This window comes from Spirulina major PCC 6313 (genome assembly GCF_001890765.1).
Classification (GTDB): domain Bacteria; phylum Cyanobacteriota; class Cyanobacteriia; order Cyanobacteriales; family Spirulinaceae; genus Spirulina; species Spirulina major.
Map to the genome: position 1 here is coordinate 808,429 of NZ_KV878783.1, position 100,733 is coordinate 909,161.

A 100,733-nucleotide genomic window follows, 5' to 3' on the forward strand; every position below is an offset into this window, starting at 1 on the left:
GCTGTCCGGCTCCGATGGCGATCGCCGCCACCGTTCCCACGGACGACACACAACCCACCCCAATAATGAGCAATGACATCACCGAGGTAGACCCCAACGCTCCGGCGGCGAGGGACTGTTCCCCCAGCCACCCCATCATCATCGTATCCACGAAGTTCGTAGCCGCTTCAGAGAGTTGAGCGATCGCCAAAGGGAAGGATAATTGTACGCAGGCCCGGAGTTCTTGCTGTAGCCGCCAGGGCATTGGTGATGAAGACATAGGGCTGAGAGTTTTCAACTGAACAACTGAATCGGTGATCCAGCGGTGAGCCTCTGACCGCTGTGGCCAAGACCGATCCGCCGGAGAATCGCTCGTAATACAAGATACTACAAAAAGCGGTCATCCTGAGACCCCTGGGGCGGATTCCCGGATAATCCGTGCTTTTAGCTACAATTCCAAACCCAATCTATGTATAGATTCTGGCGAATTGAATCGTGACTTTCAACGGGTCAATTTTCCGCTACACTACTGAACAGTTCAAATCAATCTAACCCGCGTGACTTCTCGTTCTTTGCAGACATCCACTCCCGTGCTACTCAGTATGATGACCCTGCCCTTTTTAGGGACGGTGCTTCTGGTTGATGCGATCGCGCAGCACCTCCAAACCTTGGGTGAAACCAGTGAAGAACTGCTGCGGGGCGATCGCCTCCCCACCCTCCCCTTCCCGGAACCGCACCCCTCTCAACCCTAGCCACCCAGAGCGTCAATCCCCGGAGTTGACAAATCGTAACTCTGTGTTGCTAAACGTGTCGATTCCCCAAAATCTCAATCGAGATCCTCTAGACTACCCTAGTATCTGCAACCATCAGACATCATGAGTTCGCTGCTTCAAACCTCAGAGCAAACCCTGCAACTGCCGTCTAATTCAATGCTCCTGTTGCACCATCGTCTTAGGATGGTTGAAGATTTATGGGAATCAGTCTTGGTGGCCGAATGTGGTCAACCGCTAGTGGATCTCCTGCGTCAACTCCGCTCCATGTGCTCCCCTGAAGGGCAGACCAAGATCCTCGACAAAGCGGCGGTTCTTCACCTGATTGAACAGCTTGACCTCAACGAAGCGATTCGCGCCGCCCGCGCCTTCGCCCTCTACTTCCAACTGATCAACATTGTTGAACAGCATTACGAACAGCGCGAGCAGCGCCTCTCTCGCCGCGCCACCTATAAAGAGAAGTCCCCCGCCTTTCTCACCACCCCCACCCCCCCAACCCCGACGAGCCGCCCCCCGATGACGCAGCCAACAATCACCGAGAGGATGCCGCCGCGCCCCTCGGTGCCAAGCAACTCGAACGCAATCTTAAAGACAGTGAACTCGCCAAGCCCAAAGCCGGGACGTTCCATTGGCTCTTTCCCTACCTGCGGCAGCAAAATATGCCGCCCCAAAAAATTCAACGCCTGCTCGATAATCTCGATATTCGCCTGGTCTTTACCGCCCACCCGACGGAGATCGTGCGCCATACGATCCGACGTAAACAACGCCGCATTTCCAACACCCTGCGCCATCTCGATCAAGCCGAGGAAGCCTATCGCGGCCTAGGGCTGACCAACTCCTGGGAAGCCGAAACCGCCACCCGCCAACTCCATGATGAAATTCGGCTCTGGTGGCGCACCGATGAACTGCACCAATTCAAGCCGACGGTGTTGGATGAGTTGGACTATACCTTGCACTATTTCCAAGAGGTGCTGTTTGATGCGCTGCCGGAATTGGCGGTGCGCCTCAAGCAGGCATTACAAGATACCTTTCCGACGTTGCGATCGCCCAAAAACCGGTTTTGTTACTTCGGCTCCTGGGTGGGTTCCGATCGCGATGGCAACCCCTCCGTTACCCCCGAAGTCACCTGGCGCACCGCCTGCTATCAACGCAACATCGTTCTCGAAAAATACCTCCTGTCGATCCAAGAACTGATCAATCAACTCAGTCTGTCCCTGCATTGGAGCAATGTCCTGCCGGATCTCTTGGATTCCCTAGAGCGCGATCGCACCTACCTCGGTGAAGTCTACGAAAAACTCGCCATCCGCTACCGCCAAGAACCCTATCGCCTCAAACTCGCCTACATTCAAAAACGCCTCGAAAACACCCGCGAACGGAACCACCTCCTCACCAGCAGCGACCCCCATCAGCAACGCCTCCTAGACGAAATCCACCCCAAAACCATCTATCAATCCGGCGATGAATTTCTCGCAGAATTGTGTCTCCTGCAGCGCAACCTCAGCGAAACCGGCATCGCCTGCCAAGACCTCGACAAACTGATCGCCCAAGTGGAAATCTACAGTTTCCACCTGACGGAACTAGACATTCGCCAAGAATCCCTCCGCCATTCCGAAGCGATCACCGAAATCGCTGCCTATATCCAAGCCTTGCCCAGGCCCTACGATGAACTCGAAGAGGCCGATCGCCGGAATTGGTTAATCACCGAATTGCCCACCCGCCGCCCGTTGATCCCCTCAGAAGCGCCCTTTTCCGATCGCACCCGTGAAACCATTGAAACCTTCCAGATAGTGCGTCGCCTCCAAAAAGAGTTTGGCCCGAACATTTGCCAAACCTACGTGATCAGCATGAGCAACGATGTAAGCGATGTGCTCGAAGTGCTGATTTTGGCCCAGGAAGCGGGGCTGTATGATCCGGTGACGGGGAAAAGTAGCATTCAGATTGTGCCCCTGTTCGAGACCGTGGACGATCTCAAACGTGCGCCGGCGGTGATGACGGCATTGTTTAATTTGCCCTTGTACCGTGCCACCTTGGCCGGCGGTTACGAGGCCTTGAATACCCAATTAGCCGCGGCCAATTTACCCCATTCGCAACTTCCCCACACGGAACCCCTACAAGAAGTCATGCTGGGGTATTCCGATAGCAATAAAGATTCGGGGTTTTTGAGTAGTAATTGGGAAATTCACAAGGCGCAGAAGGCGTTGCAGACGATCGCCAGCCAGTTCGGGATCGCCTTGCGGATTTTCCATGGGCGCGGCGGTTCCGTGGGACGCGGCGGTGGGCCAGCCTACGAGGCGATTTTGGCGCAACCGAATTCCACCATTAACGGCCGGATCAAAATTACCGAACAAGGGGAGGTGCTCGCGTCGAAATATTCCCTCCCGGAATTGGCGCTGTATCATCTTGAAACCGCATCAACGGCGGTGTTGCAGTCGAGTTTGCTCGGTAGCGGCTTTGATGATATTGAGCCGTGGAATGAAATTATGGAGGAGTTGGCGACGCGATCGCGCACCTGCTACCGGAATTTAATTTACGAGCAACCGGACTTCATTGATTTCTTTATGTCCGTCACGCCGATCCAAGAAATCAGCCAATTGCAAATTAGCTCCCGCCCCGCTCGGCGCAAAAGTGGCAAAAAAGACCTTAGTTCATTACGGGCGATTCCCTGGGTGTTTAGCTGGACTCAAAGCCGCTTTCTCCTTCCGGCTTGGTATGGGGTGGGGACGGCCCTAAAAAGTTTCCTCGATGAAGAGCCAGAAGAAAACTTAAAACTGATCCGCTATTTCTATTTCAAATGGCCCTTTTTCCGCATGGCCATTTCTAAAGTAGAGATGACCCTCGCCAAGGTGGATTTACAAATGGCGAACCACTATGTGCAAGAATTATCGGCTCCGGACGATCGCGATCGCTTCATGAAAGTGTTCGACCAAATCGCCGAGGAATTTAAACTCACCTGCGAGATCATCTTGGCCGTGAAAGGGGCCACCAATCTGTTAGATGATGACCCCGAATTACAGCGTTCCGTGTATCTCCGCAACGGCACGATTGTCCCCCTCGGCTTCTTGCAAGTCTCGCTCCTGAAGCGGTTACGGCAATACAGCAGCCAAGCCTCTGGGGTGATTCACTACCGTTACAGCAAAGAAGAACTGTTACGGGGCGCATTGTTGACCATCAACGGCATTGCCGCCGGGATGCGCAACACGGGTTGATCACAAACGATGCGATCGAGAGGTGAGGACTATTCCCTATCCAGAGAAGGCTGCTGCTGGTGGCAATTTGATGCCGCGTTTCATGGGTTTGTGGGGCGCGATCGGCGAACAAACTTTGATCACTGGGGGAAATTTGCACGATGCGATCGACTCGTTCGGCACTGATGTGAGGTTTAAACAGAGGTGTGGCGAAACGCTCAGCGGTGTTGAGTTCGAGACGTTCATCCCTCAGGAGTTTTCCGGCCCAGTTTTCCGCGTGTTGCTGAAGTTGGGGAACGGTTTGACGTAGAACGTCTTGAGCATCTTGGATTAATCCATATTTGAGTAATAATTGTGCTTCGGTGGCGGTTACCACTGCCCCACCTCAGCAGAATACTATTGGTTGGGGCAATGGGAGGGTGGGCTGTTGTGGCATCTGGATAATTTGCGCCTATTCTAGAACAATGCCGTTTTCGACTGTGCCATGTTTACGATTGTGATCACGACTTATAATCGGTTGCCGTTGTTGAAGCGAGCGATTCGGACATCTTTAGAGCAAACGATCGCCTGTGAAGTGATTGTGGTGGATGATGGGTCAACCGATGGGACAGAAGCCTATTGTGAGCGGTTGGCTCAGACCGAGGTGCGGTTTTGTTATTTGCGGAATGAGCAAAATCGGGGCCACTCCTATAGTGTGAATCGGGGGGTGGAATTGGCTCAGGGGGATTGGGTGAAGTTCTTGGATGATGATGATTATTTAGCCCTCGACTGTGTGGCGGTGCTGGAGGACGCGATCGCCCTTTGTCCTGATGCGGTGATTTGTTCCTGTCAAGCCGCCCAGGTGAACGAGCAGGAGGATCAACTGTCATTAACTGTGACGGCGGGGCCGGGGGAGATCTGCCGGATTCCCCAAGCGGATATTCACTACGGAATGTTGATCGAGGCGATTCCCTTTGGGACTCCGGTACAGGTGGCGGTGCGGCGACAGGCATTTTTACAAACGGGGGGTTGGGATTCGGAGTTGGATACGAATTTTGATGATATTGATTCGTGGCTCAAGGTGGCAGAACATGGGGATGCGCTGTTGATTAATCGGTGTTTGAGTTATCGCACGGTGTGGCCGGGGGCCTATAACTATCGGTTGAGTCTGCGCGATCGCCTCCACACGCACATTGAAATCAAACACCGCATCTATGAGCGGATCGCGCCGGTGCATCGCGCCCACTGTCCGCCGTTTCGTCAGGTGGCGGCGTATCTACGCTTACACTGGGGCTTGGTGGCGTTTAGGCAGCGGCAATGGCGGCCGGGTTTGGCTGTGATGGGCTGGGCGATCACTTCGGTGGGGGCATGGCGACTGTTGTGGCGGAGTCGATACCACCGGGCCCATCTCACGGCATCCACCCGCTATGTAACCAAGGAAGTCCTCCGCCCCGCCTAGATCAATCCGACCTCAACCGCACTCCCGGACGATTCCCGGTGTACTCTAAATGTAGTTTTATGAATTGCTGAACTGCGCCCCTTGACTGCCATGATGACTGAGCCGAGAGAGATGCCTGCTGTACCGGAAACCGTTGCGGTGTTGGGATTGCCCCTACATCTTTGTCCGGATTACGGGGAATGGGTGCGATCGCGCCGTACCCAAGGGACGCATATTGTCACCCTCAACGCCGAAATGGCGATGCTGGCCGAGCGCACGCCCCCACTCGCCACCATCCTCCATCGGGCGGATCTGATTGTTCCCGATGGCGCAGGGGTGATTTTTTATCTCTGGTTACGGCGAAAAAAACAGCGACGCTGTCCGGGGATTGAACTGGCTGCCCAACTGATTGAACAGTTGGGGCAGGAGGGCAACACGCAGCCTATTATCTTGTTTGGGGCGGCCCCTGGGGTGGCGGAACGGGCGGCGCAGACCTGGCGATCGCGCTTTCCTCACTTAACCATCCAGACCCAACACGGCTACCTCACCGACGCAGAAAAAACCGCCTTTGCCGACCAATTAACCGACCTCAACCCTGCCCTGGTGTTGGTGGGGTTGGGTGTGCCCCGCCAAGAATATTGGATTGCAGACCACCGCGATCGCTGTCCCCACGCCACCTGGATCGGCGTTGGCGGCAGTTTCGACATCTGGGCGGGCACAAAACAACGCGCTCCCCGGTGGTTGCGGGATAATCACCTCGAATGGCTCTATCGTCTGTACAAAGAACCCTGGCGCTGGCGGCGGATGCTGGTATTGCCGCATTTCGCCCTGCGATCGCTCTTGCCCTGAATAGTCCCATGCCCTCGTCCCCTTGGTTTAGCCACTGGTTTCAACGCCACCCCACAACCACCACCGTGCCGGCCATGGTTCAGTTGCGCAATGTCGTCAAACAATACCCCAACGGCATTCGCTGTTTAAAACGGATTAACCTCACCCTCAAACAAGGGGATTTCCTCTTCATCATCGGCACCTCCGGCACGGGTAAATCCACCCTCCTGAAATTGCTCTACGGCGAAGAACAGGCCAGCAGCGGCCAAGTGCAGGTCAACGGCGTGGATGTGGGCAGTCTCCACGGCGATCGCCTCGCTAAATTTCGGCGGCGGATTGGGGTCGTGTTTCAAGACTACAAACTGATCCCCAATCGCACCGTGGCGGATAATGTCGCCTTTGTTCTCCAAGCCCAGGGCAAACGTCAACAGGAAATTAACCGCCGTCTCCTGCCCACGTTGAAAATGGTGGGCCTCGCGGCCAAGGCCGATAGTTTTCCCGATCAACTTTCGGGGGGTGAGCAGCAACGGGTCAGTATTGCGCGGGCGATCGTCAGTACACCGCCGCTGTTATTAGCCGACGAACCGACGGGTAATCTCGATCCCTACAACGCCACCCAAATCCTCCGCACCTTGCAAAACCTCAACGCCTACGGAGCCACCGTGATCGTCACCACTCACGATCGCCAAATGGCGATCCAGTCTCAGCAACCGGTGCTAGAACTCCATCAAGGCGTGCTCTATCCCGTGCATAGCGATGCGATCGCTGCCCCGTTATCGCATTAGACAGCGGCAAAACTGTAACATAGCGCAACATTCACCCCCGTGAATAGGCTATCCTTAAGGGGATAAATAAACTCAATTTAACATTTCCTTACAACAGGCTCAGCCATGATTAGCGTTAAATTTGCTCTGAATTCAAACTAAATCATAATCCTGAGCGTCTGCATTCGTAGAGTGGGTAGTGCATTAGATTATTGTGGGGAAGGAGAGGATATCCTGCCAACTCCAGCGATGGTCAGTCAATCCTGCTCGTTGTGCCGCCGTGCTCTTGTAGCGACTGTGCTGCCAGATCCAGTTGAAATAACTCACCACTAAACGCACCGTCACCTTTGTCTGCTGCCACAGTTTGCCAAACTTGTTCTGTCGTCGATGCCACCTACCCGTCTGCTGCCTGATAATTCCATTGGTACGCTCCAACCGTTGCGTTTGGTCTTTGCCAATGTAGTGCTCAATTTCCAGCGGCAGTACCCGCTCATATCCTCCCCAGTTGTCACTATTCCATTGCTGGCAATGGGTCTTTCCCTCCGTGCTCACCACCAGTTCTTCAATCAGTTCATCGGTGTGTTTCCCCACTCGTGCTGTCAAGATTAACCCGCTCGAATCTGCCAAACTCATCGCAATCCAGCAATCGCCTACTTCAACTTCTTCGGGCAAGCATTGTTTGTTTTTTTTTCACGAATGACCACATCTCATCAGCACTCACGTCCTCCGTTTCCACGCCCTGCACTTGGTCGTTATGAACCAGCAAAGCTTTAGCACTGGCGGCACGAATAATACTGACCACGGTGTTATAGGCTAATCCGCTGATGCGGCTGACTCCTCGCAAGCTAGTGCCTTCACTGTGGGCTTGAAGTACTTGCTCAATCTGCTCCGGAGTAACATGGCGATAGTAGTAGAGGGTGTCAAAACTCTCGGCAAAGGTTTGCTGGCAGTGAGGGCAGAAGTAGCGTTGATGACCATTGGGCATTTTGCCGTGTTTGTGGGTTTTGGGATGACCGCAGAGCCGACATTCCATAGTTTTAGTGCAGTGGTAACGATTCCTCTACTTTACCAAACCCACATCATTTTGACGCACTACCGTAGAGTGTCAACGGAACTCCTGACCTTTCATCTGTAGATCACGTTATCACTCCTTTTAGTTGCATTCCGGTGAATATTATGCTGACCGACACTCGCACAATTCGTTACTACCAACGTCTCACCGATGGCCTAGTTGACCTCTGGCGACGGGGCAATCGTTACAGTGAGATGCAATTGTATCTGGATGGATACATCGCCAGTTTGCGCCATAGTAATGCCCTTGAACCCTACTTGATTCATCGCCTCGAAGCAGAAGTGGCCCGCTTCCTGCGCGACCCGTCTAATTTTGAACTGGCTTTGCCGCAAACAGAAACCGAACTTGACTATTATTAAATTCTGGTTTTAACCTCTGGGGCAAATTCCACCGGATTTCAATACCATTGATGCTAAAAAAGAGGGAGCGATCGCTCCCTCTTTTTTAGTCATGGAAAACCATCAAATTTTAGCCTTAAGACGCAAGGGCAACTTCTAGCATTTGTTGCAATTCGCCGTTTTGGTAGAGTTCGATCATAATGTCAGAGCCACCCACAAACTCGCCATTGACATAGACCTGGGGAATAGTGGGCCAGTTGGAATATTCTTTAATCCCTTGGCGAATGTCGGGATCACTCAACACATCAACGGTGGTGAACGGAACCCCGCAGGTATTGATAATTTGCACCACATTGTTGGAGAAACCACATTGCGGCATTAATTTCGAGCCTTTCATGAAGACGACGACTTTATCTTGCTTAACGATGCCATCAATACGTTCTTTGAGTTCAGGTGTCATAGTTTTTTTCGGTGTGGTTAATGTGTTCTATTGTGGATCACGGCCCCATCATGGTGTTGGCGCTCACAGCGATCGCACATTTTAGGATTTTAGCGAGTTGTTGGGTTAACCGTTCACTGTTGCCCAAGTGGCGGGGGTGTAGGTTTTGAGGGCGAGGGCGTGAATCGCTTCAGAAGCGAGGGCTTCTTGGAGTGCCCCGTACACCATTTGATGCTGCTTGACGCGGGATTGTCCTTCAAAGGCCGTGGAAATCACAGTGGCTTGGAGATGGTCACCACCGCCGGTCAGGTCTTCCACGGTTACTTCTGCATCGGGCAACGTTGCCTGAATCATCGATTTGACTTGATCTAAGCTCACCATAGGTCGATTCTAAGGGTGTTTTCTAATAACGGTTGTGGGATAGATTTTAACGTTCTTTGTTGGAGGGTGGGCCTACTGAACAAAGCCTAGTTCCACAAGCTGTTGATAGGCTCTTTCTCCTAAATCGGTGGTGGGATTCTGCGATCGCACAATTTGGATCAACAGCGGTACAGCCAATTCCGGCTGACCCTGGGCCCGATGGATCAAAGCAAGCTGATAGGTGGAGCGATCGCGCAGTTGAGCCGTGCGCAGCGCCTTTTCCCGTTGATCTTGAGCCACAGCCCCATCAATCCCAGAAAACGTACTCGCTAACTGCTGGTGAAAATTCGACAACTGGTTAAACACCTGACGGCTTTGCTTGAGCTTATCTTCTGCGAGGGGATAATTCCCGCTACTCACCGCGAGTTCCGCCTCTCCCATCAATGCCTCACCACCATCCAAACTCAACAGCACCGGAGACGCTTCCGGCACTAACTCCGCAAAATCCCCACTGGGAGCAACGAAGCCAAACCGCACCAGATCCCGATGGGCTTGGCGGCCTAGGGCCGTGGTGGGATTCTGCGATCGAATAATCTGAATCAGCAGGGGAACGGCTAAATCCGTCCGACCTTGGGACTGGTGGGCCATTGCCAATTCATAGGTGGCTTGGTCGCGTAGCTGGGCCGTTTCGAGGGCTTGCCGGCGTTGCTGCTCCGCCCGGCGACTGTTAATCCCAGCAAAGGAGGAGGACAGTTGCTGATAAAAGTTAGAGAGTTGATTGAACACCTGACGCGCATCTTGAAACTGTTGCGTCGCGCGATCGTAGTTGCCTTGGGATGCCGCAGCTTGCCCCTCGGACAGCAAACGCCGTCCTCCCGCCAGGCTCAAAATACTATTGTCCTGTTCTAAGACTCGTTGTGTGTCTGGCCCGAAGGGATCTAACTCAAAGTCTTCTGTCGGTGTTTGGGCTTGCACACCCAGGGGAAGCAAGACGGCCATTGTTGTCAAACTAGCCATTGCGAAGCGACGAATGATGTGCCTAATTACCATGAAGCCCTCAAACCCGTAACTAAATATTACTTGATATGAACTCGCTAACTACCATAACTTGTTTAGGGCAATAATCTAAAAAAAAAGCGAAGGAGCAAGCAATCCAGACCGCAAAACATCCGCCCCGGCTCAATCGTTAGCATCAGCCAATCGCCTCAACTGGCTGGAACCTGTAGCATAAATTGTCCCCATGGGGCGGGGTCGTTTCAATTTTGGTAGCGAGTCCGTGGCGAGGGTGAATCTCTCCTATAACGGAAGAGTAAGGAAGGCGGTGCTGTTGTGGCTGCGACCTTGCTCTACTTTTACACCTTAAAGATCGGTGAAACCTATGAAACGATTGATGTTAAAACGAATTGCCCCTCTCATGTTGTCCTGTGCAGTGTTGAGTTTGGCTGTGCCGCTCCCCAGTTTTGCCGACGAGATCCGATCGCGCCTGCTGACGGTGACGGGCACAGGGATTGAGCGAGTTCCCACCACGATTACGCGGGTACGGTTGGCGGTGGAGGTGCAGGGGAGTGATGCGGCAGCGGTGCAGCGGAATGTAGCCCAGCGCACGGCCCAGGTGATTGAGTTGTTGCGATCGCAAGGCGTAGACCGCCTCCAAACCACAGGGGTTAGCCTCCAGCCCCGCTACGAACGCCGCGAGGGTCTCAATGAAAACCGTCTCGTGGGCTATGTGGGGTCGAATAGTGTCGCCTTCCAGATCGCCACGGAGGAAGCCGGTACGGTGATTGACCGCGCGGTGTCCAGTGGGGTGAGCCGCATTGATGGGGTGGAATTTATGGCCACAGATACCGTTTTGGACGCGGCCAAAGCCGATGCCCTACGCCAAGCCACCGCCAATGCTCGCTCAGAGGCTCGGATTGTCCTGGCCTCCCTCGGCTTGCAGGAGGAGGAAATTGTCGGCATCGAGATCCACAGTTCGGGCTACGTTAGCCCGATGCGAAGTAATGCGATCCAGTTTGAGGCGGCGGATACCTTGGTGGGTGGCGATCAGACCGTATCGGCTACGGTGACGCTGGAAATTCGCTATTAAGTCCCGTTAGCCGAAGGGGCCCGCGAGGATGATTTTAGCGATCGCATCGGTGACATCGCTGGGAATTTCCTGCTTCAGTTGTTGATACCAGGCTGCGGTTTGGTCGGGATCTTTCGCGTAAATCACGTTGGTGCGCTTGCGGGCTTTGAGGACGAGGTCACGGGTGCGATCCTTGCGAGCCTCTCCATACCGTTGCAGGGCATCGGGCACGCTGATCGTTGTGGTGAGGAGGTAGCGGGTGAGAATTTCCACATCTTCGAGGGCTTGACAGCCCCCTTGTCCCAGGGTGGGGGTGGTGGCGTGGCCGGAATCGCCCACGAGGGCGACGCGACCCCGTACTAAGCGATCGAGGGGTTCTAGGTCGCCAATTTCTAAGCGATTGGTTTGGAGGGGGTCGAGGTGTTTGATCAGGTTTTGGACGGGTTGGGCCCAGCCTTGGAACAGTTGGGCTAGTTCCTCGCGGCGATCGCTCGGTTCAACCGTCGTCCCGGCCGACATCGGAGCCCCAAAGAAAAAGTAGAAGCGATCGCCCCCGATGGGCATCATCGAGGCCCGTTTCCCCTCGCCCACATAGATCACCCAACTATTGCCAGGGGGGAGATCGTCACTCATCGGCACAATCCCGTTCCAGTTCACATAGTCGGCATACCGTGGCCCGACGGTTTTGCCGATCACATAGTCCCGCACCGTAGACCGCACCCCATCGGCCCCAATGATCACATCCGCACTGACCCGCCGCCCATCGTTGAGAATGGCGATCGCTTCTGTTTCCGTCTCTTCCACCCCCACACATTGCACCCCCAACTCCACCTGTTCCGGGCCCAAGGCATCGAGGAGCATTTGCTGCAAATCGGTGCGCGAGACGGGGTAGGGGCGTTGTCCTACCTGTTGAATCATCGGGCGCAGATCAATTTCATTGAGCAATTCATCGGTATGGCTGCGATATTCCATCCAGTCCATTTGTCCCCCGATGGCGGCTAATTTGTCCCCCAACCCCAAACGATTGAGCACTTTGACCCCATTGGACCACAGGGAAATCCCCGCCCCGGCCGGGCGCAATTCGCGGGTGCGCTCAAACACGTTCACGGTGTAGCCTGCTTGCTGAAAGGCGATGCCTGTGGTGAGTCCGCCGATACCCGCGCCGATGATGACAACGTTGAGATGATACATAGAATTTCCAAGCGATGATGAATGGAGGAGAGGAAGCCGCCACACTGGTGGGCGATCGCTCTTCACTATAGCGACACCCAGGCCCTCCGAACAGCGTGCCGTGATACAACCCCACCCACAAAAACCGAACCGGCGGGAACTCCATAACATTCCTAAACTTCTTCAGACTAGCCCCCGGAAAATGTAGGACAATCTGATTGCCATTGCCACAGCGGCAAGTTACAGGAGAATTGGTATGACGTTAATACGACCGCTTAAATTTGCAGCCTTCACAACGGCTGCCCTCACACTCACATTAGGAGTACATTCTGCTCGCGCTGCGCTCTTTGGCCAACAGGAAGTGACCGACCCCAATGCCTTTGCTGCGATCGCCACTCCCTTCGGAGGCAATCAATACAGCTTGATTGTCATGGAACAAATCCCCAACCGCACCCAATGCTGGGGCGAAACAGGAACAAACCCCACGATCATTAACCCCCTCTGGACAACCTTCGACTTTAGCGGCAGTTGTAAACGCTCCTCCGACAGTAACGGCTACTCGATCCGCATTAACGGCGAAGACTTTGCCCTTGAATATCTCTTGCGCATTATCGAGCGCAATGGTGAACTGATGTTGCTCGGCACACCCCGCATCGGTAGCCGCGCCGGTTTGCAAGAAATTCTCATCGCTCGGACGGGCGGCGTGAGTGCGGGTCAAAATCATAAACTGTACCTGCAACCCGGTTGGCGTTTCACCCGTCGCACCTATGAAGGTAAAGTCTTAGGGCATCTTTACTTCACCAACGACGGAACCGTCACCACCCCCCCAACCCCAACGCCCACCCCAACGCCCACCCCAACACCCACGCCCACCCCAACACCCACGCCCACTCCAACACCTACTCCTACACCCACCTTTCGCGATATCAGTGGCGATATTTATCGCAGCGAAATCGAAGCCGCCGTGCGGGTCGGCTTCATTTCTGGGTTCTTAGAAGACAACACCTTCCGACCCCAAAGCGCCTTAACCCGTGAGCAAGTGGTGTCAATGGTGCTCGATGCCATGGGTGCATTGCCGGATGTGAACCCCAATGCTCCCACTCAAGTGAATGCGGCTCCGTTCCCGGATGTGGCGACGAATCGTTGGAGTGCGGCGAAGATTCAATGGGCGAAAGCCAGCGGGATTGTGACGGGGTATCCAGATGGGAATTTCCGACCGTCCCAAGCAGTGACCCGCGCTGAATTGATGGTGATCATGAAGAAAGCGGCGGAATATGCGAAGACCCAAAGGGGAACGGCGGCGACGTTGGGACAAACCCAAAACCCGTTTGCTTTCTCGGATACGAGTACCCACTGGGCGCGATCGCTGATCTCGGAAATGTCCGGCTATTGCGGTGTGGCGAGTCCCGTCAATGAACAGGGCACACAATTCCAGCCCAACTCTCCCGCCCTCCGTAACTATGCCGCCGCTGCGACCTTGCGCATGTATAACTGCGTCCGCAACGGCCAATAATCGCGCATCGCTCTCACCTCCTTGAGGGTTCATTCATTAAAAAAGGCTCTGAATGATCACGCTCAGAGCCTTTTTCGTAGGGAGTTTAAATGCTTCGCTTATTGGGTGGGCGCATCAGGATCGGGACGCTCACGGTTAGGGCGTTCGGGACGTTGGCGATCGCCATCAGGATCAGGACGGTCAGGATCAGGACGTTGGGGGCGTTCCCGGTCAGGATCAGGACAGTCAGGATCAGGACGCTGGGGGCGTTCTCCATCAGGACGCTCACGGTCGGGACGTTGGCGATCGCCGTCAGGATCGGGACGGTCAGGATCAGGACGTTGGGGGCGTTCTTGATTAGTCCGTTGGGCCAGTGGGAAATCGGTTTGAGGGACGGCGAAGACGGTGGTGGGGATGACGACGGTGGCAAGGGTGATGAGGGCGAAGAACGTGCGTTTCATGGTGTTTTCTTGACTCCGGAGCGATATTGTTTAGCTACCGTTTCAGTATCGGAAACTGTGGGCGCGATCGCCTGAGTCTGACGGTTCATTTAAAAACGTGACCATTGGCCTAGCTGTCTTGTCCGGAAAATACTCCCATTCTCTTGAGGCGACAGGAGCACTAGAACAGCCCATCATGCAAGTCCTGGTTTATGAAGAAATATAAAGTAAAGTCTTCTTGCAATTCTGAGAATCCTGGAAATCTTGGGTTTCAATAAAAGTGAAGTTGCCATTAGTTGCCATTATTTGTCACCAAGTCATGGGAAAGCTCAGGAGTCAGAAGCCGTCACAACTCACCCAACTCATTTGGGATTTTTATCGGGAAAATCAACAGGAACTCGATCAACTTCGCTGTTTATCACACTGTCAGATCGTGCGGCGTTGGGGGGTCTTGCATATCCGCTGCCCGGATCAAACCATTGTTAATGCAGTGCTGGCGAATCGGGCGTTGCTGGAAGTTCCGTTAGCAAAATTGCGGGTTGTGCAACGGATTAAAATTTTTATCCTGCGCAATCAAATTACTTCATTTACGATTGGCTCTGATAAGCAATTGGCTTAACAATCAGTTCCATGACTGGCGTTTTGATAGCCCATTGAACAGCAAAAGAGTAACAAAAAAAGGGGATTCAGTCCCCCTTTTTTTTGATTTCTTTGCATTATGCTGTGGACGATGCAAGGTTGATCTACGTCTGAGTACAGAACAAACGTTGAAATGTACGGCGGAATCTTGATTTTGATGGGGTGGGAGCATCCTGCTCCCTATTTTGTCTAATTCCAGCGGGCAAGATGCCCGCACTACAGACTATGGATTTTTAGGGAGCGTGTTGGATTTTGCTATTGTTCTCCCCAACCTACGAAATCATCAGGGTTTCAGCCCAAGCCTGATTTTTTGTCCTGTACTCAGGATCTAGGTAATCAAGAAGGCTAACAACACCATGGCAAAGCAACAGAGATAAAACACGCCGACGATTTGGGTTTCACTCCAGCCGCTGAGTTCGAGATGGTGATGAATGGGGGCCATTTTTAAGAGGCGTTTGCCTTTGCCGTCGGGGCCTTTGGTGGCTTTGTAGTAGCTGACTTGGGCGATGACTGATAGGGATTCGACAAAAAATAGACCACTGAGGAGAAAAAGCCCCCAAAGACTGTGGCTGAGCAGACCGACGGCAGCTAAGGTGCCACCGAGGGCGAGGGAGCCGGTGTCGCCCATGAAGACGCGGGCGGGGTTGTGGTTATGAACCACAAAGCCGAGACAGCCGCCACTGAAGCAGGCACAGAAGAGGGCGAGGGCGGGGTAGGTGGGGGCGATGAGGATGGCGAGGCCCATGAGAGCGATCGCAGCCGTGCCACTGGCTAAGCCATCCACCCCATCGGTGATGTTGGTGGCGTTGCTTTCGGCGGTGAACACAAATACGGCGATGGGCCAAAACACGATGCCGAGGGGTAAAACCCAGCCGGCGCTGAGGGAAATCGTGGTGATGTCAGCGGGTTGGGTTTGACTCATCCACAGGCAAAAGGCGATCGCACCGCTGATCTGCCAGATCAATTTCATGCGCGGCGTGAGACCTTTATTGGATTTGCGGCGGAGAATTTCCCAATCATCCACCCAGCCCAGTAATGCGTAAAACAGGGTAATCACACCCACGGCGATCGCATTACCGTCGAACCCCGACCAGAGCCACGCCACCGCCACCACCAACGGCACAAACGATAGACCGCCCATGGTGGGGGTTCCCACTTTCTTCAGATGGGTTTGGGGGCCGTCTTCTTGGATAATTTGGCTGGCTTTGAGGCGGCGCAAAATGGGGATTAAGCCATGCCCTAGGAGAGCACTGCCCACTGCACAAACCAACATCGGCAACGCTAAGGATTGCTGCCATTGCCCGAATTGCCCGGCGATCGCGTCGTAGCTCAGACCCATACCGCCCACAAGCACGGCCAGCAACAGGAGCAACACTTTTCCCGATGGGTTTCTCAGACTGGTTCTTGACTCTAATTTTGCGTCCACAACTTCAACACACCACAATCAATGAATCACAATCAATTAATATCATCGGGGTCATCCGGCGTTCCTGATAACCCACAGTTATTGCGATTAATCGTCTAAATCATCATCATCGTCATCATCTTCTGCGTCCATCAATTCTGCAATTTCTTCTTCGGAATCTTCGAGGGTATCATCCTCCAGGATGCCTTCACGGGGCAGCAGACGGCCGTTGGACTCTAGCCAATAGAGGAGCGATTCACCTTGCTTGAGGGGAATAACGGAAGCGGGTTCGTAGCGGGGTTCTTGGCGGAGAGCAGGGTTTTGCATCGCTATACTGAGATAATAGAAACGGTAACGAATCTGAATACTTAGGCTAAATACTCACCAGTGTACGGGAAAACGCCAGCGATTAAAAGCAATGATGGCAGGATCTGGCACGATTGAGAGGGTGAGTTTGGTTCGTTGTTTTGTACAGTTGCTGAATCATTGGAGAGGGTGGCAATTTTATGGATCATAAGGCAAGTTTGCTCAGTGCGATCGCAGGTAAAAATCGCGGCTTACTGACGCAGGAACTCGATCGGGTGGCAATTCTAGAAGCGATCGCCAAACTCGAAGACGAAAACCCCACCTCCCGGCCCACCGAAGCGGCGCAACTCCTTGATGGCAACTGGCGATTACTCTACACCACCAGTCGAGAACTGCTCGGTATTGATCGCTTTCCCCTCTTTCAACTGGGGCAAATTTATCAATGTCTTCGCACCGAAACCCAACGGGTCTACAACATTGCGGAACTCATCGGCGTGCCCTGGCTCGAAGGTCTTGTCTGTGTCCTGGCGCACTTTGAACCCGTTTCAGAACGTCGGGTCACGGTTCAGTTTGAACGCTCGATCATCGGACTCCAGCGCCTACTCCGTTACGAATCCCCCAACGAAATCATCCAACAACTGGAAAGCGGTCAAAAATTCCCCCCCCTTGACTTCGACATCAGTAATCGCGATCGCCAAGGCTGGATCGACATCACCTACCTAGATGAAACATTGCGGATCAACCGGGGTAATGAAGGCAGCGTTTTCGTCTTAACCAAAGACACTACCCTCAGCCGTAGCGGATGATCCACCGCAAGACAGATCATGAAAAACTCCCCCACCAGGAGGGAGTTTTTTTTTGGAAATGCAGCGATGAGCTACAGGTAGCCCGTAGTCTTGATTATTTAACGATAATCTTGGCGACCATACCTGCGGCTCTATGGGGCTGGCAATAATATTCATATTCACCAGCCGGAGCACCGCTAAAGTCGGAGGTGTAGGATTCACCAGGGGAAAACAGTAACTGATCTTTGGACAGTTTCGACAGGGCAGCACCATCAGGGCCTTTTCCGAACACTGCGTTGTGGGGGCCAAGTTTGTTCATGACAAACTTAACGGTATCGCCTGACTCGATGGTGAGAGTTTCAGGGTCAAATTTCAAGAGGCCGCTGTCTGCACCCATTTTCACCGTGTATTCTGCTGCTGCCGCTGGTTGAGCGGTGAGGGCGAAGCTTGCAACGACGAGTAAAACAGTGGAAAGAATTAAACCGAGTTTCTTGAGCATGAATTTCTACAGGGTGTCAAAGTTAAGTCTGTTTTGATTCTATAACCTCGACGGCCTGTAAAACCAGTCTTACGCTCAGAAAAACTTGAGTGTTCGCGAAAAATCCCTGCAATCTTAATTGAGGCCCTAAATCTCAGCATCAGCCTAGCTCAATCCTTAAGTACCGGACAAACGTTGAAATGTACGACAAAATCTGAAGTTTGCAGGGAGTGGGAGCATCCTGCTCCCTGTTTGGTCTAAATCCCAGCGGGCAAGTTTTTCTAAATCCCAGCGGGCAAGATGCCCGCACGACAGAGGATGAATTTTGCAGGGAGTGGGAGCATCCTGCTCCCTGTTTGGTCTAAATCCCAGCGGGCAAGTTTTTCTAAATCCCAGCGGGCAAGTTTTTCTAAATCCCAGCGGGCAAGTTTTTCTAAATCCCAGCGGGCAAGATGCCCGCACTACAGAGGATGGAGCACTCAGATCTCAAGCTGTCGATTAACCGAAAATGTCGAGTTGTTCGGGGGTGGGGTTGGCTTTGGGGGCGGGGGTGGATTTACGTTTGGGGTTGCCTTTGCGGAGGCCGACGGCGATTTTACTGTGTTTTTCGATTTGGGCCATCACTTGTTCCGCCCGTTGAATGACCACATCGGGGAGACCCGCTAAGCGGCCCGCTTCGATGCCGTAGGAACGGTCAGCGCCGCCGGGTTGGACTTGGTGGAGAAAGATGATTTTGTCGGGAAGTTCCTTGACGGTGACTTGATAGTTTTTGACGTTTTTGAGGAGGGTTTCGAGTTCGTTGAGTTCGTGGTAGTGGGTGGCGAAAATGGTGCGGGCGCGGAGGGTTTGGGCGAGATATTCCGCCACAGACCAGGCGATGGAGAGGCCGTCAAAGGTGGCCGTGCCGCGCCCGATTTCGTCGAGGAGGACGAGGGATTGGGCGGTGGCGTGGTTGAGGATGTTGGCGGTTTCATTCATTTCCACCATGAAGGTGGATTGGCCGGTGGCGAGGTCATCGACGGCACCGACGCGGGTAAAGACGCGATCGCAAATTCCCAACCGCGCTTGGGTTGCTGGGACGAAACTCCCGGTTTGCGCCATGATTTGAATCAGCCCCACTTGACGGAGATAGCAGCTTTTGCCGCTGGCGTTGGGGCCGGTGAGGATGATCAGATCGGGGCGATCGCTGTTGTCCGGGTCATAACCGATGTGGGTGGAATTGGGGACGAAAAATTCCCGCTTAATCCGTTTTTCCACGACCGGATGCCGTCCGGCGACGATCTCAATCTCGCGGCCGGTGGTAATTTCGGGGCGACAATAGCCCTGCTCTAGGGCCACGTCCGCGAGACCGACTAAAACATCGAGGGCGGCGACGGCTTTGGCAATGTCGCGGATGCCCTGGGCGTGGGAGCCGATCAGCGATCGCAACTCCTGGAAAATCTCATATTCAATGTCGTTGAGATCATCTTGGGCGGTGAGGATGCGGGTTTCGCGTTCCTTGAGTTCCGGGGTGATGTAGCGTTCTTCGTTGGCGAGGGTTTGTTTGCGGGTGTAGTTGTCGGGGGCGGCGGCAGCTTGCGATCGCGGCAGACTCAGATAATACCCAAAGGTCTTGTTATAGCCCACCTTGAGCTTGTTTACCCCGGTGCGATCGCGCTCGCTCACCTCCAACGCCGCCAACCATTGCTGATCGGCGTTCAACTGCTGACGACGCTCATCCAAGCGCGGATCAATCCCCTCCCGAATCACGCCCCCGTCCTTAATATGCAGCGGTGGCGCGTCCACAATCCGATCCAAAATATGCCGCCCCACCTGCTCCAATGCTGGCGGGATTTGGTGAAGGGCTTTCAGGTAGGGGGATTGACCTTGGTTCGCCAGTTCTGACAGTTGCGATAGACGCACGAGGGAATCCGCCAGATTCACCAATTCCCGCGCATTGGCCCGCTCGGCTGCCGCCCGCCCGCTGAGACGCTCCAGGTCATAAAATTGCCGCAATTCTTCTTTGAGGGTGGTGCGCAGGGTGTTGTTGGCGAGAATTTCCGCGATCGTGTCTTGACGGGCGATGATGCCGCGCTGATCGAGCAATGGTTCGAGAAACCACCGCCGCAACGCCCGCCCCCCCATGGCGGTATTGGTGTGATCCAAGGCCCAGAGCAGCGACCCGGTAAAAGTGCGATCGCGCACCGTCTCCATTAACTCCAAATTCCGCCGTGTTTGGGAATCCAGCACCAGATAATCCGTCAGGGCATAGGTTTTCAGCGGTTGGAGCGGGATGTGTCGCTCTTTTTGGGTGTCTTCGATATATTCCAGCAATCCCCCCGCCACCCGTACCGCCAGAGTTTTCCCTGCACAGCCAATCCCTTCTAAGGAACTGAGGCGAAAGGTTTCTAAAATACGGTTGCGGGCTTCGGTGGCGTTGAAATAGCGCTGCGATCGCGTCGTATAACACAAGTCCGTCGGCAGTTCCGGCGGGATCAACTCGCTCTGTTGCCCCGGTCGCAACAACCGCCCCACATCCGGCGCATCGGTAGGTAGCAGCACCTCTGATGGGTGCAATCGCTCCAACTCCATCCCCAGCGCCGCCATCCCCTGGCTTTGGGTGGTGAAAAATTCCCCCGTGGTAATGTCTGCGTAGGCTAACCCCCAATGGTGTTTGACCATCACCACCGCCGCGAGGAAATTATTGCGCCGCGCCGTCAGCATTCCTTCCTCGGTGAGTGTCCCCGGTGTGAGCAATTGCTGCACTTCACGCCGCACCATCCGCTTTTCCGCCGCCGCCTGGGCCGCATCTTCCACTTGGTCACAGATGGCGATCGCATAGCCTTTTTCCACCAGCATCGCGCTATACCGTTCGAGGGCATGGTGGGGCACACCCGTCATCCGCACCCGTCCGATCTCCTTGCCCCCTTCCTTACTGGTGAGCACCAGTTCTAATTCTTGGGCGATCGTCACTGCATCTTGAAAGAAGCATTCAAAAAAATCCCCCACCCGATACAGCAACAACGCCTGGGGATACTGCTCTTTCACATCAATATAGTGCTGCATCATCGGCGACAGCTTAGCCCGGTCTAGCCCTCGATAATCACCGTGGGGTTCGTGGGCAGGGGACGAGGTTTTAGACACAGCAGTCATAGGTCAATCGGCAGGATGCAAACGTCTATCCATTGTGCCATTTCTCCCTACGCTTAGCCGGATTGGGTGCGATCGCCATGCTGTGCGATCGCACCCTGGAGTATAGACATCCCTAAGTTCAGGAATAGCCAGCCCCGCAAACCATCATTTTGATCGGAAATGATCAGGAATCAAAGTGATAGAAATATAGTGAAGATTGCGGATGATTAGTGATCAAAATGAAGCGAAGTTGGGCTAATCATTACCACTAATTTTCGAGATGTTCTCTAGTCTAATGTATGCAGAAATATCGCCTTGGGGGGCGAATCTGTACCACTTCTAAAAGTGGCCGGTAAACCGTGGGTTTTTGGAACTTGGATTCGCTTAACTGGTCAATACACACATCTCGAACAAAAACGAGAACACAACACAATCAACAGTAAAGACCAGGAGCCTCAATCATGAAAAGCGTACTCTTCCACTCCACCGTCATGCTCGCCACCCTCTCTACCCTTCTCTTTTCCGGTCAATTTGCCCACGCTCAGTCCGTCGAAAAAGGAACCGATGCGGCCTATATTGGCGGTGGTTTATCTGCTGGCGTGACCAACGGTGGTCAAAACGGAGATGCAGCGAATCTAGGTGGAAATATCCAAGGGCGTTATCAAATTGAAGACACACCGGTTTCGGTGCGGGGCGCGATTTTATTCGGTGAAGAAACCAGCGCAATTATGCCGATGGTGTCCTACGATCTGCCCGTTGCTCAAAATACAAATGTCTATGTGGGTGCGGGGTATTCATTCGTTGAAGCAGACGGTCAACCCAGCCCCTTAGGGAATCGTGATTCCTTCATGGTTACGGTGGGCGGTGAATCCCAAGTGGCGGAAAATATTGTGGTCTATGGTGATGGCAAATGGGGCATTAATGCCTACGAAAACAGTTCAGCCGATGCCCTCAGTTTCCAAGCTGGTGTTGGTTACCGCTTTTAATTGACATCATTCCCCTGCGAATTTCTCCGCTGTCCTTGAACATCATAACTCTCCCAAATCTAGAAACCGAGCATTGCTCGGTTTTTTCTTGTTTAGCCGCCGAATGGTTCAACGATAATCGCAATTTCTCATCACAAGGGGTTAAGCATTGAATCCGGTCATTGAAAATGCTCTCAACCTGTGGTTATCGTAGCGAGCAAGATGCTACAGAGCTATGCGTAGCGAGCAAGATGCTACAGAGCTATGCGTAGCGAGCAAGACGCTACAGAGCTATGCGTAGCGAGCAAGATGCTACAGAGCTATGCGTAGCGAGCAAGACGCTACAGAGCTATGCGTAGCGAGCAAGATGCTACAGAGCTATGCGTAGCGAGCAAGACGCTACAGAGCTATGCGTAGCGAGCAAGATGCTCGCACTACAGAATTACCGGATTGATTGCTGAAGTTCCATAGGCTGTTGGGGTTGGAGGGCGATCGCACCCCAACCCCCAAAAAAATCCCCCGTGTGGGGGATAGTCAGGGAGTCGAAACCTCCGTTAGTGGTGGTGATGGTCGTGGTCGTGACTGTGGTCGTGACTGTGGTCGTGGCCGTGGCTGTGCCCGTGATCTTCGTAGAGTTTGGGAATGAAGGTCAGGGGGGCGTTTTGAGCCGCTGCGGTTTCGTTGAGCAGGGCTTCGATTTGGGGGTTAGCCCAACGGGCCGCCATCGCCATAAATTCCGGGTGGTCGTTGACGCAGGGCATCCGCACGTAGGTGACGTGGGGGGCGGTGCGTTTGAGGCCGCTGGTGATGTGGTCAACGTCGAGGATGGTTTCGTGGTTTTCCGTGGCGAACCCGATGGGCATCATTACGATCGCAGTCGCGCCGAGATCAATTAAGTTCTTGGCGGCCAACTCGGCGTTGGGTTGCGTCCAGTCAATTAAGGGGGTGTCGTGATTGAGCCAGCCGACGGAAATCAGCGGGTATTTATTGATCAATTTCGCCCGCACGGCTTCGTAGAGGGCTTCGCTTTCCATGATGCCGGAGGTGAAGCCTTTGGCCTTGTGAGGGCAGCCGTGGTTGAGCAGGATGATCCCGGTTTGCGAGGGGAGGTGAGCGACTTCGAGGTCTTGGCGGATTTTGGATTCCACCATCCGGGCCAAGAGATCGATGTAGTCGGGTTCGTTGTAGAACGAGGGAATGTAGCGCGTGCCGTCGAGCCAGCCTTCGCGTTGGGTGTCGAGTTTGGTGAGGGCATCGTTAACCTGTTCGACGGCGATGCCGCTGGTGAAGATGGAATCCACCACGAGGAGGGGATAAATCAGCAGCTTGGTGAAGCCTTCCGCTTTAATTTGGGCGAGGACTTGCTCTGGGAGATAGGGGGCGCAGAAGTTAAAGGCTTTGAAGACTTTGATGCGATCGCCCCAGGTCTGTTTCAGTTCGCGCTCAATGCCCGCCCGTTGGTGTTCAAAAATATGGTTATGGGGCGAGACAAATTGGCCATGCTGATGGCTCCATTCGTGGAGGTCGAAGATGGCTAGGAGTTTCGCGAGGGGCGGATAAAGCCAGGTGGGGACGGGGGCGAATTTGGCCGTTAGCAGGTTGAGGGCTTGTTCGTTATAGTTGGCAAAGTCTTCGTAGCTTTCAACTTCACCGTAGCCCATGAGCAGGACGGCAACGCGATCGCTGTCAGATTCGGTCAGAGGAGTTTGTTGAGATTTTTCCGGAGTTGCAACCACAGTATTTTCGTAGGTAGGGTTCCATTGTCCTTGATCTTACTCTGTCCTGGCTTTAACCCCCCAGGGGGGACAGCCCAATTTCGAGCCAATCTTCAGGATTTATCTAGATTTGCTGACTTGGATCTGCTGACAGTTCCGACTGGGACGATCGCCCCCTACGATGGCGGCAAAATCGTTGAATTTCTCAAAACCCACAGGAATCCTGATCCCATCACATTGATCGGTTTTAGTGCGGGGGTGGTGGGTGCGATCGCTGCTGCCCACCGCTGGCAACAACAGGGGGGAACCATTACCCAACTGATCGCCCTCGATGGCTGGGGTGTGCCGCTGGTGGGGGATTTCCCGATCTATCGCCTCAGTCACGACTGGACGACCCATTGGCAATCGTTCCCCCTAGGGATGGGGTCGCGCAATTTCTACGCCGATCCGCCGGTGGAGCATTTGGAACTGTGGGCCAATCCTGCCCAGGTGCAGGGCTGGGTTGAACAGGGTTGGGGGCAACGGGAGCGACTGAGTGCGATCGCCTTTATCGCCCAACTCCTCGCCCTACATTGATGAACTGGGGCCAAGGATCGGGGAATCGTCTCTAGCCCAAACTAACGCCACCCTTAAGGCGGTTAATTCAGAATCTATTCAAAAACTATAGTTAATCTATTGACAATTTAAAAATTCTTACGCTATTCTATATTCATACTAAACAAGAGATTCACCCATGACATTCGCAAACTATCAAAAGACAATGGAAGATACTCTACTCACCTTTACCGGCCACGATGAGCAGTACATTAAAACCAATCAGTATGATGATGCGTGGGTGCTGAGCGCAGAGCGGGCCAGCCAGTGCCAATACTTGGTGTGTTGTCATTCCCAAGGGGCGCACAAAGGAACAGCATTCTGTGTGGGCCGGGTGAGCCAGATCCAAGCCAAAAATCCTGAAGATGCAAAAACACGGTATGCCATCTGCATCAGCGAGTATGCCCCTATTCATCTGCCTAATGTTTGGGATGGTGGTCAAAATCCTGTGCGCTATGTGAACTTGCAGGACTTAGGCATTGATCCTGCCTCCCTGAGGTTTGAAACCCTCTAGGCATAACGATGGTTGTAAAACTGTCAGAACATCATTCGGTAATGCTGTGAGCTTGGCTGCTCTGCGATCCGACCCCATGACTTAGCGGACAGCCAAACCACGGGATTACCCAATCGGTTATATTCATTCGCGATAAACATTGTATGGAAGATACTCTACTCACCTTCACCAGCCACGATGAGCAGTACATTAAAGCGAATCATTATGATGACGCTTGGACACTGAATGAAAAGCGGGCCAGCAATTGCAAATATTTGGTCTGTTGCTATTCCCAAGGGGCAAAGAAAGGGACGGCGTTTTGTGTGGGCTTGATTAGTTATTTAGCAGAAGTGCCGACCCCCGACCATGAAAAAACACGCTACGCCATCCACATCACGGATTACGCCCCGATTGATCGGCCGGATACGTGGGATGGGGGACGGTTTCCGGTGCGTTATGTGGCGTTGGCGGATTTGGGGATTGATTTAGAATCCCTCACGTTTGAATCGCTCCGAACACCGGCGATCGCACCCCTAGACACGATTCCCCCGCTCACCATTGCCCAAGCGAAAGAAGGCCTCGCGAAACAATTTGGTGTAGAGCCAGAGCAAATTGAGATCGTGATTAAAGGGTAGTGTGATCTTGAAACCCCTCAACGTTAGCCGTTGAAGGGTTTTTAAGCATTAGGCATGGGCAGGAATTGGCGGATCAGGTGCTCAACTCTAGGATGGACTCGATCCAACGATTAGCCGCGATTTTTAATCAGCATGACCTGAATGACTTGATTGACAAGGGTTGGGTCAAGCTCGAAAGAGCGGGCGAGACTGCTGAGGAGGTCTTCCTCTTCTTGGCTCACTTCCCCATCCGCGAGAACGAGATCGGTAGCGATCGCAAAAGCTGTTTCATACAAATCGTGGGGTAAGGTCGCGATCGCCGCCTCAAACAACACCCCCGAACCCTCCCGGCGCAAAATCCCACAGAGATTATCAAACATCCGACGCATCACATCTTCGGAATAACTCCGAAACAAGCGCATCCGTAACAGCGTAATATTAAGCAGCCGCACCTCATCATCCGCTAAATACCCGTCCGCTGCGACCACCAACAACATAATGGCGGCAAACCCTTCCGCCGGGCCAAGGCTTAATTGACTTTTCTGCAAGCTGTCATTTTTGCGAAACGCATCAAAGAGACCCATTTGTGACTGCTCTCCAACATCTAAAATTGAATCTATCCTGGCCGATAGTTTGGCAAAATGGTCAAAATATTAAGTTCTTTAAACCGCTGCCATTCGCGCTTCAATGGCATCAATCCGCGTCGGTAAACCCGCCGTCAGCACCGTTGCCCCCGTATCCGTAACCCACACTTCATCCTCAATGCGGATGCCACGCACGTCTGCAAATTCCGCCAAGCGATCCCAGTTGATCAGGGCCTTTTGTTGGGCGGTGGCAGCGTTGAGGAGGGCGGGGATTTGGTAGAAACCGGGTTCAATGGTGACGACCATGCCCGCTTGGAGGGGGCGATCGAGACGAAGATACCGCCAACTGGGGCGATCGCACCGTGTTCGGCCCGACCCGTAGCCCGCCCAATCGCCAAACTCTTCGAGATCATGAACATCCAACCCCACCAAATGCCCCACCCCATGGGGAAAAAACAACGCCGTCACATCCAACGTGTCCACCTTTTCCCCCGTACCCTGCAAAACACCAAGATCCAACAAGCCCGCCGTCATCGTGTCGAGGGCCAGGCGGTGAATGTCGCTAAACTCCACCCCCGGAGCGATCGCATCAATACAGGCATCATGGGCAGCGAGGACAATCTCATAGATCGCCCGTTGACGCTCGGAAAAGCGGCCCGTTACGGGGAGGGTGCGGGTGATGTCAGCGGCCCAGCCTTGGGGAGTTTCTGCGCCGAGGTCGATCAGCAGCAGATCGCCGGGGTTGAGGGGGTGGGGGGATGTGTCGGCGTGGAGAATTTCGCCGTGGGTGGTGACGATGCTGGGGTAGGGGGTGGCCATCCCGGCGGCGGTGACGATCGCTTCCATCGCGCCGCGCACTTCGGCTTCTTTTTCCGCGTAGGGGATTGTTTGCAGGCCGATCAGGTGGGCTTCCATGGCGATTTGGGCGGCTTGTTGGAGTTCTGCGATCGCCCATTCGTCATGACAGAGGCGCAGAGTAATAATCGCTTGGGCCAGGGCGCGATCGCAATCCGGGCAGTCCGGCAGGGGTAAAATTGGCCGCCCCAAACAGGCCCCTTGTTTTTGGCGCGTTGCCGGATCGAGGGCCGCCACCGTTGCCCCGTGGGGAAAGCGTTCCGGCAGTTGAGAAAGGGGAAAATGCGCCGCCGCGCCGATCTGTGCCGCCAACACCGCCCGGCTGGGGAGTTCGCCGAGCCACAGGGCCGCACTGGCTGGCGGTTCATCATAAAACAGTTCTAAATCTCCTTCAATCAGACCAATCACCGCCCCCTCAATGGCTTGACCGGCAAAGTAGAGAAACGAACTGCTGGCCCGAAACGGATACCGATTGGCCGCAAAATTTCGCATCGGGGCTTCCCCGGCCCACAGCAAGACAGGATCGCTTAATTGAGTCGCTAGGTCACGGCGACGTTCGTGCAAAATACTGGGGTAGTCCATCGTTCTATTGCTGCTGATATCATCCAAAACCCGCAGAGTTCGGGCATTATGCCGTGGAAGTCTCCCGGAGGTGATCCCCATGACGGCCCTTCCTGATCGCCGAAGGGGCGATCGCTTTTCTGCTATACCTTAAGCTAAGGCAAATCCGTTGAGGCTGTCGGCCATGGAATCATTAATTTATCTCTTTGTCCCGATGGTGCTCGGCACAGCATTCACGCTGATGAACTCGATCAAGATCATCAACGAAGGCAACGAAGCCCTCGTTGAACGTTTTGGTCAGTACAGCCGCAAGTTGAATCCCGGCTTAAACATTGTCTTACCGGTTCTAGAAACCATTGTTGTCGAAGAAACCACCCGCGAAAAAGTTCTGGGGATTGAACCCCAATATGCGATCACCAAAGATAACGTCTCGCTGAAAGTGGACGCGGTGGTGTATTGGCAAATCATTGACCTCGAACGGACGTTTTATGTGGTGGAGGATATTAAAAAGGCCATTGAGAACTTGGTGTTAACCACCTTGCGATCGGCGATCGGTCGCCTCAAACTGGAAGAAACCTATTCATCCCGCGACAAAATCAATCAATCTCTCCTTGAACAATTGGACGAGGCGACGGCTAATTGGGGGGTGAAGGTAACCCGGATTGAGGTGCGGGAAATTTCCCCGGCGAAAAATGTGATGGATTCCCTGGAGTTAGAGCGGGCGGCGGAAAGTAAAAAACGCGCCGAAATTGCGGAAACGGAAGGGATTGTACAATCCATTGAATTGTTATCAGCGGTGTTGAAAACGAAACCCGATGCGAAACGAGTTTTGGAATTTTTGGTGGCGCAACGGTATGTAGAAGCGAATGAAAAGCTGGGCAGTAGTCCGAATTCAAAAGTGCTGTTTATGGACCCGAAAGCGTTGAATGAGGCGATGCATGGTTTGATGGGGCAAAATCGCTATGCCAATCCGTCAGAGTTTCACGATGTCACCGCTGAATCTCCCGCAGTGGCTCCTGCCAATCCGCCGCAGCCGCAGCCGGAGAATGGATCGACGGCTCCGAACACCCCAACCCATGAGGCTTGATCGGGGGGGGGATTTGGAGCGATCGCTTCCCCCCAATTAAAATTCTGCGATAGGGTAGACATAATTGTTGCTTAGCCTTGCGCCTCTGGTGGCCGGATTTGACACCCCGATCGGGTCTGTGGCTCTTGTCGTATTTATTCCGGTGTGAATTGGGCGTGAAAACCCGGCCAGGAGAGGCAAAGACATCTTTATTTATGACTTCATCCAACGGTCAAACCTCTGCCTCTTTTTGGCAGCTTTGGACGATGAGTTTTGGCTTTGTGGGGGTTCAATTTGGCTGGACACTCCAGATGGCCAATACCAGTGCCATTTATGAATATTTGGGCGCGAACCCCGAAGACATTCCGATTTTGTGGCTCGCGGCTCCGATCAGCGGTTTAATTGCTCAGCCGATTATTGGGTATTGCAGCGATCGCACCTGGACAAAATTCGGTCGCCGTCACCCCTATATCCTGGCCGGCGCTCTGCTCAGTTCCATCGCCTTGATTCTCATGCCCAATGCCTCAAGCCTCTGGATGGCCGCCGGAACCCTTTGGATTCTCGACACCTCGATCAACCTCACCACAGAACCCTTTCGCGCCTTTGTCGCCGACAATCTCGACAATGAGCAAGATCTCACCCGTGGGTTTACGATGCAGTCCTTTTTCATTGGCTGTGGTGCGGTTCTGGCCTCCCTCTGTCCCTGGGTTCTGAGTCATCTGCTCGATGACACGACTGGGACGGGCACTGTGCCGCCATCGGTGACGTTTTCCTACTACATTGGGGCGGCAGTGTTTTTCTCGGCGGTGCTGTTCACAGTGCTGAACACGAAAGAACATCCCCCCCGCCCCCGACCCAAGGCCGAAGAGCAGACCCCCATGGTGGAGGAAATCGGCATCACCATTCGCGAGATTCCCGCAACGATGCGCGAGTTAGCCGTGGTGCAGTTTTTCACTTGGTTGGGGATGTTTTGCATCTTTTTATATTTACCGCCGGCGATCGCTCACCAAGTCTTCGGAGCCACCAGCGAACAATCCCCCCTCTACACCAAAGGCATCGAATGGGGCGGCATCTGCATCGGGATCTATAACTTTTCCTGCTTCCTCACCTCCCTCGTCCTCCCCCGCCTCGCCCAATTCACCAGCCGCAAATTCACCTACGGATTTTGTCTCTTCTGCGGCGGCAGCAGCCTCATTTCCCTCTATTGGGTGCGCGATCCCTACCTCATTTTTCTGCCTATGCTCACTTTCGGCATTGCCTGGGCGGGCGTGCTTTCCATGCCCTATTCGATCCTGGGCGACTCCCTGCCACCCCGCAAAATGGGAATTTATATGGGACTGTTCAACGCTTGCATCGTCATTCCCCAAATCATCGCGGCGTTGGGCTTGGGTTGGGTCATGGAGACTTTTTTACACCAAGAACATCTGTTAGTGGTTGTCCTGGGTGGGTTTTCCTTCCTGATTGCCTCGGTTTGTGTGGTGGGTGTGCATGATCCCGCCAGTGCCGAACTACCCGAATCCGAGGCAGAACTCAGTTAAGCTCAAGGCGCGATCGCCAATGGGTGGACGCTCTTGGGGAGTGGCTCCGTCCGTCTCTAAATCCACGCATCGGGATCAGTGTCTTTGACCACTTCGCCCTTCACGACAATGACATCGGGTTCCGGGGCTGGTTCCTTGGGGTCTGAATCATCCTCGGCGATCGCTCCCTCATCAACCTCATCCTTGACCTGAAACGGTTCACTGTCAGGCTCGTCAATCAACCCTAATCCCTCAAGATCTTTCACTACATCGGGTTCAGGAACTTGACTGAGATCTTCATGGAGTAGGGCGGGTTCTGTGACGATCAGATCCTCTCGCCGTGTGGGTTCTGTCGCGGTGGGTTCAGGGGGCGCATCGACAGGATCGGCTAATTCTTGTGATGCTGGCGGGTCGGGTTCTGTCGCGGCGGGTTCAGGGGGCGCATCGACAGGATCGGCGGATTCTTGTGATGCTGGTGGGTCGGATGCTACGGGTTCGGATTCTTGTGATGCTGGTGGGTCGGATTCTGTCGCGGCGGGTTCGGATTCTTGTGATGCTGGCGGGTCGGATTCTGTCGGGGTTGACGGGTCGGACGGGGTCGGTGCTGCTGCCTCTGGGGTGTTTTCTGGTTCAGATTTTGAAGCGTCTGAGGAGGCGGGATCAGGGGCAGGGGCGAGACGCTCGGAGGAACCGGGGCGGAAGCGATCGACAAGTTGGCCGAGGCCAAACCCGTTTTTGGCTTTGGCGATGGTGGCATCGCTGATGGGGGTTTGTTCCAGGACGGGGGTTTTGGCGCGGCGGAGGCTGAGGGTTTGCCAGGTAAGCCATCCTAAGAGCGCGACGCTAGCGGTTTGGCCCAGTAACACGCCGCCGGTAATGCGCCCGGCACAAATCCACAACACCAAGGCATAGAACCAACCGACCCCGCACCAGAAAAAATCTCGTTGGCGGTGAATTTCGGGAAAGAAGAAGGCGGCGAGGTAAAAAAGAGAGCTACCGAGGGCAACGGCGATCGCTAAAAAATGAGCCAGCATAGCGAAAAGGGGGTAAACAAGGGACGGTATCAAGGAACACCACTACTAACAACGATACGCTACCAGGTTAAAATCGCTCAACTGTGCCATCATCTCGCAGATAAACCGCGCTCATCCCCGCCACCCGACCCCCGGCAATGATATTAACGCGCAGATGTTGGGGGGTGTTTTGGCTGAGGGTGGCGAGGAGGGTGGCTCCGGTGCGATGCCAAAAGGTGAGGGAAAAATTCCGAATCGTCGTGCCCACATACAGGGGACTCAATTCACCGGGGGCGAGGGCGATCGCTTCCCCGCCAAAGGGTTCAATATAGACTGTTAGCGGCGTGCGATTTTGCACCTCAATCTGAATCCGTTGACCCACGGCCACCCGTACCGGCGGCGGCGGACAACTTTGCCCCGCATTACACGACCCCGCCAGCGCATCCGGAGGGGAGATCATCCCCAGGGCGAGGCCAAGGCTGAGATAAAGCATGAGGTGCGATCGCCCCATCACTCCCTCCAGGTTTGGGTCACCGTAGACAACCAACTTTGCTTACGCTCTGTGTCTTGCTCTCCATTCCTCCCCTCCTCAACCTGGGTGTCATGGTCATCAGCACCCATCTCCACCGTCGTTGGCTCAGTATCATAGTCATGATTATAGTCATGACTCGCAAACAAATGATCATATTCATCCGCCGCCTCTAGAGCCGTCTCTCGGTCATCCTCATCATCAATACGAGTATCCTGATCATCGTCAATGAGATCCGCCGCCGTATCCGCTTGATGGATACGAGACGACTGCGAGAGATGGGGCTTGAAGCGACCCTCAGCGATCGTGCTTTGATCTTGATTAATCACAGTCTGCTGATCTGTGTCGAAGTCCTCCACCCCAGTCTCAGTCATCTCATCCTCTACGGTCACCGTTGGCTCCTGAACCATCGGCACATCCGGCTGCGGTAACTTCAACGGAATACTACTCACACCATTCACAATTAATCCCAAAATATTGAGATCTGTTTGGCGCACCGTTTCCTGAGCCGAAGCCGCATCTGCTTTATTCAACACCCCCGGCCGAAGCACCAACAACACCCCATCCGTGAGCTTACTCAACGACAGCATTTCCGGGGCCACCAGCAAGGCCGGTGAATCCACAATCACATAGTCATACACCTCAGACATCCGCCGCACCAGCATTTCCATCCGTTCACTATCCAACAGCGCCACCAGCCCCGGTGTCACAATTCCCGCACTCATGATGTCGAGGTTGGGCGTAATGGATTGGATCGCCTGCTCAGAAATAATCTGCTCTTGGAGGACATTGCCCAGCCCCCAGACATTGGTGAGCCGCCAGATTTCATGTTGTTGCGGTGCGGCTAAATCCGCTTCGAGTAGCAGTACCCGATGGGACAACATCGAAAGGGAAATTGCCAAATTTGCCGCCGTGACCGATTTACCTTCCCCTGGAATTGAACTGGTGACGGCTAAAATGCGAGCTTTTTGCTCACGGTTAATGAGTTTAAGATTGGTTTGCAAACGACGGTAGGCAACCGTCACAGCATAGAGGGGGCTGTCCGTTGACGGAATACTGCCTAAAAGGGGGAGATTGTAATTGATATCTTGATAATCGCCCTCCTCGGCAACGGGCCAATCTTGGGGATACCAAGCGGGAATTGTGCCAATGACCGGAAATTGATTGAAAAAGCGGCGGGCTTCGTATTCGGTGCGGAGGGAGCGATCGAGCAGTTCTAACAAAATCGAAATCGATAGGCCCAGGAACCCCCCAAGAATGCCCCCTGCGATCAACTCCAGAGAAATGAGGCTAGCCGAATTGGACGGCATCACAGGTACTTCAGCACTGGAAATAACCCGGACGTTGCCGACTTCTTGGTTTTCACGCACTTGGGCTTCTTGCAAGCCTGCCAAGAGGGTTTCGTAGGTGGTGCGTGCGGCTTGGTGTTTGCGTTCGAGTTCCCGCTGTTGTTGTTCGAGGCGGGGGAGTTCTTCGGCGCGACGGCGGTAGCTGGTGAGGCTGGTGTTAATGGTGTCGAGGGCCCGTTGTGCGGCGATGCTAGCGAGGGAATTATCAACAATACTGGCCCGCAGGGTTTGCTCCTGAGTTCCGGCTTCGATCCAGTCGTAATTACTGAGGGTTTGATTGGTCACGACTTGAACCCGTTCAGCGAGGAGTTCTTCTAGGCGTTGTTGGCGGTCTTTCAAATTCAAAATGACGGGACTTTGATCCGTGAAGCGGGCCCGTTGGGTTTCGATTTCTTGCTCAAGTTGTTGAAGGGCGCGATAGGCTTCCTGGACTCCCGCCGATTGACTGACGGCGTTGGCGGTGATCGCTTGATCGGGGGTTAACCCCAATTCTCGATTGAGAAAATCCAAACGGACATTGGCGGAGGCGAGTTCCTGTTCCCGCGCAATGACTTGACCTTCTAGAGTTGAAATGGTTTGTGAAATGACGATCGCTTCTTGGTCAATAGAGGTGATATTGTTCGCTTCTTTGAAACGTCGGAGGGCAAACTCAACTTCCTGGAGATCGGCTTCTACTTTGGGGAGTTGTTCCCCGATGAATTCGCGGGTGGCTTTGGCTTGCTGACGGTTGGTGTTGATGTTGTTTTCAATGTAGACCTCGATCAGCGCATTAACGACTTCGGCCGTATCTGCCGGACGCTCTGATTCAAATACCAGCTTGATTACGTCGGTTTGGGGTAGCATTTCGACGGCAAGTCTTTGCCCGATCGCACCGGCGGTGAGGGGCTGGCCGGTGGCATCGGTAATGTTGACTTTTTCGGCCACCTTTTCGAGAATCGGGCGTGATTGAATGACGAGCATTTCGGTGGCGAGGGGATTGCTCAGGGCGCTGGTGGGGTTGATTAAGCCACCTTCGTCACTGAGGCCCACGAAGGAAATAGACTGTTGTGGTACGAGTTGAAGGGTTCCCCCCGAACGATAGATGGGGGTGTTGAAGAGGGGCGGAATTCCGCCTAAGGCTCCTCCTAAGATACCGCCAACGAAGATGATGGGCCAGCGTCGTTTGACGATGAGCCACAGTTGCCGAATGTTAACTTCAATATCGAACTGTTCACGAGTTCGCATAGGCAAGGGGCAGTTAAGTTCAGAATAGATGGACGTTATGGAAACATTCCCTATTGTCTAAGGATAGTGCAGATGACTAGGGAGCGGCAGTGGTAATTATGGCTGGAATAACGGACTGATCGGTTTGTAGTCGGATAACTTGGGGGGTTTGTTCCGGTGGCGGTGGAGGGGGGGCGATCGCACTCCCTGCGCCATTACGTTACATCGGCAACAGACGCTGAGAAAAAATCTATCTTAGGGTTAATCCCAAACTCAGATGCTCAAAACCTTACGAGTTTAAGCGTCTGGGTTCTTTGATGATGTTAGCCATAAAAACACCAAGCCTATGGACACCCCAAGCTCTAATTACGAAGCGAGTGAAGACTATCCCCTCAGTCCCGTTCCAGCCCATGCCCGTAAATCCATGGTCTCCCTCGCTCCTCTTCTCATCGGTTTTACACTCTACTCCGGAACATTGTTCGCCGGGGGCATTGTGGGGCCCTCCTTTGCTTTTTTTCCGGACTTAATTTTGGTTATCCTCGTCGGCAATCTCATTTTGGGGTTGTACGCGGCGGCTCTGGGCTATATTGCCGGGCAAACGGGTTTGAATACGGTGCTGCTGGCCCGGTTTAGTTTTGGGGCGGTGGGATCACGATGGGTGGATTTTATTCTGGGCTTTACCCAAATTGGCTGGTATGCCTGGGGGTCTGGGTTGATTGCTGATTTGCTCAATACGGTGGTGGGGTTCCCCACCTCCCTGAACTGGTTGTTAATCATTGGCGTTACCTACGGCTTTTGTGTGACGGCATATATTGGCTATCAGGCGCTGGATTGGCTGAGTCGGATTGCCGTGCCGGCCATGGTGATTTTGATGCTGTGGAGTTTAACGGTGGCGACGGGTGACGCGGGGGGCTGGAGTGGCTTAACGGCGATGACCCCCAGTGAACCGTTGCCCTTGACGGTGGCGATTACGATTATCGTCGGCACGTTTGTTTCTGGCGGAACGCAAGCGACGAACTGGAGCCGCTTTGCAACATCGGGGCGGACGGCGGCGATCGCCACCCTCATTGCCTTCTTTCTCGGCAACGGCTTTCTGATTTTCAGCGGGGCTTACAGTGCCCTGGTCTACGACAATTCCGACATTGTCCAAGTCATGGTGCAGCAAGGATTGTTGGTGTGGGGGTTAATCCTTTTCTTCTTGAACATGTGGACAACCCAAGACAACACAATCTACGCCTTCTCAGTGGCCGGCGCTCACGCCTTCCGTACCCCCAAACGTCACCTTGTCGTCCTCACCGGGGCCACCATTGCCCTCGCCCTCACCTTTGGCGGCATTTACGCCAGCGAACAGTTTGTTAACTTTTTGGTGTTGCTGGGTACGTTTATCCCCCCCATTGGTGGGGTGATCATGGCGGATTTTTGGCTCTATCGGCGCGGTGTACTGCCGGCCTTGAGTATCCCTCAACCGGCGATGAACTGGGTTGGGATTGGGTCCTATGTCGTGGCAGCGGCGATCGCCTATTTCGCCCCCGGCATTACCCCCCTCAACGGCATTATCGCTGCCTTTGCACTGTATACCGTATCCAGCCGATTTTTTCAGCCATAATCGAAGCAGGAGAGTCACGGTCTGCCTCCTCCCCCCAGCCTCGTAAGTTTGGTAGACTATGCACGCGATCCGCTTCTCGGTTGCTGTCATTGTCTAGCGAGTTGGGTAGGCTAGTTCATCGTCACAGCGATTTTCGTTGATCGCTTCTTTTTCTGGCTAACTATTCATGACCTTAACCTCCTTTGATCCGTCTCATTTTCTGATTATGGTGGTGGATGACACACCACCTAATCTCAAGGTCATGGGTAGTATTTTAGAAAGCGTTGGGTACAAAACCACCTTTGCCATCAGTGGACAGCAAGTCCTCGATCGCCTCGCCACCCTCAAACCCGATCTCATCCTTTTAGATTGGATGATGCCTGAAATGGATGGCCTCGAAGTCTGCCAAAAACTACAACGCCATCCGGACTATTCCCACATTCCGATTATCTTCCTCACCGCTCGCCAAGATCGTGAATCCTGCGTCCAAGCCTTTAACAGCGGTGCGGTAGACTACATCACCAAACCCTTTAACCGCTCGGAACTCTTAGCACGGGTGCGCACTCATCTCCGCCTCAAAGATCTCAGCGATCGCCTCCAAAAATCCCTCACCGAAGTTGAAATCCTCGCCCGCACCGACTCCCTCACCGGCATTCTCAATCGTCGTTCCCTCTTTGAATTCGCCGCCGCCGAATTTCAACGCGCCCATCGCTATGATGTGATCTTTTCGGTAATCATCTTCGATGTCGATCACTTCAAAACCGTGAACGATCGCTACGGCCATCTCATCGGAGATGTTGTCCTCAAAGTCATCGCCGCCAAAGTCCAAAGCCAACTCCGCTCCTTAGACGGCTTTGGGCGTTACGGTGGCGAAGAATTCGTCATTGTTTTACCCGAAAGTAACCTCACCGCCGCCGCCACCCTCGGCAATCGCCTCTGTACAAGTCTCAGCACCCTCAAACTCCCGGATCTCGACCCCGCCCCGCAAATCACCGCCAGTTTTGGGGTCGCCACCTACACCGCCACAGACCACAGCATTGATGATCTCTTCAGCCGTGCCGATCAAGCCCTCTACTATGCCAAACAAGCGGGACGGAACTGCTGCTACGCCAACATCACTCACCCCACCAGCCACCATCTCAACTGCACCCAACTCGCCCAAGATTGCCACTAGGGTCACGACACCCCTTAAGCCGTAGCTCACGGCGGATTGCCAAATTGCAGTCAAAGCCTATCGTTTAGCCACCTAACCCACCCCACAATCAAGCCTGATTTTAGCTATGCCATGTCACTGCTACCGTGACCCAGCTAAGATAGTGAGATAGAGTGAAATCATTGAATGAGACCATGGGACGAGGAAGACGAAATAAGATATTTCTCAGCCAAGAGCAGAGAGAACGGCTAGAAAAGATCAGCCGCAATGGACAGGCTCCGACCAAGAAAATCCTTCACGCCCAGATCTTGCTAATGAGTGATGAAGGAGAAGGAGCAACGAGAAAATGGACAGATGTGGAAATCAGTGAAGCGTTAAATCTGCACGTCAACACAGTAGGTCGCATCCGGAAACAATTTCTAGAACAAGGAGAAGCGTCAGCCTTAGAACGAAAGGCAAGAAGCAAGCCCCCCGTAGACCCGATCGTAGATGGAGAGACAGAAGTGCAAATCATCGCCCTGTATGCTTCAGACCCACCAGACGGGAGAGCGCATTGGAGTGTGAGGTTATTAACCCAAGAACTCAAACGGCGCACAATCGTGACTAAAATTTCGAGAGAAACAGTCAGACGAACGCTTCAAAAAACAAATTGTGTCTCTAGTGGACAGTCAAATGTTTATTGACGGGTAGCCAAAGTCTACAATTCTTGCCTGTGGGCTTTTTCAGAAATAATTTACCCGTTATTATCTTTTTGGCTTAGCACGAGGAAGCGTTGGTTGGCGGCGTTGATCCTGAACCTACCAGGGGCTGCCGACTAAGGTGAAGCCACTCCAATAGAAAGGATGGGTTAAATCGAGGTCGTATTGGGCGAGGCCGGGCGGGAGGTCAAGATTGGCGATCGCACCGTCGCGGATGGTCGTTTGACCCCGGAGCAAATTGAGTTGGGCTTGGCGGAGGGCTTCGGCTTTAATTAGCGGCGTGGGGGCATTGAGTTGAGCATAGAATTGATCCATCAGTCCCAACGTGCCCAGATCCGACACTTGCCACAGACTCGCCAGGGCAGACTTGACCCCCGCCTGCACCGCCAACCCCGCAAACCCCAGTTCCACGGTTGGATCATCAAACGCAGTGTCACAGGCACTAAGCACCAGCAATTCTACCGGCGGCGCATTGTTCCAGCCCAGGGTTCGCAGGTCAGAAATGAGTAATCGTTCATCCCAGAGTTGGATATAGGCTTGATCTAGCTGATCGGGTTGAAAGGCGGCATGGGTGGCGAGGTGGATGACGTTAAAGGTGCGATCGCGGCTATAGGTGCGTAAATTTTCCAGGGTAAAGTCTTGGTTGAGAAAGGCTCGGCTAGTGGGGTTTTGGGTGATGCTTTGGAGTTCGAGGGGGACGCTGGGCAGGTCTTGCAACCGGTCAAACTCCGATGCACCCATGGCGAGGACGGTGGGATTTTGCACCGAGCGATAGGTGCGATCGGTGAGGCTGAGGCTGGGGACTTGGCCGAGGCTGTATTTTTCAACGAGGAACCGCTCACCATCGTAGAGCGCCGCGAGGGGAATTGTCCGCAGGGCTTCGCTCATGGAAAACACCAGGGTATCAACATCAAGGTCGGCTAGATACGGCTCCAGGGGGCGAATTAACCAATCGTAAAGCTGGCTGGCTGAGGTTTGATACCCATTTCCTAACCCCTGAATCCGACGGCGGAAGGTGGTGACGGTGCGGTTGAGGGTGGCGCGATCGGCTTCGGGAATGATCTGACGGATGACTTTGCTATCGGGGGTGATTAAGATCAGTTCTATGGCATCGGGTAAGCTCAACGCATAGATGAAGCCGTAGGATGTGCCGGTTTGTTCCCGAATGTAGGTGAAGAGTTCGGCGAGGTCGGGGGTGTTGGTTTGGTTAGGTGTGCCTTGATTGTTCAAGAGTTGGGCAAAAACATCGGTGCGATCGCCCTCCTCGGCATCACTGCTACTGGTTTGAGGGGTCTGAGCGCCGGCGAGTTGTTGAAAGGCGGCGGTATAGTCCTGACTCATGAGCCGATCAATTTGGGACAGGGTTGCGATGATTTTGGGATCACCCAGGGAGTTAACAGTATTGGTGCGGATTTGAATCGCGGGAGAATGGGCCCTCGGTTGCTCCACGTAGCGATCGGATGGGTTAAGGTCGTCCATCCCCCCCACAAAATCCTCGTCATTGTCGCAAATCACGGGACATTGGCGGCGAATTCGCAAATCCCCGAAGTCCAAATTCTGTTCGTAAATGCCCGTTTCCAGGGTGGTTAAGCCTGTGGTGATCCACCCGGATGTGCCGCTGCGATTACTGCGCACCGCTTCGCCGACGCGGAAGGGATTTAATCCCCCATGGAGAATATTGACCTGCCCACTGTTCCACGCTCCGGCAGCGGTTCGCCCGGCGGTGGAAATGCTGACCTCCACGGGAAAATCATTAATTTCACTGAACAGACTACGGGCGATCGCGCCATCGATTTGCATAAACCCCAAGGTATTGAGGGTGACATCTCCCCCACGTCCCACGCGGGCTTCGGTATTGATTGCGCCGGTCTGAATCGTTTGAGCGGCCCGCAGGCTCACCGCGCCGGCATTGCCGCTGGTGGTGGCGGTGGTGGCGATCGCGCCGGTGGCGATGCGGCGGCCAGCGGTGAGGGTAATTGCCCCGCCGCCGGTGGCGCTGCTCGTATCTAGGGAGCCGGTGGTAATCCGATTGGCTGCGGTGAGGGCGATCGCACCCATTGCTCCGTCTGGAGTTGCCACGGTTTTTAAATCCCCCGTGCGAATTTGATCCCCCGCCGTCAAGGTCACATTGCCTGCTGTTAAGGTTAAGCCGGTGATGTCGATCGTGGTGGCGGCGGTTAAGGTCAGGGCCTCGTTAGTCTGCACATCCCCCGTTAACAAAATCCGCCCCGTTCCCCCCAAAGACACCCGATTGCGCCCATAGAGGTCAAGGTCTAAATTGCCATCATGATTGGCGATCGTCACTGTGCCGGAATCACTATAAATCCCGCCCCCCGATCCCGTGGCTTGATTATTGCGGAGCCGCACCTGATCGAGGGTTAACGCCCCCGTCCCGGTATGGTTAATCCCCGCCCCATTGCCCGCCACCCGGCCATTTTGAATCCGGATATTTTGGAGCGTTGCGGTATCGGCGGCAATATTAAATACACGGGTGCGATTCTGACCGCTCACCGTCGCCCCATTGCCGTCAATCGTCAGGTTATCCGTGGCCCAAGCGATTTCACTGTTTAACTGCACTGAACGAGAGGCATCGGCAAAAGTGACCGTATCCCCAGCGGCAGCGGCGGCGATTTGCGATCGCAACGTTCCCACCCCCGCATCGTCATAGTTCGTCACGGTCAGGGTGGCTAATTTCCCCGACCATTGCTCTAGGGTGGTCACCGGAAAGGGATTGTGCGCCTCAATGGCCCCCGTGCTGCGTTCTAATCCCCAATCCGCGCCATAGTTGGCGCTGCCGGTAGCATTGAGCGATGCGGCTACATCTGCTCCCGTGAAATCGGCCAAACTGGTCATCAGCGCATCCCCCGTCGCCCCCAAGGCCGTAAAACAGCTATACAACAGCAGATCTGCCCCCGCCGTCAGAGAATCCGACCAGGTTTGCAACTGGGTTTGATAGTCCTGCACCGTCTCGCTCGTAATCCACTGATTCCCAAACCAAAAATTCCCCGCATTCCCCTCCGCCACGATCGCCACCGATGCCAAGGGGCCCACGGCATCACTCAATTCGGCTAACTGTGTCGTTGCGATCGCCAGCCCGTCTTTATCCCGTTTCACCATCTGCGTCACCGTCCCCGCCGCCCCTCCAAACAGCAGCGCCTCCGCCTGATCCGCCCGCTGATCAATAAACACCGCCTGATTCGGATTCAGCCCCCCCTCGCTGAACCGCGCCACCCGCACATCACCCCCGACCATTGCCGGAGTCGTCACCGTCACCCGATCCGCCGCCCACAGATCCACCCGATCCCCCGTCACCTCCCCTTCTAAATGCACCGAACCCGTCACCACCGCCGCCTCAGTGGTCACCGCGCCCCCCGTCAACAACGCCGGTAAATCCGTCGGTGCAATCCCCGCTGCGATCGCCTCCAGCGGCACTTCCACACTCAACAGCGATCCCTTCGGAGTCACCTTCACCCACCGTTCCCCCGGAACCGCCGCCAACGTCACGCCATCACCCTGAATCGTCCCCGTATTGATAATCGTGCCACCGAGGAGATGCACCCCCCGCCCGGCGGTCAACGTCCCCGCATTAATAATGGCCCCCGGCGTTTCACTCAAAAACGCAAACTGATGCGGCTCCCCCACCAACGTTGCGTAGTCATTCGCCCCCGACGCATCCCACCAGCCCCCCTCAAAACCAATGCGATCGGCCGTCGTCGCCCAGAAATCCCCCCCCACATCCAGCCGCGCCCCCGTCCCAAACACAATCCCCGCCGGATTGATCAGGTATAGGTTAGAGTCCGCGCCACTCACCTGCAACAGCCCATGAATCACCGACGGATCGCCCCCCGTCACCCGCCCCAGAATATTCGTCACCGTCGAATTACTCAAAAAACTGGCGATTTCACCCGAATTTAACCCCAATTTCGCAAAACTATGGAACAGATTCGCCCCTGCTTGAGTTCCCCCCTCAATGGTGTAGGTTATGCCGTTGTAGTCAATCACTGTGCCCGTGCCATCGGCGGCGGGGATGATGGATTGGGCCACTGCCGGCATTGCACCGAAAAGGCTACCCACAGTGAGAAATAGAGGCAGAGCAAGGGGTTTAGACATGGTTTAAAAATGGGATGGACGATGAAACAGCAGGGATGAGGGGGGATGGACGGGAACGGCGGTCAACTCAATGCAGAATGAGGGAGGGCAAATGTTCGCATTTTTTGTCCTGATTTACCCACTGTAGCCGATCAACAGAGGTTTTCAACCCTCACGCTAGGTGCAAAGATACGGCTGATTTGACCGATCATTTCAAGACAAAAGAGGCGATTTTTTGACAGGTCAAAAAAATTTACAGATCTCAATCTCACATTTTTTGACAGTATTGATCCGCTCAGAACTTAGCATGATAGCCTTCTCAAATGGGTAAACTATTCCAAAGACCTATTGAGTAATTATTCCTATGCTTGGCAGTACCGGAAGAGTTTCCGAGGGGATTCTAGATGTTCAGTGTTATCGGTGTAGAGCAAGGGGTTTTGTGATGGATTTTCAGACTGCGTTTGAGGTGCGATCGCTCCGCCTCAATCCGTACCATCAAGTCCATTAAGGGAGTCTATTCGTGGTTGCAACATTTCGTTAGAATCCACCGATCGCACGAGTCATTGAGGTTAGAATTAAACAGGATTAAATCGATTCAATCGACGGAATCAGGGCCCTGCCACGCACCCTCAACGAGTTCACAAAATCCCCCCATGAAGCTGATCAACATCAACGCTCAAGCTAAAACCTGGAAACTCAGAACAATGATGGCTTTGGGTTTGGGACTGGTCGCATTGATTAACATGATTGTCAGTGCGATCGCCTATTCAACTAACAGTAGCGTGATCAAAACCATTACCTCTGTTGGTCATACCCACGAGGTCAAGTCTAACATTCGCCTCCTCGAAAAAGTGTTAGTGGATGCAGAAACCGGTCAACGGGGCTTTATTTTCGCAGGCAGTGACAGCTTTCTAGAACCGTATGATCAAAGTCTTGAAGCTATTGATCGTGTCTTTCAAGATCTGTATCAGTTAACCAGTGATAACCCGCTACAAACTCAAAATTTAGATGATCTAAGACCTATCATTGATGAAAAAATAGCCGAACTCAATCAAACCATTCGTCTTAAAAAAAGTAGGCAAGAAGAACAACTGATGGCACTGGTGAAATCTGAGCTTGGTAAGCGATTGATGGATGAAATTCGATCTAGGCTTCATGAGATGTATGAGATTGAAGATGAATTGCTGCTAGTCCGACAAAGTGACGCTATGCAGGCAAGACGATGGATGCAATTTTCGCTCTTGTCTGGGACGATCAGCCTATTATTCTTAATCTTTTTCATCTATCGATTGATTGAAAATAACGTCATTCTACCCATCGAAGATGTTGCGCTAAGCTTAACATCCATGTCGTCTCAATTGGCGAGTACGATTGAAGAACAGGAAAATGTTACGAGTCAGCAGGCTGCTTCCATGAGCCAAACGACAGCAACCATTAGTGAACTGGCCGCCTCTTCTCAACATATGGCGAGTCAAGCGGAATCGAGTTCTGCCCAAGGAAAACAAGTGATTACGCTCACGGAAACGGGTCAGGATTCGATGCAATCTTCAATCCAGAAAGTCACGATCTTGCACGATAATTCTGAAAAAATCACCCACCATACACAACGTCTTGAATCCCAAACGGCTCAAATTGGTTTGATTTCTAATTTGGTGAGTGAGATTGCGATGCAAACGGAGTTGTTGGCGTTAAATGCCGCGATTGAGGCGGTGCGGGCGGGGGAGAATGGCAAGGGGTTTGGGGTTGTTGCGTCTGAAATTCGGAAGCTGGCGGATCAAAGTAAGCATTCAGCAACTCAAATCAATGGCTTGGTTCAAGAGATTAAACAGTCGATTACGGCAACGACGAAAGTTACCGCAGTCGGGACAGAAAAAATCAATCAATTAATGGAGGTGCTGCAATCCAATGCGGCGATTTTTGAAACGGTGGTGACTGCTGTGCATACGGTGGTGCTCAATTCTCAACAAATTGCCGCCAATGTGAAGCAGCAAGATATTGCCTTGCAACAAATTACGGAGGTGGTGACGAGTATTAACCAAGGGGCGGCCCAAACGGTGATTGGTATTGGTGAAACGCGCACGAGTACGGAACAGTTAAAGCACAATGCGCTGACGTTGTCGAATTTGGTTTGATGGGCTGCTTTGGGGGTGCGATCGCACGGCCTCCGCGTGTTTTTTCTGCTCAACGGATCGGCAGTCCTGTATCGTTGAACCATAGTCCTCTGCTGAAGCCAAAACCCTATGTCTGATCATTGCGATCGCCTCCTCATCGTTTGGCCCTGGATCACGACGATGGAGGGGTAGCCATGACCTGCGATCGCCCGTTGTCGTCTTGCCGCCAATCCACCCGGATTGATCTCAACGCCCTGATCCAAGCCCCCGATCCCTACGACTTTTTTACCTTTAAACCGCACCTCAAAAAACTGATCCTGTCCGGAGCCGCCGATGCCCAACATCTCAGCATTCTCTGGTACACGATCCCCAATGGCAGCGTCGGACAGCACTACCACACCCAAACCGAAGCCATCTACACGATCCACGGCTCCCAAACCGATACGAATGGGGTCTATCCCACCGGCTCCCTGGCCTTCAACCCCCCCGGCAGTGCCCACGCCATCACCCACAGCAGCGGTTTTTTTCTGTTGGCCTATGCCTCCCCGCCCAATTTTGACCCCATTGCTCCCGATCCCACCGCGTCCCCCATCCAGATCAACGCCCTCGCCCCAGACCTCGATACCCAATACCCCTTTACCCCTGTTCACGAGGCTGTTTCGGTCTACCCGATCCCCCTCGATCCGGCGGGGGGCATCCGTGCCGAGTTGGTGAACCTGACCGCTGCCGGACAATATATCTATCGGGGCAATTGTCTGCTGGTGCTGCAAGGGTGTTGTACCCTCGACGGTACACCTGCGGATCGCCATCACTTGGTTGTTACCCCTAGCCTCGACCCGCAATCCTACCGAGTGGGGGGGATGGGCGATCGCTGTCTGGTGTTGGGACTTGCGTTTGAGTTCTCGGCTTGAATGGTGCTACTGCTAATAGATAATGTGCCACTGTTGACCTAGCCTGCATTTGATCCTCTGAATCAGCAGCAGCGAGCTAGAAGCTCGCACTACAGAGGATTAAAGTTGACCTAGCCTGCATTTGATCCTCTGAATCAGCAGCAGCGAGCTAGAAGCTCGCACTACAGAGGATTAAAGCCAGAGCTAGACTCGCAACTTGGGTTATGGAGCAGCAGCAGGCTTGACTGTTATGGGGTGGGGGGTTGGCGGGTTCCGGTTTTGACATCGACGAAACGACTGCGAGCCGTGGTGCGGAGGTGTTCCACGTCTTCGCGGCGAGAGACGGAGAGGGGGACGGTGGATTCAATTTCGAGGATGAGGAGATCGGTGTCGAGGGCTTGTTTGAGGTAGAGGGCGCGGTAGAGGGCTGAGACGATCGCTTGTTCAATTTCGGCCCCACTGAAGCCGTGGGTGGCTTGGATCAGGCGGGGGAGATCGAAGGTTTCGAGGGGTTGATGGTGCGATCGCAGGTGAATCGTCAGGATCGCCGCCCGCTCCTGCTCGTCTGGTAGATCCACAAAAAAGATCTCATCAAATCGCCCCTTGCGCAGCAATTCCGGCGGCAGTTGGGTTAAATCATTGGCCGTCGCCACCACAAACACCTCTTGAGACTTTTCCTGTAACCAGGTGAGGAAGGCCCCAAACAGCCGCCGACTCAGGCCCCCATCACTGCCACCGCTGTCGGTGCTGCCCAAACTTTTTTCAATCTCATCAATCCACAACACCGTCGGCGCGATCGATTCGGCGAGGGTGACGGCGCGGCGAAAATTGCGATCGGATTCGCCGACATATTTATCGTAGAGCCGCCCCATGTCCAGCTTGATCAAGGGTAAACGCCATTCGCGGGCGATGGTTTTGGCGGCGAGGGACTTACCGCAGCCCTGTACCCCGACGATCAAGATGCCTTTGGGGGGTGGGAGTTTGAGGTCGCGGGCTTCGCTGGAAAAGCCGACGCGGGCGCGTTTGAGCCATTGTTTCAACCCGACGAAGCCGCCGAGGTTGGCTTGGTTTTCTGAGGCGGGGAAATATTCGAGCAGGCCGTCGGCTTGGATGACTTGGGCTTTGCGGTGGAGGATGCGGTTAATGTCCTCGGCGGTGAGTTTGCCGTCTTCGAGGGCGGCGTAGGCCACCACTTGGCGGGCTTGGATTAGGGTCATGCCGCTGAGGGCGCGGACGAGTTCTTTGAGTTCGTGGTCTTGGAGTTCGACTTTGACTTGTTGCTTGCGTTGGTTGAGCGATCGCACCACCTCGGACACCACTTTATACAGTTCATCCCGCCCCGGCAGTTTCAAATCATAAAACACCGTCTCATGGGCGATCGCTGTCGGTAATTCCAACGCTGTCCCCGTCAACACCAATGCGCCGCGATTTTTCCGCAACAATCGCGCCAAATTCCGAATCTGTCGCGCCACCTCATCATCTTTTAAATACCCCCCAAAATCCTTGAGCAGATACACCGCTTTCCGGTTCAATGTTTCGAGATGACAGAGCATATCCAGGGGTTTTTGGGTGTTTTCATACACCGTCATCGGATTGCCACTGTCCGGGGTGCATTCATTCAGTTGGGGCGCGAACTTACTGCCGGGGGACAGATACAAGCCCCGATTCACCGTCCATTCAAAGAGGGGAATATGGAGTTCTCGCGTCATTCCTTTGAGGACATTTTCTACCCGTTCTTCTTCCACGGTTTCCATGGCGATGATCGGATGGAAAGATTGGACGAGCAGTTTAAGATCGTAAATACTGGCGGCTAAATTCATGGTGTGGTTATGGGTATAGGACAAAAATCAGGCTTGGTCTAAAACCCTGATGATTTCGTAGGTTGGGGAGAACAATAGCAAAACCTAACTCCCTAAAAATCCATAGTCTGTAGTGCGGGCATCTTACCCGCTGGGATCAGACAAAATAGGGAGCAAGATGCTCCCACTCCATCAAAATCAAGATTTTGCCGTACATTTCAACGTTTGTCCTGTACTCATGGTGTGGTTATGGGTTTGCTAATTGGGATGGATCGCGGACTGCTCGCCGGGCGATCGCTCCCATCCACCACTGTTCATACCGAAAGGCCAGGGCTGCGATCGCGATCGCCCCACCCCCCAACAGGATCAACAGCATCGCCAAGGCCTTCACCCCCACCAGGGGCAACTGATCCGCCAGTTTGACCAGATCATGATCTAAAAGGCCGCCTTTGCCCGCGATATAATTCGCCAGAGCCGTCGCCGAAAACAGCAGTTTGCCGCCAAAATGCCACAGGTCAAACAGCGTAAACCAGCCCAACAGCGCCATGATCAACCGTTCCTGCGGCCGCAGACAAAAATATCGACCCAGGGCGAAATAAAGACAGAGGGCGATCGCTACCAGTTCGCCGCCGTGGCCCATGGCGGTAATCAGGATCTGATCGAGGGCGGTGATGCTGGCCAGGCCGTAGAGGAGCAGAATCCCGCCCCAGAGTCGCTGGGTGGGAATATTGTGGCGGTAGTGATAGCAGAGATAGCCGAAGCCGCTGAGGGCAAGGGGTGTAAACAACGGAATTCGGCCCACCGGGATGGTAATGCCGCCGCCATACTGAAAGTCAAAGCTGGGAATGGCGATATACCCAAAGAGTAACGAGGCGATCGCATGGCCCAATTCATGCACCATCACCGTCCAGGCTCCGAACAGGATGCGGGTCAGGGGAATCAGCGCCAACGTCAGCCCCAGGGCCAAGCCACCGAGGATACAGGTGCGCCCATCGGGGTCAAGGCGGCGCACTTGGGGCGATCGCGCCTGGTCCGCTAACCGCCCCCCTTCATAGTCCACCGTCCAAATCGGATCACGCTGGCCCCGCCGATAGCCTTCGACCCGCAGTAGGTCCATAAACGGCAGGTCAAGATGTTGGGCGGTTTTGGCTACCCTGGGTGCGAGGGTTGCTTGGTCGGGCATTTTATTCGCACTGAGGCGCACCGTGACGCGGCGATCGCTCACCACCGTCCGCACTATCACATTATCGCGGCGAAATTCATGGGCAAAGAGTCCGGAAATTGCCCCCGATTGGCCCTGTTGGGCCGCGTCGATCAGGGCGTTGGGGGCAGCGGTGGGGAAGGCTGGGGCTGGTTCGGGCGGGGTGGGGGGAACCGGGGCGGCGATGGGTTCGGGTTCCGGTTCCGGGGCGGCGGGGGGAATGTAGGTGAGGGGAATGGTTTGCTGCCAGGTGTCGGTACTTTCGCCCATACGTCGCCCCCGGAGAATCAGCGATCGCACCCCCACGGGCTGCAAAGACTGCATACCTTTGGTAATGAAGGGCGCGATCTCATCCTGCTTCGGCCCGTTCAGGGACTCCACAATTAAATCCAGCACCTCATCCCGACGCTGCCCCATCACCCAAATGCCATGGGACTCTAGTTTTTCTCCTAACAACGATGCGATCGCCTCTGAATCCCCAGAGCGGGCTAGCTTGAGTAATTTCGACACAGCATCACCAGAAAATGACAGCTTCTCCCATGCTAGGCCGAAACCCCAGCCCCATCTCCAAAGGTGACAGGATTTGATACAGTTTGCACCCATCCCCTTGGTCTTTGGCGCAGAGAGAGACAACGGTAACCCCAAGATTTCAGGTGACTGTATTCAACGAGACTGACATAACAGAGGGTATCACCGATGCGGGTCTGGGGGTGTTCAGGGGCGCGATCGCGCTGCGAGACCATAGGCTTAAGGTGTGCCACATCATCCTCTCACTATGGTTCCTCTCCAGGCGGCGGAGCCGCTCAAGGCACATGTCACAGCAGAGCCATGACACGAGGGGAGCGATGTCTCACTATCACCGTGGGAGTAGGGATGGTGTTTCAATGTGACATAGGTCGCCAATCCCCTGATGGAATGAATGCTGCCCAATAGTAGGGGTGGGCATTGTTGGCACTTTGCGCCATGGCTAGCTGCACCTGTCGCAGGGCATCACTGCGACCGGCTCCCTGTTGCAAGCGTTGATAATAATCCACCATTAAATCTTTGGTTTCCTCATCCGCCACTTTCCAGAGGCTAATCACTTGGCTTTCGGAGCCGGCAATGGTCAGGGCACGCCGCAACCCATAGACTCCTTCGCCATTGGCCACTTCACCGATGCCGGTTTCACAGGCGGAAAGAATCGCCAACTGTGTCCCCCGCAAATTCAGACCCGCCACCTCTAACGCGGTGAGTGCGCCATCTTCTGCCCCGCTCTGGCGTGAATTAAACCCCGCCAAGGCTAAACCCGATCGCAGTAAGGGATTCTCTACTGGGCCACGGGGGCGGGGTGTGGAACCGGGACGGGGACGCACATCAATGAGACCCCGCGCATCAAAACCTGAACCGAAATCGGAAGCCGCTACCCGTTCCACATCTTCTAAAAAGAAGCCGTGGGTGGCAATGTGGAGAATTTCGGGGCCTTGGACTTGTTTGATGGCGTTTTCGGTGGCTGCGTTACGGGTGAGAATCGTGGCGTTGGGTAGGGTGGCGGTGAGGGCTTCGGCTTCGGCGGCTGTGCCGGGGAGGTCGCCAAATCGCAGGTTTGCCAGGTCTTGGGAACGCTGGGCGGCGCGATTATTCGTCGCTATGAATGGGCCTGCTTCTGATTGGCCATAGTCGGGGTCGGCAACGATGAGGGGCGGGGATTGGGGTTTGGGGTTGAGTTGGAGGCGTTTGAGGTCGCGGCCGGTGGTGAGGTAGGTGATCTGGTGGGTTTCGAGGAGGTATTGATTTTGTGGGTTAACGAGGGCAGCGAAGGGGATCAGGTTGAGTTGGCTATCGGGGGAAATGAGCAGATGTTGGGCGTTGCCGAGTTTGGCGCGGATCGGCTCCATGAGGAGGGCATCGAGTTCCCGTCCCCGTCGTTGGGCGGCGGTGAGGTCGTGGGGGTTGTCGAGTTCTTGGCGGAGGTTTTGGGCGGCGGTGTTGATGGGGGCGGCGGGGCCGAGGTCGAGCCATTGGGGTGAGCCGTTGGCCGGGAGGATATAGGCAGCGTAGTGGGGGTCTGAATATTCGTTGGTTTTGGGATCGTAGGGGCGATACTGAACGATTTCGATCAGGGCGGCATCGGTAGGGATTAGGCTCTGGATACCTTCGATGGTGACGGGTTCGCTCTGGATGCGGAATTCATCGCTGGCGCGGGCGAGTTGGGTTTCGAGGCGATCGGCTTCGCCTTTGAGGGTGGCGATCCGTTGGCGATAGGTGTCAGTGATCGTTGCAGGCGGACGAAAGAGAACGGCAGCAAGTTCGCTACGTTTGGCGCTGAGGTTATCCAGGAGGCGTTGATTTTCAGGCGTTAGATTATCGCGCAGGAGTTGGATGTTGTTGCTGACGGCATCAAGGATGCGACCTTTACGACGGAGGATGGTGGTAAGAGCGAGGTTTCCGGCTTCGGGGTTGGTGGGGGCAGTTTGGATGTTGAGAGAAATGACGGAGTCGGTTGAACCGGAGATGGTGCGGAAATAGTCTTGTTTGTGGCGTTCGGAACCAATTGCAAGGAGTGCATCTAGTGCTTAGTCAAAGAGATAGTGCCGAGTGAGAAGAGTAAGATGAAGTCAGTGTTCAAACCAAGGCTGACATGGTCAAAAAATACGTTGTGCGCTTAAGTGACGAAGAACGACAAAACCTCCAGGAAATTGTCACCACGGGGAAACGGGCTGCGGCTCTGATTAATCATGCCCGAATTCTCCTCAAAGCCGATTGCCAGCAATCCCCCGGTTGGCGAGATCAGGATATAAAAGAAGCCCTTGATATCAGCCTTAGAACTATTGAGCGAGTGCGGAAACGATTTGTCGAAGAGGGGCTAGAGGCAGCCTTAAGCCCTCGCCCCCATCCCCGTCGCCCCCGAAAGTTGGATGGCACAACGGAGGCACACTTAGTGGCGTTGTGCTGTAGTGAACCGCCCGCAGGTCAGGGGCGATGGACGTTACGTTTGTTAGCACAGCAGATGGTGGAGTTGGACTATGTCGATGACATCAGCCATGAAAGCGTGCGGCAACTGCTAAAAAAAACGAACTCCAACCCTGGCGACAAAGCTGTTGGGTAATTCCACCGAGCCAAAGCGCAGAGTTTGTCTGGCATATGGAGGCAGTCTTGACGGTCTATCAGACGGATTACACCCCAAACATGCCTGTGATTTGCATTGATGAAGCGAGCAAACAGTTAGTCAAAGAAACCCGCCTACCCATTCCGGCTCAACCGGGGCAGCCCGAACGGGTGGATTATGAATATGAGCGCAACGGGACAGCCAACCTGTTTATGGTCTGTGAACCGATGATTGGGTGGCGGCGCGTGACGGTCACAGAGCGTCGCACCGCAGTAGATTATGCCCACTTGCTCAAAACGTTAGTGGATATCGATTACGCCCAAGCCCAAAAAATCATTGTCATTCAGGATAATCTCAATACTCATTCCCCGGCCTCACTCTACAAAGCCTTTGAACCGGCAGAAGCACAACGCATCTTGAGTCGATTGGAATTTTGCCATACCCCCAAACATGGCAGTTGGCTGAATATGGCCGAGATTGAACTGAGTGTTTTGAGTCGTCAGTGCTTAAGTCGCCGGATTTCTGATCAGGAGACACTCAAGCGTGAAGTGGATGCCTGGCAAGACGAGCGCAATCATCAGGAAACATGGATTGATTGGCGATTTACAACGGCTGATGCCAGGCTAAAATTACAACATCTCTATCCGTCAATTGATTGTTGACTGGACACTAGCCGAAGAACAACAAGCCGCTCAGTTATTAATCAATGAGCAAGCTGCGCGACGAGTTGCCCGGTCTCGAAATTTACCGTTAATTGGCACGATGGGGATTTTAGTTCTGGCCAAGCGACAGGGTTTACTCCAGTCCGTCAAAACTGTACTCGATGCAATGCGAAAGCAAGGAACTTGGATTTCCGAGCGGCTACATAGCGGTTTTCATAAAATTGCGGTACACAGATCCCCCTCAATCCCCCTTAAAAAGGGGGAAGTAGCGTTCTCATCTTTTCGCAATCCGCTGTATCAACAAATCGTGGCTTTAGCTCAGGAAGAATAATACTTAAGACCCAACACCCCCACCCCCTGACCCATCCCTCCAACTCCCCTCGCAGCAAACACGCCCCCAACGTAGCCCAGCAAGGGGCGCAGCGCCAAGGCAAGCATAAAATGTCCCATGGGATGACCTCAACAAGCTGACCGTATTCACTTATAGGAGGCTGAACGAACGTTTTTGCAGTTTGGGGGAAATTTTTTTGGGGTTTGGCTGTGTGGGGTGATTGAAATCCCCGCCCCATAGCGCAAACCCGTTGAAACGCTTTCCGGAGTGGGCTTCAGCCCACTTTCGCTATGAGCCAGGGGTTTTAATGCTGGGCGGTGGGACGGTTCTTACTATCTAAACCGGGTTACACTTCTCCATTAACCTCAAATTTGTTGTTTGGAATGTTTTCGCGTTTCTTTTGATATTACTCATGATTGACCTTTATACCGCTGCCACGCCCAACGGTCGCAAACCTGCGATCGCCCTCGAAGAAATGGGACTCCCCTACACTGTCCACACCATTGACCTGTCCCAAAAAGAACAGTTCAGCCCCGAATTTGTCGCCCTCAACCCCAACAGCAAAATCCCGGTGATCACCGACCGGGATACGGGGCTGACGATTTTTGAATCCGGGGCGATTTTGATCTATTTGGCAGAAAAAACCGGGATGCTGTGGCCGAGCGATCGCGCTCAACGCATGGATGCACTGCAATGGTTGATGTTTCAGATGGGCAGCGTTGGGCCCATGCTCGGCCAGTTGGGGCATTTTCGCCACAGTGCCCCGGAACCCGTACCCTACGGCATCACCCGCTACGAAGCCGAAACCCTGCGCCTGTTCGGCGTTCTCGATCGGCAACTGAGCCACCGGGACTATGTAGCCGGAGCCTATTCCATTGCAGATATCGCCCTCTATCCCTGGATCGCCCTCTATAACCATCTCCAAGTCTCCATTGAGGCATATCCCCATCTCACCCGATGGGTGAACACCCTCACCGCTCGCCCGGCCGTCCAAGCGGGTATGGCTCGCGTCAATCAGAAGACCTAAGCAGCGCCCCATCTCATGGAGAGACCGTGCCGAATTTAACAGCACCAAGCCTAAAACATTGTTATTACCAAGTGATACATTCAGCAAACCCATGATGAATGTCGAGATCGTAGGATCTTTTGATTCGTACCATCAACGGATTGATCTGCAACCCTGGGCATTCAAGTGGGGGGTAGTGCGTCAAAATGATGTGGGTTTGGTAAAGTAGAGGAATCGTTACCACTGCACTAAAACTATGGAATGTCGGCTCTGCGGTCATCCCAAAACCCACAAACACGGCAAAATGCCCAATGGTCATCAACGCTACTTCTGCCCTCACTGCCAGCAAACCTTTGCCGAGAGTTTTGACACCCTCTACTACTATCGCCATGTTACTCCGGAGCAGATTGAGCAAGTACTTCAAGCCCACAGTGAAGGCACTAGCTTGCGAGGAGTCAGCCGCATCAGCGGATTAGCCTATAACACCGTGGTCAGTATTATTCGTGCCGCCAGTGCTAAAGCTTTGCTGGTTCATAACGACCAAGTGCAGGGCGTGGAAACGGAGGACGTGAGTGCTGATGAGATGTGGTCATTCGTGAAAAAAAACAAACAATGCTTGCCCGAAGAAGTTGAAGTAGGCGATTGCTGGATTGCGATGAGTTTGGCAGATTCGAGCGGGTTAATCTTGACAGCACGAGTGGGGAAACACACCGATGAACTGATTGAAGAACTGGTGGTGAGCACGGAGGGAAAGACCCATTGCCAGCAATGGAATAGTGACAACTGGGGAGGATATGAGCGGGTACTGCCGCTGGAAATTGAGCACTACATTGGCAAAGACCAAACGCAACGGTTGGAGCGTACCAATGGAATTATCAGGCAGCAGACGGGTAGGTGGCATCGACGACAGAACAAGTTTGGCAAACTGTGGCAGCAGACAAAGGTGACGGTGCGTTTAGTGGTGAGTTATTTCAACTGGATCTGGCAGCACAGTCGCTACAAGAGCACGGCGGCACAACGAGCAGGATTGACTGACCATCGCTGGAGTTGGCAGGATATCCTCTCCTTCCCCACAATAATCTAATGCACTACCAAGTGGGGTTTGTTTAATTTGGGAGGGTTGACTCCCCATCTCATTGTGACGTTCTGCATTGATGATCATTGCCTAGCTCTGTCATTAAAACACTATCCTTATGAAATCGTTTAGACCGCGCCGTCCTCTCCATCCCTGGGCCACTGCCGTTAGAAACCTCGGATTGATGCTGATTCAAAATCCACTGTGGAGGTCGATGGGCTTAACGGCTCTCCTCATCTGTGCGATCGCACCCCGTGCCTTTGCCCAGGATGCCGCTGTTACCGGGGCCGATGCCATCTTCAAACCCATCGTGGACGTGATGTCCGTCCTGCTCTTTTTTAAAATTGGGGGCGAAAATGGATTCCCTTTCATTGTGCTGTGGCTCTTTATCGCTGCCATCTTCTTCACCTTGCGGATGGGTTTTATCAATGTGCGCGGCTTTAAGCACGCCATAGAAGTCGTCCAAGGCAAATTTGACGACCCCAATGACGAAGGGGAAGTCTCCCACTTTCAAGCCCTCGCCACTGCTGTTTCCGGAACCGTCGGCCTCGGTAATATTGCCGGGGTTGCCGTCGCCATTCAGTTAGGCGGCCCCGGCGCGATGGTCTGGCTGACCCTGGCGGGTTTTTGCGGCATGGTCACTAAGTTTGTGGAATGCACCCTGGCGGTGAAATATCGCCGCATCGCCAGTGACGGAACCGTCTTAGGCGGGCCGATGTATTACCTGACGCGGGGTTTATCCCCCAAGGGGATGCGTCCCCTGGGGAAAGGATTGGCGGTGTTGTTCTGCATTCTCTGCCTGGGTGGGAGCCTTGGCGGGGCGAATATGTTTCAGTCCAACCAAGCCTACGCTGCGATTAATGGCTTAGTGCCCGGCATCCCAGCATGGCTGTTTGGGCTTGTGCTTGCAGGTTTGGCGGGCTTCGTGATTATTGGCGGGATTCGTCGCATCGGGGCCGTGGCGGAAAAACTCGTCCCGGCAATGGCGGTGATCTATGCAGTTGCTTGTCTGTTCGTGATTGTGGTCAATATCGCTGAAGTTCCGGCCGCTGTAGCGACGATCTTCCGGGAAGCCTTTGCACCCTCTGCCGCTGTGGGTGGCATCGTTGGGGTCATGGTGCAGGGGATTCGCCGTAGTTCGTTTTCCAATGAAGCCGGTGTGGGTTCAGCCGCGATCGCACACTCCGCCGCCCGTACCGATGAACATATCCGCGAAGGTATCGTGGCACTGCTTGAGCCGTTCATTGATACCGTCGTAATCTGTAACATGACGGCGATCGCGATCGTCCTCAGCGGTGTTTACCAAGATACTGGCGACGAATTAAGCGGTGTGGCGATGACCTCCAACGCCTTCGCCTCCGTGATTAGTTGGTTTCCCATCGTCTTGAGCATTGCGGTGTGTTTATTTGCCTTCTCCACGATTATTTCCTGGAGCTATTACGGCATCCAAGCCTGGAGCTATTTATTCGGCTCCGAAACTACGATCATCTTCAAAGTGATCTACATCGTCTGCACCTTCTTAGGTTGCTTAACCAGCTTGGGTTTGATCATCGACTTCAGCGATTTAATGTTACTCGGTATGGCATTCCCTAACTTGATCGGCTGTTACATTCTTTCCAATGAAGTCGCCAGTGATTTGAAAGACTATTGGGATCGATTAAGCTCCGGCAATATGTTGACCTACGAATAAGGGAACCCATTTAAGTTAGAAACCCCTCACCGGATTTTAGTGAGGGGTTTCTCGTGAGAACAGGATTCTTTTAGGAAAATCCGGCTATTGTTTTTTTGTGTTTTACTGTCGCAGTTCTTGATTCATGACGAACCGACGGCGATCGCTAGGTGATATTGATTGATATTCACCATAGAAATTACAAAACCGTACCATTTTTCGCAACATTGAGCCGACCTGATGATGCTGTGACGGGTGGTGGTTCGGGGTTGCGTTGGTTTTTGATAGTCCAAACATAATCGTCTCCGTTGATTAAAATCATTGCTGTTTTGATGTCTTCATCTTAGGAATTCTGACCCCAGCCTCACAACCGTTAACATCGATACTATCTATGCAAAAAATTCATATAACATGAGCCGCATGGGTGAAGACAGGCAAGGGGCTTTAGCCCCTTGTGCCTCACGGGTCAATAGTCCGAACCCGGCTGACTGATGACCGCACACCCTAGATCTATCCACAACGCAATAATCCCCCCGGTTTGGGAGGGATTATCTCAGTATTGATAGATTAGATATTCAGAACCGCTGCGATCGCGCCTTAACCCCGATTCACCAACACCGGACATTTGGCATGGCGCACCACTCGTTCCGCCACAGACCCTAGGAAAAACTGCGACACCCCCGTACGACCACTGGCGGAAATGACAATCAACTCAATGGCGTTTGTCTGGGCATAGTCAATAATTTCTGAGCTTGGACTCCCGATCACCACAGAAAACTTTATTTTTTGATAACTCTCGTCCGGGAAGCGATCGTAAAACGTTTTTTTAACCTTTTCCATGCGGGCTTGATTGTCCACGGTTTGCCACACTACCCCCGGCTCGGTTGGCTCCAATGAGGTGAGCACATGCAAAATATGTAGTTTAGCCGGATCACCCACAAATTCGAGGGTCTCCGTCAGGGTTGTATAGGCCTCTTCAGAAAAGTCAATGGGAACCAAAACATTATTGGTTGTAAATAGAGTCATGTTGAATGTTCTCCTGTGGATTGAATAAAACGTGGGATGAACCTCACGACGGGGTAAGACTCAAATCTAAAAATATTGAAGGATAAAGATCGAGCGATCGCACCAGACTGTTTTAGTCTAAAACAAAATAATCCCCAATCCTGTGTCATTCGTAGCGATTTTTCCCTGGATTTTGATGTTTCTTCGCTCTGAATGGAGGAGGTTTTGAGGTTGCACGGCTTTGCTGATCATTGCGGTGGAAAATAACTCCAAATATCAACAATATTTTGCGGGTTCGCGGGTCGCAACTGAGACGATCACCTGGTTGACTGACAAAATTAGCCAGATCCCGGAAAGCCCTCACCCTAGCCCTCGCCCTAGCCCTCGCCCTCTCAGAGAGGGGTTGGGAGTGAGGGCTATCAAGTCAGTCAACCAGGACGATCACAAGCTCCGCAGGGCAACGATGGGGTCAAGCTTGGCGGCACGGCGGGCGGGAATGACCCCAAAGAACAGACCAATCCCGCTCGAAACGCTGAGGGACAGGATCACCGCAACGGGGGAAACGGTGGATTTTAAGGGCGTGGTGAGGGTCAGCAGCCCGATCCCTCCTGCACCGATCACCGTGCCCACGACTCCCCCAATCGCAGAAACAATCACCGCTTCGATCAAAAATTGACTGAGAATATTGGTTTCCTTGGCTCCCAGGGCTTTACGCAGGCCGATTTCCTGGGTGCGTTCGGTGACGGAGACGAGCATGATATTCATCACCCCAATGCCGCCGACGAGGAGGGAAATCGCCGCGATCGCCACCAGCATCAGCGTTAATCCCCCCGTCACCCGTGTCACAATCCCCAAAACATCCTTTTGGGTTCGCACTGAAAAATCATCCTCATCGGTAATCTGGTGGCGCAGACGCAGCAAGTTTTCAATCTGGAACTGAGCCGCATTGATACTCTCTTCATCCCGCGCACTGACGGAAATGATCGTCACCTGAAGGCCGTAGGGGGACGTGTTGCCCGTCACCTGATTCGCCATGGTGGTGATCGGGATATACACCGCCTCATCTTGGTTTTCTCCTAAAAATGCCCCCTTTGGCTCCATCACACCCACCACCTCAAAGCTCACATTGCCGACGCGAATCCGCTGCCCGATGGGTTCGCTGTCTCCCAAGAGTTTCACCGCCGTTTCACTGCCCAACACCGCCACCCTTGTATTCCGTGTCAGATCCGTATCGTTAAAAAATCGACCCTGGGCCATATCAAAGCTCCGCACCGCCAGAAACTCAGGACTAGTGCCAATCACTTGATTATTCACATTCCGCCCTTGAAATGAAATCACCCGTTGGGCGACGATTTGCGGGGCGACTCCATCAACGGCGGGTACTTGGGACGCGATCGCTTCAGCATCGGCCAACACCAAGGTTTGGGGCACTTCAAAGGATGTCCGGCGTTCCTGTTGCGACCCCGGCACGACAAATAAGGTGTTTGGCCCCAAAGATTCAAACTCATCCTCTGCCAAATTCTGCGCCCCTTGCCCAATGCCCACCATCGTAATCACCGACGCATTGCCAATCACAATTCCCAGCATCGTTAACGCCGTGCGCAATCGATAGTTCATTAGGGTGCGAACCGCCATGGTGATACTTTCGCGGAGTTCCATTGCCATGATCTTGAAGGGGTCAAAACTAGATTGTAGTTTCACTGTAGTGTGGCCGGGGGTTCCTCGCCACCCCGGCGGCATCAACCCTCGTCGAGCCACGGCTGATCCATACCCTCAGTTGCAAGCTTGGAACTGTTAGACGTGAGCCTCCGGAGCAGGAGGGAGCCTCCGGCTCACACTCCCATGACCGTCATCCTCTGTGGTGCGAGGTTCTAGCTCGCTGTCCTGATAGAGAACTGCGATCGCGCCCGACACCAGTCAAATTTTTGAACGATCACTGCATCCTGTTCAATCCACTTAACAATTTTTCAATATGCTTAAAAATTCACACTTTACCGCCCTAAATACCCTCACAAACAGCACGATTCTCCAATAAAATGATGTAGATCAGAAACATCACAAATTCAATTCGCCGTTTCCCTGTCCGGATAACATTGGATGCTAGGATGGAAATAAACCACTCGGTATAAGGCTTGATGGATGCTTCGGAAGTGAAAATTCGGATTGAAAACTTAATCAAAATATATGGAGAAAAACCTCAACAGGCATTAAAGCTCTTTCGAGATGGACGAGGCCGCGAAGATATTCTGAGCGCCACGGGACATGTGCTAGGCATTGCTGATGTTTCCATGACCATCCAGAAAGGTGAACTCTTTGTGGTCATGGGTCTGTCTGGGTCGGGAAAATCCACCCTCGTGCGCTGCATCAATCGGTTGATTGAACCCACCAGCGGGCAGATCTACATTGACGATGAAGATGTGGCCCATGTGGATCAAAATCGTATCCGCGAAGTGCGGCGGACTAAGGTGGCGATGGTGTTCCAACGTTTTGGACTCTTTCCCCACCAAACGGTTGCGCAAAATGTTGCCTATGGCTTGAAGGTGCGTGGCCTCAGCGATACGGAACAGCGCAAAAAAGCTCTCGAAGTCCTTGATGTAGTTGGTCTGACGCAATGGGCGGATTATTTGCCCTCCTCCCTCAGTGGTGGGATGCAGCAGCGGGTCGGATTGGCCCGCGCTTTGGCTACAGATGCCGAAATTTTGCTGATGGATGAAGCCTTCAGTGCCCTCGATCCCCTGATTCGACGGGAAATGCAGGATGAATTACTGCGGTTGCAGGCGGAACTCCATAAGACCATTGTATTCATCAGCCACGATATTCAAGAGGCGCTCAAGATCGGCGATCGCGTCGCCGTCATGAAAGATGGCTACATCGTGCAAACCGGAACCCCCGAAGACCTCCTGACCCATCCCGCCGACGACTACATCCGCGCCTTCACCCAAGATGTGAACCGCGCCCAAGTCCTCAAAACCGGCTCCATTGCCCGGCAAACCGTCCCCGTCATCCTCGGTCAGGATTCCGTGAAAGCCGCCTGGCAGCAAATGCAGGATCATGATTTGCGACAGATGTATGTTGTGAACCGCAATGCCCGGCCAGTGGGGATGGTGCGCCAATCCGTCATCCAGCAAGCGATGCGGGACGGATGTGAAGACATTGGCACTGTGATGGAACGGGATTTTCCCCAAGTCCAGGCGACGACCAGTCTCGAAGAGATTTTTCATCTCTGTCAGCACAATCGACCCATTGCCGTCACCAACCAGGACGGCAAGTTTAAAGGCGTAGTGGAACAGTCCGATGTGCTCGCCAGTATTGGGCGACTCACAGAAGAGACAGACAACGACAGCGTCACCGATTTAACCTGGGAGCCGTTGGCGAGCTAAGGCATTCTCTCCTGGTGCGATCGCGCCTGCTGCCCATTGGTGCGGTAGTTGCGCCCCTAATCCCTAGGCCAAATCCCAAGACTCTAAGCGGGATGCCCTTGGTTTTAGGGCAATGTTTTCCTAAAATAATCGCTGATTGTCGATGAACTAATTTACCAATTTACCAATTTACCAATTTAGCTATTTTGTGATTCAGAATGATACCGTGCTAGAAATTTTTGAAACCTATACCATTCCCCTCGGCGATTGGTTTGAGGTTATCGTGCAATTCGTTGTGGATAACTTCCGCCCCGTCTTCCAAGCCATTCGCGCCCCCGTCAATGTAGTTTTGACTGGCATTGAAGCCTTCTTTCAATGGCTCCCCCCCTTGGTGTTGATCCTGGCCATCGGGTTGATTGCATGGCAGGTGGCCAGTCGGGGGATTGCGATCTATAGCATTTTTGCCCTGTTCTTTGTGGGCTTTTTAGGAGCATGGTCGCAAGCCATGACCACCCTGGCATTAGTGCTCACTGCCGTCTTTTTCTGCATCTTAATTGGTATTCCCCTCGGCATTTTGTCAGCCTGGAATCAACGTTTTGAACAAACAATGCGGCCGGTTCTAGATGCGATGCAAACTTTACCGGCCTTTGTCTATTTAGTGCCGGTGGTGATGTTATTTGGCATTGGTGAAGTACCGGGGGTTATTGTGACGTTTATCTTCGCAGTTCCCCCGCTCATTCGTCTGACGAATATTGGCATTCAGCAAGTGTCTGAAGAAGTGGTTGAAGCGGCGATCGCTTTCGGATCAACCCCCCGCCAAATCCTGTGGGAAGCCCAAATTCCCCTCGCCATGCCCACCATCCTCGCCGGAGTTAACCAAGCAATTATGCTTGCCCTCTCCATGGTTGTCATCGCCTCAATGATTTCCGTCGAAGGGCTAGGGCAAATGGTCCTACGAGGCATCGGACGCTTAGACGTGGGGCTTGCCACCGTTGGTGGCATCAGCATCGTCCTGATCGCCGTCATGCTCGATCGCCTCACCCAAGCCATCGGCAAACCCCACCGTCTACCCTGGCGCAAGCGTGGCCCCGTCGGTCTTGTGTTGTCCTTAATCCAAGGCAAAACACGCCCTCAAAACGCCGCGTCATAGTCATCGTTTCACCCGATGACGCTCACCCCATACTGTTCAATCTCAATACCCATGATCAAACTGAATTTCAAATCTTTAACCTTTGGCACTGTCTTAGCCGGTCTTTTGCTCGGTTCTGTGGCCTGTCAATCCGGCAGCACCGACCCGGAGACCACCACCGAAGGCGACGACACCGAAGCCACCGCCAATGGTGACTTGCCTGGGGAAGGCATCACCGTTAGCTCTGCCCATAGTAGTTTGCAAGAAGAGCGGTTCCAAACCGAAATCGTCAATCGGGCCTTACAAGCCCTGGGCTATGAAACCGAAGAACCCGCCGAAATCGAATATGCAACGATGTATGTGGCGATCGCCAACGGTGATCTCGACTACACCCCCGTCAACTGGGAAAAACTCCACGCCGAATTCTATGAAAATAGTGGCGGCGATGACAAACTGGATGCCATCGGTGTCATTACCCCCAATGTGCTGCAAGGCTATCAAATCGACAAAGCCACCGCCGATGCCGAAGGCATTACCAGCCTCGAACAACTCCAAGACCCCGAAATTGCCGCCCTCTTCGACACCGACGGCAACGGCAAAGCCAACTTAACCGGCTGTAACCCCGGTTGGGGGTGTGAATTGGTGATTGAACACCATTTAGATGCTTACGACCTGCGCGACACCGTTGAGCATGATCAAGGTCAATATTCCGCCCTCATTGCCGATACCATTACCCGCTACGAACAGGATGAGCCGGTTCTGTTCTATACCTGGACTCCCCTCTGGTTGGCGGGGGTCTTAGAACCCGGTGAAGATACCATTTGGCTAGAAGTGCCCTTCACCGATTTGCCCGCAGAACAAGGGGAGGTGTCTGAAGCGGAAACCACGGCGGAAGGTATCAATCTCGGCTTTGCTGTAGACCGCTTGAAAATTGTCGCCAACCAAGAGTTCATTGCGGACAATCCCGCTGCTGAAGCACTGTTCGAGTTGGTGCAAGTTCCCATCGAAGATATCAGTGCTCAAAACAAACTGATGCAGGATGGGGAAGATTCCGCTGAAGATATTGCTCGCCATGTCGATGGGTGGATCGAGGACAATCAAGCAACCTTTGATGCTTGGATTGAGGCCGCAAAAGCCGCCGCTGAGTCGTAATCCGTCTTCCTTCAGCCCACCCTAGAGGGCGCTGAACTCCAAAACGCTAGGCTGTACATGGTGTTGAACATCACCCCACAGCCTAGCGTTTTCCAATCTTGAGTCTGGCTCCCCAACCGCGATCGCACCTCTGCTTCCATCCCAAAACCCAATCACCCTACGCTTAACGGTCGGGGAGTGGTGCGATCGCACTCTATCCCGAACCCAGATGTTTCAGGAGGCTATCACAGGGTAGCTCCGCCGTTGCATCTGCATCCTACCGAGCAACGGGAATGAGCGATCGCTTTTTAATACTTAAATTTAAGCTAATACATTTAATCTATATAGTTCAAGTGCACTTCAGCTCATATGAACTATACAAGGGATACTCTGCAATCCGACTTCAAGCAGCTTCAACAGGTGCTATCCGAAACCCTAGCCCACATTCAAGCCTCAACACCGCCCGGCACAGAAGCCGAAAGCCAACACATTCAAGCACAAATCCGCGCAGCCCTAACCCTGATCGACCAACTCCCCAATTTATCCCCCTTGACCTCCGATCCAAACCCTCGATCCTTTGTGACGGATTAGCCATTGATTTTTGGTAGTGGTAAAGAAGTAGTGAATTACTTCATCAAGTAGCATCAATTAATCGCATTATGATAGTTTATGAAATATCATAATACTCCTTCATGATTGAAGAACTTCTTAGAATAAAATATAAAATAATCCTTTCCTCCCCAACCGTGAGCATCTTTACCTTAGCGTATTGTTGAATCTCTCGATGTGATTAGTCTCACCCTTCTCTTTGGTCTTCGGTTGATGAATCTCTTTGGGAATTGCTTCACAATATGACTCTAAACCATCCGTGTAGACCACACTACTTCTTTGCCAACTTTCGAGAATCGATTCCCATAACTTCTTCGCACTCTCCCCACTTCTATTCCCAATGTAAGCCCCCACAATTCTTCGGCTTTTTCTCTCCAGAGCTAACCAAATCCATTCCTGATTTTCTTTGCTCTTTACGTAAGACCATAACTCATCACATTCTAGGATGATTTCTGCTCCGGGAGGTGCTTCGATACTGATGTGGCATGGAGTTGACACTAAAACACTATTCACAAAACTTTGGGGTCACGTCTTTGAAACCTTCAACGCTCTTGCTATACCAGCTAGTGAACTACGTTCAAGTAGTAGATCTTTGACGGTGGTCTTTTGCTCTTCAGATATGATTTTCTTTTGAGGATTCTCAATGAACTGACGGCGACAGTCTTTACAGAGAAACTTTTGCTTTTTGTGATGAGTACCTGAGTACAGGACAAAAGTTGAAATGTACGGCGGCATCTTGATTTTGATGGGGTGGGAGCATCCTGCTCCCTATTTTGTCTGATCCCAGCGGGCAAGATGCCCGCACTACAACAGACTATGGATTTTTAGGGAGTGTGTTGAGTGTTGCTATTGTTCCACCCAACTACGAAATCATCAGGGTTTCAGCCAAAGCCTGATTTTTTGTCCTGTACTCAGGATGAGTACTTCCGTTTTTAAGGATGGCGCGAGAACCACAATAGGAACAGGGAGGGCGAGGGGCATTATCATGAACTGTCATAGGGGGTTATCAAGGTGAATTGAGTCAGATTTATTGAGGATCATTATAGCCACTCATTCCGAAAATGAAGGTCTAATCGCATCATCATAAATAAACAGGGTCTATTTCTATCATGTCAATCTCACAAAAATCACCTTTCACTACTTCTTTACCACTACCAGGGATTGGAGACGCACCACGTCAACGAAGGAAGAGATTGCGCGTCACATGAACCGATTTGGCTCATCCCCATGAGCAAGACTGAAACGAGCAGAGTTAAGTTAACTCTGCTCGTTTGTATCAAAATTTAATTGTCAAGAAATGATAAGTTACACCAGGGAACTGTGACCTAAGGCGAGGCCGGCGACGAGCATTCCGAAGACGAGGAAGGGTTGGGCGCTGGCTTGGTATTTCACGTCGTTTTTGAGGGGGTCGCGGAGGAAATACATATCCTGGAAGGTGATTTGCGGGACGATGAAGAGGATCAAGATTGTGGCGTAGAGGTTTTGGTGGATGAAGATTAGATAGGCGGCAACCCCGGCTTGGAAAATGTCGATCATGAGGACACAAATCCAGGAAGCGGTTTTAACCCCGAACATCACCGGCAGGGATTTTAACCCCAGTTGCCGATCGCCCTCCACACTTTTGAAATCATTAACGATCGCAATCCCTAACCCCGCCAAACTATAGAACAGCGTCAACCACACAATCGTCCAATTCAACGTGCCAAACAGGGCATGGCCCGCACACCAAGGCAGGGTGATGTAGCTCGCGCCGAGGGCATAGTTACCGAGCCAGCCGTTTTGCTTCAGCTTCAGCGGTGGTGCGGAATAGATATAGGCGAGAAACGTCCCGATCGCATTGATCAGCGTAATCATCGGGAAGGAATTCCCCGACCAAATATCCAGGAATGCCGCCAAGCCAAACCCCGCCGCGAGGAGAATCCCGATCTGCGCCTTCACTTGGGGGATGGAAATCACGCCGGAGGGGATGGGGCGATAGGGTTCGTTAATCGCGTCAATTTCGCGATCGTAGTAATCATTCAGGGTTTGGGTGTAGCCGGTCATGATTGGCCCGGAGAGGAGCATACAGGTGAAGGCTTTGAGGATGTCTTCGATGCCCCACCCATAGCCGCCTGACGATGCTGCACCACAGACGACCCCCCAGATCAGCGGAATCCAGGTGATCGGCTTCATCAGTTGAAGGCGAATTTTCCAAATGTTCGTTTCGAGGGCGGCTCCCTTCATGCCTAACATTTGCCGCGTTTTGGAGCCTGCTGGGGTTGGGGTTTGTTGTTCGTCTGTCATGGGTTCAGGGGCTACAGGGAAATGATTAGGTAATGGTCTTGGAATTTCGCCCCTTTGACGGGCTGGCCGGAAAGGGGGGGCGGCAGGAAGATGTTGCGCCGTTGATCGCCGGCTTCGATGGTGAGTTCGGGGCCGTATTGGGTGAGTTTGACTTGTTTTTTGTCGAAGCCGGGGAGGAAGACCCGTACTTGGCGGCTCGCGGTGTCGATGGTGAGGGGGCGGGGGATGTGGTCGGTGTCGCGGAAGTTGGGGAGGGGGTTGGCGATCGCATCCCAATCGCCCCCCGCCAAGGTGGGCACAGGGGTGCTGGGAATCGGTAAAAAGGCCCGCACTTGGTCATCCGTAGGCGTGGCCTGATTCCACAACACACCGCCGACACTCAACCCCACCTGCTGCGCACTGCCCCAATAATATTGAGCCGTGGCGATCGCGGCGGGGCTAGCGTCGGTGACGAGATAGGTTAAGACCCGTTGGGGGTTGGCGATCGCGGTTTTGCCCTCATCGAGCAGGTCTTGGGTTTCTTGGGTGGGTTGGTCGGCAAAATTGTCCCACGACCAGGACACATTGAGAATCGCACTGCTCAGGGGTTGGATGAAGGGTGCGATCGCTTTCCCCAAATCCGACTCCAGCAATACATTCCGAAAACGGCGCAGATACCAACTCCCCGTATCCGGAATCCCCAAAGTACGCAGGGTGTTCAAATCCGCCGCCCCATCGTAAACAATCACATCGTATTGATTGCTCTGGTTATAGGTGCGAATCTGATAGAGCGCCAGCGCCGAATCCATGCCCGGAAACAGCCCCAATTCTTGGCCGTAGACATTGCGCAACAGGGGAAACCGCACATATTGCGCCTCCCGTGCCTTAACCTCGTCTTCCCACACACGGGTCATTAAGTCCGGCGAACTAAATTGCACCGCTGATAGATTGGGGGCGATAGTTTGGGGTTCCGTCCCCACCTCATGACCCAGCAGCAGCCCCACCACAGGACTCGGATCTTGGGAGGCGAGTAGCACCCGCTCCCCCTGTTGGGCGAGCTTTTTCGCGGCGGCGATCGCCATGGTGGTACAGCCGACACCGCCTTTACCAATAAATGTCAGAACTTGAGCCATGAGTTTGGGGGATGAAAATTAAACTTCTTTGAGTTCGTCTGCGAAAAACCAGGTTTTGGTTTTGTCATCGAATTCGACCAATGCCCCGACACCGCTGCCGTCAGTCATTTTGTAGCCTGCGATCGTGCCAATCTTGCCGAGTTTATCCGCAACATCACCCGATACCCGATCCCGAATCCGTCGAACTTGCACTTTTGTCCCGATTTCCATTCCGATCCTTATTTTTTGTAAACGTATGTGAAAACCATTACACAGTTTAGGGCAAAACCTGAACCCCTCGAAACTGTTTCGCGGTTCTTGTGTGGGGATGCGGGCCGATCACCAGGGGAGAATGTCGCCGTTGGCGTGCCAGAATGTGCCGCTATTGTCGAGGGTGAGGGCATCGATGCGATCGAGGAGATTGTTAACTGAGGTGGTGGGGGTGATGCCGTTGGGGGTGAAGTGGGTCATGCGGGTTTGGACGAGGCCGGGATGAAGAATCGCAACGGCGATGCCTTGGGGTTTAAGGTCGAGGGCGAGGGATTTTCCGGCCATGGAAAGGGCGACTTTCGACATCCGATAGCCGTAGGAACTGCCGGAGGTGTTGTCAGCGATCGACCCCATGCGGCTGGTCATCAGGATGACTTTTGAGCCGGGGTTAAGGTGAGATAGCAGGGCATGGGTGAAGCGCAGCGGCGCGATCGCATTCACTTCAAACTGGCGGCGAATGCTTTCAAAATCGAGATCATCCAACCCCACCCGCTCCACAATTCCGGCGTTATTAATCAGCCCATCAATGGGTTGATTCCCCAGACGGGTTTTAAAGGCGGCGATCGCGTCTGGATCGGTCAACTCTACCCCCGTTTCGACGCGCACCCCCACCGCATCGAGTTCCGGTGAACTCTGCCGACAGACGGCGATCGCCTCATCACCCCGTGCTTGCAATTGCCGACAATATTCCACCCCAATGCCTCGGTTTGCGCCGGTGACGATGTAGGTTGCCATGGGTTTTCCTCCTGATTAGGCTGAGGTTGGCTTCGGGGTCACTTCGCTACACACTTCATAGAATGCGGTTTCCGGCGGTGCGGCGAAGAGATGCCCCATTTCTTTAATCAAGGCTTCGTGAACTTCGTTGCGGTTGGCTTCCATGTCTTCGGGATTATCCCAGAGAATAATCGCGATCCCTTCATCAGTGCCGGGTTTTTGGAGCAGGTAGGCCCCTTCAAATCCCTCGGTATAGGTGGACACGGCTTTGACAAAAAGCTGCTCGGCTTCGTTGAACCGCCCCGGCTTGAATGCTCCGATCGCCACGTAAGCGTATTTATGTTTGAGAAAATCTAAAAATTCCGACATGGTTCACCCTCCTCACAATAACTCGATGGTGTCGTCTAGGTTTACCTTGCCATCCTCTCCGGTGGAGCCGGGAATTTGTGGGATTTTTTTAACGATTTTGTCAAATTGGCTTACAGTGGGCGGTGCGTGATGTGTCTGAATCAGGATTTGGGATGGGGTTAGAGCAGATTCGGATTGTGTTGGTGGAACCGGCGGGGCCGTTGAATGTGGGGTCAGTGGCGCGGGTGATGAAAAATATGGGCCTGTCGCGGCTGGTGTTGGTGAATCCCCAATGCGATCGCACCGCTCCAGAGGCCTATCAAATGGCCGTCCACGCCGCAGAGATCCTCGACCAAGCGCAGATCGTGGCAACCCTACCGGACGCGGTGCAGGGGTGCGATCGCGCCGTCGCCACCGCTGGCCGGGACTGCAATCTTGCGATTCCCCTCGAACCGCCCCGCCACGCCCTGCCCTGGCTCCGTGCCACCGCTGGCGAGGCGGCGCTGATTTTCGGTCGAGAAGATCGCGGCCTCACGAATGAGGAGATCAACCTCGCCCAGCGGGCCGTAATGATCCCCGCGAATCCGGCCTATCCATCCCTCAACCTGGCCCAAGCGGTGGCGATTTGCACCTATGAACTGACCCAAGCGGCGATCGCTCCCTCCACCCCCACACCTGCGCCTGCTCAACCCACCGCCCCCCTCGACCACCTCAACGGCTACTACACCGACCTCGAAACCCTCCTCCTCGACATCGGCTATCTCATGCCCCACACCGCCGCCGCCCGCATGACCAAACTCCGCCGCCTCTACAATCGCGCCCTGCTCACCCCGGAGGAGGTGGCACTGTTACGGGGCATGATTCGGCAAACGCGCTGGGCCTTGAGACAGGGTCAAGAGTAATGCCATAGCATCAACAGATTCACTGGGTAAAGTATCCGGCTTAAAAACTAAGATAACCTGTTCGCTGGGGTCAATGAGCCAACCGAGTGGAGTGCCTTAACGAAGCATGAAGAGGATTTTGCGGGTGACCTGTAATGACCGTTGATCCGGCGAGAGAATTTCAATCACCCAGGGGGGCGCGAAATCGATTCCTTTGCGGCTAATTAATTCCGATGCATCGATGGGAATTTCAGACTCTCGTACGATTGTGATGTCGGGAATGAGGGAGCGATCGCCCATTGTACACCGTAGCTCCGGCAGCGCTTCAAAGCCCTCGCTTTGTAGATTAATCAGCCCGATCAAGCGTGCTGCAAGCGACGCTGTTGAACTTCTGGCATTGGTTTTTGATGTGCTATTCCATTGATAAATTCCCACGCTGGCGACTCATCAATATCGTGACGAGTTAAAAATGCTTCTAAGCTAGAAGGTTGAGGAACTGTGACGACCATAATTGTATTTCCTCACTCGTGTTGAATCGTAGAAATCAATACTGCTGGCAGCGAGATAATCCTAACAAAAAACCCTGGTGAATCATTTTCATTCACCAGGGTTATGTCGTTTTAAATCGCTCAAAATTTAGCGAAACTTAGGGTAAATCGGTGCTGCCCATTAAGAAGCGATCGCACTCTTTCGCCACACCACGACCCTCATTAATGGCCCAGACCACGAGACTTTGGCCGCGCCGACAATCGCCCGCTGCGAAAACATTGGGGAGGCTGGTGGTGTATTCGCCGTGGTTGGCTTTGATGTTGCTGCGGGGGTCGCGATCGAGGCCGAGGGAGTCCAGTAATGGCTGTTCGGGGCCGAGAAAACCCATGGCGAGGAGGACTAATTGTGCCGGGAGAATTTTTTCAGACCCTTCGATGTGCTTGGGAATAAAGCGGCCTTGGTCGTCCTTTTGCCAATCGACGAGGACGGTGTGAACGGCTTTGAGATGGCCGTTTTCATCGCCTTCAAAGTGGGTGGCGGTGCGGAGATAGCTACGGGGGTCGGAGCCGAACCGGGCGGCGGCCTCCTCTTGGCCGTAATCCATGCGGTAAATTTTCGGCCACTCGGGCCAGGGGTTATTGGCGGCGCGGGTTTCGGGGGGTTTGGGCATGATTTCCAACTGGGTGACCGAGTTGCACCCATGGCGGATCGAGGTGCCGACGCAATCGGTTCCGGTATCGCCGCCGCCGATGATCACCACATCTTTCCCCGCCGCCGCAATGAAGTCTTCCGTGGGGTTGCCGTTGAGGACGGTGCGGGTATTGCCCGTGAGGAATTCCATGGCGAAGTGAATCCCCTTGAGATCGCGCCCTTCAATGGGAAGATCGCGGGGTTTCGTGGCTCCGGTGCAGAGGATCACCGCGTCGAACTCGTTGAGAAGTTGGGCAGCGGGGAGGTCTGTGCCGATTTCGGTGTTACAGACGAAGGTGACTCCCTCGGCTTCGAGGACATCGAGGCGGCGCATCACCACGGCTTTTTTGTCCAATTTCATGTTGGGGATGCCGTACATCAGCAGACCACCGGGGCGATCGGCGCGTTCGTACACCGTCACCCAATGGCCGGCGCTGTTGAGTTGCGCTGCTGCGGATAAGCCAGCGGGGCCGGAGCCGACGATCGCCACTTTCTTGCCGGTGCGCTGCTGGGGCGGGTTGGGGGTGATCCAGCCGGATTCCCAGCCTTTTTCCGCGATCGCATGTTCAATGCTTTTAATTGTCACGGGCGGGTTCGTGATGCCCAAGACACAAGCCCCTTCGCAGGGAGCCGGGCAAACGCGGCCCGTGAATTCGGGGAAATTGTTGGTTTTGTGGAGGCGATCGAGGGCTTCGGACCAGAGGCCGCGATACACCAGATCATTCCATTCCGGGATGATGTTGTTAATCGGGCAACCGCTGGCCATGCGGCTGATTTCGATCCCCGTATGACAAAAGGGTGTACCGCAATCCATACAGCGTGCGCCTTGGTTGCGCAGACTTTCTTCGTTCATGGGGAGGTGAAATTCATCCCAATTGTGAATGCGATCGCTCGGTGCCACATCTTCGGCAACCTCGCGCAAATACTCCATAAATCCAGTTGGTTTACCCATAGGTCGTGATCTGATGATGAAGGGTGTGATGATTGAGAGACGTAGAGCGTCTAGGCGTAGGGTGGGCAATGCCCACCATTCCACAAGTGCAGATTCAGAAGGTGGGCAATGCCCACCCTACAGGGGGTTAACTACCGCTGATCCGGGAGATGTCGCGGGCATTTTCTTCAAAGGCCGCCGAGAGGGCATCGTCGCCGCTGAGACCATTGGCCAGGGCGGTTTGAATATGCTGCAAAACGCGCTTGTAATCGCGGGGCATCACCTTGACGAACTGGGACACATTAGCCTCCCAATCGGTAAGGATGGCTTGGGCGCGATCGCTCCCCGTATAGTCCGCGTGTTTTTGGATCATGTCGCGGACTTCGCGGATCTCCTCCGGGTCTTCGAGGCGTTCGAGGTCTACCATCTCCGGATTACAGCGGATGGCAAAATCTCCCGCCTGATTGAAGACATAGGCGACACCGCCGCTCATCCCCGCCGCAAAATTGCGCCCGGTACGACCGAGAATCACCACCTTACCGCCGGTCATGTATTCACAGCCATGGTCGCCCACGGATTCCACCACCGCCCGCACGCCGGAATTGCGCACACAGAACCGCTCGCCCACCATGCCGCGAATATAGGCTTCACCGCCCGTCGCCCCATAGAATGCCACGTTCCCCGCGATGATATTACTCGCCGCATCAAAACTCGCCTGTTTCGACGGATAGAGAATCATCTTGCCGCCGCTCAGGCCCTTGCCAAAGTAATCATTGGCATCGCCTTCAAGTTCTAGGGTCACACCTTTGGGGACAAAGGCACCGAAACTTTGGCCCGCGCTGCCTTGGAAATGAAGATGCACCGTATCTTCGGGCAAGCCGTCCCAGTGGCGTTTGGAAATTTCATTGCCGAGGATGGTGCCGACGACGCGATTAGTGTTGCAGATCGGCAGGGTGGCTTTGACGGGTTCGCCATTTTCAATGGCCGGTTGGCAAAGATCCAACAGGGTCGTGATATCCAGGGATTTATCCAAGCCGTGATCTTGGGAGATTTGGCAATAGCGGCCCACGTCCGGCCCCACATCGGGCTGATGGAGGAGGGCACTCAGGTCAATACCCTTGGCTTTCCAATGGTCAACGGCTTGTTTTTGTTCGAGGACATCGGTGCGGCCCACCATTTCGTTAATCGTCCGGAACCCTAACTGCGCCATGATTTCCCGCAATTCCATCGCGATGAAGGTCATGAAGTTAACCGTATGCTGTGGGTCGCCGGTGAAGTTTTTGCGCAGTTCGGGGTTTTGGGTCGCAACCCCGACGGGACAGGTGTTTTTATGACAGACCCGCATCATGATGCAGCCGAGGGTGACGAGGGGCGCGGTGGAAAAGCCGTATTCTTCCGCGCCGAGGAGGGTGGCGATCGCCAAATCCCGCCCCGTTTTCATTTGTCCGTCGGTTTCCACCGCAATCCGACTGCGGAGATTGTTTAACACGAGGGTTTGATGGGTTTCGGCGAGGCCCAATTCCCAGGGTAAACCGGCGTGCTTAATCGAGGTTTGCGGCGATGCACCCGTACCGCCGTCGAACCCGGACACCAGCACCACATCGGCGTGAGCTTTTGCCACCCCGGCGGCGATCGTCCCAACCCCCACTTCGGACACCAGTTTGACGCTGATTCGCGCTTCCCGGTTGGCGTTTTTGAGGTCGTGGATCAGTTCGGCCAGGTCTTCAATGGAATAGATGTCATGGTGGGGCGGTGGCGAAATCAAGCCCACACCGGGGGTCGAGTGGCGCACCTTGGCGATCCAGGGGTACACCTTCAGGCCGGGGAGTTGACCGCCTTCGCCGGGTTTTGCCCCTTGGGCCATTTTGATTTGAATTTCGCGGGCTTGGGAGAGGTAGAGGCTGGTGACCCCGAAGCGGCCAGACGCAACTTGTTTGATCGCGCTGTTTTTCGAGTCGCCGCGATCGTTCGTCCAGGTGTAGCGTTCGGGGTCTTCGCCGCCTTCGCCGGTGTTGGATTTGCCGCCGATCCGGTTCATGGCGATCGCTAACGCTTCATGGGTTTCCTTCGAGATTGACCCATAGCTCATCGCCCCGGTTTTAAAGCGTTTCATAATCGCTTCAATCGGTTCGACTTGATCAATCGAAATCGGCTCACGGGCTTTAAAGTCCAAGAGATCCCGCAGGCGGAACAGGCTTTTCCCTTGTTCGTTCACCTTGGCGGCATATTGGCGATAGAGGTCGTAATTGCCTTCGCGTACCGCCTGCTGCAAGAGGTGAATTGTCATCGGATCGAGGAGGTGTTCTTCCCCTGCTTTGCGCCATTGGTATTCACCGCCCACATCGAGGGTGAGGGGCGCACCGTCGCGATCGCTAAACCCAGCATGGTGGCGCTGCATCGCTTCGGTGGCGATCACGCTGAGATCCACCCCTTCCACACGGGAAGCCGTCCAGGAGAAATATCGATCCACCACCGAGTGATGTAGCCCGATCGCCTCGAAAATTTGCGCCCCGCGATAGCTCTGGATCGTGGAAATTCCAATCTTCGATCCGATTTTAATCACGCCTTTAGTGACGGCTTTGATGTAGTTCTTACAGGCGGTTTTATGGTCAACGCCCGTGAGCAGTCCTTCGTCGATCATGCCCTGGAAACTATCAAAGGCCACGTAGGGATTGATCGCGCCGCAGCCATAACCGAGGAGGACGGCAAAGTGATGCACCTCGCGGGGTTCGCCGGATTCAAGCACCAAACCGACACGGGTGCGTGTGCCGTTGCGGATCAGGTGGTGATGGAGACCCGCGACGGCGAGCAGGGCGGGGATCGGGGTCTGGTGGGCATCCATACCGCGATCGCTCAAAATCAAGATATTTTTACCCGATGCGATCGCCCCATCCGCAGCCTGGAAAATCTGCTCTAGGGCCGCTGTCATCCCTTCCACACCCGTTTGCGGGTCAAAAAGAATCGGCAACGTGAGCGACGAGAAGCCGCGCAGATTCACCGCCTTTAACTGCGCCAGTTCCGCATTACTCAATACCGGCGTGGGCAGTTGAATCAGTTGGCAGCTTTCCGGTTGGGGCTTGAGGAGATTCCCCTCCGAGCCAATGGTAGTCACCGCCGAGGTGATAATCGCCTCGCGGATCGAATCAATCGGCGGGTTCGTCACCTGGGCAAAGAGTTGCTGAAAATAGTCGTAGAGCAGCTTGGGCCGGTTCGACAGGGCCGCGAGGGGCGTATCCGTGCCCATCGCCCCGATCGCTTCCACGCCATTTTGCGCCATCGGAGTCAACAGTAACCGCAACTCCTCGAAGGTATAGCCAAAAGCTTTCTGTTGGGCGATCAGGGTTTCTGAGGACGATTCCACCGGATCAGCAGCGGGGAGATCCGCCAACGCCACCCGATACTGATCGAGCCAATCCCGATAGGGTTGCGCCGCGACAATCTCCTGTTTAATTTCTTCGTCGGACACGATCCGCCCTTCGTCCATATTCACCAGGAACATCCGCCCCGGTTCGAGGCGACCTTTGCGGGCGACGCGCTCCGGCTCAATGGGCAGCACCCCGGCTTCGGAGGCCATAATCACCAGGTCGTCATGGGTGACGTAGTAGCGGGAGGGGCGTAAACCGTTGCGATCGAGTACCGCGCCCATCATCGTGCCATCGGTAAAAGCGATCGAGGCGGGGCCGTCCCAGGGTTCCATCAGGCAGGCGTGATATTCATAAAACGCCTTGCGCTCCTCGCTCATGGACTCGTGGGCGCTCCAGGGTTCGGGGATCATCATCATCATCGCGTGGGGCAGGGAGCGACCGGACAGCACCATTAATTCCAGGGCGTTATCAAAAATGGCGGAATCGCTGCCTTCCATGTCGATGATCGGCTGCATTTTGTCCAGTTCGTCGCCGAATAAGTCTGAGGCGAAGAGACTTTGGCGGGCGTGCATCCAGTTGATGTTGCCGCGCAGGGTGTTGATTTCGCCGTTGTGGGCGACGTAGTGGTAGGGGTGCGATCGCTCCCAACTGGGGAAGGTATTGGTGCTGAAGCGGGAATGCACCAAACCGAGGGCGCTGGTGAAGTCGGGGTCGCTGAGGTCGGGGTAGTAGCTGCCCACTTGGGCCGTGGTGAGCATCCCTTTATAGATGATCGTGCGACAGGAGAGGCTGGAAACGTACCAATAATCATCAAGGCCAGCGCGTTGGATTTCGTGGTGCGATCGCTTGCTGATCACATACAACTTCCGCTCAAAGTCGAGATCAGTCTCTAGATCCCGATTGCGACCGATGAACACCTGCTGCATAAAGGGTTCACTGCCCTGGGCGGTGGGGCCGAGTTCGCCGTTATCCGTGGGCACATCACGCCAACCGAGAACGGTTTGGCCGGTTTCCGTGACAATTTTTTCTAACTGTTCGCGCCCCGCTTGACGCACTGCCGGATCAGGGGACGCGAAAAACATGCCAACGCCATAGTGACCGGGTTCGGGCAGGGTGATCCCCAGGGCTTGGGCCGCCTTGGCCATGAAGGCGTGGGGCAGTTGGGTGAGGATGCCTGCACCATCGCCGCTGTTGGGGTCAGCACCCACTGCGCCCCGGTGTTCCAGGTTGACTAAAATTTGTAGGGCTTGGTCTACAATCGCGTGCGATCGCTCCCCCTTCATATGCACGATAAACCCAACACCGCAGGCATCATGCTCATAGCGGGGATTGTATAGGCCCTGTTGTTGTGGCAATGCTTGTTTATTCATGGATGCAATATGACCAAGGGAAACAACTATCCGCAAAGGGACGCAAAAGATAACTTCCGAGTTTTAGAATTGTCGCGCTAAAACCCAAAAAAGGGGATCGTTCTTAACAAAATGATCAGATCACAGCAGGGTGATCCCCCTTATTTCTCAAGGCATTATGTCCCGATCCACCCTGCTCAAATGTCAGTTTGATATCGTCAAAGCATGACATTGTGATGATATCTAAAAATAGATTGATCAGAAGATAGGGTTAAGAATCGACAGTAATATGATGAGAATCGACGGAAAACGAGGTAATATCCCGATTGTCCTCCCGCAATGGGTAAGCTTATCTAGTCATCGTCAGCATGATTCAACAATTGCAAAATCTGACTCAACGCAAAGGCGGAGAAGTTGAGGCTAATCATGCCTGAAACGGATTGAAAATCCAAATCGCAGCAGCAGCCGATCACTCACGGCCAAACAGAGACTACCACCCCATCAAGAAATAGTCTGACGCTAAATCGTCAGCCAAAAAGTGTTAATTTATACCGTCAACGGGCCTTGGGCGGCGGGCTGGGGCCGTGCTGGCGGGGGTTGCGAATTTATGGCGCGGGCGATCGCCAAGAGCCGCTGCCCAGCTTTTTCTGCCATCACCACCCCGAAGGGATTCCCCATTCAGAACTGAACGACAAAAACATCCACATAATAAAACGGCAACATCACGGTCAACCCCTCAGTCCAAGGGAATCCCATCATAGCGATTCACCGCAATGAGGGCAAGAAAACGGTGATTAGATAATGAAAGGCTATGTCAGTGATTAATTATACAAATCAAAAAAAGGGAACACACGAGTACGACTAGCTTTGGGCGTACCCCACAGGCTTAACGCCCCCCACTGCGCTGCAAAACTTAAATATACTGAGAGACTATATTCAGAATTCTTAATATTCTCTGTAACGTTTGCTTTTGTTTTTTGCACTTAACATCCCATCTACAAAAATCCCCATGTCACTGTTCAAACTCGCTTGGTTAACCTCATCATTGAGCTTCATAATGGTGTGGTGTGCTAGTGCCATGGCTCTCTCTCCTGATCGCGCCTTCGCCCTCTTGGCCACCGTATCTGCCGCCCCCCAATCCTGGCAGACCAACACCCCACAAGGTCAACAGGATTCCCTCGCCCTCAGTATGCGTCTCACCCAGGCTTTTTCGACAAACCCATCCCCAGGGTTACAGGGTAAAACCTTAGCGTGGCAGCCCACAGATTCCACCACCGCTTGCCCTGCCATGGTGCAGCGCTGGTCTCACATCCCGGACCCTCCCAATTTCCACACCCATGCCCCCCTGCCCCAGCAAGCAACCGTCCGAGAGCAATTGCTCACGGTGCTGTCTGGGATGATGGAGGATTATCAAACCCAGAAAACGGCAACGGTGACGGTGAGTTCTGCGCTGCCGAGGTTTGACATTGAAACCCTTTGGGATGCGTGGCAACAGCCGATCAACCATTTCAAGGCGCAATGGTCTCCTCGTCAGGAACAGGTGCAAGTGATGGTCAATGGGGCAGCGATCGCAACCCTCAGCCACTCCACAAACGCCAAGCACCTCGCCGATCAAATTCGCTATTTTGTGAATCAGCCGGATTGGGACGCAACGCAATTAGAGCCGACTTTGATGGGGCAGTACCCCGCGATTCGGAGTGGCGATCGCTTAATGGTGGTGATTGATGATGCGATCGTGCCGCCAGAGGAGCAAAATCGGGAACTATTGGCGATTGATTGGACGAATAATCTCCGGCAGGCCTTTGGGGTGGAGCCGTTAGAACTGGTGACGGCGCAGCAGATGATGTATGGCATCCGTGAGACCCGCGAAGATTTTGAAGGGGTCGCGTCTTGGTATGGCCCGATGTTCCATGGTCGGCTCACGGCTAACGGCGAAACCTATAACCAAGATGCTTTCACTGCGGCTCATCCCCATTTACCCTTTAACACTTACCTGAAGGTGATTAACCTCGAAAGCCAAGAGGCGGTGATCGTGCGGATTAACGATCGCGGCCCCTATATCCAACCGCGCACGCTGGATCTATCGCGGGGTGTGGCTCGTTGTATTGAGAGTAAAGAGTCGGGGGTTGTGCCCTATCGTGCGATCGTGATGAGTTCGTCCTAGATGGGTTTGCCGTTCGCAGATGGCCCTCTAAAATAGGCGATGGATGGGACTCAATGGTGAACTATGCAAATCTGGGTTGTCAGTGTCGTGATCTTGTTTGTGGGCATCCAAGCCTATCAGTGGTTGTCCCACTTGGCCCTGCCGCTACCGATCTATGGAGTGGCGGGGGTTTTGTTAGCGATCGCCTCCAACAGCACCGGGCTCCGCCTCCCCACACCGTCCGCCCCATCCTTAACCCCTCCCCCCGAACCCCCCTCATCCATCCCATCCCCCCCAAAACCCTCCATTTCCTTCAAAATCAGCCGCGATTAACCCCACACCTGCCCTCTTCTGTCGTGCGAGCGTCTAGCTCGCTGCCTGCTGTCCTCTTCTTTATCAGGATTTATCAGGAGTGAGCCAGAGGCTCACACTACCATGATGGTTATTCTTTGGAGTGCGAGCTTCTAGCTCGCTGCCTGCTGTCCTCTTCTTTATCAGGATTTATCAGGAGTGAGCCAGAGGCTCACACTACCATGATGGTTATTCTTTGGAGTGCGAGCTTCTAGCTCGCTGCCCTGATGATGGGGATCAATCGCCACCATGATGGTTATTCTTTGGAATGCGAGCTTCTAGCTCGCTGCCTGCTGTCCTCCCCTGTATCAGAAGTGAGCCAGAGGCTCACACTACCATGATGGTTATTCTTTGGAGTGCGAGCTTCTAGCTCGCTGCCCTGATGATGGGGATCAATCGCCACCATGATAGTTATTCTTTGGAGTGCGAGCTTCTAGCTCGCTGCCTGCTGTCCTCTTCTTTATCAGGATTTATCAGGAGTGAGCCAGAGGCTCACACTACCATGATGGTTATTCTTTGGAGTGCGAGCTTCTAGCTCGCTGCCTGCTGTCCTCTTCTTTATCAGGATTTATCAGGAGTGAGCCAGAGGCTCACACTACCATGATGGTTATTCTTTGGAGTGCGAGCTTCTAGCTCGCTGCCCTGATGATGGGGATCAATCGCCACCATGATGGTTATTCTTTGGAGTGCGAGCTTCTAGCTCGCTGCCTGCTGTCCTCTTCTTTATCAGGATTTATCAGGAGTGAGCCAGAGGCTCACACTACCATGATGGTTATTCTTTGGAGTGCGAGCTTCTAGCTCGCTGCCCTGATGATGGGGATCAATCGCCACCATGATGGTTATTCTTTGGAGTGCGAGCTTCTAGCTCGCTGCCTGCTGTCCTCTTCTTTATCAGGATTTATCAGGAGTGAGCCAGAGGCTCACACTACCATGATGGTTATTCTTTGGAGTGCGAGCTTCTAGCTCGCTGCCCTAATGAGGGGGATCAATCGCCACCATGATGGTTATTCTTTGGAGTGCGAGCTTCTAGCTCGCTGCCCTAATGATGGGGATCAATCGCCACCATGATGGTTATTCTTTGGAGTGCGAGCTTCTAGCTCGCTGCCCTAATGAGGGGGATCAATCGCCTAAAACAATTCTCCCCAGATCAGGCCACTTCAGCCCCTTGCCCCGACTGCATCAACGGGATCACCCCCTACAAGCCCAGATCTTTCTTCATCGTCTGTAAATCCGCCTCAATTTCCCATTCTCGGAACTGGGCATCCACCGCATCAAAGGCATCAACCCCCGTTCGGTAGCGCGAGGCATTCTGCCAACCGGGGGGCGAGGCTTGGGAGGGCTTGGGTTGGGCGGCGGCTTCGGCGGCTACCTTGGCGGCGAGTTCCTTTTGTTTGGCCACCGTTTGGGTGAGGAGGTGTTCGGCTTGGCTGCGGTTTTGTTTGGTGCTTTCCAGTTGGCCCCAGCGTTGATTGCCTTGACGCAGCAGGGCGGCTTCCCGTTCGCGGGCTGGGTTGGCGAGGTCATAGCGTCCGGCGGCTTCGGCCTTGGCAATGCGTTGATGCCAGAGTCTGATATCTTCAGCGATCGCTAAAATCTCCTGTTCCAACTGCTGCACCTGTTGATTCAGACGTTGAATCAGCCGCCGGGTCTCGGCCTCTTGTTCGCGCAACTGCTCTTCGAGCACCTGCCACTGAAGCTGGGGATTATTCTGCAAAAACTCATCCAATCGCTCTTCGAGAAATTGGCTGACATCATCAAAGACACTCATGGGGGCTTAGGGGTTAGAAGGTTTGACCCACGTAGATCGATCGGACTTCCCCATTGCGGCGCACGGTGGCCTGCCTGTTTTCGGTGGACACCAACGTCCAGCCACTATCGCCAATGGGTTCCCCGACGCTGATCCGTTGGGTGGTCTCTCCTACCATAAACAATGCCGTGGAGCGATCGCCATAGTCCAAAATCCCCACCAACTTATTGGTGTTCGAGGGCAATGGATTGCTAGGGGCCACCCCTGGAGCCTCATCTAAAGAGGGTAAAGGGGGCAACACCTGCTGCTGACGAGCGAGGGGCGGCGCGGGAATGGTCGCCGCCGGGAACCGAGGAATGGGCGACTGAGCCGTCCGATTGTTCTGAGGTAATGGGGCCGGTGTAGTGGAATTCGAGGCCGGATTTTCGGAAAGATTCGGAGGCGTTACCGGTTGATTGTCCTGCGATCGCACCCCTGACCCATCGGCTGAATTAGGATTAGGCGGATAAACCGGAATATACACCCGTTCGATCACCTGGGGCGATTGGGGCGCGGCGGCGGTATTGTCCGGGGCGGTGAGATTAGCCTGGAGGGGGGTTTGGGGGGTCGCGGCGGCGGGACTTGGCGGGCGGCGTTCAATGGCTTGGAGCGATCGCAACATATACTGACCAAACGCAGCTTCTTCTGGGGGCAACTCCGCCCAAGAGGAACCCGATTCCACCGTACTCGTCACCGCCGGTTGAAATCGCTGCAAATTCAACTTACCTTGGGTCGCCAACCACACCACAACCCCCACCAAGGAGAGGCCCGCGATCGCAAAAAAGACCTTATCTAAATTCTGTGCCAGGATCATCTTGGCTGAGGGCCGCCCTGACTGCACTGCCGACGCTTTCCGGCTAGATTGGGTAGTAGCAACCCCCTCAGCCGGAGCAGGAACCGGCATGGTCGGCATCGTCAACTCCGTCGGCACCACCGATCGCAAGGACACATAATTCCCTTGAGCTGGCTTCGTCGGTAACTGGCTTCCCCCATCCAAGATCCCATCAACATCCGAAAACAGATCATCCATTAGATGATCCGCCTCCGATTCAATCGACCATGGCTCCGCAACTTTCGGTTCTAAATAGGCAGGGGAAGCAGTCCCGTTCATTACCTCATCAGCCATAGATTTTTTCTCTGTCCTCAACACACTGAATGCAGCACTATCTTATCCTGTCGGTTCTCGAACGGCTACAGATTGAGAATGATTTTCTCTGTGAATCATAAAAAATGAATCCCCCGAGGAGAAGTCGAACCCCAGCCCAGCAAAGACCTCTCCTCTGTGCCTAGACTCCGTCGGGCCCTGATCGGGGAAATCACACCCACCCAGGATCGGCGCAAGCACCACACAAACAACATTCACCAGGGCGATCGCCCCTAAGGGCCTCTCCTCAAGATCACAACGATCCTCCCATCCAACCGTCCCGCATCATTGCATCCGTTGCACAGATAAAAATGTCCTGAAATGTCCTGCTCCAGACGTTGATCTAGATGGCGAAGTATCCACCAATTCAGTCAATTCAGTTCAGACACTCCTGGCATTAAAATTAATTCATGAAAATTATGCACAGCACTTCGGTCAATTCCAAATCAGCCAAAAACCAGCAAGAGACCAAAAAAATTATTCATAGAAAGCCACAATCTGCAATAAATCAAGAATTCCGATCGAGACTGCAAAAATACACTGTAAATAAATCACCTCAAAGCATTAAAAAACATTGACATCATCAAATACTGTCGATAAAATGGTCAGATCAAAAACAATAATATCCAATCTTCTCTTGCGTTAAATCTAATGCAAAATCGATCTTTCAAAAAAATGCAACTCCTTCAAAAAAGTGTGGATTATTTTGCATTCCGAGATTATAAATCTACCTATATTTTGGCTTGGATTACGTTGGGAGTTTGTGTGCTCCCGGTCATCTTGGAGGGAATGGGTGTTGACTTTAGCTCACCTGCGATTACGGCGGATCTCTTTCAAACCCCACCGACTGAAAATATCATTGATACCGTTCATATTCACTTAGCCGGAAGCTTCATTCATACGATTTTAGAATGGAGTGCATTTTGTGCTGGGCTGTTTACGGCGATTCTTGCTTTTGTCTATTTTATTCTCAACCGTGATGTTGTTACCCCCATTATCGGCATTTCTCTATTTTATGCCGGTTGTATGGATGCCTTTCATACCCTAGCGGCCGATCGCCTCATTGCCGGTGTTGCCAACTTCCAAGACTTGATTCCCTTCACCTGGGCAATCTGTCGGGTTTTTAGTGGTTTGATTTTGATTATTGGAGTTAGTCTCTTTTTGGGGACGAAGCGATCGCACCTCGACGGCAAATTTCAATCCATTGCCCTGATTAGCGTGATCTGCGGAGTGGTCGCCTATGGCACAATCTTAATCTGTGTCCGCACGGAACACCTCCCCCAAACCATGTTTCCCACCGCGCTGATCACCCGACCCTGGGATGTAGTGCCGCTGGTTTTGTTTGCGATCGCGGGTCTGTTTCTCTTTCCCCGCTTCTATCACCGCTATCCCAGTTTTTTCTCACAATCCCTGATCATCAGCACGATTCCACAAATTGCCACACAAATTCACATGGCATTCGGCTCTACTCGACTGTTTGATAGTGATTTTAATATTGCCCATTTTTTAAAAATAATCGCTTATTTAATCCCCTTTGTTGGCCTGTGTTTTGCCTATGTAGAAATTAACATCGAAAAAGAAGCCGCCGAGCAACAATTACGCCAACGCCAAGCCCAACTTGAAACTGCCCTCCAAGACTTAAAAGGCACGCAAGCCCAGTTGATTCAATCAGAAAAAATGTCCAGTTTAGGGCAGTTAGTGGGAGGGATTGCCCACGAAATCAATAATCCGGTTAATTTTATTTACGGTAACCTCATCCATGCCCAAGGCTATGTGAATGATTTAAAATCCATCGTTGCACTGTATCAACAATATTACCCTGATCCTGATCCACTCATTCAAGATGTCGTCGAAACCGTGGATTTACCCTTCATCCTGAGTGATTTTCCGGATCTACTTCAATCCATGCAAGTCGGCGCAAAACGGATTCAGGAGGTGGTGGATTCGCTGCGCAACTTTTCCCGACTTGATGAATCCGATCGTAAAGAATGTGATATTCATGATGGCTTAGAAAGCACGCTCTTATTTCTCAAAAATCGCCTCAAACACCAGCGCAATCACGCCGAAATCACCATTAAAAAAGACTATGATGTCTTGCCCTTGGTTGAATGTTATCCGAGTCACCTCAATCAGGTGTTTTTGAGTTTGTTAGAAAATGCGATTGACACCTTAGAAACGAAGGCTAAAACCTCGGATTTTTTTGAGCCTTGCATTACCATTCAAACCCGCTGCACGGGCGATCGCTGCTTGATTTCTATTCGCGATAATGGTACGGGGATGTCTGCGGCGGTGATGCAGAAGATTTTTGATCCGTTTTTCACCACGAAGGTGGTGGGGCAGGGCACGGGTTTAGGGCTAGCGGTCAGCTACAGCATTATCCACGATCAACATCACGGTATCTTAAGTTGCCAGTCGGATCTAGGTCAGGGGAGTGAGTTTCAAATCTCGATTCCGCTGCGGTTGCAACGGGAGCGGTAGGGCTTCGGGATGACGTAATGGCGGGGCGTTGGGGTGATTATCACCGAGGGTCTCGCGCTTGGGTACGGATTAAACCTTCCTAAAGAGGAGCGATCGCCCTCGGCAGAATCTGGTAAGCTTATTGAGAGACTTTCCTATTTAAGGCTACCTGGATTGATGAAGACAACAGGTAAGGGTCATTGAACCAGGGTCAAGATCCATTGACCTATTTTCCTACTGTAAGGACGAAATCACTATGCTTTCACAAAACCTGATTGATCATCTCAATCACCAAATCAATCTTGAAATTTATTCGTCCCATCTTTATCTCCAGATGAGTTCATGGTGTGTACAAAAAAGTTTAGATGGGTGTGCATTGTTTCTTAATCAACATGCCAATGAAGAAATGATGCATATGCGTCGTTTGTTGGGCTATTTGCATGAAACAGGGGCTTATGCTGTGGTGGGCGGTGTGGAAGCTCCCCCCACCACCTTCTCATCTTTGACGGAGGTGTTTGAAAAAATCTATGCCCATGAACAGTTAATTACGAAAAAAATTAGCCATCTGGTGCATATTGCAAATACCGAACCGGACTATGCTACGCTGCAATTTTTACAGTGGTATGTGGCGGAACAACATCAAGAGGAGTTTCTGTTTAAAAGTGTTTTAGATAAGATTAAACTGATTGGCACGGAGGGTCAGGGACTCTTTTTTATTGACGAAGAAATTCGCAAGTTAGCCACTAATAAAGCTGCGAAGGAAACGACAATGGCCGCTGAAGAGGCTCAATAAGAGCTTGTTTAAGAAGTGTCTTTAAGAGAAAGGCAAGGGGCTTAAGCCCCTTGTTTCCATTGAGTGAAGCTCATGGTTTGGATCTGAGTTCAACTTTTCAAACAGCCTCTAAAACGTCCAATAAAATCAACTAGGTTGACGTACTCCCCCGCATAAATGACGGGGGATTCTGGGTTCAGACAGCAATTGCAGGCGTAGCCCGTCTTATCTTGCCTCGCCCAATGGACAACGCCCTGCCCATAAGGTGCTCACCCCGGAATTTTACTTCGCGCTAGCGAACGCTTTTATTGTATCACCACCGAATCAATTCGGTTATTCGCTTATATCCCCCGAATAAAATTCAGGGGGCTTTACGCATCACGCTCGTAACAATAACGGGACTGGCCGGATTTGAACCGGCGACCTAGCGCTTAGGAGGCGCTTGCTCTATCCAACTGAGCCACAGCCCCACGCTTTTGATCCAACGCACACCAATGCACCGATGAATTGATGGGGCGATGAAAAGCATTGTCATTTTATCCCACGGGTTGATCAATCGCCTAGTGTCTTGTCTAGCTTAGATAGGTTGACTTACTCCCCCGTTTAGAAAACGGGGGATTCTGGGATCAAACAGCAATAGCAGGCAACGCCTGTCTGACATCACCTAACCCAATGGCTGAAGCCCCAGCCACTTTAATATTCATCGCCGCATTCTCATCCCGGTCATTCTCTGTCGAGCAACTGGGACACCGCCAATGGCGAGTCTCTAAATCCAGATGCTCCAAAATATGACCACAACTTGAACAGGTCTTGCTCGAAGGGAACCAGCGGTCAACATAGACCACCCGCTTCCCCTTCTTCGTCGCCACCCACTCCAGGATTTGCAGAAACTCTCGAAACGCCAAATCACTCACCTTACGCCCCCAAAGCCGCTGCATCGCCTTGAGGTTCAAGGTTTCAAAACACAGCACATCAAACTGATTCGTCAGTTGGTGGGCTAACTTCCAAAACCAGTCCCGCCGTCGATGGGCAATATCTTCATGCTTTCGGGCTAAGTTCAATCGGGCACGTTCTCGATTCGCTGAACCCTTTTGCTTACGGGACAACTCTCGACTCGCTTTGCGAACCGAGTTAAGTGACTGCTTGAAGAACAAGGGGGCATCAATCTTGAATCCCTCAGAACAGGTCAAGAAGGTCTTAAGTCCAAAATCAAAACCAGCAATGTTACCTGTCTCGGTTTTGACTTCAGGCTCTGACAGGGTATCTACCGTGACAATCATGAACAGTTCTCCCAAGGGAGTTCGTTTAATCGTCACGGTCTTGACCTTGCCCTCAATGGGGCGAGAGTTCCAATATTGATAGACTTTGTTCCCAATCCTCACCCGGTTGCCACCGAGGAATTTGTACCCGGCTTGCTTGAGGGTGAAGGATTTGTACTTTCGGGTCTTCTTAAAGTTTGGCAGGCGAACGCCTTTTTTGTTGTGTTTGAAGAACAGTTGATAGGCTTTCTCAATTCGTTGGCAGATATCCTGTACGGCTTGAGAACCCACCTGCAACCACCAGGGGTTCCGTTTCCGAAGCTTGGCGATGTGTTTTTGCAGTCGGGCGCAGTTCAAGTGCTTGCCCCACATTCGGTAGTACCGTTTGTGGAGGGCAACACAATGGTTGTAGATACGCCCTGCGGCATTGATTGTCCGCTTGAGGTATCGATTTCGCTTGTGTTGGTAGAGCTTGAACTTGAGCGTTTTCATGGTTGCTATGATACCTCGGTATCACGGCTGAATAAATTCAGCCCTTCGCTTATATCCCCCGTTTGGAAAACGGGGGGCTTTACGCTTTACATTCGTAAGGCTGGAGCGGATGGGGGAGCGGAGTCGAATCCCGGAGCACCAGACTTCGACTTCGCTCAGTCTTCAAGGTACTTGCCATCTAAGGCTAGGCACTCCGCTAGGGGCGATCGCATCAAGGACTGAGCGATGGTAACCTCGTCTCACCCCTGCGATCGCCCTAACCCTGATCAACTTGGATCTTGATCCGACTTTTGAAGCAGGGTCTGGAGGTCAAGGATTCAATCAACCTTCAACCCCAATCGTGAGTAATTCCCGAAAGAGAACCGCCACCGACCCCGCCATAATCATGGCATAGTCTTCGTTCATGGTTAACAGGTCGGTGGTCGTGTCGAAATCCAACAGCAGATCGCCTAAGGCCATGAGCGCCGTTTCATTCAACGATTCCACCAGCGCCGGCACATCTAGATCCGCTGCACGGCAGAGGGTTTTAATCTGCGCTTCATCTTGATCCAAAATTGCCACCAAGGCCCGTTTTTCGAGGGAGGTGAGGGCATGGACAAACTCATACCATTCACTGGCAAGGGCATAGACTCGGCCCGGTAGTTCCGGTTGTTGTAGCTCGGCGAGTTGGGTTTCGAGGGCGGTGAGTTGGTTTTGGGTGGTGGTGAGGGTGTCGAGGGTGTCTTGGAGTTGGTTTTGGGCGGTGGTGTAGTCCTGTTGGGCGATCGCTAACTGGGCCTGTTGCTGTTGTACCTGGCCGCTTAGGTCCTGATGCTGGTGTTGGAGGGTGGTGAGTTGGGGGATGAGGGTGTCGTGCTCGGCCTGGAGGGTGCGCAGGCGTGCTTGGAGGGTCTCCTGTTCTTGGTGGAGGGTGAGGAGTTCCGCCTGTTGAGTCTGGAGGTGTTGACGGGTGTCGCTGAGTTCGTCGCGGCGGGCTTTGAGTGACCCTAGGGTTTGGTGGAGTTGACTGGTTTGGCTCTGGAGGGTGGCTTTTTCGGCGGTTAACTGCGTCACCGCCTGCTGAACGGCTTCGAGGGCTTCTTGTTGGTCGAGGATGTCGGTTTGGGCGGCTTCGATCGCCTCGTTGAGACGGTGGAGATATTGTTCAAGCTGTTGGGCTTGGTTTTGTTGTTGGGCTTGGGTGGCGGTGGCGGTGGCGATGTCGAGGGATTGGGGATAGGGGTTGGGGGTTTGAGCCTGTTGGTATTGGTGGAGTTCGTGAATGAGTTCGTTGCGGTACTGGTGGAGTTCGGTGATGCGACTCAAGAGGCGATCGCGATCCAATTCCAGCCGCTGTAACGTGCCATTCACCTCTTGCTGAGTTTGGAGGGTGGCCTGGATTGTCTGCTGCAAATTGTGGTGCTGGGCTTGGAGGGTATGGATTTGGTGGCGGAGACTATTGCGCTGGTGGCGATCGTCCTGGAGGTGGCGAAATTCAGACCAGAGGCTCACAAAATACCCCACCGGAACCATAATCACAGCGGTGATCAAGGCGGGTGCTAATTGTTGATGCAAGAGTAAACCCAAAAGAAACCCCACGCCAAACGTGAGGAATCCAAACAGGAAGTTATATATAGGTACTTTTGGTGTTTTGTGCGATCGCATTAACCCGTTATCACCCTCATCAAAGCTTCCTTCTCTTGACTGCCAGTGAGAATTCAACCCCCATCCTACCGTTTCTCCCCGATTCTCAAGCGTTGAGGGCGACCATTTCTCACAATTTCGCCCCTCAACGACAACAAGGGGCTTTAAGCCCCTTGCCTCTGCACAGGGCTACTGAGGATCTAGATCAAAAATGACACTTTTCATGCTGCTTCTGAACCTCTTGCGCGATCGCACCTCACGATCGCAGCCAGCTATGGAGCAGCCACCCCAAAATAAACCCCAGACCCCCAAACCGTACCGTTTGCCAAAAGGGTTCTTTAAAACTCTGCCATTGGATCAGGCGGCTTTCGAGGTTGAGGGCGATGGTTTCGATCTGGGCTTCGATGTGGGCGAGTTCGGTTTTCCAGGCGGGGGGTTTTTCGGTTTTGATCCGTTGGCGATCGCTTTGCAGTTCGGTGAGGGTGTTTTGGTCTTGGAGCACTTGGGCGAACCGCTCTTTTAGCTCCCGCAGCGCAGCATCAGCGGCGGCTATGGCTTGTTCAAATTCCTCTTGACCCTCCATCATTCCCCCTTGAGGTTTCGCTGGTCTTTTATACTGCGAAAGGTAGATTTACTCTGTCGCGCCCAATAATTTTATGATCCCATCGTCTTCTCTGAACACGACCCACCACAGTCCGGCACAAACGCCGCTGGAATTGGCCCAAGCCTTAGCGGCTCAATTGGCGATCGCCCCCAACGACTGGCATCGACTCAAGGGCAACCGCCGCGCCCAAGCCCAGCAACATCTCGCCGCTGGTTTGGTCTTGCTACTCAACGATCAACCGGACGACGCTCTCCAACACCTTCAGCAAGCGGTGGGCTGGCTCGATCGCTCCATCAAAGCCCCCCCCTGCCCCAGCCACGGCAACCATTAACCTAGCCTCCGCGCCGGGGATTCAAATCCCCGGCTCATCGCGCAAGTAGGCTAAAGCCCACTCATTACCGAACCCGTTTGAACGGGTTTTCGCTCTGAGCCAAGCACTTCAGTTCTAGGCGGTGGTGGGTTTCTGAGCGATTTGAGGTTTTATCAGGTTGCGTAGTGGAGCCGGATCGCTTGGGCTAATCCTTCTAGGGTGTAGTCCTGGGCTTCGATATCGACGCGGCCGAAAAGGCGATCGCAGGCCTGGGACGTTTGCGGGCCAATGGAAGCCAGCTTCACCCGCTGCATTAACACCTCCCAACCGGGCACGCTTTGGAGCAGGGTGTGAACATTCTGCACCGTCTTAGAACTGGCGAAGGTGATCATGTCCACCTCGCCCGCTGTTAAACGATGGCGAGCCGCCAGGGGAAGCGTTGCCGGACAGCCGGACTCATAGGCAGGGGCTTCGATTACCGTTGCGCCTTGGGCTTGAAATTCTTTGACCAACAGATCACGCCCCCCGGTTTCGACGCGGGGAAACAGCAGCGTTTTGCCGGCCAGCCGGTCAGGAAAATGCGCCACCATCGCGTCCGCCACATAGTCCGGGGGGATGAAGTCGGCGGTGAGGTGGTAGGTTTGCAGCACCTTAGCGGTTTTGCGGCCCACAACAGCAATTTTGCAGTGACCGAGGGCGCGGCTGTCTAGGTGATGGTGAGCGAGGCGGTCAAAAAAGGCGTTGACCGCATTGGCAGAGGTGAGCAGCAGCCAATCCACACCGGCCAGGGTGGCGATCGCACGATCCAACACCGCCCAACTCGATGGCGGTCGAATCTCCAAGGCCGGCAGGTCGATCACCTGCGCCCCCTGTGCTGCGAGCAAGTCCCGAAATACACTGGCCTGCTCCGCTGCCCGCGTCACCACAATACGCTGCCCCGCCAAGGGTTGCACCGAATTTTGCTGCATGGTCACCACCTCACCAATCACAATCACGCAGGGTGATAGGCGTTGCCCCGCTGTCTGCTCTAGGATATCAGCACAGGTTCCGCGCCACACCTGTTGTTGGGGTTGCCCCCCGTGGCGAATGATCGCGATCGCAGTTTGGGGCGATTTCCCCGCCGCCGTCAACCGCTCCACAATCCCCGCTAAATTGCGCCCCCCCATCAACAACACCACGGTTTCCAACTGGGCCAACGCCCCCCAGGCCAACCCGTCGAGATCGTGGGCCGTCATCACCGCAAACCCCGGACTCAGCCCCTTATCCGTGAGCAAAATCCCCGCTAATAACGGAGCCGCTAACGCCGAGGAAACTCCCGGCACTAGTTGCCAAGGACAGGCGGCCACCGTCAGGGCCTCAATTTCAGGGTGCGATCGCCCAAACACCCCCGGATCACCACTTTTGAGCCGCACCACCTGCTTCCCCTGCTGACAATAGGCAATCAACATCTGGTTAATCTGGGCTTGGGGTGTGCTGGCTTCTCCCCCCCGCTTGCCCACCTCCAGACAGAGGCAATCCGGGCGCGTTTCCATCAAAATGCTGGGGTCAATCAAGACATCATGAATGACAATATCCGCCCGGCGCAACAGGGCTAAAGCCTGCTGGGTAAGGGTGGCACGGCTCACGCCTGCTCCCACTAAAGACACCTGACCGGGCAAGATTGGCATAGTCATCATTCAACGATTGAACATCACCAGTGTAGGGCGCGATGCATTTTTTTTTGAGGGCGATCGCAATTTTCAGAAAATACTGTGTTACGATAGTTAATCGCTGAGGACGCATAGCTCAGTTGGTTAGAGTACGTCGTTGACATCGACGGGGTCACTGGTTCGAACCCAGTTGCGTCCATTTTTAAAATCCCAAAATGCCCAACATTGCAGGCCATTGGATTACGAGTCTGGGGCGTTTTTCGCAGCTTTGGCAGCTTGGACGGCTTGGTAGAAGCCCAGCACTACGAGAATATTCGACAGGGTTAAAAAAGACTCTGCGCCGCCGTGGAGCCAGTCCACATTCGCTAGGGTTTCGCCGTAGGCCACTTTGGCGTAGATACCAGCGGGGATGGTGACGGCGACGAAGACGAGTAACAGATAAAACCCAATCATGGTGAGGCGGGGGAAACGGTGCGATCGCGCCATGAACCACAAAAACCCCAGGTAGGGCAACAACGACATCGCGAACAAATTATCTTTAGACATGAGCGTGAAGAAACGACAGGATCAGCGAACATCGAACCCGACAGCGGCATGCATCCGCTTCATTCATTGCCCTTGAGGGGGCGGCGGCGATAGATCCACCAGGCGGCGGCGCAGAGGGTGCAGTTCCCGATCACCGTCGTGGCGGCTTGGAGGGTGACGAGCCAATCCAATTCCGGGGGATTGTCGAAATAATGCCAGGTACAGGCACACATGGCGCTGACGAGGGCCGGGAGCATTCCGGCGGAGAGGGCCCACCAACTGCGATCGCCCGTAATTTCCCCCAACCGCCACACGAACCAGATCGCGGTGATCCACTCAATCACACTCGAAACATGAATAATCCAGGTTGGAATCGAAAGGGCGTGCATAGCAAGTTTGACTCCATGAAAGCAACAGGGCCATCATCCCATAGGAATCGAGGCTGTGGCCCTATCCTTTCGTCACCCAAAACGCCCAAGTGGGTTCGGCAATGCCCTTCAGTTGAAGTTGTTGGAATTTTTCCACTTCTTGATCATTGAGAAACGCCGCCACTTCCGACGAGACCAGGATGCTGTTGGGTTGGGCGGATTCTTGGAGACGGGCGGCAATATTCACCGGCGGGCCGATGGCGGTGTAGTCGGAATGATGTTCACTGCCGAACATCCCCACAACGGACTGCCCTTGGTGGATGCCACACCGGAAGCGGACAGGTGGCGGATCGTTATCATTGACGATGCCTTGCGATCGCCAGCGTTGATTTAAGTCATCCAAGACCCGATACATGCCCCGCGCCGTCGCCACCGCCCGCCGCGCCTGTTCTTCCGGGGTCAAGGACTCTGGCGCACCGAACAGGGCCAAAATTGCATCCCCCATAAATTTATCCACCACCCCGCCATTCTCAAACACCACCTGGGTCATCGCTTCGAGGTATTCATTCAACAGCCGCGCAATCCCCCGCGACTCCAAACGGCTCGACAATTGCGTAAACCCAACAATATCGCTAAACAAAATCGTCACGAGGCGGGGTTCTGGGTCAAGATCCAGCTTCATATCGCCTTGGGCCGCGCGGCGCACCATTTCCGGCGGGAGGAAACGTTTGAGCACGGCTTCGGTGAGGTAGTCGTTGAGTTCCTTCATCCGCTCTTCGTTGGACTTCAACGCCAACATATTCCGCACACTAGCGAGGAGTTCGCGATCGTTAAAGGGTTTGGATAGATAGGCATCAGCCCCCTGTTCAGTTCCCTCGATCCGGCTCATCTCGTCGGCCTTGGCGGTCAGCAAAATAATCGGTATGCCCCGCAATTCTTCATTGGCCCGCACCATCCGGATCAAGTCCAACCCCGACACCTTCGGCATCATCAGGTCACTAATAATCAGTTTCGGCCGTTGTTCTTCTAAAACGCTGTAACCTTCCGCGCCGTTGCGGGCTGTGCAGACAGGATAACCGGCGGATTTCAAAACATAGGACACATAACTGCGCAGGTCGGAGTTATCGTCTACCACTAAAATCAACTGTTTCTGGGGGTCAATGCCTTCGGGTGTTACGCCGTCTGGAATTGTTGCGAGGGGTAGATCCGGCAGGGATGATTGATCGTCGTCTTGGAGTTCCACTTCGAGGTCGGCGAGTTCCACGGCGGCGCGGGTGACTTGGACTTCGCTGGCCACTTCGAGAATTTGATCCGAGGGGAGATGGGTGGAGCCGTGGTGCAGCCAAATGATGAAGGCTGTGCCGGTGGTTTCCTCGGCGGTGGCATCGTCTTGGTGGATGGATTGGACGGTGATTTGGCCGCCGTGGAGTTCGACGATTTCTTTGACGAGGGCGAGGCCGAGGCCGGTGCCTTCGTAGGAGCGGTTGACGGAGCCTTCGGCTTGGCGGAAGCGGTCAAAGAGGAAGGGAATTTGGGAATCGGCGATCCCGATGCCGCTGTCGCGGACTTCGAGGCAGACGTAGGCTCCGGCGGGTTTGACGCTGACGGTGATGCTGCCGTTTGCCTCGGTGAATTTCATGGCGTTGGAGAGGAGGTTGTACACCACTTTGTCGAATTTTTCGAGGTCGAGATAGACGGGATCGCAGGGGGTGAGGTGGCTGATCAGGTGGAGACCTTTGCGATCGCAGTAGGGCCGAAAGGATTCTAAAATTTGCTCGACAAATTCCGTGAGGTCACAGGGGCGGAATTTAGGCTGCATCCGACCAGCATCGAGGCGTTGGAGGTCGAGGAGTTGGTTCACCAGGCGCAGGAGACGGCGGGCGTTGCGGAGGGCGATCTGGGTTTGGTCGCTGGGGAGGGGCTGATCGCGATGGGTGGCGGCCTCTAAGGGGCCGATCATCAGCGTTAGGGGGGTGCGGAATTCGTGGGAGATGTTTTGGAAAAATTCGTTTTTTTGGCGATCGAGTTCGAGGAGGCGTTCGGCTTGTTGGCGGGTTTTTTGGTAGAGGCGGGACTGTTGCACGGCGATCGCTGCCTGAGAGGCCACCGATTTTGTCAGTTCAATATCCGCCCGTGACCACATTCGAGGGAGTTCACTTTGGCGTAGGCTAATGCTGCCGATAATCTGACCATCGACGAGCATCGGCACGATCAACAGAGCGCGGGCGGGCGATCGCAACGGCAGATCACTGCCGTACTCATCACTGGCCTGCTCTTGCTCTTGCATATTGGTGATCACCACGGGTTCTTTGGTGTGCAAGAGTTGCTTTAAGACCGGATTGCCCGCAATTGGGGCGAGGGATTGGGGCAGTTGCGGCTGGGCCTCCTCACTGTCGAGGACGGCACCATCTTCGGCCCAGGTGGAGGTGCGATCGTACAAGCCCACACATTGCACATATTCATCCGCCTCTGTCCACAGGGACAGGGCGCAGCCGTCCACGTCCAGCGTCGTCCCCAGCCGCTTGGTGATTGTCATGAAAATTTCTTGGGGGTCGAGGGTGGAACGAATTGCTGAGGTGATTGTGTTGATTAGGGCTTCCCGTTTGGCGAGGGATTGTACTTTTTCGTAGGCTTGGGCTTGGGAAATGGCCAGGGCGGCTTGATCCGCCACCATAATCCCCAGTTGAATTTCGTCGTCTTCCCAGGGATGCTCGCGATCGCACCGATGCAGCGCCAACACCGCCACCAAATCCAACTGCGCCATCAACGGCACAATCAACGCCGACTCCACCCCCGCCGCCGCTAAGACAGGGTAGCGATCGCTCCCATCGGGCACCATCGCCAAACAATCCGGATTCGTCTGCACCTCCTGCATGACGGTCACATCCTCCTGTTCCCACACCATCGCGGCGTATTGGGCCTCGCTGAGGGGTGCGATCGTCTCTTCCTTTTGATAGGCCAAAATGTCGCTATCTTCGTCCACATCGACGCAGGTTTTCAAAATGCACACATCCACGTCGAGCAAATGCCCGACGGTATTGACGATGGTTTGCAACACCTCCCGCAGGGGCGACGAGGAGGAACCGCGCCGCCGATGTTGGGCATTGCGGATCGTGTTTGTCACCGTGTTGAGGAGGGTTTCCCGGCGTAGGGAGCGACAGAGTTCTTCCGTGCGCACCTTCAGGACATTGTGGGTGTCGAGGGCTTGGCGGACGATGCCCTTGAGGTGTTCCGCTTCCCAGGGTTTTGTGACATATTTAAAGACTTTGCCGCTGTTGATCGCTTCCACGAGGTCATCCACATCGGTGTAGCCCGTCAGCAAAATCCGGATGATGTCTGGGTATTGCACCGCCGTCAGGCTCAAAAATTCTGTCCCCGTCATGATCGGCATCCGTTGGTCGGAAATGATCACGGCGATGTCGGGTTCTGCGGTCAGGACTTCAAGTCCTGCCGGGCCATTGTCAGCACGAAAGACTTTGTACTCTCTATGAAAGGTGCGGTAGAGCAGATCGAGGTTATCTGGCTCATCGTCAACCACCAATATTTTCGGCTTTTTGCGTTGCTGAGACTTCATCCATCGATCTCCTACCGTCTGCGCCAGACTTCAGGAAGCCAAGGTAAGGTTGTTTTCACGTTGCTTATGGTTTCCATGCTTGGTCGTGACGCACCCCAACCAATGTGTGTGGGCATAGGATATTCTTCCTACCATAGTACAGAACTTTCAGGACAGCGATGGGAATTGCCCCCGTGGGATTTCATTGGGAGGCTGAAGGGGCGAGGAGTCCCCAACGGATTTGCTGAGCTTGGAGCCATCCGGAGTCTTCCAGGGTTTGGAGGGCTTGGTTGATGGCGACGAGGAGCGCACCGGTTTGGGGGCCTTTGGGAACGGCGATCGCTAACGGTTCACTGGACAGGCGATCCGGTAAAACGCGGTACGCGGGATCGCCTTGACTCCAGCCGACGAGGATGGTGCGATCGCCCACAAAGGCCGCCGCTTGGCCCGCTTCGAGAAGGTCTAGGGCGGCTTGGTACGAATCCACCCCGACCAAGGTCACGTCAGGATCACGATGGCGCAGCACTGCGATCGCACTTGACCCCCGTAAAACCGCGATCGGTTGCCCGACCAGATCAGCGAACTGTGTAATCCCTGCCTGGCGAGTAATCACGCTCGTACTGTTGAAATAGTAGGGCCGACTGAAATAGACGAGGCGCGATCGCATCGTCGTCGCCGTCACCCCCGCGATCGTGATATCCGCCTCCTCCCGATAGAGGATCTCGAAGCGATCGCGATTCTGCACCGGCACAAACTCCACCGTGGCATCGTCACCGAGGATCTGTCGCGCCACCGCCCGCGCCACCTCAATTTCAAAGCCCTGCAACTGGCCATCCGGCCCGACAAATCCCAGCGGCGGCGTATTGTCCTTCACCGCCACCGTTAGGTGATGGTCTGCCTGAATTTCCGGCCATTCTGTGGCATAACTGGAAAGCAAGGGGTAAACGGGGACTAGGGGCAGAGCGATCGCCCCCCCTAACACTGCTGCCCAGACTGTTTTGATCCGTCCGCTGCGTCCGATAACTCCCTCCTTGCCATGACCTGGTCTCGTCGTACATTTCTCGCGTGTTTCGGGGTTAGTCTGGCCCAACTTGCCGCCTGTCGTGCGTCAACCCCGGATGATGTTGCTGTTAATGTAACCCTTCCGGACACGATCCGCATCGGAATTTTGGCCCCCTTAACCGGCCCCCATGCCGCTGCGGATGGGCTGCCCCTCGTGCAGGCGGCGGAATTGGTGGTCAATGACGTGAACGACGCTGGCGGCATCGAGATTTACGGTGAACAACGGCCTTTAGAATTACGGGTTGCCGATGAGTTAGATCGCCCCGACCATGCTGTTGCTGCGGCCCGGCGGTTGATGTTTCAAGATCAAGTGATTGCGATCGTCGGCTTACCCCTCAGTTTTACCGCCATCCCCGTCGCCAACTTCACCGAAATGATCCCGATCCCGACGATCAGCACCACCTCCACCCATCCCGACACCACCGCCGGCAAAAACTATGTGTTTCGAGCCGGGTTTATTGATGATGTGCAGGGGCAGGTGTTGGCGCAATTTGCCTATGAGACCTTGGGGGCGCGGCGGGCGGCGCTGCTGTACGACATTGCCAGTGTGTACAATCAGAGCCTTGCGGATACCTTTGCGGCGGCCTTTACGGAGTTCGGCGGGGAAATCGTCCACCGGGAAACCTACACCACCCAAGCCGACCCAGATTTTCGCCCTGCCTTGGAGCAGATTCGCGATCGCACCCCTGACCTCCTCTTTCTGCCCAACTACATCAACGACATCCGCCGCCAAACCGCCCAAGCCCGCGACCTCGGCATCACCGCCACCTTCCTCGGCGGCGATGCCTGGGACAGCATCCAAACCCAACCCGACCCCAGCCTCGACGGTAGCTACTTCGCCACCCACTGGTACGCCAACCCCGATGATTCCCAAATTCGCGAGTTTATCACCGCCTACCGCGAGGCCTACCGTGTCCCCCCCAACCTCAGCGCCGCCCTGGCCTACGATGCGATGCACCTCCTCCTTGCCGCGATTCGCTCCCAAGGCCGCACCGATGCCCAGGCGATCCAAGCTGGTCTCCAGAGCATTCGGAATTTTGACGGGGTGAGTGGTACGATTCGGTTTCGCGGTACGGGCGACCCGGTTAAAACGGTGGTCATTGTCCAGATCGACGGCGATCGCCTCACCATCGCCCAAACCATTACCCCTAGTCTCTAGCCCTCCATGCGCTTTTTGCCCCGCCTCCCCAAGTTCACCCAACGGATTAGTCACCTGGGCATTATGCGGGTGATCCACCATGGCGTACAGCCGCTGTCCTGGGGGGATCTGTATCATCTGCTGTTTACTCTGCCTTGGCCGCAATTGTTGGGGCTGCTGTTTGTGGCCTATGGCGGGTTGAATTTGATCTTTGCGGGGATTTATACCCTCGGTGGGGATTGTATTGCCAATGCGGAGCCGGGGTCGTTTCGGGATGCGTTTTTTTTCAGTGTGCAAACCATGGCGACGATTGGCTATGGGGCGATGTATCCGACGACGGCCTATAGCAATTTTTGGGTGGTGATTGAGGTGTTTGTGGGGCTGTTGGCGGTGGCGATGGCGACGGGGTTGATGTTTGCGCGGTTTTCACGACCGACGGCGCGGGTGATTTTTAGCGATCGCCTCGTCATCTGTCCCTACAATGGCGTACCCACCCTGATGCTGCGCACCGCCAACCAACGGGGCAACCTGATCCTCGAAGCCCAGATTAATGTGGTGGTGATTTTGCCGGAAGTGACCCCGGAAAATCACAAGTTGCGCCGCCTCTATGATTTGAACTTGGTGCGATCGAGTACGCCGATCCTCTCCCTCAGTTGGATGGTGATGCACCCCATTGATTCCCCAAGCCCTCTGTTTGGCATGACGGCGACGGATCTCTACGAGTGCCAGGCGCAGTTTATTGTGACGCTCACGGGCCTGGATGAGACGGTGGGCCAACTGATCCACACGCGCCACCAATACCAAGCCCAGGATATTGATTGGCAGGCGCAATTTGTGGATGTGCTGACGGTGTTGCCCAACGGCGATCGCAAAATCGACTACGCCCATTTCCACGACACCATCCCCCTCGTCCCAGTCCCCCCGGCGGATTAGCGGCGTTTCAATTGGTCGGGGGTGAGGGTGTTGATCACACTCATGGGCATGGCGGTGTTGGATAGGGATTGCCCATAGTCGGCGCGGAGATAGGGGCGATAGTTCGGGGTTCCGGCGATATAGAGGCCGAAAAACGCAACGCCGAGACTGCGCATATAGTCTTGGGCGATCGCTGGATCAGGTCCTAACACCGCTGGCGGCAATTCCACATCCTCATCGGTTGCCCCTAAGGTGGAAAAATGCGTACCGTTTCTCAACAGCACTAAATACCGCTCCGGGGTTTGTAAGGCCGTGAAGGGCAAGATTTGTTCATCGAGGGCGGGGGTCACGGTGTCGGCACTGCCCGATACGATCATCGTCGGGATGGCAATCTTGGCTAATTCTTCTGGGCCGAAAATTTCGCTGCTGAGGGGGTTGATCGCGATCGCTGCTTGTACCCGTTCATCCCGCAACGAGGGCGGCGCGGCCGGGGGCATGAATTGCGGCAATTTTAAGGCGGCGCATTGCAACACCAGGGACAAATTGAGGGCATAGAGACTATCGGGACAGGCGGCCGCAAGGGCCCCTTGGTTAATCCCCGCACCGGCTAAGGCGAGGGCGGTATAGGCCCCGAAGGATTGCCCAATCACCCCCACTTTTTCGAGGTTGAGGCGATCGCCGTACTGCTGAGTGAGCCAATCTAAAACGAGGGTGATGTCCTGGGGGCGATCGAGGAGTTCCTCCGGCGGCGTGATTTCGCGGGCGAGACCGGAGGCCAGGGCGGCCAACTGTTCGCCGTTGCTGCCGGGATGTTCTGGGACAGCGACGGCAAACCCGTAGGACACCAAATGCTCAGCGAGGTAGGCGAAGGTTTGGCGGGTCGAGCCGAGGCCGTGGGAAATGACCACCACCGGCGCATTGCCCCGCAGGTTTTGTTCTGGGAGGTAAAGGGTGAGCAGAAATTCTCGTTGCCGGGTGGAGTCGTTGAGTTGCCATTCTTGCACTTCAAAGTTAAAGGGGCCCGGTGTACGCAGATCCGAGGGGAGGGGGGGTGTAGATTGCGCGATCGCATCCTCTGCCGCAATCGATTCCACCACGGCGATCGCCCGATCCGTCTCCTCGGTTTTCCGGCTTACTAAACTCACCAACTCAAACGCCAACGCCGAATTAATCCGCAACCCCTTCACCGGAAACTTCCGCAACACATTCAACGGCGTTAACCCTTCCTCCGGATCTGCCGCCGCCAAGATCAACGCCGATCGCAGGGCATAGAACCCCGATACCCGTTGCCGTGTCAAAATCAATTCCCCCACCTGCCGCAACATCACTTCACCCTGGGGCGAATAGAGAAATTGCGAAATCGTAATCGGATCAACCGGGGCGCGTTGGCTCAGCACCGTGCGCAATTCCGTGAGTTGTTCATCGCTCAACCGTGCGGCCACATCCTGAAAATCCGGGGCAATTTTACCCGTTGCCGCATATTGTTCTAAGGACTCCACCGCGATCGAAAATTCCAACGGCCCGAAATTAAACACAATCGTTTCGGCTGCGATCGCCACCCCCGGAACCAACACCCCCAAGGGCATCACCAACACCCCCACCACGCCACGCCACCACTGTTTCATCTCAGCTTTTCCCCACAATTCAAATCTAGATATAATAAAGTTCTTGAAAAATCCACGTTCTCCGGTGCAGCCATCAAATCTATGAGTATCCAAGACCTCCACGGACGCGATTTACTCAGCCTTGCCGACCTCGACTCTACCCAACTCCACGAACTACTCGCGGTGGCCACTGCCCTGAAAACGGGAGCCGAAAAACCCCTCTGTAACAAAGTGCTGGGCTTACTCTTTTACAAAGCCTCCACCCGCACCCGTGTTAGCTTTTCCGTTGCCATGTATCAACTCGGCGGCCAAGTCATCGACCTCAACCCCAGCGTCACCCAGGTGGGCCGAGGCGAGCCGATTATTGACACCGCCCGCGTCTTGGATCGCTACCTCGATATATTGGCCATTCGCACCTTTGCCCAAGCCGACCTCCAAACCTTTGCCGACTACGCTCAGATTCCGGTGATCAATGCCCTCACGGATCTCGCGCACCCTTGCCAAATTCTAGCCGACTTGCTGACGATGCAGGAACAGTTCCAAACCCTCAAGGGACTGACCTTAACCTATTTGGGCGATGGGAATAATGTGGTGCATTCGCTGTTGATTGGCTGTGCCCTCGCGGGGGTGAATATCAACGTTGCCACACCCCCGGACTATGCCCCCAGTCCCGCAGTGGTGGCCCAAGCCCAAGCCCTCGCCCTCCCCGATACGACGATCAATATCCTCACAGACCCGATCGCAGCCGTGGAAAATACCAATGTGCTCTACACCGATGTTTGGGCGAGTATGGGTCAGGAGGATCTTGCCGAGTCGCGGATTCCGATTTTCCAGCCCTACCAAATTAATGATGATCTGTTGAGCCATGCCGATCCCGATGCGATCGTGCTCCATTGTCTCCCGGCGCACCGGGGCGAGGAGATTACTGAATCGGCAATGGAAGGATCGCATTCTCGGATTTGGGATCAGGCGGAAAACCGGATGCACGCCCAAAAAGCTCTCATGGCCTGCCTTTTGGGGCTTGTGGGTTAAGTTCCCCCCAGTCGGGGATTGAAATCCCCGCCTCAGAGCAAAACCCCGTTTTAACGGGTTCCACAGTGGGCATCAGCCCACTTTCGCTATGAGCCAAGAACTTCAGTTCTTGGCGGATCGGGGTTCGGTAGATTCTACCTTCCTGAAATCTTCTGTAGTGCGAGCTTCTAGCTCGCTGCCTTGACGGAGAGGGGGAGTAGTCCACCACATAGAATAGGACGTGTTGACGTTGTGAAGAATGACTCGATAGGTTGGAAAAATAGGTAGTGCATTAGATTATTGTGGGGAAGGAGAGGATATCCTGCCAACTCCAGCGATGGTCAGTCAATCCTGCTCGTTGTGCCGCCGTGCTCTTGTAGCGACTGTGCTGCCAGATCCAGTTGAAATAACTCACCACTAAACGCACCGTCACCTTTGTCTGCTGCCACAGTTTGCCAAACTTGTTCTGTCGTCGATGCCACCTACCCGTCTGCTGCCTGATAATTCCATTGGTACGCTCCAACCGTTGCGTTTGGTCTTTGCCAATGTAGTGCTCAATTTCCAGCGGCAGTACCCGCTCATATCCTCCCCAGTTGTCACTATTCCATTGCTGGCAATGGGTCTTTCCCTCCGTGCTCACCACCAGTTCTTCAATCAGTTCATCGGTGTGTTTCCCCACTCGTGCTGCCAAGATTAACCCGCTCGAATCTGCCAAACTCATCGCAATCCAGCAATCGCCTACTTCAACTTCTTCGGGCAAGCATTGTTTGTTTTTTTTTCACGAATGACCACATCTCATCAGCACTCACGTCCTCCGTTTCCACGCCCTGCACTTGGTCGTTATGAACCAGCAAAGCTTTAGCACTGGCGG

The 100,733-nt window shown here is 53.9% G+C and carries 84 protein-coding genes, 2 tRNA genes and 4 pseudogenes (1 of these 90 running past the window's edge); 40 read left to right on the forward strand and 50 right to left on the reverse strand.

From position 1 onward, the window contains the following. Window positions 1-259, reverse strand: the 5' portion of a protein-coding gene (locus SPI6313_RS03650) for an MATE family efflux transporter (protein ID WP_072619770.1). Its footprint begins 1,106 nt before the window's first position; the window shows 259 of its 1,365 coding nt (coding positions 1-259); the start codon lies at window positions 257-259; the stop codon falls past the left edge of the window. A 310-nt stretch (window positions 260-569) separates the two neighbouring features. On the opposite strand from SPI6313_RS03650, the gene SPI6313_RS23305 reads away from it, so the two are divergent. Then, entirely contained in the window at window positions 570-731 is a 162-nt protein-coding gene (locus SPI6313_RS23305; RefSeq protein ID WP_217650495.1) for a hypothetical protein, read from the forward strand. 123 nt (window positions 732-854) lie between these two features. Further along, window positions 855-3,955: pseudogene (gene ppc, locus SPI6313_RS03655) on the forward strand (phosphoenolpyruvate carboxylase). Here the strand turns inward: ppc and SPI6313_RS03660 are convergent. Further along, a complete protein-coding gene (locus tag SPI6313_RS03660) occupies window positions 3,918-4,310 on the reverse strand; it encodes a hypothetical protein (RefSeq protein WP_072619771.1) in 393 nt (130 codons plus the stop codon). The pseudogene ppc and the gene SPI6313_RS03660 sit on opposite strands and share 38 nt — an antisense overlap. A 108-nt stretch (window positions 4,311-4,418) precedes the next feature. Between SPI6313_RS03660 and SPI6313_RS03665 the strand changes: the two genes are divergently transcribed. The 3 genes from SPI6313_RS03665 to ftsE all read left to right on the forward strand — a co-directional run bounded on the left by SPI6313_RS03665 (window position 4,419) and on the right by ftsE (window position 6,964). Further along, window positions 4,419-5,372 (forward strand): glycosyltransferase family 2 protein, encoded by a 954-nt coding sequence (locus SPI6313_RS03665; RefSeq protein ID WP_072619772.1) that lies wholly within the window; start codon window positions 4,419-4,421, stop codon window positions 5,370-5,372. A 111-nt stretch (window positions 5,373-5,483) separates the two neighbouring features. Beyond that, complete coding sequence (locus SPI6313_RS03670) at window positions 5,484-6,200, forward strand: WecB/TagA/CpsF family glycosyltransferase (RefSeq protein ID WP_072619773.1); 717 nt, start codon at window positions 5,484-5,486, stop codon at window positions 6,198-6,200. Window positions 6,201-6,208: 8 nt separating this feature from the next. After that, complete coding sequence (gene ftsE / locus SPI6313_RS03675) at window positions 6,209-6,964, forward strand: cell division ATP-binding protein FtsE (protein ID WP_217650733.1); 756 nt, start codon at window positions 6,209-6,211, stop codon at window positions 6,962-6,964. Between the two features lie 183 nt (window positions 6,965-7,147). On the opposite strand, the gene SPI6313_RS22175 is transcribed toward ftsE, so the two are convergent. Next, a protein-coding gene (locus SPI6313_RS22175; protein ID WP_139276489.1) for an IS1 family transposase occupies window positions 7,148-7,976 on the reverse strand; the annotation gives its coding sequence in 2 pieces (ribosomal slippage) (window positions 7,148-7,624 and window positions 7,626-7,976; 828 coding nt in all). A gap of 143 nt (window positions 7,977-8,119) precedes the next feature. On the opposite strand from SPI6313_RS22175, the gene SPI6313_RS03690 reads away from it, so the two are divergent. Further along, window positions 8,120-8,374 carry a DUF6761 family protein gene (locus SPI6313_RS03690; RefSeq protein ID WP_072619776.1) on the forward strand — a complete coding sequence of 85 codons (255 nt, stop codon included), beginning with the start codon at window positions 8,120-8,122 and terminating at the stop codon, window positions 8,372-8,374. 115 nt (window positions 8,375-8,489) lie between these two features. Here the strand turns inward: SPI6313_RS03690 and grxD are convergent, their stop codons facing one another. The 3 genes and pseudogenes from grxD to SPI6313_RS24990 all read right to left on the reverse strand — a co-directional run. Then, a complete protein-coding gene (gene grxD, locus SPI6313_RS03695) occupies window positions 8,490-8,813 on the reverse strand; it encodes a Grx4 family monothiol glutaredoxin (RefSeq protein ID WP_072619777.1) in 324 nt (107 codons plus the stop codon). A gap of 105 nt (window positions 8,814-8,918) precedes the next feature. Next, window positions 8,919-9,173: a BolA family protein gene (locus tag SPI6313_RS03700; protein ID WP_072619778.1), complete on the reverse strand. Its 255-nt coding sequence runs from the start codon at window positions 9,171-9,173 to the stop codon at window positions 8,919-8,921. Between the two features lie 72 nt (window positions 9,174-9,245). Next, window positions 9,246-9,623, reverse strand: a pseudogene (locus tag SPI6313_RS24990) (hypothetical protein); the annotation flags it as partial. Window positions 9,624-10,530: 907 nt separating this feature from the next. Here SPI6313_RS24990 and SPI6313_RS03710 point away from each other — a divergent pair. Beyond that, entirely contained in the window at window positions 10,531-11,238 is a 708-nt protein-coding gene (locus SPI6313_RS03710) for an SIMPL domain-containing protein (protein ID WP_072619780.1), read from the forward strand. 6 nt (window positions 11,239-11,244) lie between these two features. On the opposite strand, the gene hpxO is transcribed toward SPI6313_RS03710, so the two are convergent. Next, a complete protein-coding gene (gene hpxO / locus SPI6313_RS03715) occupies window positions 11,245-12,408 on the reverse strand; it encodes an FAD-dependent urate hydroxylase HpxO (RefSeq protein WP_072619781.1) in 1,164 nt (387 codons plus the stop codon). Window positions 12,409-12,643: 235 nt separating this feature from the next. On the opposite strand from hpxO, the gene SPI6313_RS03720 reads away from it, so the two are divergent. Beyond that, window positions 12,644-13,900, forward strand: coding sequence for a DUF3747 domain-containing protein (locus SPI6313_RS03720; RefSeq protein WP_072619782.1), 1,257 nt, complete (start codon window positions 12,644-12,646; stop codon window positions 13,898-13,900). 98 nt (window positions 13,901-13,998) lie between these two features. Here the strand turns inward: SPI6313_RS03720 and SPI6313_RS22710 are convergent, their stop codons facing one another. Beyond that, entirely contained in the window at window positions 13,999-14,340 is a 342-nt protein-coding gene (locus SPI6313_RS22710) for a hypothetical protein (protein ID WP_139276493.1), read from the reverse strand. Window positions 14,341-14,638: 298 nt separating this feature from the next. Between SPI6313_RS22710 and SPI6313_RS03730 the strand changes: the two genes are divergently transcribed. Then, complete coding sequence (locus tag SPI6313_RS03730) at window positions 14,639-14,938, forward strand: hypothetical protein (RefSeq protein WP_072619784.1); 300 nt, start codon at window positions 14,639-14,641, stop codon at window positions 14,936-14,938. 348 nt (window positions 14,939-15,286) lie between these two features. On the opposite strand, the gene mraY is transcribed toward SPI6313_RS03730, so the two are convergent. Both mraY and SPI6313_RS03740 read right to left on the reverse strand, forming a co-directional pair. Further along, window positions 15,287-16,384: a phospho-N-acetylmuramoyl-pentapeptide-transferase gene (gene mraY / locus SPI6313_RS03735; RefSeq protein ID WP_072619785.1), complete on the reverse strand. Its 1,098-nt coding sequence runs from the start codon at window positions 16,382-16,384 to the stop codon at window positions 15,287-15,289. A gap of 87 nt (window positions 16,385-16,471) precedes the next feature. After that, a complete protein-coding gene (locus tag SPI6313_RS03740) occupies window positions 16,472-16,690 on the reverse strand; it encodes a DUF3134 domain-containing protein (RefSeq protein ID WP_072619786.1) in 219 nt (72 codons plus the stop codon). A 179-nt stretch (window positions 16,691-16,869) separates the two neighbouring features. Here SPI6313_RS03740 and SPI6313_RS03745 point away from each other — a divergent pair, with 179 nt between their 5' ends. Beyond that, window positions 16,870-17,475, forward strand: coding sequence for a PAP/fibrillin family protein (locus SPI6313_RS03745; protein WP_072619787.1), 606 nt, complete (start codon window positions 16,870-16,872; stop codon window positions 17,473-17,475). Between the two features lie 94 nt (window positions 17,476-17,569). Here the strand turns inward: SPI6313_RS03745 and petE are convergent, their stop codons facing one another. After that, a complete protein-coding gene (gene petE, locus SPI6313_RS03750; protein ID WP_072619788.1) occupies window positions 17,570-17,953 on the reverse strand; it encodes a plastocyanin in 384 nt (127 codons plus the stop codon). A gap of 477 nt (window positions 17,954-18,430) precedes the next feature. Further along, window positions 18,431-21,064 carry a DNA mismatch repair protein MutS gene (gene mutS, locus SPI6313_RS03755; protein ID WP_072619789.1) on the reverse strand — a complete coding sequence of 878 codons (2,634 nt, stop codon included), beginning with the start codon at window positions 21,062-21,064 and terminating at the stop codon, window positions 18,431-18,433. 440 nt (window positions 21,065-21,504) lie between these two features. Here mutS and SPI6313_RS03760 point away from each other — a divergent pair, with 440 nt between their 5' ends. Further along, window positions 21,505-22,029 (forward strand): outer membrane beta-barrel protein, encoded by a 525-nt coding sequence (locus SPI6313_RS03760; RefSeq protein WP_072619790.1) that lies wholly within the window; start codon window positions 21,505-21,507, stop codon window positions 22,027-22,029. A gap of 533 nt (window positions 22,030-22,562) precedes the next feature. Here the strand turns inward: SPI6313_RS03760 and SPI6313_RS03765 are convergent. Beyond that, window positions 22,563-23,744: a ferrochelatase gene (locus tag SPI6313_RS03765; protein WP_072619791.1), complete on the reverse strand. Its 1,182-nt coding sequence runs from the start codon at window positions 23,742-23,744 to the stop codon at window positions 22,563-22,565. A 117-nt stretch (window positions 23,745-23,861) separates the two neighbouring features. Between SPI6313_RS03765 and SPI6313_RS03770 the strand changes: the two genes are divergently transcribed. From SPI6313_RS03770 to SPI6313_RS03780, 3 genes are all read left to right on the forward strand, one after another. Continuing rightward, a complete protein-coding gene (locus SPI6313_RS03770) occupies window positions 23,862-24,299 on the forward strand; it encodes a hypothetical protein (protein ID WP_217650496.1) in 438 nt (145 codons plus the stop codon). Window positions 24,300-24,456: 157 nt separating this feature from the next. Continuing rightward, window positions 24,457-24,831, forward strand: coding sequence for a hypothetical protein (locus tag SPI6313_RS03775; protein WP_139276495.1), 375 nt, complete (start codon window positions 24,457-24,459; stop codon window positions 24,829-24,831). 143 nt (window positions 24,832-24,974) lie between these two features. Further along, window positions 24,975-25,445, forward strand: coding sequence for a hypothetical protein (locus SPI6313_RS03780; RefSeq protein ID WP_072619793.1), 471 nt, complete (start codon window positions 24,975-24,977; stop codon window positions 25,443-25,445). Between the two features lie 110 nt (window positions 25,446-25,555). Here the strand turns inward: SPI6313_RS03780 and SPI6313_RS03785 are convergent, their stop codons facing one another. Continuing rightward, the gene (locus SPI6313_RS03785) at window positions 25,556-26,008 is read right to left on the reverse strand and encodes a tellurite resistance TerB family protein (protein ID WP_072619794.1); all 453 of its coding nucleotides are present in this window, start codon (window positions 26,006-26,008) and stop codon (window positions 25,556-25,558) included. A 78-nt stretch (window positions 26,009-26,086) separates the two neighbouring features. After that, complete coding sequence (locus SPI6313_RS03790; RefSeq protein WP_072619795.1) at window positions 26,087-27,445, reverse strand: aminopeptidase P family protein; 1,359 nt, start codon at window positions 27,443-27,445, stop codon at window positions 26,087-26,089. 163 nt (window positions 27,446-27,608) lie between these two features. On the opposite strand from SPI6313_RS03790, the gene SPI6313_RS03795 reads away from it, so the two are divergent. Together SPI6313_RS03795 and SPI6313_RS03800 are read left to right on the forward strand one after the other, a co-directional pair. Next, a complete protein-coding gene (locus SPI6313_RS03795) occupies window positions 27,609-28,511 on the forward strand; it encodes an SPFH domain-containing protein (protein ID WP_072619796.1) in 903 nt (300 codons plus the stop codon). Between the two features lie 194 nt (window positions 28,512-28,705). After that, complete coding sequence (locus tag SPI6313_RS03800) at window positions 28,706-30,028, forward strand: MFS transporter (RefSeq protein WP_217650497.1); 1,323 nt, start codon at window positions 28,706-28,708, stop codon at window positions 30,026-30,028. Window positions 30,029-30,084: 56 nt separating this feature from the next. On the opposite strand, the gene SPI6313_RS22185 is transcribed toward SPI6313_RS03800, so the two are convergent. From SPI6313_RS22185 to SPI6313_RS03815, 3 genes are all read right to left on the reverse strand, one after another. Continuing rightward, a complete protein-coding gene (locus SPI6313_RS22185; RefSeq protein ID WP_084668879.1) occupies window positions 30,085-31,041 on the reverse strand; it encodes a Ycf66 family protein in 957 nt (318 codons plus the stop codon). A 67-nt stretch (window positions 31,042-31,108) separates the two neighbouring features. Continuing rightward, the gene (locus tag SPI6313_RS03810) at window positions 31,109-31,531 is read right to left on the reverse strand and encodes a hypothetical protein (protein ID WP_072619798.1); all 423 of its coding nucleotides are present in this window, start codon (window positions 31,529-31,531) and stop codon (window positions 31,109-31,111) included. Next, entirely contained in the window at window positions 31,531-34,122 is a 2,592-nt protein-coding gene (locus SPI6313_RS03815) for a GumC family protein (RefSeq protein ID WP_072619799.1), read from the reverse strand. The genes SPI6313_RS03810 and SPI6313_RS03815 overlap by 1 nt, the downstream gene beginning before the upstream one ends. A 325-nt stretch (window positions 34,123-34,447) precedes the next feature. On the opposite strand from SPI6313_RS03815, the gene codB reads away from it, so the two are divergent. From codB to SPI6313_RS03830, 3 genes and pseudogenes are all read left to right on the forward strand, one after another. Then, a complete protein-coding gene (codB, locus tag SPI6313_RS03820; protein WP_072619800.1) occupies window positions 34,448-35,707 on the forward strand; it encodes a cytosine permease in 1,260 nt (419 codons plus the stop codon). Between the two features lie 166 nt (window positions 35,708-35,873). Next, a complete protein-coding gene (locus SPI6313_RS03825) occupies window positions 35,874-36,860 on the forward strand; it encodes a diguanylate cyclase (RefSeq protein ID WP_072619801.1) in 987 nt (328 codons plus the stop codon). A 173-nt stretch (window positions 36,861-37,033) separates the two neighbouring features. Continuing rightward, a pseudogene (locus SPI6313_RS03830) lies at window positions 37,034-37,483 on the forward strand (helix-turn-helix domain-containing protein); the annotation flags it as partial. Between the two features lie 153 nt (window positions 37,484-37,636). On the opposite strand, the gene SPI6313_RS03835 reads toward SPI6313_RS03830, so the two are convergent. Beyond that, window positions 37,637-41,647, reverse strand: a complete 4,011-nt coding sequence (locus SPI6313_RS03835) for a CHAT domain-containing protein (protein ID WP_084668880.1) — start codon at window positions 41,645-41,647, stop codon at window positions 37,637-37,639. A 632-nt stretch (window positions 41,648-42,279) separates the two neighbouring features. Here SPI6313_RS03835 and SPI6313_RS03840 point away from each other — a divergent pair. Both SPI6313_RS03840 and SPI6313_RS03845 read left to right on the forward strand, forming a co-directional pair. Further along, window positions 42,280-43,758, forward strand: a complete 1,479-nt coding sequence (locus tag SPI6313_RS03840; RefSeq protein ID WP_072619804.1) for a CHASE3 domain-containing protein — start codon at window positions 42,280-42,282, stop codon at window positions 43,756-43,758. Between the two features lie 173 nt (window positions 43,759-43,931). Continuing rightward, entirely contained in the window at window positions 43,932-44,648 is a 717-nt protein-coding gene (locus SPI6313_RS03845) for a cupin domain-containing protein (protein ID WP_139276500.1), read from the forward strand. A gap of 227 nt (window positions 44,649-44,875) precedes the next feature. Here the strand turns inward: SPI6313_RS03845 and SPI6313_RS03850 are convergent, their stop codons facing one another. The 3 genes from SPI6313_RS03850 to SPI6313_RS23880 all read right to left on the reverse strand — a co-directional run bounded on the left by SPI6313_RS03850 (window position 44,876) and on the right by SPI6313_RS23880 (window position 50,158). Then, window positions 44,876-46,447 (reverse strand): AAA family ATPase, encoded by a 1,572-nt coding sequence (locus SPI6313_RS03850; RefSeq protein WP_072619806.1) that lies wholly within the window; start codon window positions 46,445-46,447, stop codon window positions 44,876-44,878. Between the two features lie 226 nt (window positions 46,448-46,673). Next, window positions 46,674-48,137 carry a hypothetical protein gene (locus tag SPI6313_RS03855; protein ID WP_072619807.1) on the reverse strand — a complete coding sequence of 488 codons (1,464 nt, stop codon included), beginning with the start codon at window positions 48,135-48,137 and terminating at the stop codon, window positions 46,674-46,676. Window positions 48,138-48,508: 371 nt separating this feature from the next. Beyond that, a complete protein-coding gene (locus SPI6313_RS23880) occupies window positions 48,509-50,158 on the reverse strand; it encodes a CHAT domain-containing protein (RefSeq protein WP_084668881.1) in 1,650 nt (549 codons plus the stop codon). An 86-nt stretch (window positions 50,159-50,244) separates the two neighbouring features. On the opposite strand from SPI6313_RS23880, the gene SPI6313_RS22195 reads away from it, so the two are divergent. The 5 genes from SPI6313_RS22195 (at window position 50,245) to SPI6313_RS03890 (ending at window position 55,476) form a co-directional block, all read left to right on the forward strand. Then, window positions 50,245-51,374, forward strand: a protein-coding gene (locus SPI6313_RS22195; RefSeq protein WP_139276502.1) for an IS630 family transposase whose coding sequence is annotated in 2 segments (ribosomal slippage) — window positions 50,245-50,662 and window positions 50,662-51,374 — 1,131 coding nt in all. Because the reading frame shifts where the segments join, the coding sequence is not laid out codon by codon here. Further along, a complete protein-coding gene (locus tag SPI6313_RS03875; protein WP_072619811.1) occupies window positions 51,364-51,705 on the forward strand; it encodes a PIN domain-containing protein in 342 nt (113 codons plus the stop codon). The genes SPI6313_RS22195 and SPI6313_RS03875 overlap by 11 nt, the downstream gene beginning before the upstream one ends. Before the next feature lie 412 nt (window positions 51,706-52,117). After that, entirely contained in the window at window positions 52,118-52,732 is a 615-nt protein-coding gene (locus SPI6313_RS03880; protein WP_072619812.1) for a glutathione S-transferase family protein, read from the forward strand. A 235-nt stretch (window positions 52,733-52,967) separates the two neighbouring features. Beyond that, window positions 52,968-53,795 carry an IS1 family transposase gene (locus SPI6313_RS22200; protein WP_084668882.1) on the forward strand — a complete coding sequence of 276 codons (828 nt, stop codon included), beginning with the start codon at window positions 52,968-52,970 and terminating at the stop codon, window positions 53,793-53,795. Window positions 53,796-54,000: 205 nt separating this feature from the next. Then, on the forward strand, window positions 54,001-55,476 hold the full coding sequence (locus SPI6313_RS03890) for an alanine/glycine:cation symporter family protein (RefSeq protein ID WP_217650734.1): 1,476 nt from the start codon (window positions 54,001-54,003) through the stop codon (window positions 55,474-55,476). Window positions 55,477-55,578: 102 nt separating this feature from the next. Here the strand turns inward: SPI6313_RS03890 and SPI6313_RS23310 are convergent, their stop codons facing one another. The 3 genes from SPI6313_RS23310 to SPI6313_RS03900 all read right to left on the reverse strand — a co-directional run bounded on the left by SPI6313_RS23310 (window position 55,579) and on the right by SPI6313_RS03900 (window position 58,119). Next, window positions 55,579-55,752, reverse strand: coding sequence for a hypothetical protein (locus SPI6313_RS23310; RefSeq protein ID WP_175551059.1), 174 nt, complete (start codon window positions 55,750-55,752; stop codon window positions 55,579-55,581). A 300-nt stretch (window positions 55,753-56,052) separates the two neighbouring features. Further along, window positions 56,053-56,481, reverse strand: coding sequence for a universal stress protein (locus SPI6313_RS03895; RefSeq protein WP_072619814.1), 429 nt, complete (start codon window positions 56,479-56,481; stop codon window positions 56,053-56,055). A 420-nt stretch (window positions 56,482-56,901) separates the two neighbouring features. Beyond that, entirely contained in the window at window positions 56,902-58,119 is a 1,218-nt protein-coding gene (locus SPI6313_RS03900) for an ABC transporter permease (RefSeq protein ID WP_072622991.1), read from the reverse strand. A gap of 476 nt (window positions 58,120-58,595) precedes the next feature. On the opposite strand from SPI6313_RS03900, the gene SPI6313_RS03905 reads away from it, so the two are divergent. From SPI6313_RS03905 to SPI6313_RS22715, 4 genes are all read left to right on the forward strand, one after another. Then, entirely contained in the window at window positions 58,596-59,840 is a 1,245-nt protein-coding gene (locus SPI6313_RS03905; RefSeq protein WP_072619815.1) for a quaternary amine ABC transporter ATP-binding protein, read from the forward strand. A 205-nt stretch (window positions 59,841-60,045) separates the two neighbouring features. Continuing rightward, window positions 60,046-60,969, forward strand: coding sequence for an ABC transporter permease (locus tag SPI6313_RS03910; RefSeq protein WP_072619816.1), 924 nt, complete (start codon window positions 60,046-60,048; stop codon window positions 60,967-60,969). A 51-nt stretch (window positions 60,970-61,020) separates the two neighbouring features. Continuing rightward, on the forward strand, window positions 61,021-62,100 hold the full coding sequence (gene proX, locus SPI6313_RS03915; protein WP_072619817.1) for a glycine betaine/L-proline ABC transporter substrate-binding protein ProX: 1,080 nt from the start codon (window positions 61,021-61,023) through the stop codon (window positions 62,098-62,100). Window positions 62,101-62,448: 348 nt separating this feature from the next. Continuing rightward, on the forward strand, window positions 62,449-62,670 hold the full coding sequence (locus SPI6313_RS22715; RefSeq protein WP_139276508.1) for a hypothetical protein: 222 nt from the start codon (window positions 62,449-62,451) through the stop codon (window positions 62,668-62,670). A 165-nt stretch (window positions 62,671-62,835) separates the two neighbouring features. On the opposite strand, the gene SPI6313_RS25325 is transcribed toward SPI6313_RS22715, so the two are convergent. The 7 genes from SPI6313_RS25325 to SPI6313_RS03945 all read right to left on the reverse strand — a co-directional run bounded on the left by SPI6313_RS25325 (window position 62,836) and on the right by SPI6313_RS03945 (window position 67,415). Continuing rightward, a complete protein-coding gene (locus SPI6313_RS25325; protein ID WP_084668883.1) occupies window positions 62,836-63,201 on the reverse strand; it encodes an IS1 family transposase in 366 nt (121 codons plus the stop codon). 12 nt (window positions 63,202-63,213) lie between these two features. Further along, entirely contained in the window at window positions 63,214-63,423 is a 210-nt protein-coding gene (locus SPI6313_RS25330) for an IS1/IS1595 family N-terminal zinc-binding domain-containing protein (protein ID WP_425443050.1), read from the reverse strand. Window positions 63,424-63,993: 570 nt separating this feature from the next. Then, a complete protein-coding gene (gene chlG, locus SPI6313_RS03925) occupies window positions 63,994-64,971 on the reverse strand; it encodes a chlorophyll synthase ChlG (RefSeq protein WP_072619818.1) in 978 nt (325 codons plus the stop codon). A gap of 11 nt (window positions 64,972-64,982) precedes the next feature. Further along, window positions 64,983-66,083 carry a Get3/ArsA fold putative tail anchor-mediating ATPase NosAFP gene (locus SPI6313_RS03930; protein WP_072619819.1) on the reverse strand — a complete coding sequence of 367 codons (1,101 nt, stop codon included), beginning with the start codon at window positions 66,081-66,083 and terminating at the stop codon, window positions 64,983-64,985. 18 nt (window positions 66,084-66,101) lie between these two features. Further along, on the reverse strand, window positions 66,102-66,293 hold the full coding sequence (gene petP / locus SPI6313_RS03935) for a cytochrome b6f subunit PetP (RefSeq protein ID WP_072619820.1): 192 nt from the start codon (window positions 66,291-66,293) through the stop codon (window positions 66,102-66,104). A gap of 108 nt (window positions 66,294-66,401) precedes the next feature. After that, window positions 66,402-67,067, reverse strand: coding sequence for an SDR family oxidoreductase (locus SPI6313_RS03940; RefSeq protein WP_072619821.1), 666 nt, complete (start codon window positions 67,065-67,067; stop codon window positions 66,402-66,404). Between the two features lie 15 nt (window positions 67,068-67,082). After that, the gene (locus SPI6313_RS03945) at window positions 67,083-67,415 is read right to left on the reverse strand and encodes an antibiotic biosynthesis monooxygenase (RefSeq protein ID WP_072619822.1); all 333 of its coding nucleotides are present in this window, start codon (window positions 67,413-67,415) and stop codon (window positions 67,083-67,085) included. A gap of 152 nt (window positions 67,416-67,567) precedes the next feature. Between SPI6313_RS03945 and SPI6313_RS03950 the strand changes: the two genes are divergently transcribed. Next, a complete protein-coding gene (locus SPI6313_RS03950) occupies window positions 67,568-68,296 on the forward strand; it encodes a TrmJ/YjtD family RNA methyltransferase (RefSeq protein WP_072619823.1) in 729 nt (242 codons plus the stop codon). Window positions 68,297-68,392: 96 nt separating this feature from the next. Here SPI6313_RS03950 and SPI6313_RS22205 read toward each other — a convergent pair whose 3' ends face one another. From SPI6313_RS22205 to SPI6313_RS24680, 5 genes are all read right to left on the reverse strand, one after another. Beyond that, on the reverse strand, window positions 68,393-68,638 hold the full coding sequence (locus SPI6313_RS22205) for a Uma2 family endonuclease (RefSeq protein WP_175551060.1): 246 nt from the start codon (window positions 68,636-68,638) through the stop codon (window positions 68,393-68,395). Then, entirely contained in the window at window positions 68,635-68,784 is a 150-nt protein-coding gene (locus tag SPI6313_RS23315; RefSeq protein ID WP_175551061.1) for a hypothetical protein, read from the reverse strand. Before SPI6313_RS23315 ends, SPI6313_RS22205 begins: the two co-directional genes overlap by 4 nt. A 137-nt stretch (window positions 68,785-68,921) precedes the next feature. Then, window positions 68,922-70,406, reverse strand: a complete 1,485-nt coding sequence (locus SPI6313_RS03960; RefSeq protein ID WP_072619824.1) for a glutamate synthase subunit beta — start codon at window positions 70,404-70,406, stop codon at window positions 68,922-68,924. 127 nt (window positions 70,407-70,533) lie between these two features. Beyond that, the gene (gene gltB, locus SPI6313_RS03965; RefSeq protein ID WP_072619825.1) at window positions 70,534-75,120 is read right to left on the reverse strand and encodes a glutamate synthase large subunit; all 4,587 of its coding nucleotides are present in this window, start codon (window positions 75,118-75,120) and stop codon (window positions 70,534-70,536) included. A gap of 924 nt (window positions 75,121-76,044) precedes the next feature. Further along, window positions 76,045-76,179 carry a hypothetical protein gene (locus SPI6313_RS24680; protein ID WP_281248348.1) on the reverse strand — a complete coding sequence of 45 codons (135 nt, stop codon included), beginning with the start codon at window positions 76,177-76,179 and terminating at the stop codon, window positions 76,045-76,047. Between SPI6313_RS24680 and SPI6313_RS03970 the strand changes: the two genes are divergently transcribed. Beyond that, the gene (locus SPI6313_RS03970; RefSeq protein WP_072619826.1) at window positions 76,178-77,263 is read left to right on the forward strand and encodes a septal ring lytic transglycosylase RlpA family protein; all 1,086 of its coding nucleotides are present in this window, start codon (window positions 76,178-76,180) and stop codon (window positions 77,261-77,263) included. The genes SPI6313_RS24680 and SPI6313_RS03970 overlap by 2 nt on opposite strands. 63 nt (window positions 77,264-77,326) lie before the next feature. Then, on the forward strand, window positions 77,327-77,575 hold the full coding sequence (locus SPI6313_RS03975) for a hypothetical protein (RefSeq protein ID WP_072619827.1): 249 nt from the start codon (window positions 77,327-77,329) through the stop codon (window positions 77,573-77,575). A gap of 1,213 nt (window positions 77,576-78,788) precedes the next feature. On the opposite strand, the gene SPI6313_RS03980 is transcribed toward SPI6313_RS03975, so the two are convergent. Together SPI6313_RS03980 and SPI6313_RS03985 are read right to left on the reverse strand one after the other, a co-directional pair. Next, window positions 78,789-79,361, reverse strand: a complete 573-nt coding sequence (locus SPI6313_RS03980; RefSeq protein WP_072619828.1) for a TIGR04376 family protein — start codon at window positions 79,359-79,361, stop codon at window positions 78,789-78,791. Window positions 79,362-79,374: 13 nt separating this feature from the next. Continuing rightward, window positions 79,375-80,490 (reverse strand): hypothetical protein, encoded by a 1,116-nt coding sequence (locus SPI6313_RS03985; protein WP_072619829.1) that lies wholly within the window; start codon window positions 80,488-80,490, stop codon window positions 79,375-79,377. Between the two features lie 684 nt (window positions 80,491-81,174). On the opposite strand from SPI6313_RS03985, the gene SPI6313_RS03990 reads away from it, so the two are divergent. Together SPI6313_RS03990 and ftnA are read left to right on the forward strand one after the other, a co-directional pair. After that, window positions 81,175-83,001: an ATP-binding protein gene (locus SPI6313_RS03990; protein ID WP_245788586.1), complete on the forward strand. Its 1,827-nt coding sequence runs from the start codon at window positions 81,175-81,177 to the stop codon at window positions 82,999-83,001. A 235-nt stretch (window positions 83,002-83,236) separates the two neighbouring features. Further along, entirely contained in the window at window positions 83,237-83,773 is a 537-nt protein-coding gene (ftnA, locus tag SPI6313_RS03995; RefSeq protein ID WP_072619830.1) for a non-heme ferritin, read from the forward strand. A gap of 375 nt (window positions 83,774-84,148) precedes the next feature. Here the strand turns inward: ftnA and SPI6313_RS04000 are convergent. From SPI6313_RS04000 to SPI6313_RS04015, 4 genes are all read right to left on the reverse strand, one after another. Further along, window positions 84,149-84,222, reverse strand: a tRNA-Arg gene (locus tag SPI6313_RS04000). A gap of 156 nt (window positions 84,223-84,378) precedes the next feature. After that, the gene (locus tag SPI6313_RS04005) at window positions 84,379-85,503 is read right to left on the reverse strand and encodes an RNA-guided endonuclease InsQ/TnpB family protein (RefSeq protein ID WP_072619831.1); all 1,125 of its coding nucleotides are present in this window, start codon (window positions 85,501-85,503) and stop codon (window positions 84,379-84,381) included. A 321-nt stretch (window positions 85,504-85,824) separates the two neighbouring features. Then, window positions 85,825-87,069 (reverse strand): coiled-coil domain-containing protein, encoded by a 1,245-nt coding sequence (locus SPI6313_RS04010; RefSeq protein ID WP_139276510.1) that lies wholly within the window; start codon window positions 87,067-87,069, stop codon window positions 85,825-85,827. 313 nt (window positions 87,070-87,382) lie between these two features. Continuing rightward, the gene (locus SPI6313_RS04015; RefSeq protein WP_072619833.1) at window positions 87,383-87,712 is read right to left on the reverse strand and encodes a sll0565 family protein; all 330 of its coding nucleotides are present in this window, start codon (window positions 87,710-87,712) and stop codon (window positions 87,383-87,385) included. Window positions 87,713-87,782: 70 nt separating this feature from the next. On the opposite strand from SPI6313_RS04015, the gene SPI6313_RS04020 reads away from it, so the two are divergent. Next, window positions 87,783-88,061: a DUF6439 family protein gene (locus SPI6313_RS04020; RefSeq protein WP_072619834.1), complete on the forward strand. Its 279-nt coding sequence runs from the start codon at window positions 87,783-87,785 to the stop codon at window positions 88,059-88,061. Between the two features lie 152 nt (window positions 88,062-88,213). Here the strand turns inward: SPI6313_RS04020 and cobA are convergent, their stop codons facing one another. After that, window positions 88,214-89,707, reverse strand: coding sequence for a uroporphyrinogen-III C-methyltransferase (gene cobA / locus SPI6313_RS04025; RefSeq protein ID WP_072619835.1), 1,494 nt, complete (start codon window positions 89,705-89,707; stop codon window positions 88,214-88,216). 107 nt (window positions 89,708-89,814) lie between these two features. Here cobA and SPI6313_RS04030 point away from each other — a divergent pair. Continuing rightward, window positions 89,815-89,888 (forward strand) — tRNA-Val (locus SPI6313_RS04030). A 41-nt stretch (window positions 89,889-89,929) separates the two neighbouring features. Here the strand turns inward: SPI6313_RS04030 and SPI6313_RS04035 are convergent. From SPI6313_RS04035 to SPI6313_RS04050, 4 genes are all read right to left on the reverse strand, one after another. Further along, window positions 89,930-90,235: a DUF3593 domain-containing protein gene (locus SPI6313_RS04035; protein ID WP_072619836.1), complete on the reverse strand. Its 306-nt coding sequence runs from the start codon at window positions 90,233-90,235 to the stop codon at window positions 89,930-89,932. Window positions 90,236-90,294: 59 nt separating this feature from the next. Continuing rightward, window positions 90,295-90,603, reverse strand: coding sequence for a DUF2499 domain-containing protein (locus SPI6313_RS04040; RefSeq protein ID WP_072619837.1), 309 nt, complete (start codon window positions 90,601-90,603; stop codon window positions 90,295-90,297). Between the two features lie 61 nt (window positions 90,604-90,664). After that, entirely contained in the window at window positions 90,665-94,156 is a 3,492-nt protein-coding gene (locus SPI6313_RS04045; RefSeq protein WP_072619838.1) for a response regulator, read from the reverse strand. Window positions 94,157-94,337: 181 nt separating this feature from the next. After that, the gene (locus SPI6313_RS04050) at window positions 94,338-95,072 is read right to left on the reverse strand and encodes a transporter substrate-binding domain-containing protein (RefSeq protein ID WP_175551063.1); all 735 of its coding nucleotides are present in this window, start codon (window positions 95,070-95,072) and stop codon (window positions 94,338-94,340) included. A gap of 99 nt (window positions 95,073-95,171) precedes the next feature. Between SPI6313_RS04050 and SPI6313_RS04055 the strand changes: the two genes are divergently transcribed. Together SPI6313_RS04055 and SPI6313_RS04060 are read left to right on the forward strand one after the other, a co-directional pair. Beyond that, window positions 95,172-96,356, forward strand: coding sequence for an ABC transporter substrate-binding protein (locus tag SPI6313_RS04055; protein ID WP_072619840.1), 1,185 nt, complete (start codon window positions 95,172-95,174; stop codon window positions 96,354-96,356). A 6-nt stretch (window positions 96,357-96,362) separates the two neighbouring features. Further along, the gene (locus SPI6313_RS04060; RefSeq protein ID WP_072619841.1) at window positions 96,363-97,268 is read left to right on the forward strand and encodes an ion channel; all 906 of its coding nucleotides are present in this window, start codon (window positions 96,363-96,365) and stop codon (window positions 97,266-97,268) included. On the opposite strand, the gene SPI6313_RS04065 is transcribed toward SPI6313_RS04060, so the two are convergent. Next, window positions 97,265-98,872, reverse strand: a complete 1,608-nt coding sequence (locus SPI6313_RS04065) for an alpha/beta hydrolase (protein WP_072619842.1) — start codon at window positions 98,870-98,872, stop codon at window positions 97,265-97,267. The two genes, SPI6313_RS04060 and SPI6313_RS04065, sit on opposite strands and share 4 nt — an antisense overlap. Window positions 98,873-98,953: 81 nt before the next feature. Between SPI6313_RS04065 and argF the strand changes: the two genes are divergently transcribed. After that, entirely contained in the window at window positions 98,954-99,883 is a 930-nt protein-coding gene (gene argF / locus SPI6313_RS04070; RefSeq protein WP_072619843.1) for an ornithine carbamoyltransferase, read from the forward strand. Window positions 99,884-100,154: 271 nt separating this feature from the next. On the opposite strand, the pseudogene SPI6313_RS04075 reads toward argF, so the two are convergent. Next, window positions 100,155-100,733, reverse strand: a pseudogene (locus SPI6313_RS04075) (IS1 family transposase); the annotation flags it as partial.

Excerpts from the sequence above, each read along its gene's own strand:
- SPI6313_RS03835 (WP_084668880.1), bottom strand. The coding sequence starts at position 41,647 with ATGTCTAAACCCCTTGCTCTGCCTCTATTTCTCACTGTGGGTAGCCTT.
- SPI6313_RS03710 (WP_072619780.1), top strand. The coding sequence starts at position 10,531 with ATGAAACGATTGATGTTAAAACGAATTGCCCCTCTCATGTTGTCCTGT.
- SPI6313_RS03670 (WP_072619773.1), top strand. The coding sequence starts at position 5,484 with ATGCCTGCTGTACCGGAAACCGTTGCGGTGTTGGGATTGCCCCTACAT.
- SPI6313_RS03900 (WP_072622991.1), bottom strand. The coding sequence starts at position 58,119 with ATGGAACTCCGCGAAAGTATCACCATGGCGGTTCGCACCCTAATGAAC.
- SPI6313_RS23310 (WP_175551059.1), bottom strand. The coding sequence starts at position 55,752 with ATGTTTGGACTATCAAAAACCAACGCAACCCCGAACCACCACCCGTCA.
- SPI6313_RS03730 (WP_072619784.1), top strand. The coding sequence starts at position 14,639 with ATGGGAAAGCTCAGGAGTCAGAAGCCGTCACAACTCACCCAACTCATT.
- SPI6313_RS03840 (WP_072619804.1), top strand. The coding sequence starts at position 42,280 with ATGAAGCTGATCAACATCAACGCTCAAGCTAAAACCTGGAAACTCAGA.
- SPI6313_RS03905 (WP_072619815.1), top strand. The coding sequence starts at position 58,596 with ATGGATGCTTCGGAAGTGAAAATTCGGATTGAAAACTTAATCAAAATA.
- SPI6313_RS04020 (WP_072619834.1), top strand. The coding sequence starts at position 87,783 with ATGATCCCATCGTCTTCTCTGAACACGACCCACCACAGTCCGGCACAA.
- SPI6313_RS04060 (WP_072619841.1), top strand. The coding sequence starts at position 96,363 with ATGCGCTTTTTGCCCCGCCTCCCCAAGTTCACCCAACGGATTAGTCAC.
- chlG (WP_072619818.1), bottom strand. The coding sequence starts at position 64,971 with ATGACAGACGAACAACAAACCCCAACCCCAGCAGGCTCCAAAACGCGG.
- SPI6313_RS03980 (WP_072619828.1), bottom strand. The coding sequence starts at position 79,361 with ATGAGTGTCTTTGATGATGTCAGCCAATTTCTCGAAGAGCGATTGGAT.
- cobA (WP_072619835.1), bottom strand. The coding sequence starts at position 89,707 with ATGCCAATCTTGCCCGGTCAGGTGTCTTTAGTGGGAGCAGGCGTGAGC.
- SPI6313_RS03745 (WP_072619787.1), top strand. The coding sequence starts at position 16,870 with ATGGATCATAAGGCAAGTTTGCTCAGTGCGATCGCAGGTAAAAATCGC.
- SPI6313_RS25330 (WP_425443050.1), bottom strand. The coding sequence starts at position 63,423 with ATGCCGCCGTACATTTCAACTTTTGTCCTGTACTCAGGTACTCATCAC.
- SPI6313_RS23315 (WP_175551061.1), bottom strand. The coding sequence starts at position 68,784 with ATGGTCGTCACAGTTCCTCAACCTTCTAGCTTAGAAGCATTTTTAACT.
- SPI6313_RS03985 (WP_072619829.1), bottom strand. The coding sequence starts at position 80,490 with ATGAACGGGACTGCTTCCCCTGCCTATTTAGAACCGAAAGTTGCGGAG.
- SPI6313_RS03775 (WP_139276495.1), top strand. The coding sequence starts at position 24,457 with ATGACATTCGCAAACTATCAAAAGACAATGGAAGATACTCTACTCACC.
- SPI6313_RS03850 (WP_072619806.1), bottom strand. The coding sequence starts at position 46,447 with ATGAATTTAGCCGCCAGTATTTACGATCTTAAACTGCTCGTCCAATCT.
- SPI6313_RS03815 (WP_072619799.1), bottom strand. The coding sequence starts at position 34,122 with ATGCGAACTCGTGAACAGTTCGATATTGAAGTTAACATTCGGCAACTG.
- SPI6313_RS03785 (WP_072619794.1), bottom strand. The coding sequence starts at position 26,008 with ATGGGTCTCTTTGATGCGTTTCGCAAAAATGACAGCTTGCAGAAAAGT.
- codB (WP_072619800.1), top strand. The coding sequence starts at position 34,448 with ATGGACACCCCAAGCTCTAATTACGAAGCGAGTGAAGACTATCCCCTC.
- hpxO (WP_072619781.1), bottom strand. The coding sequence starts at position 12,408 with ATGTATCATCTCAACGTTGTCATCATCGGCGCGGGTATCGGCGGACTC.
- ftsE (WP_217650733.1), top strand. The coding sequence starts at position 6,209 with ATGCCCTCGTCCCCTTGGTTTAGCCACTGGTTTCAACGCCACCCCACA.
- SPI6313_RS03825 (WP_072619801.1), top strand. The coding sequence starts at position 35,874 with ATGACCTTAACCTCCTTTGATCCGTCTCATTTTCTGATTATGGTGGTG.
- SPI6313_RS03970 (WP_072619826.1), top strand. The coding sequence starts at position 76,178 with ATGGCTCTCTCTCCTGATCGCGCCTTCGCCCTCTTGGCCACCGTATCT.
- SPI6313_RS04005 (WP_072619831.1), bottom strand. The coding sequence starts at position 85,503 with ATGAAAACGCTCAAGTTCAAGCTCTACCAACACAAGCGAAATCGATAC.
- SPI6313_RS03740 (WP_072619786.1), bottom strand. The coding sequence starts at position 16,690 with ATGCAAAACCCTGCTCTCCGCCAAGAACCCCGCTACGAACCCGCTTCC.
- petE (WP_072619788.1), bottom strand. The coding sequence starts at position 17,953 with ATGCTCAAGAAACTCGGTTTAATTCTTTCCACTGTTTTACTCGTCGTT.
- SPI6313_RS03795 (WP_072619796.1), top strand. The coding sequence starts at position 27,609 with ATGGAATCATTAATTTATCTCTTTGTCCCGATGGTGCTCGGCACAGCA.
- SPI6313_RS03930 (WP_072619819.1), bottom strand. The coding sequence starts at position 66,083 with ATGGCTCAAGTTCTGACATTTATTGGTAAAGGCGGTGTCGGCTGTACC.
- grxD (WP_072619777.1), bottom strand. The coding sequence starts at position 8,813 with ATGACACCTGAACTCAAAGAACGTATTGATGGCATCGTTAAGCAAGAT.
- SPI6313_RS22710 (WP_139276493.1), bottom strand. The coding sequence starts at position 14,340 with ATGAAACGCACGTTCTTCGCCCTCATCACCCTTGCCACCGTCGTCATC.
- SPI6313_RS03690 (WP_072619776.1), top strand. The coding sequence starts at position 8,120 with ATGCTGACCGACACTCGCACAATTCGTTACTACCAACGTCTCACCGAT.
- SPI6313_RS03845 (WP_139276500.1), top strand. The coding sequence starts at position 43,932 with ATGACCTGCGATCGCCCGTTGTCGTCTTGCCGCCAATCCACCCGGATT.
- SPI6313_RS03810 (WP_072619798.1), bottom strand. The coding sequence starts at position 31,531 with ATGGGGCGATCGCACCTCATGCTTTATCTCAGCCTTGGCCTCGCCCTG.
- SPI6313_RS22185 (WP_084668879.1), bottom strand. The coding sequence starts at position 31,041 with ATGCTGGCTCATTTTTTAGCGATCGCCGTTGCCCTCGGTAGCTCTCTT.
- SPI6313_RS03945 (WP_072619822.1), bottom strand. The coding sequence starts at position 67,415 with ATGTCGGAATTTTTAGATTTTCTCAAACATAAATACGCTTACGTGGCG.
- SPI6313_RS04035 (WP_072619836.1), bottom strand. The coding sequence starts at position 90,235 with ATGTCTAAAGATAATTTGTTCGCGATGTCGTTGTTGCCCTACCTGGGG.
- SPI6313_RS04045 (WP_072619838.1), bottom strand. The coding sequence starts at position 94,156 with ATGAAGTCTCAGCAACGCAAAAAGCCGAAAATATTGGTGGTTGACGAT.
- gltB (WP_072619825.1), bottom strand. The coding sequence starts at position 75,120 with ATGAATAAACAAGCATTGCCACAACAACAGGGCCTATACAATCCCCGC.
- proX (WP_072619817.1), top strand. The coding sequence starts at position 61,021 with ATGATCAAACTGAATTTCAAATCTTTAACCTTTGGCACTGTCTTAGCC.
- argF (WP_072619843.1), top strand. The coding sequence starts at position 98,954 with ATGAGTATCCAAGACCTCCACGGACGCGATTTACTCAGCCTTGCCGAC.
- SPI6313_RS03700 (WP_072619778.1), bottom strand. The coding sequence starts at position 9,173 with ATGGTGAGCTTAGATCAAGTCAAATCGATGATTCAGGCAACGTTGCCC.
- SPI6313_RS03990 (WP_245788586.1), top strand. The coding sequence starts at position 81,175 with ATGCAAAATCGATCTTTCAAAAAAATGCAACTCCTTCAAAAAAGTGTG.
- SPI6313_RS03960 (WP_072619824.1), bottom strand. The coding sequence starts at position 70,406 with ATGGGTAAACCAACTGGATTTATGGAGTATTTGCGCGAGGTTGCCGAA.
- SPI6313_RS03880 (WP_072619812.1), top strand. The coding sequence starts at position 52,118 with ATGATTGACCTTTATACCGCTGCCACGCCCAACGGTCGCAAACCTGCG.
- SPI6313_RS22715 (WP_139276508.1), top strand. The coding sequence starts at position 62,449 with ATGAACTATACAAGGGATACTCTGCAATCCGACTTCAAGCAGCTTCAA.
- SPI6313_RS22200 (WP_084668882.1), top strand. The coding sequence starts at position 52,968 with ATGGAATGTCGGCTCTGCGGTCATCCCAAAACCCACAAACACGGCAAA.
- petP (WP_072619820.1), bottom strand. The coding sequence starts at position 66,293 with ATGGAAATCGGGACAAAAGTGCAAGTTCGACGGATTCGGGATCGGGTA.
- SPI6313_RS03800 (WP_217650497.1), top strand. The coding sequence starts at position 28,706 with ATGACTTCATCCAACGGTCAAACCTCTGCCTCTTTTTGGCAGCTTTGG.
- SPI6313_RS04055 (WP_072619840.1), top strand. The coding sequence starts at position 95,172 with ATGACCTGGTCTCGTCGTACATTTCTCGCGTGTTTCGGGGTTAGTCTG.
- SPI6313_RS03790 (WP_072619795.1), bottom strand. The coding sequence starts at position 27,445 with ATGGACTACCCCAGTATTTTGCACGAACGTCGCCGTGACCTAGCGACT.
- SPI6313_RS03950 (WP_072619823.1), top strand. The coding sequence starts at position 67,568 with ATGGGGTTAGAGCAGATTCGGATTGTGTTGGTGGAACCGGCGGGGCCG.
- ftnA (WP_072619830.1), top strand. The coding sequence starts at position 83,237 with ATGCTTTCACAAAACCTGATTGATCATCTCAATCACCAAATCAATCTT.
- SPI6313_RS04065 (WP_072619842.1), bottom strand. The coding sequence starts at position 98,872 with ATGAAACAGTGGTGGCGTGGCGTGGTGGGGGTGTTGGTGATGCCCTTG.
- SPI6313_RS03890 (WP_217650734.1), top strand. The coding sequence starts at position 54,001 with ATGGGCTTAACGGCTCTCCTCATCTGTGCGATCGCACCCCGTGCCTTT.
- SPI6313_RS03940 (WP_072619821.1), bottom strand. The coding sequence starts at position 67,067 with ATGGCAACCTACATCGTCACCGGCGCAAACCGAGGCATTGGGGTGGAA.
- SPI6313_RS04015 (WP_072619833.1), bottom strand. The coding sequence starts at position 87,712 with ATGATGGAGGGTCAAGAGGAATTTGAACAAGCCATAGCCGCCGCTGAT.
- SPI6313_RS04040 (WP_072619837.1), bottom strand. The coding sequence starts at position 90,603 with ATGCACGCCCTTTCGATTCCAACCTGGATTATTCATGTTTCGAGTGTG.
- SPI6313_RS03780 (WP_072619793.1), top strand. The coding sequence starts at position 24,975 with ATGGAAGATACTCTACTCACCTTCACCAGCCACGATGAGCAGTACATT.
- SPI6313_RS03720 (WP_072619782.1), top strand. The coding sequence starts at position 12,644 with ATGACGTTAATACGACCGCTTAAATTTGCAGCCTTCACAACGGCTGCC.
- SPI6313_RS03975 (WP_072619827.1), top strand. The coding sequence starts at position 77,327 with ATGCAAATCTGGGTTGTCAGTGTCGTGATCTTGTTTGTGGGCATCCAA.
- SPI6313_RS03760 (WP_072619790.1), top strand. The coding sequence starts at position 21,505 with ATGAAAAGCGTACTCTTCCACTCCACCGTCATGCTCGCCACCCTCTCT.
- SPI6313_RS03895 (WP_072619814.1), bottom strand. The coding sequence starts at position 56,481 with ATGACTCTATTTACAACCAATAATGTTTTGGTTCCCATTGACTTTTCT.
- SPI6313_RS24680 (WP_281248348.1), bottom strand. The coding sequence starts at position 76,179 with ATGGCACTAGCACACCACACCATTATGAAGCTCAATGATGAGGTTAAC.
- SPI6313_RS03665 (WP_072619772.1), top strand. The coding sequence starts at position 4,419 with ATGTTTACGATTGTGATCACGACTTATAATCGGTTGCCGTTGTTGAAG.
- mutS (WP_072619789.1), bottom strand. The coding sequence starts at position 21,064 with ATGACTGCTGTGTCTAAAACCTCGTCCCCTGCCCACGAACCCCACGGT.